Genomic DNA, 115,343 nt, shown 5'->3' on the forward strand with positions numbered 1-115,343 from the left:
GGGCGAGGCCGCCTGCAACACTTCACCCTGATTCATCACCACAATATCGTCCGCCATGGCCATCGCCTCACTCTGATCGTGTGTGACGTACACCGTGGTGGCGGCGAGCGCGTTGTGCAGTTTGCGCAACTCCAGGCACATCAGTTCACGAAAGTCCGCATCAAGCGTGCCGAGCGGTTCGTCCATCAAGAATGCTTTCGGTTGCCGCACGATCGCGCGGCCGAGCGCCACACGTTGCCGGTCGCCACCGGACAGGCCGCCAGTCTTACGATCGAGAATGTTCTCGATGCGCAGCATATGCGCCGCTGCATTGACGCGGGCGGCAATCTCGCTGCGCGACACGTGTTCGTTCTTCAGCGGAAACGCGATGTTATTGCGCACCGTCATATGCGGATACAGCGCAAACATCTGGAACACGAAGGCAATATCGCGTTGCCGCGCACGCAGCGCAGTGACGTCCTCACCATCGATCAGGATCTGCCCGGAAGTCGGCAGTTCCAGCCCCGCAATCATCCGCAGCGTTGTGGTCTTGCCGCACCCTGACGGTCCGAGCAGTACGACGAAGCGTCCCGCTCCAATGATCAGGCTGGTATCGCGCACCGCGACAAAATCGTCGAAGCGCTTGTGAAGATGAGCGAGAACGATCGTGGACATGATTCAGTCAGGAAAATGACTGGTGACGACGAACGCGAGCGCACCCACCAGAATGACCGGAAAGGACCAGGTGAAGAGCGCCAACGAAAACGGCTGCACAAGCATCGCCATACCTAAGCCGATCAGTACCGTCGACGCGCCCTCGCGGTAGCTGCGACGTAACAGCCAGCGGTGCGGCGGAATGACTTCGCGTTTCATTTGCGCACGGCTCCGAAGGTGATGCCGCGCAACAGATGCTTGCGCAGCAGAACGGTGAAAAAGAGAATCGGCAGCACGAATAATGTTGTTGCAGCTGCAACGGCCGGCCAGTCCTGACCGCCTTCTCCAATGATGAATGGAATGAATGGCGGCATGGTCTGCGCATCGCCGCTTGTCAGCAGCAAAGCAAATGCGTATTCGTTCCATGCAAAGATCAGGCAGAAGATCGCTGTAGCGGCAATGCCCGTCATCGCTTGCGGCAATACCACCTTCACAAAGGCCTGCAAACGCGTGTAGCCATCCACTAGCGCGGCCTCTTCATACTCGCGCGGGATCTCATCCATAAAACCTTTGAGCAGCCACACCGCTAATGAGACATTCACCGCCGTGTACAGCACAATCATGCCGACATAGCTGTCGCTCAAGCCCAGCGCGCGATACATCAGGTAGATCGGAATGGCGACTGCAATGGGCGGCATCATCCGTGTGGAGAGAATGAAGAACAGCAGATCGTCGGCCAGCGGCACCTTGAAGCGCGAAAACGCGTAGGCCGTCAGCGTGCCGAGAAATACCGCAAGAAACGTCGAACCGAATCCAATGACAAGCGAATTCATGAAGCGCGGCAACACCTTTGAAGGTCCGGCGATCACCATGTTGCGCTTGCGTACCTCACGCTCATACCAGGTCTGCGCAGGCGGCAGGCTCGCAATGAACTCCGGTGTCTGCCGCGAGCGGATCGTGAACAGGTTTACATAGCCTTCCATGGAAGGCTGAAACAGCACGACGGGCGGATACGCAATCGCATCTTCCTGCGTCTTGAAGCTCGTCAGGAAGATCCAGACCATCGGTAACGTAGCGATCAGCGCATACGTGATAACGACCGCAGCCGCGAAGCGCCTGGCGCGCGGAGATGACGCCACCACGGAATGTTGTGTCGTAGTCGGTCTCATCGCTGTTTGATCCGGTTAAGTGCCTTCACGTAAATATTCGCCGCACCGAATACCGTCACGAACAGAATGATTGCGAGCGCGGACGAATAACCTGTCTGCCACTTTTCGAACGCGGCACGCTTGAGCGTGATCGATACCGTTTCGGTAACCGAGCCCGGGCCGCCCGATGTCAGCAGGTTCACCATATCGAACATCTTGAAGTTTTCGATGCCGCGAAACAATACCGCCAGCATCAGGAACGGCATGGTCATGGGCAACGTGATCGACCAGAACTGACGCCACGGCGTCGCGCGGTCCACTTCCGCTGCTTCGTAGATATAGTCGGGAATTGAACGCAGGCCCGCCAGGCAGATGAGCATGACGTACGGTGTCCACATCCACGTATCGACCATCACAATGGTCCACGGCGCGAGCGCAACGTCGCCGATCATCTGGAACGACCCCGGCGCGATGCCGGTGAAGAAGCTGACGATATCGTTGAAAAGCCCCGTCTGCGGTTGCAGCAGGAACGTCCAGAAGTTGCCCACTACAGCAGGCGACAGCATCATCGGCAGCAGGATTAGCGTGGTCCAGAAGCTATGTCCGCGGAACTGCCGGTTGATCAGCAATGCAAGACCGAAACCCAGCAACACCTCCAACCCGACCGACCAGAACACGAAACGCGCGGTCACCTGCATCGCGTACCAGATATCTTCGTCGGTCAGGATGTCGACATAATTGTCGATACCGACAAAGCGCGCCGGCACGCTCGGCATGTTCGACTTGAAGTTGGTGAACGACAGTCGAAGCGCCCAGATCAACGGGAAGATGTTGATCGCGAGAAGCAGCAGAATGGTCGGAAGAATGAAGAGCCACGCAATGGCCCGATCCGACAGTCCGCTTAGCCGCTTCGCGATGCGCGTTGACGCTCCCGCTTCGAGACTCGTGGGAGAAAAAGGCTTATCTGCCAACATGCCTGGCTCCTTCAAGCGGACCGGAGACAGGCCGTTCAGCCGTCGCCGGTCAAGTCCAGCTAAAAGCTAATACTTCCCTTCTTGCTTAAAGACCTTGGTCCAGTCTTTCACCAGCAGATCCAACGCGTCTTTGGCCGTGCCCTTATCGGCCACGACGTAATCGTGCACACGCTTCTGCATGTCGAGTAACAGTTCGGCATAAGCGGGCTCTGCCCAGAAGTCTTTGACGATTGCCATCGACTTCAGGAACGCGGGTGCGAAGGGCGCGCTCTTCGGAAAGTCAGGTGCATCGACCACTGATTTGGCCGCCGAATAGCCCCCCAGTTGCCACCATTTCTTCTGCACGTCAGGTTGCGCAAACCACTTGATATATTCGAGCGCGTCTTCTTTATGGTCCGAGTACGAGACGACCGAGATGCCCTGCCCGCCCAACTGCGTGTATTGCTTCAGCTCACGCGGATTGACGAAGAAGCCGATCTTGTCGCCACCGACATTCGGATCTTTATAAAGCCCTGGAAAGAACGCAAACCAGTTCATCTGCATCGCCACCTGACCCGACTTGAACGCGTCGAGCCCTTCCTGCATGTAGGCGTTGGTCATGCCTGGCGCCGTGCAGCACTTATAAAGCGCCTTGTAGTATTCGAGCCCCTTCACCGCGCCTGGCGAGTTCACGAAGCCATCCAGGTGATAGGGCTTCTTGGGATCCTGATATTCAAAGCCAAAGTTGTACATGGCGTTGGTCACGCCCATCGTGATCCCCTCGGATCCACGCTCCGTGAAGATATACACGCCATAGACCGTCTTGCCATCAATCTTGCGACCCTGGAAGAATTCCGCAGTCTGCTTGAGTTCATCGAGCGTGGTAGGCGGCGCGAGCTCACGGTTGTATTTCTGCTTGAATTCTGCACGCAACTCTGGGCGCGCAAACCAGTCCTTACGGTAAGTCCATCCGACCGCGTCAGCCATCGCAGGTAAGGCCCAATAGTTCGGCGTATTCTTTGGCCACTCCGAATAGCCCACCACCGTTGCCGGCACGAAGTCGTCCATGGAGATCTTGTTCTTGGTGAAGAAGTCGTTGAGCTTTACGTAATGCCCATTGACCGCCGCGCCGCCGATCCACTGACTGTCGCCAATGATCAGATCACACAGTTTGCCGTGCGAATTGAGTTCATTGATGAAGCGGTCGGCATAACTGGTCCACGGTACGAACTCGAACTTCATCTTGATGCCGGTCTTGGCCGTGAAATCCTTCGACAGTTCGACCAGTGCATTGGCGGGATCCCATGCCGCCCAGCAGAGTGTCAACTGCTTGTCCTGTGCGTGCGCGCCCGTTGCAGTGCCGAGCCCCAGCGATATGAGGGTTGCCGCCACTACCCTCGCTGACGTTAGACGTAACATGTCTCTTCTCCTTGTCTTTCTCGGGTCTCCAACCTGATGACATTCAGCGCCCATGCGCCGGGCACCGCATTTCGGCTCTGGCAGATCAGAAGTCGGTCCGCGTGTCGCGAGCGTCAGGCATGCGCATTCTCACGAAGATAAATCCGGGTTTCCGGCGTGGGGATGGCAAGCGCCCCCCGGACGTCGTTAAGAAAATTAATCGCGGCGAGCCCAGCCCAATGAACAATGCCGCGCACGTCCTGATCGAGTATCACGTCGATCGCACGTTCCGACAGTTGGGTGCGGGTCTCCGCAGTGCATTCGTGGCCAATCAGGACGAGGTGAACCTTGTCGCCGGACTCCTGCAATGCCGCTGCAATGCCGGAGATGCCGCCGCCCGTCACATACACGCCGACCAGGTCCGCATGGCGCGCACTTAAGCCCTGTACGGCAAGGCCGGCGCCATCGTCGTCTTCGGCGAAGTCCGGTTCGGCGATCCAGCGCAGGTTGCGGAAGTCCTCCTCCAGCACTTGCGAAAAGCCGGTGCGCCGTTCCACCTGATCATGCAGACGCGACGATCCCGATAGCACGGCAACAGTGCCGAGCTTCGCGCAAAGGAAGCGCCCCATCAGTAGTCCTGCCGTGCGTCCGGCAATCCTGTTGTCGACACCCACGTACGCGGCGCGCCGGCTCGCGGGTAAATCGGAGAACACTGTGACGACTGGCACGTGAGCGTCGCTCATCTCTTCGATGAAACGCTCAACCCACGGATAGTCGAGAGGTGCGAGAACCAGCGCGTCGTAGTCGATCACTTCAGCGGCGAACGCCGCAGTCTCGCGTTGGCTGGAAAAATCGCAGCGGTAAAACGAAGGGGTTATGCGGTGCTCGCGAAAGAAGCTGGCCGACAGCGCTATATCGCGCTCGACGTGATCGAGGAAGCGGGAATTCACTTGCGGCAGCACGAACGCGACCCGGAACGAAGTGACCTTTGCGGGCCGGCCGCGGCTCGCCCGCTCATCACGCAGATTCGCGAGTGCAAGATGCACGCGTTCAGCAGTTTCCGGGCGCACAGCCTGATCGTCGCGCAGGACACGATCTACCGTGGCGACGCTGACGCCAGCCCGACGCGCAATCATCGTACGAGTAGCCGGCATGGGTCTCCTCCGGTGCCGAGCAAAGAATTGTTTTGTTTTACTGAAGGTAGTTTTTTATAAAAAAAATGCAAGCTTTTTCCCCAAGAAAAAAGCGTCATTGTTTTGATGAACAGAGCGGCCTCTAATAGGGCCCGCAAGCGCAACGGACGGTGCAGCGGGACCGAAGATCGCGAATCGCAGGGAGAGTCGATGGCGTGCGGCGGCGACTAGCGTCCGAAGAGAGAACCCCGGCCAACTGCCTACGGCGACCTCAAGCTGTCGCTTGAACGTTACAAGTCGGTCATTCAAACCGCGCCTCACAAGGTGCGTGGAAGGACCCCTGCCCGTATGCGCCGTCGTGCAATCAAGGGAAAGCATAAAGGGCAGGCGCTGGACCGACCTTCGCGAATCCGGCGGTTCGATGTCGAACCGGAACTTGCTTGGAACTTCAACCGTTACCCCTTCCGCTCGCCAACTTCGCGCACTCTTTCTGGATAGATCGACGTCGATGAGCATCGAAAATTTCTTTCAAATAAAAAACTAACATTACTCTTTGCTTTCATCTATAAAGGCAAAGCATGTTGCGGACAGCCTTGTCCCGCTCCATGTCCTCGGCCCGCCGGCGTTGTCGGCGGGCTCTTTTTTTGCAAAGAAAATAATGTTGGCTTTTACATACGATTAGCTTTCATTCCAAGAATTACGTGGTGATAACCCTGGTGATTCTTTCACTTGACTTACTTGATATACCACATACTGTATGAGGTAGATCACCGGGTATCGCGCCGGTGGCGGGCGGAGAAGCCACTTTGGCCCCGCAAACATCAGGCAGTCAGGCCTAGGAGACAGTTATGAGCGCGGATCTACAGGGAGAGGCGTCGTCGTGGAGGGCGTCGCCGTGGGTGCAACTCGTATTTGGTGTGATTTGCATGGCAATGATCGCGAACATGCAGTACGGCTGGACGTTGTTCGTGAATCCAATCAACGAGAAATACCAATGGGGTCGCACTGCGATCCAGGTTGCGTTCACGATCTTTGTGGTGACGGAAACGTGGCTCGTGCCGATCGAAGGCTATCTCGTCGACAAGTACGGTCCGCGTCCCGTCGTGGTGGTCGGCGGCCTGCTCTGTGCAGTGGCATGGGCGCTCAACTCGGTGGCGTCGTCGTTGCCGCTGCTGTATATCGCGGCCGCCATTGGCGGCGTCGGCGCGGGCGCAGTGTACGGCACCTGCGTGGGCAACGCGTTGAAGTGGTTTCCCAATCGCCGCGGGCTTGCCGCGGGGATAACCGCAGCCGGTTTTGGCGCAGGGTCGGCGGCCACCGTCGTGCCGATTGCCAGCATGATCAAGAGCAGCGGCTACGAAGCCACCTTCCTCTGGTTCGGTCTTGGCCAGGGTGTCATCGTTTTCATACTCGGTCTCGCGCTGCTCGCGCCGCCGGCCACTCTGCTCGCGTCGGCGAAGAGCGCGGTGCAGCGCGTGGTCTACAACGCGACGCCACGCGAAGTGATTGGCTCGCCGGTGTTCTGGGTCATGTACCTGATGTTCGTGATGATGGCTGCGGGCGGCCTGATGGCGACCGCGCAGCTCGGACCGATCGCAAAAGACTTCGGTCTGCACGATTCGCCGGTTTCGCTGCTCGGATTGACCTTGCCCGCACTGACTTTCGCGCTGACCATCGACCGCGTGCTGAACGGTTTGACCCGGCCGTTCTTCGGCTGGATCTCGGATCGCATCGGCCGGGAAAATACGATGTTCATCGCGTTCGCCATCGAGGCGGTCGGTATTCTGGCGCTGTCGAAGTACGGTCAAAGCCCGGTTGCGTTTGTCCTGCTCACCGGCATCGTGTTCTTTGCATGGGGCGAAATCTACAGCCTGTTTCCCGCCACTTGCGGCGACACGTACGGACCGAAATTCGCCGCCACCAACGCTGGGTTGTTATACACGGCGAAGGGAACGGCCGCGCTGCTGGTGCCGCTTACCAGCGTCGTCACGGCGATGACGGGCAGCTGGCACGCGGTGTTCATGCTCGCGTCCGGAATGGCCGCAGTGGCGGCACTGCTCGCGCTGTTCGTGCTGAAGCCGATGCGTCGCGCCTACGCGGAACAGCACGCTGCGCCGGCTGTGGAGATGCCGTATGGTGCATCGTTCGTCAGTGACTCGGCTCGAGTTTCGGCCGACGGCGGCTAATCGGCGAGGCAGTTGAGCGGTTCCCGATCGACTGTGAGCGCGAGGACCCGGGCAGTCCCTTCCTGCCCGGTCAATGCCCGACGCGATCGGCATCAACCGGCCCACAAGAGCGCGTTGCGTTTGAACAGTTTCAAGAACCGGAATCGAGCGAGGCCAACCAGAAGAGACAGATCTTCCAGAACGATTTTGTCGGCAATATGCGCCTCGGCGAATTCCCGCACAAGGTCGCAGTTGCTGAGACGATAAGGCTCCCGCGATAGTCTGCGGGGCTGGTTGCTTCAAACGGGCAAACAGTGACTCCAGCAATTCCAGAACGTAGGTTTCGTTCATGATCGGATCGTTCATGCCCTGCTGAAGGGTTCAGTGCATGTTGAGCAACTGATCTGCGAGACGGCTATCTTGCAGCACCATGGCGGTTTGCGAGGAGAAATAGTGCTTGCCCGTGATGTCCTCCCCGAAGCCATTCAGCAGCGCGGGCGATAGTCGAAACGTTTGAAGCGTGTACGACTCGTCAGCATCGGCAACCCCGTCGTGAACCTTGCCCGCAGGCATAAGCTGAATTGCGCCACGCGTGAGCAACAGGGATTCCCCACGGAACGATTGACGTTGCACCCCGTTGTGCAACGAGTGCGATATGGCAGTCGAGATGATAGTGCGGCTCAAAGCGAAACTCCGCAAACCGAGCCGTGCTAAGGATCAAACCGGGGAGATCGGTTGAGTGACTGTACTGGACTTCTTCGGGCATAACTCACCTCCGGTTCGCCGCCGACACCTTGGAGACTAGCCCCGAAAGTTGCGCTGTGAGGCGTTCATTATCCCGGCTTCCTTTTGGTCCGCACTGACTTCCCCATGTCACCCATTGGGACCGGAATGCTTTCAGGAGATCCAGCGCCGCCTTCACGCGCACCCATCAGTCCATACGCTCAGCCGACATCCAGCCGTTCGCGACGCTTGCCGCTGCAATCTGCTTCGCGATCGAATCGCCCAGCTTTTTCGCGTCACCGGCCACGCTATCCCGTTTCACCTCGGACACGCCATGCAGCGACGCGCCCGTTGCCGCAGCCGTTGCAATATGACCGGCAGCCGCGCCGACACCCGCTGTTTCCGCGACGCCCGGCATGTGGCCACTATCGGCGTTAGCAGAGAAGCTTTGCAGCGGCACCGGTGCGCCGTTAGCGGGCTTGTACAGGATCTGGACCGATGCACCCACTTCGCTCTTGCCAGCGCCAAGACCGATCAACATGCGACGGCGACGCTTGCCTTCGTCGATCGTCTGGAAGTTGCCCTCGACGATCAGCGCGTTCTGATTCACCGGTGCAGGGCCATCCACGCGCACCGCGCGCAGTCCCATCGATTGCAGTTCGCGCACGATTTCGTCGGCGACCTGTTCACGTGTATCAATCGCCGTCTGATACTGCTTCTGCGCAGACGATTCGCCGCTCATCGCCGTCTTCAGTTCCTGTGCCATGCCGCTGTCCATTTTCACCTGGTCGGGCGTTGCATCGAACGAATACACGTAGATGACGTCGGCGCGAATGTGCAGCGCAGCGTCGGCCTGGGTTGTGACGGTGGCGCCGAAGGCACAGCCACTCAGAAGCAGCGATCCGGCCAGGACTGCCGTGCCGGCCAGGCGTTTTGCTTTGCGAACGAGGGACTTGAATGAGGTTTGCATGTCGATCCTGTCATCGGCACAGGCGTGCCGCAAATTGTCGAGGGAGCGTCACCGACAATCGTTCGATCCACAGGATCACAAACTATCGGAGATCACGTCTGCGTGAGTGCGCGCTGTCTGTGAGAGAGCTCTGCCGCAACCCGCAGACGCAAGTATGGGAGGACGCAGCGCTGCGCGCTATCCGCGAATTATGTCGCGCCATGTCGCCGGTCTGGCAGCGCACCTGAATGCCCGGCCGCGGCCGGAATTCCGCGACATCTGGCGACATAGTTTCCGCATGGCTTTTAACCGGGCAGCCCACTACATTAGCTTCACTCGACGCGAGAGCGGCCTTGTCCCGCAGATGACGCGTCCCATCTCAACCCGTTACCTGCCCATCATGTTTACTACTGAAAAAATCGCGCTGTATGTTACGTTGTTCGTCGTTGGCGTCTCGCTGATCGAGGCGTGCGTGCTCACCCGCAAACAGCGCGACAGCGCCACGCCCTTCGACTGGTATGAAGTATGGATTTCACTGGCCGATGTGGCCGGCCGCAAGCTGCTTGCACTGCTGCCGCTTTCGCTCGCGACGCCGATTTTCGCGCTCGCCTGGGACCACCGGATCTTTACCGTCACGCTCAACAGCGCGCTGATGGTGTTCCTGCTCTTTATCGGACAAGAGTTCTGCTACTACTGGTACCACCGCGCGTCGCACCGCATCCGCTTTTTCTGGGCGACGCATGCGGTTCACCACTCGCCGAACCAGCTGACGCTTTCGTCTGCTTACCGGCTTGGCCTGACGGGCAAGCTGACCGGGTCAGCCATGTTTTTCGCGCCCCTCGTGTGGCTTGGCGTGCGTCCGGAAATCGTGCTGGCAACGCTGAGTTTCAACCTGCTTTATCAGTTCTGGCTGCACAACACGTGGACGCCGAAACTCGGCTGGCTCGAATACGTGTTCAATACGCCCTCCGCGCATCGCGTACACCACGCATCGAACGTCGATTATCTCGATGCGAACTATGGTGGCGTGCTCGTCATATTCGACCGCCTGTTCGGCACGTATGTCGAAGAACGCGCTGATGAACCGTGCCGCTACGGTCTCACGACGCCGACGCTCTCTCGCAATCCGCTCGTCGTCGAATTCGAGCACTGGGTCAGCCTCGCGCGCGATATTGCATCGGCGGGCAGCGTGTGGACTGCGATCAGCTACGTGATCCTGCCTCCGGGCTGGCGTGCGGACGGTGCCGGCGAAACAACCGAGGCGCTGCGTCAACAGAATCTGGCCGCACGTCGCGCGGCTCCAGTCAGTACGCAGCCGCATCTGAAGCAGTGAGCAGGCCTATCGACGCCGAGGGGCGAACCTCGGCGTCGCCCGACGACGCGGCGGAAAAAAGCAAACCGCCATGTTGTTTGGCGGGCAACGCACAGGCACTAATGGGCTAACAGAGTCATTCGATGAAAAGCTCGAAGAACTGCACTGAATTTCTTTCGATATTTATTTTTGTATCGATGTACCCATTGCGCATCATCGAAAGCAGAACGAAAAGAAAAAATAACATGGTGGTCATATCGCGTCTCTAAGGTCAGCGGCACGGTGAAAGGTGACGATCTCGTCGCCGCCGTCAATGGAGATTAAACAGATGACGCGTGCCCTTTACCCCACCTCGGCAATTCTGAAGGCGCTCGCCGCCGCGGCGGTCATCGGCCTCGCTTCGGCGAGCGTGCAAGCCGACGTGCCCGATCCCACTACCCAGATCACGCAAAGCGGCTACTCGCCCGTGTATGTCGGTGTCGATGCCGAAACGGCGACCGTACCGTCGAACCCCGTGACCACCGGTGGCAAACCGACCGTGAGCCGTGCTTATGTGATGCGCATCGATCTGCGCGCGCCGGGCGTGAGTGTCGAGACAACCGGCCAAAGCGGTCCGCTGATGACAACCTCGGAGACGATTTCGCAATTCGCCGCGCGCACCAACACGCGGCTCGCGATCAACGCCAATTTCTTCGCGCCGTGCTGCGCGACGACGCCCGAGCCGAAGACGCTGATCGGCTTACTGGTGTCGCACGGCCAGGTTGTCAGCCCGCTGACCACTGACCCGACGCAAAGCGAAGCCGTGCTAGCGATCACACGGCAGGGCCGCGCCTATATCGCCGAAGCGCCGCAAATTTCGGCGCAGGATCTGAAGCTGATCGATACCGCGGTCTCGGGTTCGGCCATTCTGCTAAAAAACGGCCAAGACCTCAGCGCGCAAAGCCCGAACGAAGGCGACCCGCTCGATCCGAATCCGCGCACGCTGGTCGGCTTGTCGCAACAGGGGCGCTTTCTCTATTTCGTCGTAATCGATGGGCGCGTCGCGGGATATTCGACGGGCACGACCAATGCACAATCGGCGCAACTGATGAAGGCAATCGGCGCGGATGATGCGATCAATCTCGATGGCGGCGGCTCCACCGAACTCGTGCGCGCCGATCAACTCGGGATGCCTTTCATCGTCAATACGCCGAGCGGCGGTGCGGAGAGACTCGACGCGTCGGCGATCGGCGTGCACGCCTTGAAGCTGCCGGAATTGCCGGGGTTGCCGTTTTAATGCGTTGAACGCCGGAAGATGCGGCAATTTCTTTAAAAGGACCGGGCGGAATTGCGCCGCCCGGGCCGGCACCTCCCTCAGCGATTCCCCGGCACTTCTTCGAGCACGTTGCGTAGCACCTCGAGGAAAACTTTTGCCGGATGCGATAACGGCTCCGATACGGAATACACGGCCTGCACCTTGAGTGCTATTTCGGGGCGCAGGGGCCGCACGTCGATACGCTCGCGCAGCGTGGCGTCGAGGCACAGCGGATCGACCAGCGCAACGCCGACACCTTCTTCCACCAGCGAACACGCGCTCATGGCCGAGCGCACTTCGACAGTGGGCCGCGGCCGGATCTCACTGCCGAATGCGGTACCCACTACGCGCCCAAGCGGGGTCTCGTGGCCATAGTCGATCCACGGCCGACCTTTGAGATCGCGCAGACGCACCGTCTTGCTGCCGGGCAGCCAGCCACGGGGACTCACACACATGAGTGGCACCGTCACCAACGGTTCCGTGGCGAGATTCGGATGCACGACCTCGAACATCGACACGCCCACATAATTTTTTCCGAACATCACCCGCGGCACGAGGTTGTTATGGGTGAGCGGTTCGAAATGCACCGGCAACTCGGGATATTGCCGGTTGAATAGCGCGATTGCACGCGGCACCAGATGCACGCCGAGACTCGGACTGCAGACGACGTTCAGCTTGCCGCTGCGGCCCTCCACCAGCGCTCGCACGAGGTCGTCAACGCGCTGTACCCCAGCATAAGCCGCCTCCACCTCCTCGAAGATCTGCTTCGCCTCCGGTGTCGGATAAAGACGCCCACGTGCGCGCTCAAATAGCAGCAAGCCGAGCCGCTCCTCGGTCACCGACAAGACCCGGCTCACTGACGGCTGCGCGACGAACAGCATGCGCGCGGCCTCGCTGACCGAGCCGGTAATCATGATGGCGCGAAACACCTCAATCTGGCGCAGGCTCATGCTCAGCCTGCTCTGCGGGGACTCTTCAACGGGCATGTCTTCCTTCGGGGACAGTTGTCGCCACAGTGATGGCAAGGCATCTGAAAGCGTTGGGTATGCATTGCGTCTATACCCTGCCAATTTTGAACTATTTCACGTGCGGGCGGGCGGTTGATACGGTTCGGGTACCGACATGGATATCACTCAGGAAGGTTTCCCTTGCCACAGCCGATCTGCGTCATCAATCCGAATTCGCTTCAGAACGTAACGGCGAGCATTGCACGGGCCGTGGAGCCACTCGTCCACGGCGGCGCTGGCTCGCTGCAGTGTGTCACGCTGGATGCGGCGCCACCGGGCATCGTGTCGCAGCGCGATGCCGATCGCGCCGCGCCGCTCGTCGCGGCTTTCGTCGAACAGCATGAAGCCCGCTTCAGCGCGTTCGTGCTCGCCTGCTATAGCGATCCGGGCCTCTTCGCGGCGCGGGAAGTCACCCACAAGCCGGTCATCGGCATCGGCCAGGCTGGCATCGCCACGGCGTCGCTGCTCGGCGAGAGGATCGGCGTGATCGCGATCAGCGCGGCCGGCATCGCCCGCCATTGGCGCTACTACCGCGCGCTGGGCGTGGAACGGAAGATTGCCGGCGAACGCTCGATCGACCTGTCCGTCGCTGAATCGGGCGACGAAACGCTCGCCCTCGAACGCATGAACGAGACGGCCCGGACGCTGCGCGATGTGGACGGCGCGGATGTCATCGTGCTCGGCTGCGCGGGCATGGCCGCGTTGCGCGCCAGGATCGAAGCCGCCTCGCGCCTGCCCGTGGTCGACCCGTGTACGGCGGCGGTGAGCTTCGCGATCGCCCGTACGGGACACCGCACATGTTGGCGCGCGAATGCGTCGCCTGGTGGCAACGAGCGCTAGTCCACTCACCTTCAATCACTCCCGCACATGAATGATTTTGATTTGACGATACGCGGCGGCACGGTCGCCAGCGATGTGGACACTTTCCGGGCCGATATAGGCATCGTCGGCGATCGCATCGTCGCCGTGGAAAACGACCTGCCCGCCGGCCGGCGCGATATCGACGCGACCGGCTGCTATGTCCTGCCAGGCGGTATCGACTCGCACTGCCATGTCGAGCAACGTTCCGGCATGGGCCGCATGGGCGCGGACGACTGGTACACGGCCAGCGTTTGCGCCGCCTTCGGCGGCACCACCACGATCGTGCCGTTCGCCGCCCAGCATCGCGGCATGGCGCTCGCTCAGGTGGCGGCGGACTATGCCCAGCTCGCCCGCGAGAAATCGGTGATCGACTATAGCTATCACATGATTCTGTCCGAGACGGATTCGCAAACCCTGAACACGGATCTGCCGGAACTGATCCGCTCGGGCATCACGTCGTTCAAGGTCTACATGACTTACGAGCAGTTGAAGATCGACGACTACCAGATGCTCGACGTGCTCGCGGTGGCCGCTCGCGAACGCGCGCTCGTGATGGTGCATGCGGAGAACAACGACGTCATCAAATGGGTGTCGCAGCGCTTGCTGGAGCGCGGCTACACCGCCCCGAAGTTTCACGGCACGAGCCATGTACAGCTCGCGGAATCCGAAGCCACGCATCGTGTGATCCAGTTGTCGCGCCTGTTCGACGTGCCGATTCTGATCGTGCATGTGTCCGCGCGCGAGGCGCTCGCCACCATCCAGGCCGCGCAGAAGATGGGCGCGCAAGTGTATGGTGAGACCTGTCCGCACTATCTGCTGCTCACCGAAAACGATATGGACCTGCCCGGCACCGAGGGCGCCAAATATTGCTGCAGCCCGCCGCTGCGAGATGCCGATGCGCAGCAGGCGCTCTGGGAAGCGTTAAAACAAGGCACCCTGCAGACGCTCTCGTCGGATCACGCGCCGTATCGCTACGACGCCAGCGGCAAATTGCCGAAAGGCGATGCCACCACCTTCAAGGAGGTCGCCAACGGCATGCCCGGCCTCGAAACGCGCTTGCCGCTGATGTTTTCCGAAGGCGTCGGCAAGAAGCGGCTAACGCTGCCCGAATTCGTCGCGCTAAGCGCCACCAATCATGCGCGCATGTATGGGCTATTCCCGCGCAAGGGGCTGCTGCAACCGGGCGCCGACGCCGACGTCGCGATCTGGAACCCGCTGCGTGAAGTCACGCTGAGCGCCGCCACGCTGCACGACAACGTTGGCTATACGCCATACGAAGGCATGCGCGTGACCGGCTGGCCGGAGACGGTGGTCAGTGCCGGACGCGTGATCGTCGAACGCGGCGAGCTGCACGCCGAGCGCGGCAGCGGACGCTTCATCCCGCGCACGACGCCAATGCCCTGCGCGACCGAACGCGAACTCACACCCTCGACCCGCTTTTTCCGCTCGCTCAGCTACGGCGCACACGAGCAGAAGTAAAACACCGCCCATCCCATTCATTTTCAGCAAGAGGTACTCATGAGCCATGCTCGCAAACTCGGTCTCGCCGTCGCACAAATGGGACCGGTCCATCTGGCCGACAGTCGCGCCGCTGTCGTCGCGCGCCTCGTCGACATGTTGCGCGAAGCGAAAAGCCGCAACGCCGACCTGGTGGTGTTCCCCGAAATGGCGCTCACCACGTTCTTCCCGCGTTACTGGATGAGCGAGGAAGAAGCCGTCGAACGTTTCTTCGAGCGCTCCATGCCGAATGTTCACGTGCAGCCGCTCTTCGACGCGGCACGCGAACTCGGGATCGGCTTTTATCTCGGTTATGCGGAAATCACGCCGGAGGGACGGCGCTTCAATACCGCGGTGCTGGTCGACAAGGCTGCGAAGGTGGTCGGCAAATACCGGAAGATCCATTTACCCGGCCACTCGGACCACAAGCCCGACGCGCCGTTCCAGCATCTCGAGAAGAAGTTTTTCGAAGTGGGTGACCGGGGTATTCCCGTCTTCGAAGCATTCGGCACGAAGGTCGGCATGTGCCTGTGCAACGATCGCCGTTGGCCGGAAACCTGGCGCGTGATGTCGTTGCAGAGCGCCGAACTCGGCGTGCTCGGCTACAACACGCCGTCCTGGAACATTCATTGGAACGAGCCGCCACACCTGCGCATGCACACGCATCTGATTTCCCTGCAGGCCAGCGCCTATCAGAACGCGATGTGGATCGGCGCCGCGGCGAAGTGCGGTGCGGAAGACGGCTTCCACATGATCGGCGGATCGGTGATCGTGGCGCCCTCGGGCGAGATCGTGGCGCAGAGCGCGAGCGAAAGCGATGAAGTGATCTTCGCGAACGTCGACCTCGCATTGGGCGACACCTTCCGCGAACACGTCTTCAACTTTGCCAAACACCGCCGGCCGGAACACTACGGCCTGATCGTCGAACGGACCGGCGCCGGCGCGCCGCTGCCATACAAGAAGGACTGACGCGCCGCACATCCTGCACGCGCCGGGCATTCGCCACCTCAGGGGACCGCGCATCCCGTACGCAACCGTTATCGAATCTCTGAGGGGCTATACGTCCGTATATCCAGGTAACGCTAAACGCGGTGCTGGTACATCCCGCCGTAGCGGCCTTCCTGACTTCCGTGTAATAGCCCAATTCCGGTCGCGGTTGTAATGTACGTCCATACCCGATGCGGTCACGTTATACGCCTACAACGGTCCGGTCTGACCCGCGCAGGTCGCTTTGAGCCAAATCGAGGGTCGTCAAAACATCGCGTCGTTTGTGTTCGCGGCAGCCCTGTCGCGCCAGCGCCGACGCTCGATACTAAAAGCGCAGGTTGATCGATGTTCAACGATTGGCCGCTGCGCAGGGCGCAAGGAGATGAGCATGAAAAGCCTGGGCTTCCTGACACATCAGGAGATCTTTAACCACACCGTGCAGCATCTGTTCAGCCAGGCGCAAGCCTCCTTGCTGCCTCGTGGCGGCGGCGCATATCGGGGTTATTGTGGTGGCTGTCCAATCGGCAGTTTCATCAAGCCGCGCGACTACATGACGGCGATGGAAGGCGTGCCCATCCGCTACATCGCGAAACCACCGGAGAGCATGCCGGCTTACATGGATATCGGTGTCGCGGCGCTCAAGCGCGCGCTGCTGCGCTCGCGCATCAATGTGTCCGATCCGGAGACCGTCGAATTGCTCAGTTGTCTGCAGAACGTTCACGATGTATTTGGCACATGGGAATGGGGCGAGCGGCTGGCATCAATCGCTCGTCAATTCGCCCTGTCGGCCGAGCTTCTGAAAGCCGCTGCGTGAAGGGTGAAGGTATTGTGATGTGGAGCGCAAGAGAGATTTACGAGCGCGTGAGCGCTCATCTGTTGAACCAGGGGGCCGTGTCGGAGGACGAGAACGGCTCGTGCCGGCTGCGCGGCGCCAACGGCCGCAAGTGCGCGATCGGATCGCTCGTCAGCGACAAGTTCTATTGCCCGGACATCGAAGGGATCGGCATTTCGTACTATCGGCACGCCCGGGACGGCAAGCTGCTGCGGGCGCTCTATGCATCGAACGTGAATGCATACGATCCGGGTATCGTCGATCTGCTGTGCGAACTTGAGCAGGTTCACGACGACGTCAGCGTCGATCAATGGCCCCATCTTCTCGCCGCTCTCGGCAAGCGCTACGCGTTCATCTGACACGCAAAAGAAGCCATTGATCGCGTATGCCATTGGCAAGGCGACCGTTCGCGACCGACATGAAACGATCATCAGCGACAGTCGAAAGGTCGCAGAGCAAAGAGTTACGGCCGTTCAGACCAGTCGCTTTTCAAACCAGTGATGGGCATACGGTTCCGCGCTGAACGCATTGACTTCGACGTATCCAGATTGCCGGTATAGCGAAATCGCCTCGCGCAGCGTTCGATTTGTCTCCAGGCGAATAATGCGCACGCTAGCCTGCCGAGCATGTTTCTCCGCCTCGATAATCAACCGGCGGCCTACACCCATACCGCGAGCGGAAGGGCTCACCCACATTCTTTTAAGCTCGGCCGGGGACTTCTTGTGAAACTTCAGCGCGACGCAGCCGATCGGGCTTCCATGGAGTCTCGCGACGATCAATGCGCCTTCCGGCGCCGTCAGTTCATGGGCATCCGCCGACAGGCTCATGGAGGGGTCGAATCCTGCGTCAAAGCGCTCATCGAGTTCGCCGAAATACTGTTCAAAGCACCACCGCGCGTCATCGCTATCCGGCTCTTCAAGCGCAAAATGCACCAGCGATGCCTGTAGCAAATGCTCAACCTCAGACATGGCTGCGACCAGCCTCCGACGCTGCTCATCGCCGAGCGGTTCGAGCGCGCGTAAAGCAACCGCGTCCGACAGCCGTTCGAGTTCAGCCCTTTCCATGAGGCCCTCCTGAGTCAGGCAAACCCGGCGTACCCGGCGGTCGCCCGAATGAGTGAGGACAGCGACAAGTTTTTGCCGTTCAAGAGACGCCAAAGTACGGCTGACATAGCCTGAATCAAGATTTAGCCGCGCGCGAAGAGTACGAATATCCGCGCCTTCGACACCGATCTCCCATAGCAGGCGTGATTCACCCATCGGGCGGCCCCGCCCGAGGAAATGGTCATCGATAGCGCCAATGCTTTCGGCGACGATGCGGTTAAAGCTACGGATCTGGAGAATGTCGGATTCCATATCTCTGACTTTAGTCAGAGATATGGAATCCGTCAATATAAAATCGAGGAAGGACCGGCTACCGGTGGCGGCATCGTGTCGGAGTCCGGCACCTAAGAAATCGTCTTGCGCTCGTGCTTCACGGTCTGGATGAAAGCACGGAAGAAGTTCTACGGGAATTGCTGGCGCTCGTTCGCCCCGCGCATGCTGTGTGAATACCGCAGCGCCGCACTCCAGCTCGAACCCCGGGTGAAACTGCCCGGCACTGCGCCGAGCGACCAGGAGCTGAACCCGGCATTCACGAACTGCTGTGTTAACGATTTCTTCAGGTTATGTCGATGGTGCAGAAGGCGGCCCGATCGCAGTATTGAAGCAGCGATAGCAACGCGACGCCGCATTCTCGCGGGAACCGTCTGGGATCGCCTTACGGCCAGTCATGCGCTGACCGTTTCCGCACCAGTGGATAGGAGAAACTTGACATGAAGACGATTCGAATTGTGGCAATCTGCGCGATCGGCATGTTGCTCGGATACGCACAGGCGCAAGACAAGCCCGTGCCGTCGGGCACTCCAACGTCCGCTCAGGATGTCGGCGGCGTCACCGATGCCTCAAGAAGTGAAATGGGAATGGCCATGAGTCCAGCACGGCAACAGGCTTACCCGGACCTCGGCAAATCCCAGCTATCCGCAGAGCAGAGCCGCAGCCTGAGCACGACGTTCGCCCACCATTGACTGCCGCGCGCCGGCTTTGCGCGACCGCCGTCCCGCACGATGAATGCACGCGAAAACACTCATCGTGCGTAACGGTGGCTGGCCTACGGGACTCATGCGCCGGGTCACGCGGCTGCGTTCCCAGCCTCAGTAGCCAATACGCTTTTCGATGTTCCGGAACCGCCCCGTCGACCGATAGCGATGAAACCATGCGTTGGTGCGAAGTTCACACAGGCGCGGCGAATGTTCGGCAAGCGCAACGTCGAGCCAATGAAACATCTCGTCCGGCTGGTCGAGCCGCGCGTAAATTTCCGCAAACAGAAACGGCGACGTATAGCGCCTTTGATGCCTCGCCATCAAGTCCTGTAAATACCATTCCAGGACCTTTTTGTAGCCGCCGGCGTCCCAGATCGTGCGAATAGTCTCTGCGCGAGCGAATTCGTTGCACCGCGTTAGCGCATCGATAGTCGCTTCGACAGCCTCCTCATATTGGCCCTGCTGTTCATAGGCGGTTGCCAGTAACTGATAGATCAGCGGGGAGCGGTTGCCATGCCCACTGCTCAGGCACTCCCGAATCACCTCGCCGTATTTGCCCGCCTGTACGAGCCCAAATATGCGTGACCCTTCGAAGCCGAGCGGGTCGACCTTCTCGGCATGGTCGAACTGCGCTCTGCCTTCCGCTTCTCGCCCGAGCACCAGCAGGAGTCTTGCATACAGGCGGCTCGTTTCGGCGTGGCTCGGGTTGAGCCGTAACGCCTCGAGAAACTCCTCCTCTGCCCGGTGCCAGTCCCAGTCATAGAAGTAGTGCACGCCGGCTAGCGCCTGGTGAGCCTCAGGAAGATCCGCGTCCAGCTCCAGTGCTCGCAGCACCGCCTGCCGCGCTCTCGGATGGCCCTCCGCCGGTGGACAGACCCCGTGTGTCGATGCGGCGCCGAGGACGTTCGACATCCCCACATACCCGAGCGCGTAAGTCGGATCATGTTCAAGCGCACGCTCGAAGTAGCCCCGCGCGCGAACGAAGTCCTCGTCGCTCAGCGCGTGATGCGCGGCAAACCCTGCGTCGAAGTGCACGCGACGGGTCCAGTAGTAACGGCCGCGCAGATAGGCATCATGCGCCGCCGGATCGACCGGAAGACGTCTCACCAGCATGTGCCGCTGCTGCTCCGCGAGCGCTGGCGACACCTCCCGGGCGAGCGCCGTTCCAACCTCTTTCTGGATTTCCAGCGCTCCGCTCACCATCGGCTCATGCGCGCGACTCCAGATCTGCACCTGATCGGCGCAACGTATCAGTTGCGCCAGAATGCGAATTTTCTCGCCGTCCCGCTGGAGCGAACCTTCCAGCACGTAGTCGAGCGACAGCTCGCGCGCGATCTCCGCGACACTCTTGCTGACCCGCCGGTAGCGGGCGGCGGTCGTCCTCGAAATGACAAGAATGCGCTCTGGATCCAGCACGCCGATGTTGGCGGAGGTTTCGTCGGCCAGCGCGTCACAGAAACTGTCCTGGCCGGAATCGCCAGTCTGGTTCTGGAACGGAAGGACCAGTATCCGCACGGCTTCCTGCGGGGCGGGTACCGATTCCTCCGACACGGGCTGCACGTTATTCAGGCGATAGCCTTTGCCCTTCACCGTGATGACGTGCTGCGGGTTGACTGGATCATCCTGAAGCGCGACGCGAATTTTACGGATCGCCGTATTGATGCTGTTGTCCGTTTCCCGATACGCATTTGTGCCCCACAGCGCGCGCACGATATCCGCACGCGTGACGAGTTGCCCGTTACGTGATGCCATCAGGATCAGCAACTCCATCGGCAGACGCTCAAGCCTGATCTCCTCGCCTGCACGGCGCAATTCGTAGCGCTGAATGTTGAGTTCGACATCCGCGATCCTGACGGATTCTGGCGTGTTCATCTGCGCTCCTGCCATCGCGAGTTCCTGTCCGCATCGAGGACGTCAGCGCTCTGTTGCCCGCGCTTCATCCCGAATGAAGCCGCGAATGCAAGCGCCGAGCACAACTCAATGACGAGAGCGGGCCCGAGCGTCCAGTGCAGACTGGAAACGAGGATATTCGCCGCGAGCGGCGTCAGTCCCAGCGACGTGGCCAGACCGAGATTCATGGCCGTGGCAACGCCGCTGAATCGGACGTCGACTGGAAACATGTCGGCAATCGCGCACGCGAAGGTTCCATTGGCGAGAGAAGTGACGACGCCGGCCGTCACGAACAGCACGGACAGGCTGGCGTAGTGACGGGCGGCCGCAATGAAGAAGAAGGGTGCGAACAGCGCGGACAACACGGTGCCCGACCTGAAAATATAACGGCGCGGCAGCAGGTCGCCAACGTACGACGTCACGAGAATGCAGACTGCCACGACGATCAGGTAGCGCGTCTGGGCACTCGCGATCTGCTGCGCGTCGTATTGAAGCCCTTGCAGATAACCTGGCGCGAATCCGATAAAGATGCCACCCGACGCACCCACCAGCAGACACGCGGCAGCGCCTGTCGTCAAGCGAGCGAAGTGGTTGCGAAACAGGACGGCAAGAGGCTCGCGATGCCGGGCGCCAATGGCCCGCGCGTATTCGTCGGTTTCAGCAAGGGTCCGGCGCAGGGCAAAGCTCAACAGCCCGACCATCCCACCAAACAGAAAGCCAATCCGCCATCCGAACGCGTTGACCTGCTCGGGTGTGAACGCCCATTGCACTGCAAGATTAATGCTCGTCGCCAGAAGCAACGCAAGGTTGACCGCGACGAACACGATGCCGCACAGGAAACCAGGCCTTCCACGCACGGTTTCGACGGCATAGACCACTGCGCCTGGCAGCTCACCGCCGAGGCACAGACCCTGGATGAGCCGCAGCACGAGAAGAAGCGCCGGGGCGGCCGCGCCCCATACAGCGTATGAAGGAAGTATTCCAATGAGGAGTGTCGAAATGGAGGCGATCATCGCGGACGACACGAAAACCAGGCGCCGGCCATGCGTGTCGCCTAACCGGCCAAGGAAGATGCCTCCCAACGGCCTGGAAAGGTAGCCAATGGCCAGCACCGTAAACGACAAGGTCTCCGCCGATATGCCGGTTTGTGATGGAAAGAACTCACTGCCGATGGTTCGTGCGAAAAATCCGAAGATGACGAAATCGAATACCTCCAGCGCTCCCCCGGTACTGGCGACCAGAATGGTCCAGCGTTGGCGCGCTGTCATGAACGCCTTTCGGATGGGGAGCGAATCGTCGAGCATGGCATCCCTGATATCGCAAGGTACAACGACCGCTTTAAGCGGACGTCGCGCCGGAGAGACGGGTTCAGCCACGACCTGTCAATCTGGCTTCCGGATGGCGTGATCGTTCCGGCTCAAATATGATGGACGACAATCCATTTGTACGAAAGGTCTTTAGTTTCGTCTTGTGGTACAGAGAGATGCAGAGCCCAGATCTAACTCAATCCATTACGCCAGTTCAACCACCACTATGCTTCGCGCTGGCGTGCATCCGTCCATCCCTGCATCGCCTGCGGAGTTAGGCCCGTGTGAAAGCGTGGGCCAACCTCCGAAGATGGCCGAAGGCGCTATCCGAAAACCCGCGCCCAAGCCGCCCGAAGGCGCCGCGCACGGTCTTCGAAGAGATATGAGCCGGCCAGCGTCAAGAGCGCTGAAATAGCACCCGTCACAATGTGCTCGACGTAGGGGATGCCGTAGTGACTCGCGTGCGCATAGGCATCGCCTATTGCTGTCAGGCAGCCAACGATCAGCGCATTGCCGTATCGATGTGTGTAGAGTTTCGCCGCAGGCGTGAAGATCAAAAAGACCGCGAGGAGCCCGGTGAGCAGACCTGTGTGGAATGCAATCGTCCAGTGGGCAAGGCTCATCACATTGCCCCAACTTCCCGGCATGCAGGTCATGCACGCGCTGGTCGGCTGCCAGAAACGCTGGATAAACAGTTTGAAGCTGCGTTTCCACTCGATGGACATGATGTATTCGCCGTCAATGCCGTTTTTGCGGGCGGCGCCACCGTAGGCACCGTTAGAGTGCTTCCCACGCCCTTTTGACCAACTTGCCACCGTGGTTCCCTTCGCGAACGACGGGCTGCCGGTGGCGCGCGCGGATTACGTGCATCGGCCCGCAGCCGCTCCGCAGCCGTGCATGTTGCCCAAGACGCAAACGACGTTTCGATTCTAGCAGCGCACGCTGAGCTTTTTTCAGCCGGTCTACACTGTGGCATCTGAAACGCCTATGCAACGGAAGCTCAGCCACTTCGTCCTGTCCACGATGCATTCATTACGCCTGCCTCTGCTTTATGCCGTCTTCGCGCTCTACGCAGCAACGGCACCCTGCGCTGCTAGCGCACAAGAACCCGATCCGTCGCCCGAGCGCCTTTCCGCCAGCGGCATCCATCACGCGCCGCACACGGACAACGGTTTCGAAAACGACGATGGCCCGCTCGCGCGGGGTTCGGTCTGGAAGTGGCGCTGGAACCGTCTCATTCATCATCTGCCGCCGCCACCCGAAAACGGCTACGCGTTTCCCGTGGATCATCCGGACGTCGAATGGATCAAGGCGAACCGCAGCGAAAATACGATGACGTGGATCGGCCACTCGAGCGCGCTGCTGCAAATCGACGGCGTCAACATCCTGACCGATCCGGTGTTTTCCGAACGCGCGTCGCCGTTCTCCTTCATCGGACCGAAGCGGCGCGTGCCCCCCGGTCTGACGCTCGCCGAATTGCCGCATATCGACCTCGTGCTGATCTCACACAGCCACTACGATCACCTTGACGCGGCAAGCGTTCAGGCATTGAATGGCCAGCCCGGCGGCCCGCCGCTCTTTCTCGTGCCGCTCGGTATCAAGGCATGGCTCGCGCAGAAAGGCATCACCAATACACAGGAACTGGACTGGGGTGACCGGACGCAAGCATCTGAGCTCGACTTCTGGTTCGTGCCCGCAACGCACTGGTCCGCGCGCAGTCTCACCGACCGCAACGAGACGCTATGGGGCGGCTGGGTCGTGAAGACGCCGCCGCGCGCAGCGCATCCGTTCTCGCTGTATTTCGCGGGCGACACCGGCTACTCGGGCGACGCGAAGCGGATCGGCGCGGCGTTCGGCTGCTTCGACCTCGCGCTGATTCCGATCGGCGCGTATGCGCCGCGCTGGTTCATGAGCCCACAACACGTCGACCCACAGCAGGCCGTACAGATTTTCCAGGACGTGCATGCGAAAAAAGCAATCGGCATTCACTGGGGAACGTTCGAACTCGCCGACGAGCCGCTCGACGAACCGCCGAAAAAACTCGCCGCGGCCGCACGTGAAGCCGGCCTGCCCGACGACGCGTTCACGGTGCTGCATCACGGTCAGATGATCCGGCTCGACAATCCACGCGAGCCCGTGAATTCACCCGGCACGCGCGATTCATGCGCGCGATAACCGGGCGTTAATCCTGCGCGGCCAGCGCGCCTTTCATCGCCGAGCGCACGAACGACACAAAGCGCGTCGTAACCGGATTCACGCACGTGGATGGCGATGCGAGTCCCACGCGCCACTTCGCCTCTTTGCCATGCAGCTTGAGCACCGTTGCATCACGCAGCAAATGCTGCGCACGCGAAGGGATGAACGCGACGCCGACTCCCGCAACGACTGACGCGAGGACGGACTGCACGTCTTCAGCGTATTGCGTCACGTTCGGTACAAAGCGGCGTTCGAGACACCACCGGTCGATCTGCGCGGCGAGCCCAGGGCCGCGCATGCGCTGCAACGCGACGAAGCCGACTTCATTGAGAACGCCGAGATCAGCCGGGAGCCGCTTGTATCCAAGGTGTGGTGGCAATGCCAGCGCAAGTGCTTCGTCGAGCATACTGAACGACGACAGGCCGTCGATGGCCGGCAAGCGCAGGAAGCCGGCATCCAGCTTGCCCGCCAGCAGGCGGCGCGTTTGCTCGGCGGAAGAAAGGTCGCATAGCGTGACGGCGACGTCGGGATGTTGCAGGCGGAAATCGGCGACAATCCGCGGCACGACCGTCAGCACGGACAGACAGATACCGATGCGCAAATGACCGCGCCGGCCACTGCTTGCCTCTCGCGCACGCAACAGGATCTCATCCGCGTCGCGTACGAGCGCCTGCGCATCGGGCAGGAAGCGCTCGCCGAATGGTGTGAGCTCCGCACCGTGCCGCCCTCTTTCGAACAATTTGCCACCCAGGCTTGCCTCCAATGCGCCGACCTGCTTGCTGAGCGCCGGTTGGCTCATATGCAGTGCATCTGCCGCGCGACTGAAATGGCGCAGTTCGACAACCGTCAGAAACGTCTTCAGCAGCTTCAGTTCCATTCCACGAAGTTATCGTATCGGTCAAAACATTCATTTTACTAATTGATAGGCGAAGCGTTCAATAAGGGCATTCCTTCCCGGAGTTGTCCATCATGTCCTTTCGAAGCCCGATGAGCCCGCACACGCGGGCGCCGCTTGACCCCGGCACACTGTGCCAAGACGCCGACGGCGAACTCGACACGGGCTCAGCACACACCGGACGCACTCGCCGCCCCCGCTACGGCGACACGATGGCCGACACACCTATTCGCGCAACGACGGGCGCGATCGCCGTGAGCTTCGCGATCGTCTCGCGCAAGCACTGGCCGCGTTGAGCAGTGCTGCCGCGCGCCATCCATTCCCTCTCAGCCGTTCGAGCCGACAGTGGGACGTGAGGTCGGCAGATCGCAATCGCCTGATTCTGGAGGGCTCACGGTCTCCCGTTGCCAAACTGCGTGCCACGTTGAGTCCACGCAAGTAGCGATGCGAACAGAAAAATAAACACAAACACCGTCGACACCTTGAAAAACAATTTTGCTATGCCACGATGCATCGCGAGCAGGATGCCCCCTGGCAGCGACCCCACGACGGAGCCAAGTTTGCCGACGCCAATCGCAAAACCCACGCCTGCCGAACGCAATGCGGTTGGATACACCATCCCGGACACGCCATACAGCGCAAACTGCGCGCCGATCACACACACGCCGCTTGCAAACACCGCGGGCATAGAGCAGCGCAGTAGGCATCGGCATGCCGAGCGATGCCGTGATCGGACATCCCAGCACCGCGAGCATGGCAATGACGGCGATGCCATATCGGTCGACGAAGCGGCTCAAGGCCAACGCGCCGACCGTGCCGCCGACAGGAAACATCATCGCCAGCTGCGCCGCGCGTTCAGGTGCCGCCACACTCATGCTGAACAGAATCGGCAGCCAGTTCTACAAAAAATGCGGTGCGAGCGAATTGAGTATGAACAGGATCCAAAGCAACGGTGTCACAACTCTTACGCCTTCGTTCTCGTACCCACGTGGTGCAGCCTCGGGCGGCGGTTACACGCTTCCACCTATTCCTCCTGACTGCCGCTATACGCCGCAAGAAATTCATCCGAAGCCACCAGGTCGGCGAGCGCGCGCAGCGTGGCCGCTGAATCGGCGCCCAGTACCGATTCGACCCGCTGATTCGCCATCGCCCAATGTTCGATGGCCTCGCTAAGCCGCGCCTCGCCAACGGTTGTCAGTGCCCCGCGCTTAGTACGCCGGTCTTCTTCGTCAGGCTGCAACTCGACGAGACCGTCGCGCACAAGAGGTCTGAGCGCATGAGTCAGCGCGGAAATCTGAATGGCAAGCTTTCCCGCCAGATCCTGCAGCGTGGGCGCTTGTCCATCGTTGGCCGCGGCCCACCGCTGGATTTCCGATAGCAGGCCTACCTGCGTTGCCTTCAGGCCCGAGGGCGCCAGTGCATCGTCGTACAGGTTGCCCAATCGGCGTGCGGCGCGCCGCAGCGCGGTGTTGGTACACGCGAGGACCTCGTAGGTGCTGGCTTCTTCATCGCGAGCGGAAGCCGATACGTTTCGTTTCTTCATTTCATCACCGTCATTTCCCATGACGTAAGCATGGTTGAGCACAGCACTATTGACAAGTACCCACTATATACTCATATACTTGAGCCCTCAATTAAAACGATTGAGCACTCAACTTAATGATCTGGAGAAACCCAATGACTGCTAGTAAAAAAACCGCTCTGGTAACCGGCGCATCCTCGGGTATCGGCGCCGTCTATGCCGATCGCCTGGCTGCACGCGGCTACGATCTCATCCTGGTGGCACGGCGCGCGGACCGCCTGTCAGCACTGTCGCAAAAGCTGTCGGAAGCCTACGGGGTCAAGGTTCGGCAGCTGGTGGCGGACCTCGCGAAGGAGGTCGATCTTGCCAAGGTCGAAGATGTACTGGCCAACGATTCCAGCGTGACGCTTCTGGTGAACAACGCCGGCCTCGCCCGCCTGAGCCCCTTGGCGAAAACGCCCGTGAGCGACTCGATGGCACAGCTGAACCTCAATATCACAGCGCTGACACGGTTGACCCACGCTGTACTGCCCCGTTTCCTCGCCGGGAACGAAGGCGACATCATCAATGTCGCTTCGGTACTATCGGTCCACGCGTGGGAAGGCAGCGCTGTCTATAGCGGCACCAAGGCCTACGTGCTGACATTCAGCCGGGGCCTCCAGGATGAACTGAAGAACACCGGTGTCAGGCTGCAGGTGGTCTTGCCCGCAACGACGGCAACAGAGATCTGGGACGAGTCGGGCATACCGCTGTCCACCCTGCGGCAGGAGTCCGTGATGAGCACCGAGAACATGGTCGACGCCGCACTGGTCGGTTTCGACCGGGGTGAGAAGCTCACCTGGCCGTCCGTGGCGGACGAAAGCCTGTGGGAGCAGTACGACGCCGCTCGCGCTGCTTTATTCGCCGCTACGCAAACCGGCACGCCTGCTCCGCGCTACGGGATAGCCTAACGTGCCTGTTCCTTCGGGTCGCCGATGTCTTTAGGAAACCTGAGATTCGCCGTTGTCTCGCTGACTTTCCAGACAGCGGCGATACTGGCCTTGCATGCCTGTGGGCAGTCCCAAGTCGGCTTGCATGGCACGATGTGGCTTACCCTCGTCTCCTTCCACGAAATCGCCACGCCGTGGAAGCACTACATGCTATCGCGCCGCGGCGCTCGTTCGCCGTTGCGCGCCATTCGCGAGCGAATCGACATACCTATACGGGTTTCTCCTGAAGTGGCCGCATGATTAACTCGGCAGAATGGTCCACCAGGCTGCATTGATCCGCTGGAGCGCATATGTACTAGCCAGTGGCGCAGAAATGCTAAGCCGCTTCCCTTCAGGTGCCGCCGATGCGTCTCCGATCCCTCAAATATCTCCTGATCCTTGCCTGTGGCTACATGGCAGCCGCCGACGCACGTGCCGACGACGCCGCCGGTGTAGTCAAGACCGTCAAGGGTGCGGTACAGATCGAGCGTGCTGGAGCAAGTTCGGGCGCGGCCATCGGCAGCGAGGTTTATGGCAGCGATCGCATCGTGACCGGTCCGGAATCCTCCGTCGGCATCACGCTGCGTGACACCACCCAACTCTCGGCCGGCGCCAATACCATTCTCGATCTCAACAAATTCGCGTTCAACACCACGACCCACGACGGGGTACTCGACGCTACCGTCAAACGCGGATCTCTCGCCGTGATTTCCGGAAAGCTGGCAAAGGCGAATCCGGATGCGGTCCGCTTCAGCACGCCGACCACCACCTTGGGCGTGCGCGGCACCGAATTTATCATCGAAGTCGGCGATCACGGGGAGAGTGGACGGTGAAGGCCGTCATCCGAAGTTTCGGGCTGGCCACTGCGGCGGCGTGCGTCATGCTGGTTTTCCTGGCTGGGTGCAGCACGCCGGACAAGATTATTTTATTGCCTGATCCACAGGGCAAAGTGGGCGCGGTCATTGTCCACAGCGCCACCGGAGAGCAAACCATCGACAAGGCCTACGCCGGGGTCGACGTCACCAAGGGCGGCACCATCGAAAAAACGATGGATAGCCAATCCAACGTGCAGACCCGATATGGCGAACTGCTCGCGGCGCGGCCTCCTCGCCCCATGACATTCACGATCTTTTTTCTCTTCGACTCCGCCACCGAATTGGCCCCGGAGTCCACCGCCACGGTCCAGAAGTTAAAAGCCGTGCTGGCGACGTGGCCTGCGCCTCAGCTCGTGGTGGTCGGTCACACCGATCTGGCGGGCTCGCAGGAATTCAATGACAGACTGTCCATGCAGCGGGCGCAGACTGTGGCGGCGTTCCTGATCAAGGCAGGCATTCCTGCCCGGCAAATAGAGACCGCCGCGCGGGGCAAGCGCGAGCCGCTGGTCCCCACGGCAGATGGCGTTCCTCATCGCATGAATCGGCGCGCAGTCATCACCATCCAATGACCGCGCCAGCCATCGGCGCTAAATGGTCTTTCCTTCGATGAAACGCTATGACGACCCATGGCCTGCCCGGATCAGGCGTCTGCTGAAGGTGATCCAGGGGCGTCCGATGGCACTGATGGTGTTGTTTGGCCTGAGCCTGCTCAATCTGTGCAGCGAATGGCCGAGCGACATAGCACGTCCGGCTTATGTGAACGCGTTGAACGAGGCGCTGCCGGACTACTTTCAAACGGCCCGGCAACTTCTGTTCGACCAGTATCAACGGCGCTTCCCGCGCATTCCGACCGCTCAGCCCGTGACCATTGTCGAGATCGATGAGGAGACCCTGGCCACCGTCGGCCAATGGCCGTGGCCGCGAAATCGGCTCGCGGACCTGGTCGATGCCATTGCGGCACAGAAGCCGTTGGCGATCGGTCTCGACATTTACATGCCGGAGCCGGACCAGACCTCGCCCGACAAGGTGGCCGCCAATCTGCCGAAATCGGCCGCGGCGCTCGCCGCCGGGTTGCGGGCCCTGCCCAGTCACGAAGCCATTCTCGCCAGATCGTTGCGCGCGGCGCCGACCATCCTGGGTGCCGCCGCTCTCGATCATGCCGCCTTTGGCAGCAGCACCGATCTGCGAAGCGCGCCGATCCTCGTGCATGGCATCGACCCGATCGCGAGCGTGAGACGCTTTGATTATGTGCTGGCCAGTCTGCCGGAACTGCAAGCGGCAGCGCACGGGCAGGCGTTGCTGAGCGTGGCGCTCGAACAGGGCGTGGTCCGGCACATTTCCCTCGTCATGGGTTTGGGCGAGAAACTGGTTCCCAATCTGCCGATGGAAATGCTCCGTCTCGCCACGGGCTCATCGGCGCTCGATGTGTTTGCCGATGCATCCGGCGTGCAGGCGGTAGGTGTCGCGGATGTCCAGGTGCCCACGCAGCCCGGCGGTGATATCTGGTTGCATTTCGCGTCCATCCGCGCGACGCTGAGCCGCTACGTGTCCGCGCGCGACGTTCTGCAGGGCAAAGTCGATCCGGAACGGATCCGCGACAAACTGGTGCTGGTCGGACTGACCGGCGCCGGTGTGACCGACATGCGCACGACGGCGTTGGGGGAACTGGTGCCGGGCATCGAAATTCAGGCGCAGGTCATCGAGACGATTGTCGAGGGACGTTTCCTGCAGCGCCCCACCTGGCTGAAATGGGCAGAGAGCGCCTTCATCATGACGTTCGGGCTGCTGATCATCTGGTATGTGCCCCGCCCTCATTCGCGGTTTGCGGTGTTCATAAGAGCGGTCCCAAGAGGGGTCGCCGCGTTGGGCATATTCCTGCATCTGCTGAATCTTCTGTGCTGCTTCTACATTTTCGTGCGCTTCGGATTGTTGGTCGATGCGGCCTCGACTTTCATTATCCTGTCCGCGGTCATGGGCTGCTTCTTTTCACCCGCGTTGCTTCGCGCCGACGAACAAGCCACGGCGGAAACCGCCCGCTCGCTGGCGCATGAACGTGACAGCGAGCGCACCGGCAACGCGCCGTGACCTTGAGGCAGCGCTTGCTTGAATGGAGCCTGCTGTTGCATCGAACCTGCTTTTCCACGGTTGCTTCCCTATACTTTGAACAACGAAGGGAACAAGCCAATCACCTGATCATTACTCGGCTGACAGATTGATCGAGCGCGAACAAGCGCCAATGCGGAGCGAGACATGAGCCTGACTGCACCTGCCGCGTCCGAGGGCGGCCGTCCCGGGGAATCAGCGCATCGCCGGCCGGCGTTGCGCGTGCTTGCGCTTGCTGCGTTGGGTGTCGTGTATGGCGACATCGGCACCAGTCCCCTGTATACGCTGCAGACGGTGTTCGACCCGCTCAATGGGCTCGCATTGAATGCGCTGAATGTGGTCGGCATCGTGTCGTTGATCGTCTGGTCGCTGACCATCGTCGTCTCGCTGAAATATGTCGCGCTGATTCTGCGCGCCAACAATCACGGCGAGGGCGGCATCATGGCACTACTGGCGCTCGCCGCTTCGTCGGTGACGAGCCGGCCGCGGCTGCGCCGTACGCTATTGACCGTCGGCATCATGGGAGCGGCGCTCTTTTACGGCGACAGCGTGATCACGCCGGCAATCTCCGTGTTGAGCGCGGTCGAAGGTCTGGAGGTCGCCGCGCCGTTTCTAAAGACCTGCGTGATACCCGTGACGCTGGTTGCACTCGTCACGCTATTCCTGATGCAAAAGCGCGGGACCGCCGGTATCGGCAAGGTTTTCGGCCCTGTGATGGTGCTCTGGTTCATCGTGCTTGCTGTCGCGGGGGTCATCAACATGGCGCGGGCGCCCGCCATCCTGATGGCGCTCAATCCATTTGCCGGACTGGCGTTCTGCCTGCATCACCGGTGGCTAGCCTTCGTTGCATTAGGCGCAGTGGTGCTTTCGCTGACAGGCGCCGAAGCGCTCTATGCCGACATGGGTCATTTCGGCGCGAAACCGATCCGGCTCACATGGTTCGGCCTGGTCTTCCCTGCGCTTGCGTTGAACTACCTGGGCCAGGGCGCGCTGCTGCTTGCCGAGCCAGGCGCGCTGCAAAATCCGTTCTACCATATGTTCCCGCAATGGGCCCTGTATCCGATGATCGTGCTGTCGACGATCGCGACTGTCATTGCCTCGCAGGCCGTCATCTCCGGCACATATTCGATGACCAAGCAGGCAATGCAACTAGGCTTTCTGCCGCGGATGAGTGTCATTTATACGTCGGAAAATGAAATGGGGCAGATCTACGTGCCAGGCATCAACTGGGCGTTGCTGCTTGCTGTCGTCGCCGCCGTCCTCGGCTTCGGCTCTTCGACAGCGCTCGGTTCCGCATACGGGATCGCCGTGACCGGCACGATGCTGATCACGACGATTCTGACGTTCTTCGTCGTGCGTTATGCGTGGCATTACAACTGGTGGCTATGCATCTTTGCGACGGTGTTCTTCTTCGTCATCGACGCGACGTTCTTCTCCGCGAACCTGCTGAAACTGACGCAAGGGGGCTGGTTCCCGCTGCTGGTCGGCCTGATCATCTACACGATCATGGCAACCTGGGGACGCGGCTGGGAGCTGATGCGCGCCGAAGCGCGCGTAAGAGCAGGAACGATGCCGCTCAAGCCCTACCTCACGACGTTGCTGGCTCGCTCGCCGACGCGAGTCGGCGGTACGGCGATCTTCCTGACGCCGGACCCCGATGGCGTGCCGCACTCGCTGATCAATAATCTGAGGCACAACCGCGTGCTGCACGATCGTGTCGTATTCCTGACAGTCAATAGCGAAGAGGTCCCGTGGGTTCCGTTGAGCAGACGCGTGACCGTATATCCGCTCGATTCCGAGTGCTACCAGATCACGATCACGTATGGCTTCATGGATGAAGTCGATCTGCCGCGTGCACTGGAGACATGCAAGGTGTCGGGCCTCATCTTCGAGCCCACGGAAACGTCTTATTTCCTCAGCCGCGCCACCGTGGTGCCAACGCGTGACATGGGCATGGCCATGTGGCGCGAGCGGCTATTCGCGGTCATGCTGCACAACGTGGGCAACGTCGCGGCTTATTTGAAATTGCCGGCCAATCGGGTAATCGAGGTGGGGACGCGTGTGGAAATCTGATTCACCAGATTGACCATGTCGGTCACCATTGTCTTGAGTATGACCCAGCTGATCCAACCCAAGCGTCCACGCGCCACGACCACAACGACTTCCCGACGCCTAAGCGCGTCGCCACCTGAACCTTCAACAGGACGGCAACATGACGAAGACAACGCCCGAACAGAACAAGGCGCTTGTGCTGGAAGCCTTCGACACGCTGTTCAACAAGCGCGACTACGCCGCGGCCGAGCGCTTCTGGTCCGATCGCTATATTCAGCACAGCGCCCATATCGCGCCGGGACGCGACGGCCTGTTCAACCTGATCCGCACCCTTCCCGGCACCTTGCGCTATGAGAACCAACTGATCGTGGCCGAGGGCGACTATGTCATTGCCCATGGCCGCTTCTCCGGCAACGGCAGAGGCGTCGCGTGGATTGCCGCCGACGTCGTCCGCTTCGAAGACGGCAAGCTGGCCGAACACTGGGACGTTCTCCAGGACGAAGCAACCCGGGCGCAATCAGTAAGCGGCCTACCCATGTTCGGCGATCGGTTCCCTGACTGACCGCGCAAGCATCAAATGCTGAAGCGTTAACCATTCAGGCAACTACTTTAGCGCGAGCCGCCGTCAGATGACGCGTCGCCGGAGTCCCTCGCACGTCGCCGAGGGTGTCGGCAACTTCGTAACAAGCCGTAATGGATACGCCAATCCGGCTGGAATAAAACCACGATCGATGCCGTTCATAGGGAGCTGTCACGGCTCCCTTTCGCATTTTTACATTGCATGCCGGCAGGAACTGACAGCAGGTTCGTTGGAACGAAGCTGGGATTTCAGCAGCAGATTCGCCGACGGGGGGCCCCGCGACGCTGAATAACAGGGAGCAATACCGGAATTTTTATGAATATAAATCGTAACGATTTGCATTTACCAGTTCGATCTCTTCCCAGCAGTCTTGCCGACTTCAGGCTGCGGCGCCGGCCGTCGCACGCGGAATCGCAACTGGCGCCACAAAAAATGAAACAGGAGAATGGAACGTGAGGAAGATCGACGTCCGAAGGTTTGGAAAGAAAGCCAGCGCGGGCTTGAGCGGCTCGCTCATCGCCCTGACGCTGGCGCATTCGGCAGCGGCCCAGGAGTCACCGTCATCTGGCGGCAAACAAGGCAATGGAGTCGACGCGCCGACCCTCCCGCCGGTACAGGTCCGTGCGACGTCTGGGCAGGCTCAGGACGATAACGTGAACGACCCCGACCAGGTGGTGGGCGTCAGCAAGACGGGAACCGCGCTGAAGGATTTGCCCGCAAGCGTGCAGGTGATTCCGCGCGCGCTGATGACCGAGCAAGGCGCGACGATGCTTCGGCAAGGCGTCAGCAATGCCAGTGGCGTGAATGTCGGCGGTCAGGATACCAAGGGATATTACGATCATTTCCTGATCCGCGGCCTGAATGCGCAGATCTATAACGACGGCTTCTCCGACGGTGACCTGTTGGGCGGCATCTCGCATTCGTTGAATGGCGTCGAGCGTATCGAGGTTCTGGAAGGTCCCGGATCGGCGCTGTTCGGCAGCGGGCCGCCGGGCGGCACGATCAATATCGTCCACTACACGCCGTCTGCCGACTTCCATTTCGGCGGCAATATTCAGTCGGGTTCGTTCGGCACAATCTCCGGCAGTGGCTACGTTACCGGGCCGACCGGGATTTCGGGGCTGAACTATCGGGTCGACGCAACGGTATCGCGTTCCGATGGATTCCGTGATCTGGCGAGCCGTGACGAGGAAATCAGACCGGCGTTCGAATGGAAGCTCGACAATCACAAGATCAATTTCTCAATCGATGCGCGCGACATTCATGAAACGCCCGACTCGTATGGCCTGATCTATTTCCATGGCTCGCCCATCACGAATGTATCGATCGACTCGAAGTATTCGACACCCTTTGCATTCGCGCGCGGCAACTATGTTCGCCCGACGCTCACCGACGAATGGAAGGTCAATGACTTTCTGACCATCAATAACCGCTTCTCGTACCTGCACCGCAGCCTCGATGTGCTTGGCAACGGCGACAGCACGAGTACGAAGGTAAGCGGCAATGAAGTGGTCGGCAGGCAACTGCGCCAGCAGGACGATTCGGACAACAGCTTCGACTATCAGCTGGAACCGGTGTGGCGCTTTGCGACCGGCAGCGTCAAACACACGCTGTTGACGGGCTTCGAGTATCAGCATCAGATCATCGACACGGAGCGCACCACGGCCGATCTGCCGAACATCCCGAACGCATTCGCGCCGGTGCCGCCGGAGACGTCGCTAGCGGGGCTGACCTTTCTGTGCGACGCAAAGCATTCGTGCGATAACGATCATCTGCTCGCAAATTACTACAGCGTTTATGCAACCGATCAGATCGACGTGACGGACAAGCTGAAAGTCCGCGCGGGCGTGCGCAAGGACTGGTGGGACACTTCGTTGACGCCGAATATCACGGTGCCCGGCCGGTTCGATACGCAGGGACAGCCGCTCGTTGCCGGCGTGACCGACTCACGCAACGACGCGCCGGTGAGCTGGAACATCGGCGTGCTGTACAAGGCACTGCCGTGGATGTCGCCGTATTTTGGCGTCTCGAAGAGTCATCTCGCGAACTTCAACTCCGAAAATACGCAGAACGGCATTGGCGCACCGGAATCCGCGCTGCAATATGAAGTAGGCGTCAAGTTCTCGTTCCTCGACGACCGGTACGTTTTGAATACGGCGCTATTCGACGTCGAGCGCGATAACGTGGCTTCGCTGACCACAATCAACAACGTCGAAAGCGTCGTCTTCGACAGTCAAAGGACGAAAGGCGCGGAGGCGTCGCTTGACGCGAGCATCACGTCGCAATGGCACGTTGTCGCCAATTTCACGGCGCAACAGGCGAAGATTACCGACAATCCGCAAGGCGTGACCTCAGTCGGCAATCATCCGCAAGGCGCACCGGCATACATGGCGAACCTATGGACCCTGTGCGACTTTTCTATTGCGGGCGTGCCGGGGTTCCATGTCGGCGCGGGTGTCAACTATGTCAGCCGGACCTATAGCGACATCACGAACGTCAACTCCATTCCGTCGTACGTGATTGCGAATGCGGCATTTGGCTATGAAGCGTCCAGGTGGGGCATCGACCTCAACATTCACAATCTGACGGACCGGCGCTACTTCATTGCCGCGAATGCCGCAGGCGCGTATGTGGGTGAATCCTTGAGCGCATTCGTCAACGTGCATGCCAATTTTTGAGCCCGCAGAAAGCTAAGGGTTACGTAGCATTCACCAACGACACTCAATCGGCCGTGCGCGGCAGATTGAGTCTCACTCGCTTTGTGATGATTCCGCTACGCACTGGCGCAATGCGACCCTGCTCAAAAACGCTTCAAAGCCCTCGACAGGAAGCGGGCGGCAGAAATAGTAGCCCTGATACGCATGACATCCCGCGGCAGCGAGGAAGTCCCGCTGAGCCGCCGTCTCCACACCCTCCGCGATGACGCCCAAGCCGAGGCTCTGCGCAAGGGTCACGATGGCCCTTGCAATCACAGCGTCGTTGGGATCGACCAGGACATCACGCACGAATGACCGGTCGATTTTCAACTGATCCAACGGCAGGCGCTTCAAATAGGAAAGCGACGAATACCCGATACCGAAATCGTCCAGTGAAAAGACCACGCCTTTCGCCTTGAGCGCACCCATCTTCTGGATGATGTCCTGCACATTGTCCACCAGCACGCTTTCGGTCAGTTCGAGCTTTAACCGGTCTGCCCGCGCGCCGGTTTGACGAACGGTGCTCAACACCTTATCCACGAAATCGGGTTCGCGGAACTGCTGGACGCTGACGTTGACCGCAATCGTGAGATCGGCCGTATCCGGCCGCTTTGCCCATCGCGCCAGTTGTTTGCACGCAGCTTCGAGGACCCAGCCGCCAAGGGAAATAATCAATCCGGTTTCTTCGGCCAGCGGAATGAAATCGGCAGGAGGCACCATGCCGCGCTGGGGATGTTGCCAACGCACCAGCGCTTCGACGCCCGTAATGCGAGTGCCGTCGACCTGAGCCTGGTAATGCAGCAGGAACTGCTTCTGCTCGATCGCGTTGCGCAGCCCCGCCTCGAGCGCGGCCCGCTCCACGACGACAGTCTGCATGTCCGGATCGAAGAAGCACACCGCATTGCGCCCTCGCTCTTTAGACTTGTACATCGCGAGGTCGGCCTGCTTCAGGAGTTCGTCGATCGAAACCTGCTGCCCCGTAAATACCGTAGCGCCAATGCTTGCGGTGCTGCGGTATTCAATCTCGCCAAGCTGATACGGCATGCCAAGCACAGAGAGAATTTTTTCGCCCTGGGCCTCAGTCTGGCTGGCGGCCTCCTCGCGGTTCGCATGCAAGCTCCCCAGCACCACCACGAACTCATCGCCCCCTACCCGCGCCACGGTGTCGCTTTCGAGCACGCTGGCAGCCAGACGTTGCGCCACTTGTTGCAGCAGCAAATCGCCTTTGTCGTGGCCCAGGGTATCGTTCAACGTCTTGAAGTGGTCGAGGTCGATGAACAGCAAGGCGCCGCACGCTTCGCTACGGGCACTGGCCGTGATTGCCTGCTTCAGGCGGTCCAGCAGCAGCGTGCGGTTGGGCAAACGGGTCAGCGCATCGAAGAAGGCCAGCTCCTTGATTCTTTCTTCCGCGATCTTGCGTTCGGTAATGTCATGATGCGTGCCGACATAGTGACTCACGACGCCGTCCTCTCTCATCACCGCGGAAATCGTGAGCCATTTCGGATACACCTCGCCGTTCTTGCGGCGGTCCCAGATTTCCCCCTGCCAGCCGCCGGTACGGTGGATCGCATTCCACATCTCGCGGAAGAAAGCGGCTTCGTGACGGCCCGATCGAAGTATTCGCGGTGTCTGGCCCACAATTTCCGCGGCCGTATAGCCGGTGCATTCGGTAAAAGCCGAGTTCACGCGCAGGATCCTGGCGTTGGCGTCGGTGATCATCATCGGCTCCTGCGAGTCGAAGGCGACTGCGGCGATTCGAAGTTCGGTCTCGACCTGTTTGCGCTCGGTAATGTCGCGCCCGCTCGTGCGAAAGCCAATGAAATCGCCTTTGGCATCGCTGATCGGCACCCATGAAACGGACAGCCACACCACCGAGCCATCCTTGCGAATACAACGAAATTCGAGGTCGTCGCCACGATGGCCCTGAAGCCCCTTCAGAAACTCAGGGGCAACCTTGGGGAGATCTGCCGGATAGATCAGCGTGCCTGCGAAGTCAGGCATGGCCATGCACTCGTCGACCGTATAGCCCGTGTATTCCTGCACCGATGGATTGATCCAGCGGGGCTTGCCGTCCGGTCCCCACCAGATCTCCCAGTTGACCGTGCAGTCGGCGATCGCGCGGAATTTTTCCTCGTTCTCGCGCAATTCCTGCGTCATCTCGGAGGCGAGCCGCATCGCGCGGCCGCGGCCGGTCATCATCAGCCAGGTGAGCAGCGTCAGCAGCAGGCTCAGGCCTATGCCGCCGCCGGCGATCAGCAGTTCCGCGTTACGGCCGAAACGATCCTTGAAGTCGTTCTGGGCACTCATCGAAAGTGTCCAGTCGTGTCCGCCGACGACCAGATATTCATTGGCCGAAATAACGGGAGGCGAATGCTGCCCGCCGGCCGCAGACGTCCTGTGCAGAAGCGCCGCGGCAGACGGTTCAACGCCGTCATAGATGGCGATGGTGAGTCCGGGCGGCTGTTCGCCATACAGACTCGCGATGACGTCGTGCATGCGGAACGAGGCGAAGACCCAGCCGACCAGGTGTGCCCGTCGCTGGGCGACGCTATCCTGCGATTGCCCTTGTGCGTAGATCGGCAAGTACATGATGAAACCGGGGCGGGCATTAGCCTCGGTATCCACCGAAAGGCGGACCTTGCCGGAGATGCTCGCCATGCCGGAATCGCGCGCCTTTTCCATGGCGCGCCGCCGCACAGGGTCGGCCCATGCGTCGAAGCCGGGTGGCGTGCGATTGATACCGATATACGGCTCACGCTGGATGATGGGTGCGTAGTCCGCGCGCGGACCCTTGGGTTCAATCGTGTAGCCGGTCAGCCCCTGCCGGCGCATGGCGGCCACATGAACGTCCTTTTGCGCCGCCGGCACCCATTGAGCGATACCTATGGCCTGGATGCCGGAGAAGTTGGCGTCGAGATTGAGCGTGCCGATGTAGTTGCGAAATTGGTCATGGTCCACCTCGCCGGTGGCGACGAACAGGCTCTGCACGCCGCGCAGCAGCAGTTCATAAGTCGCCATACGCTGTTCGACCCGGCTGACCGCGTCGCCCAGCGAAAAGTCGAACTGGGTGAGCAATTCATGACGGGCGGCTTGCCGTTCGTGGTCCCAAAGTATCCATGTAACACTCAGCGCGGCGGACAAGACCAGTAACGGCACCAGGACAAGGCGAGGCCAGTTCACGGCGGGGTCTGGAAGTCGACCATCGAAGCAGCGAGGTCGGGTTTGAAATACTTCTCGAAGATCCGCCGGACGGTGCCGTCCGCACGCATCTCATTCACCAGGGCGCGCCACTTTGCGCGCTCGGCCGCGGACAGCGCCCGCTTCGACATGATGAGGCCGTGCGGTACGGCGGGGTCATTGAACTCGACGATGGTGGTGACGTCGCGGATTTTCTTTTCGTCGAGAGCAGGATAGTCGAAGGGTTCGATGATCATGCCCTGGATGCGCCGGAGGATCAGTGCCTCATACAGCGGACCCAGGCCGCCCGCCTGGGTGACGCGATTTTCTTCCGACAGCGTGTCGACCAGCCGGTTGGCCGAGTCGCTATAACGGAAGCTGCGGATGACGCCCAGTTGAAACTGGTCGCTGTGCTCGAAATCGCTCAGCTGATGAATACCGGCATCTTTGCGCACCAGTAAGTAGTATTTGTCGCTGAAATACCAGGCGAAATCCGCGTACTGCTTGCGTTCGTCGTTGGCAATGCCGGACAGGCTGAAATCGAGCGCGCCGGATTCGATCAGTTTCCAGATCCGCGCGCGCGACATGAGGCTGACCCGGATCTGGCAGCCGCTGCGGCGGATCAGTTCGTCGGCGAAATCTTTATCGATTCCGCTGTCGGTGTCGACTGAATAGAGCAGCCCGTGATCGTGCAATGCGAGCGTAAATGAACGCGAACAATCGGGACCAGCCGCCATCGCCTTGCCAACAAAGCAAAGCGCAAGCAGCAAACCGCCAAGGCCATGTCGAATCACAATCTCTCCATCGCGAGAAGGTGGCTTGAAGATAACCTTCCATTAAGCCGACAACCGTCTGGACGCCTGATTTAGCCGTTGCGCCCTGTTCCGTTCCGTGTCCTGACAGCCGGCCACGCAAGGCGGATTTTTCGGAAGCTGCCTAGCTTACACCTGAGCACATGAAATATTGAAAACATTCAATTCACAAAAGCTCGTCACGTGTTATCGGCGGCACACCGTAGTTCTTGAGGGCTTTGGCGACATTTCATGCAAGACGTTCGCTCATCTGACGCGCCATCTCCGTTTGCGAACGCATCCCCTCGTGCTCCAGCCATGAGCGGAACAGCACGACCAGATCATCCGCGGACTTCTCATCCGGCACATAAGTGCAGTAGCTTCGCGACGGCAGACGAGGACCGGCGAACGGCGCAACCAGCCGGCCAGCGGCAAGATCGTCCGATACCAGCGCGGTCGGTCCCATCGCAATGCCGATTCCGTCGATGGCAGCTTGCAACGTCAGATAGAAGTGGTCGAAGGTCAGCGCGGCAGCGGGCCGGAGTGCGGCAATCCGGGTCTTCGCCAGCCAGTCCGGCCAAAGCCGCGGAAGGCTCGACGTGTGCAGCAACGTATGCTGCCGCAGGTCGTCTGGAATCCGAAGCGGCACGCGCTGCAAAAGTGCGGGGCTGCAAACCGGAAGCCTTTCCTCGGACAGGAAAGGCCGCATCGCGTAACCATAGAACGTGTCCGGACCGCCCCGGATGACAATGTCGTAGCCAACTTTCAGACTCTCCACCGACTCGTTCGACGTCTCCACATTGACGTCCACGTCGGCGTGCCCGGCGTGGAATTTCGCCAGTCTCGGCACCAGCCAGCGCAACGTGAAGGTTGCGGGCGCATTCACGGACAGTGTCCGGGAGACCGTTTCGGGAAAGCCATATCGCGCGGTTGCCTGCGAAAGCTGCCCGAACAGGGGGCCGATCTCCTTCAGGTAAACCCGCGCCGCCGCAGTGAGCACCACGCGCCGGTTGTGCCGTTCAAACAGCGGTGCGCCGAGCCACTCCTCGAGCTGGCGCACGTGCTGGCTCACCGCACCGTGAGTCACGTGCAACTCGGCGGCTGCTTCCTTGAAGCTGCCCAGCCGGCCTGCGGCCTCGAAGGCACGCAGTGCATTGAGCGGAGGCAATAGCCGTTTCATCCACGAGAGTTTATCTAACACGAAGACGCAATTTATCTGGTTTGTTGGGCGGTCACAAGATAGATATCCTTCTTATCTCGCTCCGTACCCTTTTCGCGCTCTTCCAACCAGGAACCCGCATGCTCAGTTACACCGGCGGCCTCGTCCTCTTTGCCGCCCTGCTCCATGCAACCTGGAACGCCATGTTGCACGGCAACAACGACCGGTTCCTGTCCATGACGTTGATGAGCATCGCCATCGCGGCGGTCTCCACACTCGTCATCCTGTTCACACCATGGCCGACCCACGCGGCCTGGCCGTACATCATCGCTTCGGGGCTGGTGCATATCGTCTACAACATGAGCCTCGTGCGAGCGTATCGCCGCAGCGATCTGGCGCAGGCGTATCCGATTGCGCGCGGCTCGTCGCCGCTGCTCGTCACGCTCGGCGCGGCGTTCTTCGCGCATGAAGCGATCAGCCCCGTGCATGCGCTCGGGATCGCGATGATATCGGGCGGCATCATCGCAATCGCGCTGCAAGGCAGCCGCGTGTCGCGCGCCAGCGTGCTGGCCGCGCTGACGACCGGCGCGACGATCGCGCTCTATACCGTGATCGACGGCATCGGCGTGCGCTTGTCCCACGGTGAGGCGCTCACCTACACCGCGTGGATGTTCCTGTTTTACTGGCTGATGCCGGTACTGTTCGTCGCGAAACGCGGGTTTACCGCGCTGTGGACACCGGTACGGACGGCGCCCATGGCGGTCGGCTCGTCGCTGGCGGGCGGCCTCGTGTCGATCGCGGCGTATGGCATCGTGATCTGGGCGATGCAGTCGGGCGCAATGGGCACGGTCTCGGCGTTGCGCGAGACCAGTGTGGTGTTCGCGGTGCTGATCGGGCGGGTGGTTTTGCGGGAAGCGGTCAGCGGCAAGCGCTGGGTCGCGTGCGTGATCGTCGCGGCCGGGGCGGTGTGTCTGGGGCTTTGACAGTCAATCGACAAACCTCCAGAAACCGGCCGGTACGCGCCCCCTCGCTCGTGGCTTACCAGCACGCAGGCAGCCCGCAGTCGATCTACGATGCGCCAACCGGTGGCCATACCACGCAAAGTGCCCAGACATCCGCGGAAAACTAGGCGCCCACTTTCAGCAACACCGGATCGTTGCGATACAGATCGGGGAACAGGCGCTTTAACCCACTCACCTTCGGCAGATCGTTAATCGCGATGTACGGGTAGTCAGGATGGAGCGCGAGGAAATTCTGGTGGTAGTTTTCCGCCGGATAGAAACCCTTGAAGTCTTCTATCCGGGTCACGATCGGCCCTGAAAATACGTGCGCTTTGTCGAGCTGCGCGATATACGCTTGCGCGACGCTACGCTGCTGGGCATTGGCGGGAAAAATCGCCGAGCGGTATTGCGTGCCGTGATCGGGGCCCTGGTAGTTCAACTCGGTAGGATCATGCGCGACCGAGAAGAAAATCTGCAATAAGCGTCCGTAGGTGATCTGGGTTGGATCGTAAGTGATCTGCACCGACTCCGCGTGCCCCGTGTCGCCTTCGCTGACGGTTTCGTATTGCGCGGTGCCGGCCGCGCCGCCCGTGTAGCCCGAGGCGACCTGCTTCACGCCCCGCACGTGTTCGAATACCCCCTGAACACCCCAGAAACAGCCGCCCGCGAATACGGCGGTTTCGCTATGCGCTGTACCGACCTGTTCGTCCTGGGCAGGTGGCGGAACCTTGACTGCCGCTTCCGCTGAATTCGCAACGCGCTGCGCGGCGAAGACGCTCGCCGCAATGGCGACGCATCCGGCGAGCCTGGCCAAGGCCGAACGCTTGTTCCGCGAACCCTGGCGGGTAGAAGTCGTGTGCATGATGTCAGTCCTTCAGAAAGTGGTTGATTAGCGCCGCCCGGCCTGAATTAACCGAACGTAAATGCATAGGCTTGCACGCCGGGATCGAGGAATTCGATCGAGAACGTATGATCCGCGACATCGCCGGTTTGCCGAACGAGTTGGTAAAGACGCTGTTCGGTCACGGTGCCGCTGCCGTCGGTGGCGACGTCGGTACCGTGTGCCGCGCCCGGTGCTGCGCCATCCACGCTGACACGGAAGCGAACCGGTTTGCCGTCCTTGCCCGGACCCAGCACGAGATGCAGATCGCGCGCATGAAAACGATAGACGATGCGTCCGGACGGTGCCGCGAGCGTCGCGTGTTCAGCGCCCACGTTCCATGCGCCGGCGAGGCCCCAATCGTTGACGGCAGGCTGCGACGGCGCCGCGTAGGTGTGCACCTTGTCCTGCGCTTCACCGCCGGGCGACGCGAAATTCTCCGCACGCTCGTAGCCGATATATGTTTCCGGCGACTGCATGTCGGCGTTGTCGGCCGCGGCCTGCACACCTTGCGCGCTCGTGCCGGCAATGCCGAGCGCGACCTTCGAGGCGCCCGCATGGCCCGCTTCAGCCAACAGTTGCTGAATTACCTTTTCCGATTCCGCATAGTCGCCTTCGCCGAAATGGTGATAGCGAATCTGCCCTTTGCCATCGACGAAATAATGCGCCGGCCAGTACTGATTGTTCAGCGCGCGCCAGATCGCGTAGTTGTTGTCGATGGCGACGGGATAGTCGACACCAAGGTCGTGCGTGGCCTTCTTGACGTTGTCGATATTCCGCTCGAACGCGAATTCCGGCGCATGCACGCCGATCACGACCAGCCCCTGATCCTTGTACTTCTGCGCCCACGCTTTGACATACGGCAGCGAACGCAGGCAGTTGATGCACGAATAGGTCCAGAAATCGATTAGCACGACCTTGCCGCGCAGACCCTGAACCGTCAGCGGCGGTGAATTCAGCCATTGGACTGCACCGTCCAGCGTCGGCAGCACGCCTTCGACGGGCAACGGCGCCGGTTCGCCGGCTGGTGCGCCTTGCGCGGTGCGCATCATTGCGCCGGAGTCGGCGGAGGCACTTGCGCCGACAGTGGGGTTGGCGGTCATCACTGCATCGTTGCCGGATGCGCTGGCTGATGCATTAGCCGACGCGTTGCCGTTGCTCCCCGCCGCCACCGGATTGACAGGTGTCGCGCCGGGCGAAAGCTTATCGACCAGTTTCTGTTCGATGCCCCCCGTGGCGACGGTCGAGATGCGCGTCAGCAAGCCGGTATCGAGGCCCAACGCAATCGCCACCACACCGCACAACATCGCCGCGCCAATCCCGCGGCGGATCCATTCGCCCGCGCCCAGCGAGCGCTTCATCGCCGTGAACACCCGGCCGCCGATCAGCAAGGCCACCGCGAGCGAAGTCGCGGCCCCGGCCGCATACGCCACCAGCAACAGCGTGGTGCCGACGCTCGCCCCCCGCAATGCCGCGCCAGTCAGCACCAGGCCGAGAATCGGACCGGCGCACGGCGCCCACAGCAAGCCGGTAGCGATACCCAGCAGAAACGACGAACCTGGGCGGCCCTGCTGGCCGTCTGTCTGGGCAAAGTTCGACAGACGGTTACCCGCGCTCACCAGCGGGCGCATCAGATGATCCGCAAAGCGCGGAAACAGCAGCGACAGTCCGAACACGGCGAGCAACGCGATCGCTAGCCAGCGGCCATACTGGTTGGCCTGAGTGGCCCAGCCGCCGCCCACCGCGGCAAGCGTCGCGACGACGGCGAAGGTCAGCGCCATGCCCGCAAGCAACGGCAGCCCGCTGCGCACGAACGGCTGATCCGCGCGCGCGAAAACAAACGGCAGCACCGGCAGGATGCACGGACTGAGAATCGTCAGGGCGCCGCCGAGATAGGCAAGAACGATAAGTAACATGTCGGTTCCAGACGCAGGAATCTGCGGAAAGTGGCCACATCCTAAGGCGCGGGGGATGTCGAAGTCCTCACGAAAAGTTAAATTAAATGTGATAACTCGCCGCCCGAAAATTTTGCACAATGGCGCAACGGCCCGCTTTTGCGGGCGCCCTTGTTTTGCAGTGCCAAACCACGCCCTCACCGGCGTCTGAAGCCCTCCATGGACCACCCGAAGCGCATCCTGATCGTCGAAGACGACGTCGACATTGCCAACCTGCTGAGCCTTCATCTGCGCGACGAGCGTTACGAAGTCGTGCACAGCGCAGATGGCAACGAAGGGCTGCGCCTGCTGGAGCAAGGCAATTGGGACGCGCTGATCCTCGATCTGATGCTGCCCGGCGTCGACGGCCTGGAAATCTGCCGGCGCGCCCGCGCGATGACGCGCTATACCCCGATCATCATCACCAGCGCGCGTTCGAGCGAAGTGCACCGCATTCTCGGCCTCGAACTCGGCGCCGACGACTACCTCGCCAAGCCGTTCTCGGTCCTCGAACTGGTGGCGCGCGTCAAGGCGTTGCTGCGGCGCGTCGAAGCCATGGCGAAAGACTCGCGAATCGACGCGGGCAGTCTGCGGATTGCCGGCCTGACGATCGATCCGCTGACGCGCGAGGCGAGCGTCGACGGCAAAGCCATCGAACTGACGCCGCGCGAATTCGACCTGCTCTACTACTTCGCGCAGCATCCCGGCAAGGTGTTCTCGCGCATGGACCTGCTCAATGCCGTGTGGGGCTATCAGCACGAGGGCTACGAACATACCGTCAACACCCATATCAACCGGCTGCGCGCCAAGATCGAGGCCGATCCGGCCCAGCCCGAGCGCATCCTGACGGTTTGGGGGCGCGGCTACAAACTGGCCGTGCCGGGCATTCCAGGCGACGGGCCGGCGTCCGGCAGCGCACCTCGGGACACGCCGTGACTCTGACACTCACCCAGCGGCTCTCACTCGTTTTCTCCGCACTGCTGCTGGCGTGCTGCGGCGCGTCGGCGTGGCTGCAGATCCGCTCGAGCGACCTGCACGAAAAGGAAGTCGTGCAAAGCCTGTCGCGCAGCCTCGCCGACCATATCGCGCACCGCACGACCCTGATGGATGCGAACGGCCTGCGGCCGGATGCCGTGCGCCAGCTCTTCGGCCAGTTGATGATGGTGAATCCGAGCGTCGAGGTGTACCTGCTCGACAATCAGGGGCGCATCCAGGGCGACGACGCTCCTGCGGGTCACGTCAAGCGCCAGCAGGTGGATCTCGCGCCGATCCGGCAATTCATCGCCGGCGATGCGTTGCCGATTCTCGGCGACGACCCGCGCAGCCTGGACGGCAAAAAGGTGTTCAGCGCCGCACCGCTGCAACTGAGCGGCCGGCAACCCTCCGGCTATATCTATGTCGTCCTGCTCGGCGAAGCGCACGACGCGCTCGCCGCACGCGTGGCCGCCAGCTCGGTGCTGCGCACCACGCTGTGGTCGATGGCGCTGGTCGCACTGCTCGGCTTGCTCGCGGGCTTGACGGCCTTCGGCCTCATCACGCGGCCGCTGCGCCGCCTGACCGACGCCATGCGCCGCTTCGACGCCGACGGCGAACCGGACACCCAGCCGGCCGTGCCGCGCTCGGCACCGGCCGGACAGCGCGACGAAATCGCCGTGCTCGAAACCACGTTCGCACAAATGGCGAACCGCATCGGCGAGCAGTGGCGTGCGCTGACCAGACAGGATCAGCAACGGCGCGAGCTGATCGCCAATATTTCGCACGACCTGCGCACACCGCTCACGTCGCTGCATGGCTATCTGGAGACGCTGTCGCTCAAGGCCGACACACTCGGCGAAACGGAGCGCAAACGCTATCTGGCGATTGCGCTGGCACAGAGCGTCAAGGTCGGGCGGCTCGCGCAGTCGCTGTTCGAACTGGCCCGGCTCGAACACGGCAACGTGCAACCCGCGCTCGAGCAGTTCTCGCTGGTCGATCTGGTGCAGGACATTTTTCAGAAATTCGAGTTACCCGCCGAGGCGCGGCACATCCAGCTGCGGGCGGAGATTCCCCCGCGCCTGCCGGCCGTCAGCGCCGATCTGGGGATGATCGAGCGCGTGCTGACCAATCTGCTCGACAACGCGATTCGCCACACCCCCGCCGGCGGCGTGATCGATGTCGAACTCGCGCACAAGGACGGCAGGGTCTCGGTCACGGTGAGCGACACCGGATCCGGCATTTCAGCCGAACAGCGCGAGGGGCTGTTCGAACGCCCCTTCAGCTCAGCCGGCGCGCATCGCGGCGGCGGACTCGGCTTGCTGATCGTGCAGCGCATGCTGCAATTGCATCAGAGCCAGATCCGCCTGATCGACCGTGCAGGCCCCGGCACGACGTTCTGTTTCGATCTGCCGACAACCGAGAAATCGACTGCCGCCGGCATCCCGTTGTAACTTGATCGCACGGCCGCGCGCTGCAGCCGCAAATTCGTCGCCGTAGCAGCCTACGCTTTCCATCCATTGTCTTCGGTTCCAGCACGAGCTTCTTCGGCCCGTCCGGTCCGGGCGCGGACAACCAGTTGGCATTCCGGGTCGGCGTGCGCCACCGGTTCTGACACCCAGGTCTCTCGCGACAGCGAGGCTCAGTACCCAGGTAATGGGCTGAGCCAGGACTAAAAAATGCCGCCCGTTTTCACGCGGGCGGCATTTTTTTCGCCGGGATTAAAGACCGAGCCTGTTCTCAAGCATCTTTCAACCAGGGCATTTCCACCGGCGACACCACCAGATGCCGGGACTCCCGTTTCAGCTCGAAGATGAAGCCGACGAGGATCATCGAGTCGGCATATGGGATTGGGAATACGTGAGGATTTTCCGCGGCGCGCAGCGGGTGACCCGGCGTATCCGCCGTCGTCGCGGCGTTCGCGCGGACACTTTCCAGTTCGTCGGCCATGGCCTGCCCACTTACCTTCAGGACGCGGCTACGCAAATCGCTAAACGGTTCGATGCGCGCCCCGTCTTCGTTGTATTCGGGCACTTCGTAGATGAACCAGGACATTTGCGTCTCCCAAGAAAAGGGAAGCTATTTTAGCAGTGGGGCCAACGGGCTATCTCGTACATACACCCTGCCGCGGCTTCTCCGTTCATTCGCCGTCCGATGAAGGCAATGCATTCGCATATACGGTGATGCGCGTGTCGCTGCTGTGCTGTTCCAAACGAGGCCCACCACATCGATCCACAGCCTCACACCGGCCCTGCGTGCCGAAGCGATTCCCCCGGAATCGTTACAATGCCCCAGATGATTCGCCCCTCAACAGCATCAACAGCAAACCGCATCGCGTGCAAGACATCCTGACCTGCTATTTCCAGAGTAGCGACGCCATCCGCAGTCGGCGCGTGAGCGACATCGTGCTATCAGGCACGCTCGACGTGCCTGCGCCCTCCGCACGTCTGCTTGCGGATTGGGAAAGGGAGACGTCGTTGCACATGGTCCTCGAGCCCGGTGACGTCGAAGTCATGCCTTTGGCGCGAGCACGGGTGCGCTGGCCGGACTACACGCGCTGCGTGCAGGCCATGTCCGATTGGACGTGTGCGCTCGGACTACCCGACGTGCTTGCCGCCAGTGACGTAGCCCTCATGGCCTGCCGCGGCGCAAGGTACCACCATGACGGTGGGCAATATGGCGATTCGGCCTTTTGCAATCTTTTCATGAGCGAGGACAAGGGTCTCGACTTGCATTTTCCCTCTACGGGCCAGCGCATTCCTCTGACCCGGGGAACGGCGGTGATATTCGATACCGGCCAGCCTCATGGCGTAATTCAGCGCGGTAGCAGCGGTTTTAACGCGGCCGACTTCGCGCCGGACCAGGATTGCGTCCAGATATTCCTGACCTGGGAGCTTCCGATCGAAGATCCCCATGTTGGGCAGGCACTCAAAGTTGCCTTCGACATCGCCCCTCCCGCCTCGTCGCAACCGGATGAAGAGCAAGTCTTGCTGAACGGCGAACGGGTCATTGTGTGCCCGGATTCTGGCCGTTGGCGCCCGGTCGGCTAAACGTCCGCGCCGCACCGTGACGTTGCCCTGACAGGCTGGACAAGCTCACGTTCAACGCGATACACGCATGCGGCAAGCGCTATTGCACCGAGATCCGCCGCGCTGCCGGACGTCATTCCAGACCGGATGCCCAAGCCCACCGCTTCGCGCCGCCAGCCCGCCTGTATGATGGCGGGCTGGCGCCGGACCGAAAGCCCGCGCAGGCGGCCCGCGCAGATCGCGCATCGCCTGCCGCCCGCTACCGCCACGCGGCGCCAATGCATCCATTCACGATGTTCATGATGACCCAAAGGAAGACCGCCATGACGGCCGCAACGCAATTCGATCAGGTTTCCGTTATCAAACGCGCCAACGTTTACTTCGAAGGCAAGTGTGTCTCACACACCGTTCTCTTCGCTGACGGCACACGCAAAACGCTCGGCGTGATCCTGCCCGGCACACTCAGCTTCGGCACCGACGCGCCGGAACTCATGGAGGTGCAGGCGGGCCAATGCCGTATCCGCCTCGAAGGCAGTGACGAGTGGAAGACATATGGCGCGGGCGAGTCGTTCTCGGTGCCCGGCAAGAGCCGCTTCGATATCGACGTGACCGAAACGCTCGACTACGTCTGCAGCTATCTGTAAAGACAGACGGGCGCATGGCGCCCGTCGTGCGCCTGACCGGACGCGCCTGCTAGTTGCGCGTCCTGATCGCCCCCTGCGCATGGGCACCTGAAACAGCGCCCCCGCACGTGCGATCTCAGCGCCGCCAGGCCGGCCCCTCAGGAAAGTCATACTGATCGAGCGACGCCGCGTGCATTTCGATGCTGTAGCCGGGACGTTGCGGCGGCATGTAATGGCCGTTGCGGATCACCACAGGATCGACGAAATGCTCATGCAGATGATCCACGTATTCGAGCACCCGGTTTTCCAGCGACGCCGACACGCAGATATAGTCGAACAGTGAAATGTGCTGGACATACTCGCACAAACCGACGCCGCCCGCGTGCGGACACACGGGCACGCCGAACTTGGCCGCCATCAGCAGGACCACGATCACCTCGTTCAGACCGCCCAGCCGGCAGCTATCGATCTGACAGAAGTCGATGGCATGCGCCTGCAGCAGCTGCTTGAACATCACGCGGTTCTGACAGTGCTCGCCCGTCGCCACGCCGATTGGCCTGATTCGCTGGCGGATGGCCGCGTGGCCGAGAATGTCGTCGGGACTCGTGGGTTCCTCGATCCACCACGGATCGAATTCCGCCAGACGCCGCATGTTAGCGACCGCTTCATCGACGTCCCATACCTGGTTCGCATCCATCATCAGCTTCAGGTTTTCGCCGATTTCCTCGCGCAGGATGCGGGCCCGGCGCATGTCTTCCTCGAGATTGCCGCCCACTTTCTGCTTGAAGTGGGTCCAGCCCTGCGCGACGCCTTCGCGTGCGAGCCGGCGAATCTTGTCGTCGTCGTAGCCGAGCCAGCCGGCCGACGTCGTGTAGGCCGGATAGCCGTGCGCGAGCATTTCTGTTTCGCGCTCGCCGCGGGTCCCGGCATGCCGATGCAGCATGGCGATGGCTTCCTGCGGCGTGATCGCATCGGTCACATAGCGGAAGTCGAGACAACGCACGAGTGCTTCGGGGCTCATATCGACGAGCAGCTTCCACACCGGCTTGCCTTCCGCTTTTGCCCACAGATCCCAGGCTGCATTCACCACAGCCGCCGTCGCCAGATGAATGGCGCCCTTGTCAGGACCGATCCAGCGCAACTGGCTGTCCGAGGTCAGCGCGCGCCAGAAAGCGCCCATGTTCGCGGCGATATCCTCAAGCGTTTTGCCGACGACGAGTGGCGTTAGCGCCTGCACCGCGGTCACGCAGATCTCGTTGCCGCGCCCGATGGTGAACGTCAGGCCATGACCGGTGAGCGCGTCCGGCGAATCGGTTTCGAGCGTCACGTAGGTGGCGGAATAATCCGGCGCGGCGTTCATCGCGTCGGAGCCGTCGAGTGAACGCGAAGTCGGAAACCGGATGTCCCGGACGGACAGCTTGGTGATCGTGACCATCTGGACACCCTCCCCTACGACGTTTATCGACTTGCGCCTATGGGCCACGCGAGCGGTGGCATCGAAAGACGCTTCCGCACCGGCTGCCGCCGCGGAAGCGCCGCACCCAACCTCTCCCGTCGCCCCCTTGCTTTAACGGTCAGTCATAGAGCACGGCGGCGATCTTGGGATCGGTGATATTGCTCTTGTCGTACCAGTAGAAGCCCGTGTCGACTTTCTTGGGCAGCTTCTCGCCCTTGAGCGCCTTCACCGCGGAGTCGACGACGCACTTGCCGATGCCGATCGGGTTCTGCGTGATGGCGCCGTACATCAAGCCCGAATTGATGTCGTCCTTTTGCTCTTTGCCCGAGTCGTAACCAATCAGGACGAGCTTCTTGCCCGATTCCTTGACGCCGATCGCAGCCCCCTCCGCAGAGCCTTCATTCGAGCCGAAAATGCCCTTGAGGTTGGGGTTGGCCTGAATCATCGTCTTGGCGATTTCCGCCGACTTCAAATGGTCGCCGCCGCCATACTGGACCGAGACGATTTTGATGTTCGGGTGCTTCGACTTCATCTCGTTCAGGAAGCCGTCGCGGCGATCGACGCCGGTGCGGCTGGTCTGGTCGTGCACGATCAGGCCGACTTCACCGGCATTACCGATGGCTGTGGCCATCTTGTCGGCGGCGAGCGCGGCCGCGGCAAGGTTGTCGGTTGCACAGGTGGTGAGCGGAATGTCGCTGTCCACGCCGGAGTCGAAGGCGATGACGGGTATCTTGGCGGCCTGCGCCCGCCGCAACAGCGGAATGGCCGCCTTGCTATCGAGCGCGGCGATGCCGAGCGCCTGAGGCTTCTTGGCAAGCGCGGCCGAGAGCATGTCGATCTGCTTGTCGACCATGGCCTCGGTTTCCGGACCCTCGAAGGTGATTCTGACGCTGTGCTCCTTGGCCGACTGTTCCGCGCCGGTTTTAACGGCCTGCCAGAACTGGTGCTGGAAGCCTTTCGAAATAAGCGGGATGTAAGTTTCGTCCGCGCGCACAAGACTCGTGCCGCCAATGAGCGCGCCAACGCCGACCACAACACCGATTAGTCTTCTTTTCAACATGGTGTTTCTCCTCCTAAGATGGGCCATCGAGCTTCAGCCCGTTGTGGGAGCCTTGGCGCCCCCTTTCTTTGATCCGGTTGCGCGCCACGTCAGCTGTGTCAGCTTTTCTTGCGCCGCAAAATATCGGCATAGACCGCGAGAATGATGATGAGGCCGGTCACCACGATCTGCCATTCCTGAGCGACGGACATGATGCGCAGGCCGTTGGTCAGCACGCTCATGATGAACGCGCCGATGATCGTGCCGAGAATCGTGCCCGAACCGCCGCTAAGCGAGGTCCCGCCGATCACCACGGCGGCGATCGCTTCGAGTTCATAGCCCTGGCCTAGCGCCGGCTGCGCCGAATTCAGGCGCGAGGCAATCAGTAAACCGGCGACGCCGCAAATCGCGCCGCCCAACGCGTAAATCGCGATCTTCCACGCGTCGACATTCACGCCGGACAGGCGCACGGCTTCTTCATTGCTGCCAAGCGCAAAGGTATAACGGCCAAGCGCCGTGCGATTCAGCGTGATCGAACTCACGACCGCAAGGAAAAACAGAATCAGGACCGCATTCGGAATCGGCAGGCTCGGCAGGAAATAGCCGATCAGCGAATCCTGGGAAATCATGTAGAAGTTTTCGGTGTCGGTGAAGTAGATCGGCTTGTCGGCCGAGACGACCAGCGAAAGACCCTTCAGCAACATCATCATGCCCAGGGTGGCAATGAACGGCGGTATTTTCATTTTCGCCGTGAGGGTCCCCGAAACGGTCCCGCAGATCGCGCCCGTGCCAATCGCAGCCACCACGCCGGTCCACATCGGCAAATGCCAGTAGGTCAGAAACACGCCGCAAATGACCGCCGTGAAGGTCATCAAGGTACCGACGGACAAATCGATGCCGCCCGTGACGATCACGAACGTACAGGCAATCGCCAGAACGCCGTTGACCGCCGTCGCCTGCAGAATCCCGAGCATGTTGTCCATCTGCATGAACGAGGGAGACGCGAAGCTGAAAAAAACCAGCAGCAGGATCAGGCTCCCGAAGGCGAGCAGCTTTTGCAGCGCGGTCGGCGAGAAGACGCGGGCTCGCAGGCCGAACAACCGTCCCTGCTTGGCTAGCGCCGAAGTGTCCGATGGCTGTGTCATAAATTGGGCCTCTCCTCTCGAAGCTCATGCTGCTTTTAAGGTTTCGCGTTGCGTCGCCAACTGCATGATGCGCTCTTGCGTCGCCTCCCTCGCGGAGAGTTCGCCCGTAATGCGGCCCTCGCACATCACGACGATCCGATCGCTCATGCGCAAGATTTCCGGCAATTCCGACGAGATCATCACGATCGCCTTGCCCTGCTCGGCAAGCGCGCGCAGCAACTTGTAGATCTCGCTCTTGGCGCCGACGTCGATACCGCGCGTCGGCTCGTCGAAGAAGAGCACGTCGCAGTCGCGTTCGAGCCATTTCGCAATCACGATTTTCTGCTGATTACCGCCCGAAAGAAGCCGCACCTCCTGCGTCGCGGAGGGCGTGCGAATGGCGAGCAGATTGATGAAATGAGAGGCTGCCCGCCGGATCTGCGCGCGGCGCAAGAAAAAGTTGAACGACAGGAATTTGCCCAAGTTGGACATGACGATATTCGATTCGACGTCCATACCCGTCGCAAGGCCGAAGCGCTTGCGATCCTCCGAGAGATAGCCGATACCGCGTGCCACCGCATCGCTCGGCGTCCTGATCATCGCCTTCACGCCTTTCACAACGATTTCGCCCGATTCGACCGGATCGGCACCGAACACCGCTCGGGCGACTTCGGTGCGCCCGGCGCCCATCAAACCGGCAAAGCCCAATATCTCCCCTTTGCGCAGCGCGAAGCTCACGTCTTTGACCAGCGGGCCGGCGTTGAGATGGTTGACTTCGAGCGCGACCTCGCCCTGGCCCGCGACGCGCTGGGAAGGCGCGACGTCGGTCAAGGTTCGCCCCACCATCATGCCGATGATCACCTCGACGCTGGTGTCCCCAGCGGTGACGGTGGCCACATATTCGCCGTCACGCAACACGGTGACGCGGTCGGCGATCTGCTTGAGCTCATCCATCTTGTGCGAGATATAGATGATCCCTACGCCCCGGCTTTTCAGCTCCCGGATGATGCGGAAGAGCTCGGCGATTTCGGCGTCGTTGAGCGCCGAGGTGGGCTCGTCCATGATCAGCACGCGCGAATCGAAGGATAAGGCCTTGGCGATCTCGACCATTTGCTGGCTGGCGACGGTGAGGGTGCTGACAATCGCGCGCGGGTCGAGATTCACATGCATGCGGGCGAGGACGTCGCGGGCTTGCGCGTTGAGCTTGTCTTCGTCGAGGAACAGGCCGAGGCGCCCGCGCGGCTCGCGGCCGATGAACATGTTCTGGGCGACGCTCAGATGGTTCATCAGTTGGAGTTCCTGATGAATGATGCAGACGCCGACGGCTTGCGCCTCGCGTGGGCTTGAGAATTCGACCGGCTGGCCGTCGTAGAGGAATTCGCCTGAGTCCCGGGTGTATACGCCGGCGAGGATTTTCATTAGCGTCGACTTGCCGGCGCCGTTTTCGCCCATCAGGGCGTGGACTTCGCCGGTCGCCAGGTCGAATTGGACTTCGTGGAGCGCCCGTACGCCGGGGAAGCTCTTGTTGAGCCTTTTGACGGAAATGAGCGGGGTCATGAGGTGGATTGCGCGGCAATTCCGTGGGCGCCGCTTGCCTCAGGGCGAGGAGCGGGTCTGGAAGCCGGTGGACGCCGAGGCGGCGGGCTTTGCCGGAGGCAGCGGGTTGAATCGTGATGAGAAGCCAGACGCATTGCCTGGGGTCCCCCAAATCGATGTGCCACGATTTTACGCCGTGCGGCGGTGGGGGTTCTATTAGGCTATTACCTGATGGGGGTGGGGGATGGGTGCCTGCGGCGTTGGGGGGGGTTGTTTTGGTTGTTTGCTCACGCTTGGGCGTCTGGTTGCCTGCGGTGTTGGCCTTTCCTTGAGTTGGTATTGGTCTATTAGCGTCGCCCCTGTGCGGGGCGGCACTTACTTTCTTTGCCGCCGCAAAGAAAGATAAGCAAAGAAAGCGGCTCACACCGCCAGCTCATAAGCGGGTCCCCCGCACAGTCGCGGTAGTGGTGCATCTGGAATCCGTGCCCTCGCACATTCGACGCGAGTGACAAGGCAGTCTTACTTCCCGCCTCGCACTGCGCGCTCGCCGGAACGGAACACCGGAAAACTAGCGGCTTCGCTCCGGACTCGTGCAAACCATCGGCTTCTGCTCGACTACACCGTCATGTTTCCAGCAGCGCCGCGCGCGCCGAAGCGTAGTGCTATGAGCCATCCGCTCTGCTTGCTCGTGCCGCGCCGTCTCGAATAGTGGGAACGACAAGCTTGCCTGAATTCAAATAGACCACAGACTCCCTGGTCACAGCCACTGCGTGCGCTCGCAACGATTGCCGTAGTTGCCGTAGTTGCCGTAGTTGCCGTAGTTGCCGTAGTTGCCGTAGTTGCCGTTGTTGCCGTTGTTGCCGTATTTGCCGTATTTGCCGTAGTGGCCGTAGTGGCCGTAGTGGCCGTATTTGCCGTAGTGGCCGTAGTGGCCGTAGTGGCCGTAGTGGCCGTAGTGGCCGTTCTACGCTTCGGCCAGAATCTTCTGGATGACTTGCTCGAAGGTTTCCACAGGCTGTCCGCCGCTCACCAGATAGCGGCCGTTAAAGATGATCGCCGGCACCGATTGGATGCCCTTCGCCTGGTATTCACGCTCTTCCGCACGAACCTCGTTGGCATACTCCCCGCTTCGCAATACCTCATCTGCCCGCGCAGCATCAAGCCCCGCGGACTGGGCCGCTTCAACCAGGACTTCGTGATCGCTTGGGTCTTTGCCCTCGCCATGATAGGCCCGCAGTAGCGCCATTTTTAGTGCTAACTGCTTGCCTTCGAGACCAGCCCAATGCAGCAGGCGGTGCGCATCGAATGTATTGTAGACGTGCGTACGCGGGCCGAAAGTAAAGCCAACGCTCGCGCCCCGCTCGCGGATCATGGCCTGCGTTTCGGCAATCTGCTTCGCCGTGCGTCCGTATTTTTTGCCAAGGTAGTCGACAATCGCCTCGCCTCCCGGGCCCATCTCCGGATTGAGCTCGAAAGGATGCACCACTATCTGGGCGTCCACCGCATCGCCCAGATGCGATAGCGCAAGCTGCAGCGACGACAGGCCAATTGCACACCACGGGCATGCAATATCAGAGACGAAATCGATTTTTAACTGTTGAGTCATGTGCTTTCCTACGGGAATAATCTGTGGCGCGGCCGGCTCAGTAGCGCAAAGGCAGCCAAACCCGGCCCACAAGGTAGCCTAGCCTGAATCACCAATATTTGCACAGGACCGCATCCCGGGCACAAGGCAAAGCGATCAGCCGCACAGCCTTATTCCGGCTTCCCGCTATGGTCGCCGAGTGGTCGAGGAACGCGTCCGTGACATAGCCAAAGCGGTCAGCCGAGCATCCTCAGTCCGGCTTCCCGTTATGGTCGCCGAGCGGTCTGGTCGGCCAGTCGATCCAGCGGTCCGCGCGGGTACGTTCGTGCGCTTCGTTCAACGGATAACGAATGCGGTTGTCGTCGCGAGGTCGCTCGCCGATCACCATTAGCCTGACTTCTTCTTTCGTATTGTTGATGAAGGTGTGGCAAATTCCAGTGCCCGCCGGAAATGCGACGGAATCGCCCTCAGAAATGGGATGAAGCACGCCGTCGATCCATACGTCAGGCTTGCCTTCGAGCACGTACACAAACTCCTGCTCGGTACTTTCGGCGTGCGGATATGACGTGCGCCGGCCGGGCAGAAGTCTCACGTGATGTATGCCAATGCGCGTAATGCCGAGTGCGGCGGATAGCGGTGCGTCAAGCGCCATTTTCTCCGTATCGCCGCGATAGCAATGCGCGTCCGGTTCTTCCAGTTCAGTCCAGTGTTTGATGAAATCTGGGCGGCTCATCGACGGTTCTCCTCAGGATGACAGTCGATAATAGCGGTTTCCGCAAAGGACAAACCAGACTAAACGCCCCCGGTCTCACAGCAAAAAGCCGTATCCGCCTCACGTCATTCCGGCACTCGAACGTTGAACGGCTTTCCCGGCACCCACGCCCAGGTCGCAATGACCTTCGCGCCTTCAGGACCGGCTGTGGTGACGTGGACCACATCGGCGGGCATCCGGTAGCTCTCACCCGCATGCACGACTCGTGTGGGTTGACCATCGACCCGCACCGTTACCTCACCCTCGAGCACATACGCGAGCTCGGGACCGGTCGCCTTATGCCGCGGCTTCGATGCGTTCGGCGGGAATTCGGCCATGCCCATGCCCATTTCACGATCGGTTCCTGGAACAGGCGCCCGTTGCAACACGACGGTGTCTTTCGCCGCCGGCGCGCTACCGGCAGCTTCGGCGGGTTGCGTGCACATGAACATGAGCGCCGGAACGAGAAGAGAAAGGGAGCGAGCGCTTTTCATCGAAGGGGCACTTCCTCATTGTTCGCCGTTGGCCAGCGACGTGAGAATCCGGTAGGCAGCGGTGACCCGCTGTTCATTGGGGTAGTTCTTGTTGGCGAGCATGACAATACCTAACCGCTTCTGTGGAATGAATGCCACGTACGCGCCGAAGCCGTTGGTCGAACCCGTCTTATTGATCCAGACATCTTCACGAGGAGGCTGCGGCGGCGTGATTGCCGTGACCGGCGTGGCATTCAAAGCCATCGCCGACGAATTTCCGTCCAGCAGCGTCTGCAATGTGACAGGATATGGATATTGTTCCCATATCAGGTCCTGGGTCATCGGCCCTGCTTTGAAGTATCCAGTATGCGTATCGATGATCGCGCGCTGGAGCTTGGGGTCCAGCTGGATCAGATTCATGTTGGCTTGCACGAAACGAATCATGTCGGCAGCCGTAGCCTTGATGCCGTACGCTTCAGCGGACAACACCCCAGGCGCCATCCTGATCGGCGCGCCCTGTTTCGTGTAGCCCTGAGCGTAGTCGCTCAACTTCCCAGCGGGAACCTTGATGTAGCTGCTCTTCATATCGAGCGCGGCAAACAGACGGTTTTCCACCAGCCCGCTAAAGTCCTGCCCCATGCTCTTCGCCGTTATCAGCCCGAGCGCGCCGATGCCGGGATTGGCATAAGTTCGATAGGTACCCGGCGCATAAGCAGGCTGCCACTGCTTGAAATATTGCATCAACTGTTCGTTGTTGCGGATGTTGTGGGGCACCTGCAATGGCAGCCCGCCGGGCGTGTGCGTGCCCAGATTGAGGAGGCTGACATTGCCGAATCTGGTATTTCGCAGAGACGGAAGGTACTTGCCCGTTTGATCCGACAAAGATAGATAGCCGCTCGCCTGCGCATAGGACGTCAGCGTCGCCGTGAAAGTCTTGCTGATAGAACCCAGTTCGAACAAGGTGTCGCGCGTGACCGGTTTGCTGTTTTCCGTCGACGCCAGGCCATAGTTGAATACGTAGTGCCTGTCACCGTCGATGATGCCAACCGCCATGCCAGGAATGCCATAGTGCGCCATGACCGGTTGAACAGCGCGGTCCACTGCACTTTTGATTCGGCTTTGCTGATCGTCGGCCGCGTGGCTCACGACTGCGGTTACACAGGCAAACAAGGCGGTTGCCATGAGGCTGATGGTTCTGAGATTCATGTCCCTGATCTGTCAATTTTGTGCAGGTGGGTTACATCCAGGCGGGTTCGCCGAGGAAGGAGTATGCGTGCACACAGTCGCATCGACTATCGACGATATCTTGTCCGCGGCGAAAGAAAATCTTTCGAGTGGCACGCGATATCCATCAAGCCTCGTCCTACGGCGAACATCAATGCGGAAGCGCCGCGGGTCTGCGATAGGATCGCGGTACTGGCAGATCAGCTTCAGCCAGGACGAACATGAGCACGAACCCAGAGGATTGAAAGTCATGACCGACAAGCAAGATGTAGCGCCAGACAGCACCGCGGCACGTGTCGCCTTATGGCGCGCCCTGCATGTCGAGGCCGACGCCCCGCCCCACGTGCTGGAAGACCAAATCGGCCTCAAGCTGCTGGCCCCGGACGCGGGTTGGCGCAGTCGCGGCGACATGGACCCGCAGTTCACACGGCCCTTTCGCGCATCAATCGTGGCGCGTGCTCGCTTCATTGAAGATCTGGTCGTGGAACAGGCCGGCCGCGGGCTGAACCAGTATGTCATCCTCGGCGCCGGCCTTGACAGCTTCGCACAGCGCAGCCCGGAGATCGCGTCCCGCCTTGATGTGTTCGAGGTCGACCAGCCAGGTCCTCAGCAATGGAAGCGGCGGCGCCTGATCGAACTCGGCTTCGGCGTTCCGGACTGGCTGCGCTTCGTGCCGGTCGATTTCGAGGCGGGAGGGAGCTGGCGGGACGGGCTCGTGACTGCCGGCTTCGACGAGCGCAAGCCGGCCATCGTTGTCTCCACCGGCGTCAGCATGTATCTCACCAAGGAGGCGAACGCGGCCACGCTGCGTGAAGTCGCAGCCCTCGCCCCAGGATCGACGCTCGCCATGACGTTCCTGCTCCCGCTGGAACTGGCGGACCCGGAGGTACGTCCTGGGCTTGAAATGGCGGAGAAAGGCGCCCGAGCCAGCGCGACACCGTTCCTCAGCTTCTTCACCCCGCCGGAGATCCAGGCGCTGGCCCAGGGAGCGGGCTTTAGAGAAGCACGGCACGTCTCGGCCGCGGATCTTACCCAGCGCTATTTCATGGGCAGGACGGATGGTCTGCGCCCGCCAAACCATGCGGAGGAACTGCTGGTGGCAAGCACATAGTTATGGCGGCCGGCTCGCAAAACACGATCGGAGATTCCATGCTGGTCCCAACGACTCTCACGACGGCCCGGTCCAATGCGGCGGCGCATCGCACTGGACGGTCGCCGCATTGGCCTTTTCAACCGTGAGATTGACCGAGCGCGCGCCGAGCGGCCGCGTTCGATGACGCGTACCCGCAGGCACCGTCAGCAATTGACCGGCATGCAGTTCGACTGACCCATCGTCGAAGTCGAGGGCAAGCGCGCCTTCAACAACGAAAAACGTTTCGTCCGAGTTCGGATGCAGGTGCCAGAAATACGGTGCATCCATCACGCTTATATGGACGTCGTGATCATTCACGCTCGTCAGCACCTGGTTTGAATATCCTTGAAGCGTGCCGCCCGCGACCGCAGCAATTTCGATCGGCTGGATCATGTCGTCTCCGCTTACGTGGTAGACAAGGTTGAGTTAATAGTTCGCAGCGCGCGCCCCGGCGCACCGCGTACTCGAAACTCCCAACGTAACTCATATCGACGTTGTCGCTAAGTCAAAAATTTTTGTCAGTATGTGAGCGGGATTCACCAGTGGTTTCACACTGCATGCCCAAGCGTTCGATACGCTGACGTTATCGGACAGCAGCCCTATTCTCCGGCGTTTCGGCTGTCTGATAGCGCCCAGGCGTCGTCCCCAATGCCCGGCGAAACATGTCGATAAACGCGCTGACGTTGTCGTAACCGAGCTCGAGCGCAATCGTCGTCACGGGTACTGCGGCCGCCACCAGTTCCAAAGCGCGCAGCAGGCGCGCCTGCTGACGCCATTGCGCGAAAGTCAAACCTGTCTCCGCCACGAACCGGCGGCTCAGCGTGCGTGGCGCGACACCGGCCCATGCGGCCCATTGTTCGAGGCGGCGATTGTCCGACAGATCGCCCGCCAACGCGTCCGTGATCCGGACGAGCCTGGGATCTTCAGGACGCGGGAGTGCCAGCGATTCCTCTTTCGATGCGGCAAGCTCGTCGATGATCACCTCTGCAATGCGAGTCTGCGCCTGATCGAGCTCGACACCCGGCCAGGTCGCCGCGCGTCGAACGGCCTCGCGCAACAAGGAGGACGTTTTGATTGCGCGAGGCTCCGGCGGCAACGACGCGCAGCGGTTTTCGGCAATGAACACGCTCCACCCCGAGAACGGGCCATACGAGCGCACAGAGTGAACGCAATGCGGTGGAATCCAGATTGCGTGAATGGCCGGGACGACCCACGTCTGCTTGTCGAGTCCGACCGATACGAGGCCGCTCAACGCCCCCATGAGCTGCCCGCGCGCATGGCTATGTGACGACGTGGCGCGCGCCTCGCTTTGCGTCAGTTCGCCCGCAGCAAGAAACGGCGCTCCCGACGAGGTCACGAGATCCAAACGAATGATGGGAGTAGACATGGCCAAATCACGGTATCGAAAGGCATTTATACCGGAGACTGGTCGAATCTGCACGCCTAGACTGGTGTGCGCGCGTGGCTCGACACGCATTGATCGAAATCGCTCATCCCGACGTTATCTTCAAGGAATTGTCATGAAAGCTGCAGTCGTGAAAGGCGCGGGCCAGGCACCCGCTTACGAAGACTTCGATTGTCCCGATGCCTTGGCCGGCCATCATCTGATCGATGTCACCGCTTCGTCCTTGAGCCAGGTTACCCGCGCCAAGGCAGCGGGTTCGCACTATTCGTCGTCGGGTCATTTTCCATTCGTTGCGGGTGTCGACGGCACCGGACGTTTGGCAGACGGTCAACGCGTCTATTTCTTCGGGCCGCAAGCGCCGTTCGGCGCGCTGGCGGAACGCAGCCTCGTGCCCGCTACACACTGTATTGCGCTACCCGATGCGCTCGACAGCGTCACGGCCGCAGCCATCGCAATTCCGGGCATGTCGTCCTGGGCAGCGCTCATCGAGCGGGCGAGGTTCGTGCCGGGCGAGACGGTGCTGGTCAATGGCGCAACGGGCACCTCAGGACGACTTGCTGTCCAGATCGCAAAGTATCTCGGCGCCGGAAGAATTATCGCCACGGGTCGCAATGCGGCCGCCCTTGAATCGCTCAAGCTTGCCGGCGCCGACTTCACCATTTCGCTGGAACAGGACGAAGGCGCGCTAAGCCACGCCTTCGAAGCGCATTTCCGCGAAGGCGTGGACGTGGTACTGGATTACTTGTGGGGACCCAGCGCCAGGTCGTTGTTGATCGCCGCGGCAAAAGCATCGGCTGAGGCTTATCCGATCCGGTTTGTCCAGATCGGCTCGATCAGCGCCGCCGATATTCTGTTGCCAGGCGCCGTGCTTCGCTCGTCCGCGATCACGCTGCGGGGCAGCGGCATTGGGAGCGTTACTTTGCCTCGCATCTTGCATGCGGTGAAACAAGTATTCAGTGCGTCTGTACCCGCCGGACTTCAGATTGCAACGGAAGCCGTCCCGCTCGCGGATCTGAATCTGCATTGGAGCAACGCCGATAGCAGTGTTCGCACGGTCTTCACGCTCCGTTCCGGCGAATGACCGGCTGGCCACCACACTCGATGCGGCTAGCCACCGTGCGGCTCTGAGCGTCCAGAAGGGGCGGTTATCGCCCCCGGCGGCTGGCGCCCCGTCGCGCCTCAAACCGCCGCTCACCGACCCATTGCCGATCCTTCCGCGCTACGTTGCCGAGCGGCCGCCCAGGTGTTGCGCGAGGAAGGCTTCCATGGCTTCGTAGAACTCGAACTGATTCTCTTCGTTGTGAAAGCCGTGCCCTTCGTTGTCCTTCAGCATGTACTTGACGTCGACCCCGCGCTCGCGCAGCACGTTCACGATCTGATCGCTTTCTGCCTGCTTGACCCGCGGATCGTTGGCGCCTTGTGCGACAAATAACGGCGTCACGATCCGATCCGCAAAGAACAGCGGCGATGCATCGTGCAGTGCCTGTTTGCCTGCCTCGGTTTGCGGGTTGCCGATCATCTCGTACATCATGTCGATCATTGGCTTCCAATAAGGCGGCAACGATTCGAGCAACGTGAACAGATTCGACACGCCGACATAGTCGACCGCGGCCGCATAACGTTCGGGTGTGAACGCCACGCCGGCGAGCACCGCGTAGCCCCCGTAGCTCGCCCCGTAGATGCCCACGCGCGCGGGGTCGATCAGACCTTGCGTGACGAGCCAGTCGACGCCGTCGTCGACGTCGTTTTGCATCGACTTGCCCCATTGACCGAAGCTGGCTTCCCAGAACGCGCGTCCATAGCCCGTCGATCCGCGGAAGTTCAGCTGCAACACGGCATAGCCGCGATTGGCGAGCAATTGCGCTTCGGCGTTGAAGCCCCACGAATCGCGCGCCCAGGGGCCGCCATGCGGATTGACGATCAATGGCAGCGGCTGGTCCAGCTTTTGCCCACGTTCGATGCCCGCAGGCAATGTCAAATAGCCGTTGATCGGCAGACCGTCGCGCGCGGCGAAGCGGATCGGTTCCATTCGCGCCATCTCCGCGGAGTCGAGCCAGGGCATCAGCTCAGCGAGCCTGGACAGATGACGGCTTGCAATATCGTAGGTCCAGGTCGAGCCCGGCGAAAGGTCGCTCGACGCATGCACGATCGCACGCGACTCGTCGCGCGTGATGCTCGTGACCGTGATTTCCTGGCCGGGCAATTGACGGCTCAAGTCCTCATGGATCGAGCGGGCCCACTCGTCGAAGAAGTGCCGATGCGTGCGGTCGTCGACGTACCATGCGGCAGTCAAGACGCGCCGATGTTCCGAAAACACCAGGCCGCTCACGTCCACGTGTTCGGCTTCGAACAGCAGCTCGCCCTCCCGCGCGCTGTGCGGGTCGAACTCGAAGATGGCCGTCTTGTCCCGGCCTCGATTGGAGAGCACGTACAAACGCTGATCGTCGAATGTGAAGAACAGCGGCGCCACCGTTTCGCGAAAGTTCGTCGTCAGGATCGGGCGGAACGGGTCGGTCTCGGCATCGCGATAGAGCAGCGTCGTGTTGACACCGTCGGTGGCCGACGCGACGCGCAGGCGCCCAGCGTGATCGGTCATCCAACCCATGATGTTGCCCGGGTTTTCAGCGATCGGTGTGAACTCGCCCGTCACGACGTCGACCCGAAATACGTCGAACACCTGCGGATCGCGCCGGTTCATCTGAATCAGGATATGGCGGTCATCGTCCCTGAGTTCGTCGACGATGCTCGCTCTGACACCGTCGAACGGGGTCAGGTCGAACGGTTCGCCGCCGTGGATCGGCACAGACAACACGTGAAAGTTTTCGTCGCCGCCGAAGTCCTTGACGAACAGGATCCGATCGTTTCCCTTCCAGGCGTGCCCGGGTACGTCGCGTTCGGATTCGCTGGTCAGCGCTCGCGCGTCCCCAAGCGGCGAACCGTCGGCGCCGAGTTCCTGAACGAAAATGTTCTGGCGGCCCGCGTGCCGGGTCAGAAACGACAGATGCAGGCCATCCGGTGAAATCGTGAACTGATGCTTCTCAGGCCTGCGGAAGAAGTCGCGCACCGGATAGAGCCTGGCGGTTCGGTCAGCGGCTTCGTTTTTATCTTTTGCGGCACTCATGCAGTCCTCCTCGAAAGCCGTATTTGACCACGACCGAGGACTTTCTCGCAGACCCCTACAGGACGAATCCTCAGCCCGGCATGCGCACGGCGGACATAGCCCGGCTCACGATCCGACGGCACGCGGGGACGTAAAGCAGCATCGTCACCAGCGTGACGAGCGCAAAACCCATGCAGATCGGCCGTGTAAAGAAGGGCAGGATGCTCCCTCCAGTCAGGACCAGGCCACGGCGCAGGCTCTTGTCGAGCACGGACCCCAGTACCAGTCCGAGCACGAACGGCGCCATGTGGTAGCCACGCTTGCGCAGGAAAAAGGCGCCGATACCGATGGCAACCATGCAATAGACGTCAAAGAGGCGCGAGGCACCCGCAAATGCGCCAACCGTACAGAGGAGGAAGACGATCGGCATCAGGATGGCGCGCTTGATGCGCAACACCAGCAACAGCGGGCGCACCATGAACAGGCCGAAGATCAGGATACTGACCATGGCGAGCGAGGTCATGGCGACGACATCGTAGACAAACTGCGGATGCTGGATCATCAGCATCGGCCCAGGCTGGATCCCGTGGATGATCATCGCGGCCAGCAACACCGCCGACGGAGCCGATCCGGGGATGCCGAGTGCGAGGCACGGAATGAGGTGGCCCGGAATCGACGCCATGTCCCCGGTCTCGGCAGCCATCAGGCCATCGATCGAACCGTGACCGAACTTCTCCTTCTCCCGGCTGAAGGCCCTGGCCGCCGCATACGACATCCAGGCTCCCGTGTCCTCGCCGACGCCAGGCAGCAGACCCGTCGCTACACCGATCACACCTGAGCGCAATACGGTCGGCCAGTACCGAAGCACTTCTCGAAAGCGCGGCAGGGAGGAGTCACGCATGCTGACAATCTTGCGTTCGACGGGGTCCGCGAGCGTGGTCAGAATCTCCGAGAACCCAAACGCCCCCACTAGCGCGGGAATGAGCGCGATTCCGCCCGACAGTTCGTTCCAGCCGAAGGTGAAACGGTCGTATGCGTAGAGCCCCTCCTGGCCGATCTGGGCGACGAAGAGCCCGAGAATGCCCATGAGCCAGCCCTTTAGAGGGTCGTCTCCGACAATCGAGCCCGACAGCGTCACGCCCAGCAACGCGAGCCAGAAGAATTCCTGCGCGCCGAAGGACAAGGCAACCCTGGCCAGCAGCGGAGTGAATGCAGCAAGACACAACACCCCGAATAACACGCTCGTAAAGGCGCCGGAGGTCGCGATGCCGATCGCCCGACCTGCCTCTCCGCGCAGCGCCAAAGCGTGTCCGTCGGCGCATGACGCGGCATTGGCCGCCGTCCCTGGAATATTCAGCAAAATCGCCGTGCGCGAGCCGCCATACAGCGTGCCCACGTAGGAACAGATGAGGATGAGAATGGCGTCGTTGGCGGGAAGCTTGATTGTTAGTGTCGTCAGCAATGCGATGCATAACGTGGCAGACAGGCCAGGCAAGCAGCCGACCATGATGCCAATGAACGTCCCGCCAAGACCGTAGGCTATCGATATCGGATTCAGGAAACCAAGATATGCCTGGCCAAACTCTGCAAGTCCGGAAAACATCATTTCCTCCTCATCTGAACGACTGTGGACAGTCGCTCGTCTCCCCGGTTACACCCCGGCATGCGTTGACGCATGCCGGCGAATTCGAATTGCCCTGCCCTTCCTGAGTGATGGCCCGCTCCAGCCAATGCGCCGGACCTTCCAGCTACGCTTGCGCCGCGCGCTATGGCAGTCGGACGAGAAAAAAAGTCTGGAAAATCAAGGTAATCGCGCCCCCCGCGCCCAAACCGATCGACACGGCGGTCGCAATCTCTCGCAGTCCCAGCCTCGCTTGCGCGGCCTTTCTTTGTGCCTGCTGCAACGTGAGGATCGAAGTCGACACGAAAATCGCCCCCACGAGCCAGAAGGGCAATCCGTGTCCAAGCAGCGCGACGGTAAAGATAAGGCAGAGGACGAGCACGCGAATGAGCTGCGCGTGCCCAGCACCGGCCGGCCCGCCGGACACCGGCGCGCGGCGCGCCAGCGCGCCCTCGCCGATGCTGCGAAACGCCAGTAGCACGCCGAGGCACATCATCGCGACACCGAGCAGCCCGGGCAGGAGGCCCGGCGCCGTGTAGGGATTGATCCCCTGGCTTTCCAGCCGATCCATCGACAAGGACGCGACGAGGATGATCCCGCCCAATACCACCCAGACAACCGCATCCTGGAGATTGCGTCGCGCGCTGAGCGCACTGTCGCGCGCCCCGTCTTCCGTTGACTCATTCATGGACAATGATCCACTGTGCGTGCTGCGTGGAAATGGCGGCTCACAGCGTGGCTGAGACCGTGAGACCGCGATGAATGGCGAGCGCGCTCAAGGGGCCGGGATACCGACCGTGTCAGGCGACACCTTCGCTTTTCCGGTTCTGAATAACATCCACGCATTGGCCTGAACCGCCGGAAACGCTGCCTTTTGCGCCGCGTCGCCGTCGATAGGCGTGAACAGCGCGCCACGGCTCTCGGCGAACGTGCGCAGGGCGGCGCTGTTCGCAATCGTGGTGCTCCAGATTTTCTCGACGGTGGCGACCACATCGTCGGGCACGCCGTTGGGAATGAAAATTCCCGTGTAGTTGGCCGGCGCGCTAAATCCAGGGAGCGTCTGCGACAACGCAGGAATGGTTCCGTAGCCTGCCAGCACGAGCGGTTGATTGCCGATCGTGGCGAGCGGCCGCAGAAGCTTGCCGCGGATCATGTCAGCTTCTTCCGCCGCAAGCTGGCTCGTGGCATCGGTCTCTCCCGCCACCGTCGCGACCACGGCAGGGCTGCCGCCGTCATAGGAGACGTGCCGATAGGTCACTTTTGCCGCGCTGGCGAACTGATCGATGGCCATGTGTCCCGAAGATGTGATGCCGGCCGTCGCCACCGAGATTTTGCCCGGCTGGGCGGCCATCGCCTTGATAAGATCCTGCGCGGTTTTATAGGGTGTTTGAGGGTTGACGCTCAGTACGGGGATATTCGCCACGCTCAGAAACAGGTGCCAATCCTTGAGCCGGGTCTTCAGCATTCCCTGGGTTTCGTAACTGCCCAGATCCTGGAGAGCGCCGGCGGTCCACGTGTAGCCGTCGCGCGGCGCGTCCAGCGCGCTCTTCGTGCCGATCGATCCGGACGCCCCCGGTTGATTGACGATCACGATGGTCTGGCCTAGCGCCTTTTCCATCTCCGCGGCCGCGATCCGGGTGACCTGATCGGTCGCGCCGCCTGCCGCCCATGGAACGATGAGGTTGATCGGATGGGTCGGCTTCCAGTCCGCCGCGAATGCGGGTGTGCCGGAAACTGCCAGCGCGCCGAGCCCTAGCAGCAGCATCAGTTTTCCGAACGGCTGGGGGCTGTGTGAAACGGCACGGTCGAGTAAGTGTTTTTTCATGTCCGAGTCTCCTTCGTTATGGGCTACGTCACAGGTCGATGCGACGCCCTTCATCTGCGGACCAGTAGGCCGCGTAGTGCACTTTCATGGCCTCGTAGGCGAGATCCAGACCGGCCAACGGCGGCCGCCCGGATGCTACGCACTCCATGAAATCCTGAATCTCCTGCAGATAACCGCGCGTCCACTCCTCCTCGAGGCAGACGAATTGCCATCCGGTCTTTCGGTCGACTTTCTCCGTGATGTACACGTCCTTGAGCTTTTCCTCATCGGTCATGTAGGTCGTCAGATGGTTGTTCGGCGTGATGTTGGCGAATAGCGCACCACCGCTCGTGTAGGCCTCCACCACGTTGCGCACGCCGCCAAGGATCATGTCGCCGGAGAACACGGTGGCCTTCGTGCCGTCGCTGAACGTCAGGCTCAACATGCCCCAGTCTTCGACATCGAACGGATTTGCCTTGATAAACGGCCGCTCCTCGGGCGCGAGTCGCGCGGTCACGTTGCCGACGTCGGCCACCACGCTCGCGACCGAGATCTGTTCGCCACGTGCATTCGCTTCGACCTGCTTCAGATGAAGCACGGCCGACAGCGGATGGCATCCCTGACGGATCAGCGCCCCTCCCCCCGTTTGCGCCCACTGCGCGGCATGCGCGGCGTGCGAGCCGCTGTGACTCTCCTCGGCCTTCATGAACAGGATTTTGTCGCGCGTGGCACGCAGCATCTCAGCGGCTTTGGTCACCGCCGGGGCGTAGACCCAGTCTTCGGCATACATGAAGAGGCGGCCGCTTTGCCGCACCGCTGCCGCGGTGGCTTCCATCTCTTCCATCACGCGTTCATACATCAGCGCCTTGGGGACGGCTTTGCCAATCGGAGTCGCGTCGCCGGGACGGCCAAAATAGCCGGTGAAAGGCTTCTCGCAGATGACATGCTTGCCGGCTTGCATAGCCTCGATGACCATCCCGGCATGCAAGGCCGGCGGCGTGCAGATATCGATCACATCGATGCGCGGATCGGCCAGCAATGTCCTGTAGTCGCGAGTGGTTTCCGGGATCGCGTACTTGCGCGCGAAGTCGACGACCTGGTCACCGCGCGCAGCCACGCTGACCACTTCGACATTCACGCCGTAGACGCGCCGGTAGGCGTGCATGTGCAACTCCGAAATAAAGCCGCAGCCGATCAGACCTACTCTCACTTTCGACATGCTTCAGGATTCCTGTTGTTGTGGGCCACCGTTTCGGGCCGCATAGTGGGAAGAGATGTTTTTGACAGATTGCCCGCCGCGAAGCGAAACGGGCAGCACGAGCCGCGGCTCGGAATACGCTGGATCAGCCACTTTCGACAGCAGGAGTGTCGCCGCATGCCGGCCCATTTCCGCCTCCGGGCGCTCGATGCAACACAGCGCCGGTGAGACGAGGTCGCACCACTCAGGCGTGCCGACGAGGATCAGCGAGAGGTCGTCCGGCCAGCGGATGTGGCGTGCCTGAAGTTCCATCAGCACGCCCCTGCCAAGATCGAGGTGATTGGCCAGCACGAGGGCCGTGACGTCGCCGAGAGGTAGTTGGGCGGCGAGGCGCCGGCCTTCGCTGTGGGTCAGATCGCCCAGCAGCATCCAGTCTGGTTTCGGCTCGATGCCGGCTTCACGCAACGCGTCGACATAGCCGTCAGCGCGGTGCCGGATGTTCGGTATGGGTGAATCCCAGCCGATGAAAGCGATGCGCCGATGGCCGGCTTCGATCAGGGTACGTGCGGCGAGATAGCCGGTCATGCGGTTGTCATGCCCGACGAAGTCGCGCTCAGGCAACTCGGTTCCCACAGGGCGCTCCAGCACGACTGTCGGCATTGCGTGCCGGCGCAACAATTCGCCGCTTTCCGTTCCCGACAGCACCGGGCAGAGGATGCAGCCGTCGATGCGCTGGGCGACGAGCCGCTCGAGGATCATCCGCTCCTGCTCGAGACTCTCGTCGCTGTTGCAGATGAGAACGACGTAGCCGGCCCGACGGGCGACGGATTCGACGTCGACGCAAATGCGCGTAAAGAACTCGTTTCCAAACTGCGGGACCAGCACCGCGATGATGCCGCGCTCCTTGCCCTTCAGCCCGCTCGCCACGGCGTTCCTGACGTAGCCGAGTTCTCTTACGGCCTCGACGATCCGCTGACGCAGCGCCGGGCTGATCGCCTGATCCTTGTTGTTCAGGACGTAGGACACCGACGCGATCGATGTTTGTGCCAGACGGGCGACGTCCTGGATAGTCGGTACGCTGCTGCGCTTTGACACCCCGCCCCTCCTGTAGGGAAACAATACCGCCTCGGTCAATCTGAAAAATGACAGCACTTAATCGTTTAGATTCGGACTTAAACGTTTAAGTTAAGTCATTTGACAAGAGGGACCGGCTGGTTGTCAATGGGGGCGCACCATGAGATTGGTGGTTGTCGGGCGACGTCGACAGCCAGCGCGTGACGCTGCGCATCGAGCAGGGCTAGCACCGCCAGGATCGCCAAGGTGATGCGCCGGTGCTGGTCAAGCAGGAAGCTTCGCCTGCTAGCAACCTATACTTTGTAGTGACTAATTCGAGCTGGCGCAGTCCAAATTGCAAGCCGGCGCGCTTTCGATTGCAGCCCTTACATGAGTGGAGAATTCTGATGCAACAGAAATTACGTGCTGCGGTTGCGCAATCGGGATCCGTCGTCTTCGATGCTGACAGAACGATCGATAAGGTCGCGACGTTCACCGCCGACGCCGCGCGGCAAGGCACTCAACTTATCGTCTTTCCTGAAGCATTCGTCTCAGCCTATCCAAAGGGGCTCGATTTCGGCACGACAATCGGTGGAAGAACGGCTGCCGGGCGCGACGACTATCGCCGCTACTATGACAGCGCGGTAGAAGTGCCAGGTCCCGGTACCCGCCGGTTGGGCGAGATTGCCGCCGAGTACAGGCAATACATCGTGATCGGCGTAATCGAGCGGGACCACGGCACGCTGTATTGCACTGCGCTGTTTTACGGTCCGGACGGCATGATGCTCGGCAAGCATCGCAAGCTGATGCCAACTGCTGGCGAGAGGCTGATCTGGGGCTATGGCGATGGGTCGACCCTGCCGGTTTTCGACACGCCGTTCGGCAGGCTCGGGGCGGTCATTTGCTGGGAAAACTACATGCCGTTGATGCGTATGGCAATGTACGCAAAGGGGGTTCAGATTTACTGCGCCCCCACCGCCGACAGCCGGCCGACATGGGCTTCCTCCATGCAGCACGTTGCCCTGGAGGGTCGCTGCTTTGTGTTGTCGGCGTGTCAGCACCTGCGCCGATCGGATTGCCCTGCCGACTATGCCGCAATCCAGGGTAACGATCCGTCCACTGTACTGATGAGCGGTGGAAGTTGCATCGTCAGTCCGCTTGGCGAACTCATAGCCGGGCCGGTCTTTGAGCAGGATGCATTGCTCGTGGCCGATCTCGACCTCAACGACCTTGCCCGGGCCAAATATGACTTCGATGTCGTGGGTCACTACTCGCGTCCGGACGTCTTCCGTCTGTATGTCAACGAAGCAGCGACGCCTCCCGTCGTATTTGAGAAAAATGGATTCGGCAGCGGCTCCTGAAGGGTCAATGCGGGCAAGCGAAAGAGCGGCAGCCGCAGGCCGAACCTTCCAGGTTGCCCGCTTTTCTTGACCAGACGGTCCTTATCCGCGAAAGCCGCGCTCAATTGCGGGAAGCCTCGATCCGTCTTAACCTGTCACGACACTCCCGCCTGGAACCGCTCGATGCAAGCACTCCCTTTGCGCCTCTTTCCCGGCGACGATCTGCGTGTCGCCCTCGAAGACGTCTTGCGTCAGGCCAAGGTGCAGGCGGCCTTCGTGATCCAGGGCATCGGGAGTCTCAGCGTTGCCCAATTGCGCTTTGCCGGAGCAGAGGATCCGACCGAGCTGCGCGACGATCTGGAAGTCCTGACGCTCGCTGGGTCCATATCACCTGATGGAGCGCATCTGCACATGTCGGTTTCCGACTCGCGCGGTCGAGTGTCTGGTGGTCACGTGGGACACGGTTGCTCGGTCCGTACGACAGCGGAGGTATTGCTGGCGCTTCTTCCCGAACATCGCTTCTCACGGGAGCGCGACTTGAGTTCAGGGTTCATGGAACTGGTGATACGAAATAACGACTCATGAAGCAGGCTCGACGTGTGCGTCCGCATAGGCGCCGCTCGTGCGCGACCCTCGTCTGCAAACGTCCGCAACATCGGCGACGACGTTGAAATGCAAGTTGGTTGCTACGTTTCAGTCGAGACTTCCGCCGGCTTGCGCGCCAGATCGACGAACGCCTTGAGGTAATCAATTTCAGTGTCCGTCTCGCGGGCGCCCAGGAAAATCTGCTTGGCGATGCCCTTTCGCCCGAGCCGCACCGGAACAATGTTCATCTTGCCGGCATACTCTTCCACCAGCCAGCGAGGCAGCGCCGCGACGCCCCTGCCGCTTGCCACCATCTGCAACATGATGTCGGTGGTCTCGATCACCTTGTGGCGCCGGGGCGTAACGCCAGCGGGCATCAGAAACTGATTGTAGATGTCGAGTCTGTCGGTCTCGACCGGATACGTGACCAACACCTCCCGCGTCAACTGCGCCGGCTTCACATACTCGGCGGTGGCAAGCGGATGCTCGCGATTCACCACCAGCACCTGCTCGTAGTCGAACACGGGTTCGAAGCGCAAGCCCGGCTTGTACAGCGGATCAGGCGTCACCAGCAGGTCGATCTCGTAACCGAACAAGGCACCAATCCCGCCGAACTGGAATTTCTGCTTGACGTCCACATCGACGTCCGGCCAGCGCGCGAGATACGGCGACACCACCTTGAGCAACCATTGGTAGCAAGGATGGCATTCCATCCCGATGCGCAACGCGCCCCGCTCGCCCTGCGCGTACTGGCCAAGGCGCTCTTCAGCGACAACCAGTTGTGGCAGCACTCGGTTTGCAACGGCTAACAGATATTCACCGGCCTGCGTCAAGCGCAAGCTGCGTCCCTCGCGCAACCAGATATCCGTGCCCAGTTGCTGCTCCAGTTTTTTTATGGAGTGGCTGAGTGCGGATTGCGTCACGCAGAGGATTTCCGCCGCCGCGGTCAGCGAGCCGTGCTTGTCTACCGCCTGGACGATGGCGAGATGAATTCTCTCAAGCATGATGGCACGTGGGTAAGTGATACATGAGCAAAACTAATGGTTCGTTGAATTAACACCATTTTACTTCATAAATCGCCTTCGCTACGATCCACGGATCCGCAACCCGACCGAATCAAGGCGACATGATGGCAACAACACATAATCTGGGCTTCCCGCGTATCGGCGCGAAGCGCGAACTGAAATTCGCACTCGAGTCTTACTGGAAAGGCGAGTCCTCGCTCGGTGAACTGAAAGCGTTAGGCGCCCAATTGCGTCAGCGTCACTGGGCACACCAGGCCGACCTCGGCTTCGCGGCCGTCGGCGATTTCGCCTTCTACGACCAGGTGCTGGACATGAGCTTCACCCTGGGCAACCTGCCGGAACGGGTACACGGCTTCCATGGCGATACCCTCGATAACTACTTCCGCGTCGCGCGCGGCCGTTCGGCCAGGGGCGCCGAGGAGCACAGCGCATGCTGCGGCGGCGTCGCCGCCGGCGAGATGACCAAGTGGTTCGACACCAACTATCACTACATCGTCCCTGAATTCAGCGCTGGTACCGAATTCAAGCTCGATTCGTCGGGCCTGCTCGAACAGCTGGCCGAGGCCAAGGCACAAGGCGTCAAGGCCAAGCCGGTGATCATCGGCCCGGTGACCTATCTGGCACTAGGCAAGGCCAAGGACGACTCCGACAAGCTGGCCCTGTTGCCGCGCCTGCTCCCGGTCTACGCGGAACTGCTGAACACGCTCGCGCTGCAAGGCGTCGAATGGGTTCAGATCGACGAGCCGATCCTCGTCACCGAATTGTCGACGCAATGGCAGCAGGCTTATAAGACGGCGTACCAGGCGCTCGCCAATGGCAAAGTCAAGCTCCTGCTGGCCACTTACTTCGGTCAGTTGCTCGATAACCTGTCGCTTGCCTGCAATCTGCCGGTGCAGGGCCTGCATCTGGATGCGATCAATGCCCGTGCCGAAGTCGATGCAGTGATCGCCCAACTGCCCAAGGATCGCGTGCTGTCGCTCGGCGTGATCAACGGCCGCAACATCTGGAAGACCGATCTGGCAAGCGTCCTCGACTGGCTTGAACCGGTCGCGAGGCAATTGGGCGAGCGCCTCTGGATCGCACCGTCCTGCTCGCTGCTGCACGTGCCGGTGGATCTCGAAAGCGAGCAGAAGCTGGATGCCGAAGTCCGCTCGTGGCTGTCCTTCGCATTGCAGAAACTGGGGGAACTGAAGGTGCTGGCCACCGCGGTGAACCAGGGCCGCGATGCCGTCAAGGCAGAACTCGCCGCCAACAGCGCCGCCATTGCCGCACGCCGCGCTTCGCCGCGCGTGAACAATCCGGCGGTTAAAACCGCGTTGGCGAAGATCAATCCGGCATTGGGTCAGCGCAAGAATGTCTATCCGACGCGCGCCGCCAAGCAGGCTGCCTTGCTGAACCTGCCCGCCTATCCCACCACGACCATCGGCTCGTTCCCGCAAACCGGCGACATCCGCCATGCACGCAGCCAATTCAAGAGCGGCGCGCTGGATGAAGCCGGCTACAAGACCGCGATGCGCGCCGAGATCGAACGCAGCGTGCGCGAGCAGGAAGCCCTCGGTCTGGACGTGCTGGTGCATGGCGAAGCCGAGCGCAACGACATGGTGGAATACTTCGGCGAACAGCTCGATGGCTACGCGTTCAGCCAGTTCGGCTGGGTACAGTCGTATGGTTCGCGGTGCGTCAAGCCGCCGATTCTGTTCGGCGACATCAGTCGCCCGAAGGCGATGACGGTCGAATGGATCATATACGCCCAGTCCCTCACCAGCAAGCCGATGAAGGGCATGCTGACCGGCCCCGTCACGATTCTGAACTGGTCCTTCGTGCGCGACGATCAGCCGCGGTCGGTCTCGTGCTACCAGTTGGCACTGGCAATCCGCGAAGAAGTGCTGGACCTCGAGAAGGCCGGCCTGCGCGTGATCCAGATCGACGAGGCCGCCTTGCGCGAAGGCTTGCCGCTGCGTCAGTCGCAGTGGCAGGAATACCTCGACTGGGCGGTGCAATCTTTCCGCATCACGGCCAATGGCGTGGAAGACGAGACGCAGATCCACACGCATATGTGCTATTCGGAGTTCAACGACATCATCGCGTCAATCGCCGACATGGACGCCGACGTGATCACCATCGAGACCTCGCGCTCGGATATGGAGTTGCTGGACGCGTTCGACAACTTCAACTATCCGAACGAAATCGGCCCGGGCGTGTACGACATTCACTCGCCGAACATCCCGACGCAGGCGCACATCGTGCAACTGATGAAGAAGGCCGCCGAACGCATTCCGGCGCAGCGCCTGTGGGTGAATCCGGACTGCGGTCTGAAGACGCGACAGTGGGAAGAAGTCATTCCGGCACTGACGAACATGGTGGCGGCTGCCAGGACGCTGCGCGCTTCCGTCTGAGGCGCACGCGCCGTCGCAAAACCCGTCGTCTCGCACCTTTTGCGACGAAGCCGGCCACCTTCGGGTGGCCGTTTTCCTTTCCCGCCGCGCTCCTCGCTGTGAATCGTCGCCGTGGAGTAGCATGGTCAAGCGCTAGCCTAAAGAGCGATCCTCTTGAGCGTATTGCGCGCCGCGACTGCAACCACCGTTCGATCTTCCCCACGACATGGCACGGAGCAAAGCATGGCCTATCGCAACTATCACAAGCGCAAGATTGCGGACCGCGATCTGCATCCCGAAACCCAGATGATGTCGTACGGCTACGATCCCTTCCTGTCGGAAGGATCGGTGAAGCCGCCCGTCTTTCTGACGTCGACATTCGCGTTTCGCACCGCCGAGGACGGCGCCGACTTCTTCGATATGGTTTCGGGCCGCAAGCCTTCACCGGAAGGCGAAAGCGCGGGCCTCGTGTATAGCCGCTTCAATCACCCGAACCTCGAGATTGTCGAGGATCGTCTGGCGTTGCTCGACGGCTCCGAATCCGCTGTCGTGACATCGAGCGGCATGGCCGCTATCGCGGCAATCCTGCTGGCATTCCTGCGGCCGGGTGACTGTGTGGTGCAGTCGGTCCCGCTTTATGGCGGCACCGAAACGCTGATTGCCAGGTTTCTGCCGGAATGGGGCATCCAATCCCAGGTGATCGACGATGGTCTTTCGGTGGAAGCGATCCGCAACGCGCTCGAAGCGGCAGCGCAAAAGGGCAACGTGCGGATGTGCTACATCGAGACGCCGGCCAATCCGACGGATGCCTTGTTCGATATGGAAGGCCTGCGTCGCGAGATCGATGCGTTCGAGACGCGCCACGGTTATCGTCCTCTTTCCGTGTGTGACAACACGCTGCTGGGTCCGTTGTATCAGAAGCCGGCGAAGCAAGGCATCGATCTGAGCGTGTATTCGCTGACGAAGTACATCGGCGGTCATAGCGATCTGGTGGCGGGCGGGGTCACCGGCAGCCGAAGCCTCGTCACGAAAGTGCGCGCGATCCGCAGCATGCTCGGCTCGCAACTCGATCCGCATTCGTCATGGATGATTACGCGTTCCATGGAGACCCTCGTGCTGCGCATGGAGCAGGCTGCGCGCAGCGGCAGCGCCGTCGCCCGATGGCTTGCGACCAATCCGTATCGCCCCCTCAAGGTTCTTCATCCGGAACTGATTGACGACCCGGCCTACCAGGCGGTGTATCGGCGTCAATGCACCGGGCCCGGATCGACGTTTGCTTTTGTGCTCGATGGTGGCCGTGAGCAGGCGTTCAGACTCATCAACGGCCTGACGTTGTTCAAGTCGGCCGTGAGCTTAGGTGGTACGGAGTCGCTGATCTGTCACCCCGCCTCGACGACGCATTCGGGCGTGCCAGCAGAGGCGCGCGCCAAGGCAGGCGTGTCGGAGGGGTTGATTCGGGTATCGGTGGGATTGGAGCATCCCGATGATCTGATCGCGGACCTGTCGTACGCGCTGGAACACTGTTGACGCGAACGCCGTACGTACGGGAAAAGGCTTCGCTCGCTCCCCTGCAAAACTTAGACGATGCCGTGCGGCTTGCAATAGCGCACGGCATCGTGTCATTCGCTGTCGAGCGTCGTCACGCTTACGGAGTCGCTGGGCCGAGACAGAAGCAGCGTTGTCCAACATGGTTCAGGCCGCGAAGACATTGCGTCAACAACTCGCCTACAACCGCGCCGCCCAGAACACCCCCGCCACCATCTGTAACGTTTTGTGCAAGCGCCTTTGTTACTCGACAAGGGTTTGCGAGATTCAAGCAGATTTTCTATAGATTTTTTGCCGGTTCCGTCCGATATTCGGTGCGCAAATTATTACGCACTGCACACAGACGGAGGCGAGCGGATGGCGGAGGCAATCAGCAAAGGTCAAATCAGGAGCGCGGCGGCACAATGGGTTACTGGACGCCAGTCATATCGCCTGGACGTCACACAGGCACCGCCGAGCGATGGCCTGTCGATCATTTCAGTCGAAGCGATCGAACGGCTGGGCGAACCCTACAGGATCACGCTGGAACTGACGGCCAATGTCGACCTGAATCGTGCCGACTACCTGGGCCGCGATGCGACCTTCACCATCGACCCTCCGCCCGACGGCGGCGAGGCCCGAACTTTCAACGGCTGCATCACGCAGGTGACCCGAACGCGCAGAACGCGTGACTTCTGCGCTTATAGGATCGTGGTCGAAGCGCATATCGCCCGGTTGCGCCTCACGCGCGCCACGCGCATCTACCAGAATAAATCGGTGCCCGACATCATCGCGGATATCCTGCGCCGTCACGGTTTCAGCACGCACCAGTTCAGTTTCAAGCTGCGGCGCGCGTTTCCCAGGCTCGCATTTCGTATGCAATACCAGATGTCGGACTGGGACTATATTGACCTGCTGATGCGTCAGACAGGCCTTTACTGCTTTATCCGCCCAGGCAAGATCGGCGACGAGGTGCATTTCGCCGACGACGTGGACGGCTATACGTACCGGCCTGACGTGATCATCCCCTATCGCGAGACCTCGGGCCTCGAGTCGGGTCACGAAGCCGTCATTGCGTTGCAGACGCATTACGAGACCATTGCCGAATCGGTGCGCGTGGCGGACTACAACCCGGACGATGCATGGGAGCGTTTCGACGCCGAGGCCAATGTCGCACGAGACGACAAAACCACGTGGGGGCAGACGTACGTATTCGGTACACACCACCTGAATGCCCAGGAGGCCGCATGGGAAGCGCGCCTGAGACATGAGGCCGCGGTGGCGTGGCAGATCGTCTACGACGGCAGCAGCACCGTGCATGACCTGTGCCCCGGCCTCGTGCTGAAGCTCGATGAAACGCTACCGGACGCGCCGCACGGCCAGGTCATCATTGAAGTGGTGCATCGAGCCGCGCGCAACGCATCCTATATCAACACGTTCCGTTCGATCCCTTCGGGGCGTCCGTTCCGCCTGAAGCTCGAAGAACACAACTGGCCGAAAATCGCGGGCACGCTTTCGGCACGCGTCACGTCGCCGAACAACGACGCAGAGGCGCACCTGACGTTGGCGGGTCACTACCCGGTGCGATTCGATTTCGACTACGACGAATGGCCGGAAGGCGGCGAGTCGGTGCCGCTACGGCTCGCGAAGCCATTTGCCGGCGCGAACCAGACGGGTTTTCACTTTCCGCTGCTCAAGGGCACTGAAGTCGGCGTGGCATTCATGAACGGCAACCCAAATTGTCCGTTCATAGCGTTCGCGCACCATCATAGCCAGGCCGTCGATCTCGTGACCGGCCAGACCGGCTGGAACACCCGCAACGTGATTCGTACACAGCGCAACAAGCTGCGCATGGAGGACAGGCAGGGCAAGGAAGGCATCAAGCTGTCGACCGACTACGGCGGCAAGACACAGCTCAACTTGGGTTACCTGGTCGATTCGCAGCGGCAGCCGCGCGGCGAGGGGTTCGAACTGTACACGCCTCTATGGGGCGTGCTGCGCGCGGGCAACGGTCTGTTCTTCAGCGCCGACGCGCAGCCGGCGGCCAACGGCCACGCATTCGACATGAGCGTCGCGCTGGACCAGCTGCAGGCGGCGCAGGCGCGCATGCAGAGCTTGTCCGAAGCAGTCAGCAAGGCCCAAGCGGTGGTCGCTGCGTGCGACGCGCAAAAGGCGCTGCTCGAAACCCAACTCAAGGACTTGCAGCAAGCCGTGCTGCTCGCCTCCGCGCCACATGGCGTGGCGCTCACCAGCGGCGAACACCTGCAACTCTCGGCAGGTGGGCACTTCTTCACGACAACGGGTGGCAATGCCGATGCGGCTATCGGCGGCAACTATACGATGGCGGCGGGTCAAGCGGTGTCGCTGTTCGCTAACACGCAGGGCATGAAGATTTACGCCGCTGCGGGCAAGGTGGATGTGCAGGCGCAGGGCGATGCGCTGTCATTGTCGGCACTGAAAGGCGTCACGATCGCGAGCACCAGCGATTCAATCACGCTGAACGCGGACAAGTCTCTCACGCTGATGTGTGGTGGCGCCTATATCAAGCTGTCAGACGGACAGGTGGAGATTGGCAGCGCGGGTGATATCAAACTGAAAGGCCCGCTACGGGTCGGGCCGTCCGGCACGCTACGCGAAGCCCTGCCGCTGATGCCCGCACAGGAGGCGACCGGCATGCAGTTGTGGCATGCGTACCCGAACGGCAAGCCGGTGCCGAACGCGAAATACAAGGTGACGTTTCCCGACGGCAGCTGGCGCGACGGCACGCTCGACGCGAACGGTCGCGGCACGCTGTCCAATGCGCCGCGCGGCGGCGGCACGGTCGAATACTTCGAAGAAGCGCACGACCTGGAGGACAAGGCGCGCAGGTGGGTGGACCCCAAGGGTACGCCGCGGGTCGCGGGTTCCGGCAGTGCTGCCGGTAACGCCGCTGGCGGCGTCCTGCCGAGTCTGGCGGGTCCTGCGATGGCGGCTGTTGCGTCTGTGAACCCGATTGCCTCCACGGTTACCAGTGTGGCAAGCGAGGTCGCTACAGGAGGCGTTGCGCCGCTTGAAAAGACTGCGTTGGGCGCGCTCACCCATCAAGCAATGTCTGCGGCCAGCCGTGCCGCTCCGCCCTCCTCCGACGTTTCCGCGCTCCCGCAGAGCCTGCTGAAGCCGCCCCATCGGCTGACGGCTGACTAAGCGTTGCCCTCCTATTCACCGGATCACCCACCAGAGCATGCCCAGCGCGAACACCCCGAACTCACCGAACACTGTTGTCCGACAGATTCCGCAGGAAATCAGGAACAACGCCGAGGCCCGGCGCGTCATCGCCAGCCCGGTTCCGGCACCTGTCACGCGACCCAATCTCGTGCAGGTCGGCGTCGACTCAGTGTCGAACCACAGCCACGAAATCTTCATCCAGTGCCTGTATATGCTGCCCGTGGTCGGCAATGCCATGTCGCTGTATGACGTGGGCACCGACATTTACCGCCTATGCAGCGTGACGGGCGCGGCAAAGAACCTGTTCAACTGGGGCATCCTCGCGGTCGATGCAATCGGCGTCGTGCCTGCTGCGGGCAATGCGAGCCGTCCGGCGCGCGCGGTGGTCAAGGAGGTGCTGCTCGCGTTTGCCAAGGGCGCGGCTGTCGGGGTGCTGGTTGACCTGTTCTGGGCGAGCGCTGGCGGCGACGTCATCGCCTTCATGTCAAAGCTCGATGAAAAGCTGAAGGGGTTTAAACAGGACATCGTGAAAGGCGTACGCGATGCATCGCGCACCGTACGCCGCTTTGTGGAGAATCCGGTTTCCGCAGCCGAACAGATAGGCGCGGTGAAGAAGAACACCGGATTTCTGTCCTGGGTGCCGACCGCTGAGGAAATCGCCCTGCACGGGATCGACGAACTGCTGAAGGTATCGGGCAAGCGCGACGCGATCCTGGCCTGGCTTGACGAGTTCGACCGCAATACCGGGCCGATGCTCGACAAGGCGTTCGGCGATGCCGCCACAGCGGGCACGCTGATATTCATGGCCGCGCAGATCGTCGAAGAAATCAAGGCGCGGCGCGCGCACAGGCCATCGCACGTCGCGCAGGCGGCGCCAGGCACGATGAAAGAGCCTCACACGAAACCCGGCGAACATCGCGACACCACGCAACTAGGCGCGAAGCCCAGCAACCTGCCGGCAAAAAAGGGCTGCGGCTGCCCGAGTACGGCCAGCGCCAAGCCCGTGAACTATGCGATGGGCGATGAAAACCTGGAACAGACGGATTTCACGCTCGATGGCGTGGTGCCGATCGTCTGGACACGCCGCTATCGCTCGAGCCTCGCGGCATACGACGACAGCCCGCTGGGCGCGCGCTGGAGCAGCCCGTATCACCTGTCGCTGGAAGTGAAGGACGGCGCGCTCGTATTCTTCGATCCCGATAACCGTGCCGTTCCGCTGCCGCTTGTCGAAGTGGGCGCATCCGTTGAAGTGCCAACCGAGCAACTGCACGTCAGCCGCCCCGACGCGCGGCACCTGCAACTCACCTATCTGGACGGCTCGCGTGAAGACTATGAACGGCATGGCACGGCAACGCGGGAGCGTTACCGCCTGACCGCGCGCACCTCACGCGACGGTCTCGGGCTTACGTTCGACTACAACGATGCAGGCGACCTGGTCACGATCAGCGACCGCGCGGAAAACACGATCCGCATGGAGTACGCGGGCGGGCGGATCGCGTCGATCCATCGCGTGAGCGCCGGGAGCCGTCGCACGGAAACGCTGGCGTCGTACAGGTACAGCCCTGAAGGCGATCTGATCGAACATCAGGACATACTGGGCCACCAGCGCCAGTTTGCGTACCAGCATCATTTGCTGGTGCGCTACACGGATTTCAACGGGCGCGCCGCCAATCTCGAATGGGACTGGCCGGGCAAGCGCTCGGGCCTGCCGGCCCCGGCTGACACGAATTGCGTACGCACCTGGCTTGCTCACAACGAGCGCGAAGTGTACGAGGACACGCGCTTCGAGTATCACCGCGAACACTGGTACACGAAGGTCACGGACGCCGCGGGCAATGCCACCTTCCACCGCTACGATGCGTATAACCGCATCGTGCTGGTCGAACATGGCGACGGCACCAGTGAGCGTTTCGACTGGGACGAGAACCACAATCTCATTGGCATCCGCGATGCGCTGGGGCAGATGCAGCGCTTCGAATACGACGCCAGTGGGCGCGTGATCGCGGTCACTGACGCGCTCGGCAATACGACCCGCACCGAATACAGTGCGCAAGGGTTGCCGGTCACGGTCACGGCCGCTAACGGCGATGTCACGCGGACCGCGTATGACATGCTCGGACGGCCCGTGGCGGTGACAGATGCGGCAGGACGCACGACGCAATACGTCTGGAACAGTGCGGGTCGCGTGCTGTCGCTCACCGACCCGAAAGGCGGCGTGAAGCAGTTCCGGTACGACCGCGCGGGGCGGCTCACGGAAGCCGTCGATTGTTCTGGCTATGCCACGGCTTATAGCTACGACGAGCGCGGCTATCTGGCAAGGCGCACCGACGCCGAAGGCAATATCACCGCATACAGGCACGACGCACGCGGCCAACTCGTGCAGCTCACGCACGCGAACGGCGTTGCGGAACAGTTCGGCTGGGACGGCGAAGGCAACCTGAAGTCGTACCGCGATGGCGCGGGGCAATTGACCGAATACAGCTTCAACATGCGCCGCCAGCCGACATTGCGCAAGGATGCCGCCGGTCACCAGATTGTCTATTTCCATGATTCGCATGGGCGGCTCGAGCGGTTGCGTAACGAAAACGACGAAGTCACGGAATTCCGTTACGACGCGCTCGGCCAACTGGTCGAACTGAAGGATTTCGACGGCCGCACGACCCGCTATGCCTACGATGAGGCTGGACGGCTTACCGGCTCGCACGAAGGGGACGTGGAAACCGAGTTCGTGCGTGACCCGCTCGGGCGGCTCACGAAGCGCGACATACGCGCACCTGGGATGGGAACCTATAGCGAACGTTTTTACTACGACGCACGCGGGCGACTCGTGACCGCGCAGAGCGAATCCAGCCTCGTACAACTGCACTACGATGACGCGGGCAACCTGATCGCTGAAGAACAGCATCAGCTTCCCACTATGGAAGCGGAATACGTGACTGTCACGCGTCACGAATACGATGCGTTAGGCAACCGCACCAAAACCATCCTGCCGAACACACGCACCATCGACTGGCTGCGTTACGGCTCGGGACATGTGCATGGCATGCTGATCGACGGTCAGCCGCTGGTCGATTTCGCGCGTGACAAACTGCACCGCGAAACCGGGCGCACGCATACCGCATTCAGCCAGCAGCGCGAATACGATCCTGCCGGGCGGCTGGCGCGGTTCGTCGTCAGGCCTGCGAGCGCGGCCAGCCCGCACGAACGAATCGCGGAACGCCGTTTGCAGTACAGCGCAGCGGGACACCTGACGCGCATCGAGGACCGCACGCGCGGCGTGACCGACTACACCTATGATCCGGTGGGGCGGCTGCTGAAGGCCGTCACCCCGGACCTGACGGAAATCTTCGCGTTCGATCCGGCGGGCAATCCGGTGGACCCGGAGAAAGTGACGCCGCCGCCGGTCGTGGAAACGCCGCAGGAAAAAGCGCAACGGTTTGCGCGCGAGTCCGCGGAAGATGCCGCATGGCTGCGTGCGCATCCGGGCGAGAAATATCCGCCACTACGGCACAACAAGCGCGGGTCCGAGGACTGGGCGAAGCTGTATGAGTGGAAGCGGTCGTTGCCGAAGTGCATCGGCAATGTGCTGGCCGAACTGGACCGTGTCCGTTACGACTACGACGAGCGGGGCAATCTGACACGGCGGGTTGAACGCGACGGGCGGACGTGGCTGTATCGGTACGACGTCGCCAACCGTTTATCGGAAGCGAGCCGGTATGCGAGAACACCGGGCGCCGACGAACTGGACCGCATTGAACCTCTTGCGAATGGCGGCGTTAGTTACCTTAACGGCACCGCACGCGCGGAACAGGTGGTGCGTTTCCGCTATGACGTGTTCGGGCGGCGCACGTTGAAGGAAGTTGAACGGGCCGGTGGCGGAATCGATCGCACGGTGTTTACGTGGGACGGCGACGTGCTGCTGATGGAGGAACGTTTCCACGAGCCGTTGCGACAAACGCGCGACGTTCGTCCGTATCGCTATCGCTCGGCGCGGCTGGTGCGTGAGGATCCGAAAGACCCGTATTCGTTGCCTGTCGCGCAGCGCATGCATACGCTGGCTGAAGAGCATCAATGGCAGGCCGCATCGATTTATCTGTATGAAGCGGGTTCGTTCGTGCCGCTTGCTCGGCTTGATGAGACGATAGTTGAACATGCGCATCTGGCGACTGGGACCGATGGGCGCTTTGTGCAGATGCCGGCGGTGACGCGACATGCCACGTTGTTCTATCAGAATGACCATTTGGGCACGCCGCAGGAGCTTACGGATGAGTCGGGGAAGGTGGTGTGGCTTGCGCGGTATAAGGCGTGGGGGGGATGGAAGGATACTTGGAGGGAGAAGCCGGATCCGGTGGGGGGTGGTAATGCGCTGTGTTTTCAGGGGCAGTATCATGATGAGGAAACGGGGCTGCACTATAACCGGCATCGGTACTATGATCCGCAGACCGGTCGGTTCATATCGAAAGACCCGATCGGGCTCGCGGGTGGCTTGAATCCATATCGGTATGCGCCTAACCCGATTGGCTGGATTGATCCGTGGGGGCTGTCGTGCTCTATATCCGGAAAAATTCATGACGGAGCCCAAGGAAAGCACATTCCCGGTCACAACAACTATATTCAAGGAAAGAGCATCTTGAGCGGTGATGCTCAATCTCTGTTGAATCGTTATCACGCTGGAGATGTGGTGAGTTCAAGAGCGGTAACGGATACAAAAGTGAAGGTCGATTTTGGCGATAATTGGAATTCATTTGTCCCCAGATGGAGTTGCTACTAAGACGTCATCTGGCATAATTCACAGTGGTGGGAAAGGTGCCCACATTGTTCCGGCGCTACCTGATATTGGTGGATAAATTGAAAGACGTCGATTTCAAGCTGATTATATTCACATCCTTTCTTGGGGCAGTAAGAGAGGGTGTGAGGGCAATTGCATACGAGTGTTCAAGCGACTTAATAACAATATATGGATATCTGGACAGAAACCCAGAGGATGAAGACTATGAGGTGATGGACGGTGCAGTTACTGAAATAATGGCGTCATACCCAAAGCTTACGCAGCAAAATATCGTTCTAGAAAAGACTGATGACCCAATCGGAAAATTACACCCATACAGTGGCTGGGTATTCGTGCGTCATGAGGATTGAGAGAGCGTGCGTTAATAAGTAAAGTAATGAAGGGCCGCGTGCGGCCCTTCATTACTGGTCACGACCGGATCAGCAATTCGAGTGGTGCGAAGCGGAGCGGTTTCTGCGTTGCGGGCGCTTGGCTTCCTGTGCGCGCCATGCGCTGCCCAACTGGTCACTCTGGGCCTTGAGTTCAATGGTCCGTTCCGCGCGTTCGCGCGCTTTGGCGGCGTCATCGTATTCGGGTGTCACCGTGAGGCTTTGCCGGATGTAATCAATCGAGACATTGACACGCTGGCCAGCTTTAAAGAATCCTGCTGTTGCGAGCCACAGGTCGATATGTCCCCAGGGCATGAAGGGCTGCTGCGGTTGCATCAATTGTGCAGTCGATGGCGCGTCGGGTGTATCGCGTAGCGTCGCCATTATGTGCCCCGTGCGTTTCGTTCTGGGTGGACGTGCTTTAAGATTGGCATCAGCCATGATCAACTCCTGTAGTGAGTTGGTGGTGGTCAGCGGGCGGTGAGTGTTGGTAGCACTCATCGCCCGCGCTTCGTTTACTGCGTTACCTCTTCTTTTTTTATTGCTGCGCCTGCGCGAGCACGGCTTCGAGCATCTGCGCGACGAACTGCTGCTTGGCCCTGGGTAGCTGCGCGATGGCTTCGATGTGCTTCTGCCATCGGGGCATGGGGCCGCGCTTGCGTGGTGAGCTATCGGGCTCGCCGAACAGTTCCTCCAGCGAGACCGACAGGGTTCGCGCCACGACCGGCAGCGCCGAGACCGGAATGCGCCTGCGTCCTACCTCATACGACTGATAGGTTTGCTGGGACACGCCGAGTGTCTCGGCGAGCTTTACCTGCGTGATGTTGCGCGTCTTGCGGAACTGGGCAATGCGTTCGCCCAGGGCGATAAAAAACGCACGCTCATCGTCGGTGATAGACATGGCTGATGTCGGAACTTCATGTGTGAAGACAGCCACAAGATACCCCCGGTTCTACAAAACAATGTCCAGTATACTTCAAAACGAAGTATACTGACTGTGAGTTATTTTTATGCAAACCCCCTTGACAGGGTTTTAGCCAAAGGACGGTTTATGGCCCGCATCCCCGAATCCGAGCTTGAGCGCATGAAAGCCGAGGTATCGGTGGAGCAGCTCGTGCGCGCGCACGGCATCGAGCTTGGGAAGTCGGGCAAGGACTGGCGTGGCCGATGCCCGTTCCATGACGACAGCACGCCGTCGCTGGTGGTGACGCCTTCGAAGAACCTGTGGCACTGCTTTGGCTGCGGGCTCGGCGGTGGTCCGGTGGACTGGGCGATGAAGGCCAACGGCATCTCGTTCCGTCACGCGGTGGAGCTGCTGCGCGAGGGCATTCCTTCCTTAGCGGCTAAAGCCGGGACGGCGCATTCCACGGTGCGCGCACTGCCCTCGCCGGTGTCGGCGGGCGCGGACGATGCGGCGCTGCTGGAGCAGGTGGTGGATTACTACCATCAGACGCTGAAGAACTCGCCCGAGGCGATGGCGTACCTGGAGAAACGCGGCATTGCGGGGGCGGTGGAGCACTTCCGGCTGGGCTATGCGAACCGGACGCTGGGGCTGCGGCTGCCCGAGAAAAACCGTCATGCGGGTGCGGCGATGCGCGCGCGATTGCAGTCGGTGGGGGTGCTGCGCGAGAGCGGGCATGAGCACCTGAACGGATGCGTGGTGTTTCCGTGGTTCGATGAGTCGGGGCACGTGGTGGGCCTGTACGGCCGCAAGATACTGGACAACCTGAGACCTGGCACGGCGTACCACCTGTACCTGCCGGGACCGCATCGGGGTGTGTTCAATGCGCAGGGACTGTGCGGGCAGAAGGAAGTGATCCTGTGCGAGTCGATCATCGATGCGCTGACGTTCTGGTGTGCGGGCTATACGAACGTGACGGCGTCGTTCGGCGCCGAAGGGTTGACGGCGGATCATCTGGCGCTGTTCGAGGCAGAGCGTATTGAGCGCATCGTGTTTGCGTACGACAACGATCAGGCGGGGCGCGAGGCGATGGACCGGCAGGCCGGGCGGTTGATGGTGAAGGGGTTCGGGTGCTATCGCATCCGGTTTCCGCACGAGCTGGATGCGAATGCGTATGCGCTGAAGGTGACGCCGGTGGCGAAAAGTCTGGGCGTGCTGGTGCGGCGGGCGGAGTGGCTGGGCAATGGCGTTGCGCCGCCGCGTGAGGTGGCGTTGCCGTTGCGATTGGGAGAGGTGCCGGAAAGACGCGATGACGCGGCGCCAGGCGCTGCACCTGAAGCGGCTCCCTCTTTAGCCGCTAAAACCGTGCGTTCCGTGGTGGAGACGGTCACGCCGCTACCAGCGGCCGCTGAAGCGGTCGCGCCGTCGTCCGATATCGCCTGCGAAGTGAGCGACACGGAAATCGTGTTCCCGTTCGGCGTGGTGCGCTACCGCGTGCGTGGGTTCGACGCGAAGGCCACAGCAACGGCGGGCGCGCTGAAGGTCAATGTACTGGCCAGCGCGGGAGAGCAGTTCCATGTCGATACGTTTGATCTTTACCACGCGAAGGCGCGGGCCAGTTACATCGCGCGGGCCGCGGCGGAATTGCGGGTGAAGGAAGAGACGGTGAAGGCCGATCTGGGGCGCCTGCTGCTGAAGCTGGAGATGTTGCAGGCGGCGGTGGATGTGCCTGTGTCATCGGCAGAAACCATGACGGTCGACGAGAAACGCGCGGCGCTCGATCTGCTGCGCACGCCCGATCTGCTGGTGCGGATCGTGTCGGACTTCGCGGCGTGTGGCGTGGTGGGTGAAGAGACGAACAAGCTGGTGGGCTATCTGTCGGCGGTATCGCGCAAGCTCGACACGCCGCTGGCGGTGGTGATCCAGAGCTCGAGTGCGGCGGGTAAATCGTCATTGATGGATGCGGTGCTGGCCTTCGTGCCCGAAGAAGAACGGATCAAGTACAGCGCCATGACGGGGCAAAGCCTGTTCTACATGGGCGAGATGAACCTGAAACACAAGGTGCTGGCGATCTGCGAGGAGGAAGGCGCGAGTCGGGCGGCGTATGCGCTGAAGCTGTTGCAAAGCGATGGTGAACTGACGATTGCGTCCACGGGCAAGGATGCGAATACAGGCAACCTGGTGACGCAGGAATATCGGGTGGAAGGTCCGGTGTCGATCATGCTGACGACGACGGCCATCGAGATCGATGAAGAGTTATTGAACCGCTGCCTGATCCTGACGGTGGACGAGGGCCGCGAGCAGACCGAGGCGATTCATCGTTTGCAGCGGCACAAGCGCACGCTCGACGGGCTGAAGCTGAAGGCGCAGAAGGAACAGATCCTCGCGGTGCATCGCAACGCACAGCGGTTACTGAAACCGCTGGCGGTGGTGAATCCGTTTGCGGACCAGCTCACGTTCCTGTCGGATCGCACGCATACGCGGCGCGACCATGAGAAGTACCTGACGCTGATCGACACGATTGCGCTGCTGCATCAGTATCAGAGGGAGGTAAAGACGGTGCGGCACGCGGGTGCGGAGCTGGCATATATCGAAGTGACGCTGGCCGACATTGAACAGGCGAACCGGATCGTGCATGAGGTGCTGGGACGCTCGCTCGACGAGTTGCCGCCGGTGACGCGGCGGGTGCTGGCGCAGATTGCGGCGGCGGTGAAAGCGAAGCCGTTGCCGCGTGAATCGGTGAGGTTTAGCCGGCGCGAGGTGCGGGAATGGACGGGCGCGAGCGATACGCAGACGAAGCTGCACCTGTCGCGGCTGGCCGAACTCGAATACCTGCTGATCCACCGCGCGCCGCGCGGTCAGGGCTTCGAATACGAACTGATCTACGACGGCGACAGCAGCGATGCGACGCACCTGGCGGGGCTGATCGACGTGGAGAAATTGAAGTACGACGCGCAGCGGTCGGGGGTAAATGGCGAGTGGTCGGCCCTTGGTCGGGGTGCGGTCGGCCCCCGGTCGGCGGGTGGCCGGGATGAGAAAAATCCTGCTGGAGCCGATGAGCAAAGGCCGTGCGGGAATGCATCGATGAACGGCCTGAAAACGCACCTCTCCGGGAATCGAAATCCTGTCGTCGTAGGCGCATCGTTGCAGGAGGGTGCGTCATGAGCTACCAGCCAGTGCGGCCGAACAAACGGGTGCAGGGCCGCCGGATGGCGGCATACAGTCGTCGCGTCTCGCCCGCGAGGTCGGCGGGGGAGCTGCTGCCGACGTGGGCGGCGTACCTGCACGCGCACGCCGAATGGCTGCGGATGATGGCGTATGCGGAGACGACGGTGAAGACGGGCCATAACGCGCTGGTGGACTTCGTGCGGTGGTGCCAGACGCGCGCCATCGAAGGGCCGCAGCAGTTGACGCTGAAAGTGCTGGAGCAGTACCAGCGTGCATTGTTCCTGTATCGCAAGGCGAGCGGCGAGCCGCTGAGCACAGGCGGCCAGGTGATCCGTTTGCAGACGCTGAAGCGCTTCGGGCGATGGCTCGCACGGGAAGGCTACCTGCCGTTCAATCCGGCCTCGGAACTGTCGATGCCGCGGCTGGCGCAGCGCCTGCCGCGCTCGATCCTGTCGGTGGCGGAGATCGGGAGTCTGCTCGCGCAGGCGGACGTGAGCACGTCAGTGGGCCTGCGCAACCGGGCCATCGTGGAAGTGTTTTACTCAACGGGTTTGCGACGCTCGGAGATGGCGAAGCTGGCGACGTATGACGTCGATCACGCACGGCGGCTGGTGATGGTGCGCGAGGGCAAAGGGAGGCGTGACCGGGTGGTGCCGATCGGCAAACGTGCGTTGCAGTGGCTGGACCGGTACGTACTCGAAGCGCGCGAGGAACTGACGACGGGCGGTCATCATGCGATGTGGGTGACGGACTTCGGTGAACCGATGGACGCGTCGTACCTGGCGCATATCGTGAAACGGATGATGGAGAGCGCCGGTATCCGGAAGACCGGTTCGTGTCATCTGCTGCGGCATGCGATGGCCACGCACATGCTGGACAACGGAGCCGATACGCGGTTCATCCAGGCGATGCTGGGTCACACGTCGCTGGCCAGCACGCAGATCTACACGATGGTGTCGGTGGAGAAGCTCAGGCGGATCCACGCGGTGACGCATCCGGCGCGTGCCGATGGTGTGATGCATGAGCCGGAGGCGGAGGACGACGCTGAAGTGGCCGATGCGGTTTCCCTGTTAGCGGCTATCGACGCCGAAGCGGCGCAGGACGCGTCAGAAGAAAGTGATGAAGGATAAAAAGCAGAAGCGGCCTTCAGCCGTGAACCTGGAGGGCCGGGGGTAAATGGGCCTGCGGCCCATTTAACATAACCGCTGGGAAATTATCGAATTCCGGCGGGCTGGCGCAGGTTTTACGGTCAGGTGCCAGCCCGCCGGAATACGATAATTTGCGTTATGTCGGGCGCCCCCGGCCCGCCGGGTGCGCGAGGCGCACACAAGGAAGTCAGGGCCATAAAGCGGCCATGATCCTGGAGCACGAACACATCAAGGTCAGGCGCTGCGCGCAGGCCAGCATCAGGGGCCGCGGCGCGGCCAGTCAATGGTGTGAACCCCGCCCACCCGGCAGTCTGCTGCGCTCGGGCTGCGGCCGCAAGCGGCCTTCGCTCCGTGCTCGCAGCCTGCCTCCCCGTCCGCCCCCAGGGGGCTCCCCCAGTGCGCCGTTACTGCGTAACGGAAAACAAGCCCCCACACCTGAAAAACCAAAGCGTGCTTCGCATGCGGTGCAAGCCGCCCTGTCGTCTTGCACCGCATGGCCGAGCGTAGAACCCTGGTGGCCGTCAAGGCCGAGCCCTGCGGGCGCGCGTTGCGCGGCCTTGACGGAATCGGCGTTGCGTTGGCGTGCGAAGGCTTGCGCGCTCATGGAGCAGTGGTCCACACACGCCCTGTTCCGCCGGGTTTGCCGTCGCCCTGCGGGCGCCGGCAAACCCGGCGGGATGTGGTTGCGATGTCGGATGTTATGGCACTGCGCGCCTATCCTGCGCGGCGGTGACCCGAGGGAGAATGCGGGTTGTTTCGAGATACGTTGGGCCTGAAAATCGCGTCTGGGAAAAAATTCGTTTCAGCGGACGTGGTGATGGTTGAAAGCCTTGCTGGCTAAGGGAAAGCGGCCCGCGCGAGGGGGAAGCACGGCAGGGTAAAAAGTTTTCCAGTACGCACCTAACCCAGTAGGCTGGATCGATCCACTCGGGTTGATAAAGCTAGGGTATGACAAGAATACGAGTACGTGGAGCACGCCGAATGGCTTGAACTATGGGCAGGGCTCTGCTCAGGGAAATCGGATCAAGCACGTGTTAGACCACGAGTCTCCGAATTCAAAGAAGACAACACATTCCGTGTTTTGTACATGCAAGAGGGGTGGGTCATTGGATTTGGTAGATGAAGCGTGGGCGCAACGTGGCCAGCCGTTACCAAATGATCCTGGCGCCTATGTCGTGCCAATGGGGAAAGTGGTTGGTACTGCTGGAGAAACAAGTGTAAAAATAATTACCCGACCCGGTACAAACGAAATTATTACGGCATACCCTATACATTAGCGGAGTGGAAAAGTGATTTGCCCAAGGTGCGAACAAGATGAAATCGTTGAAGCAAAGATTAAAGCAAATAGTCGCTTGATCTATGTATGCCCAGAATGCGATGCAACTTGGTTGTCTGCCGATCAGATAGGTTCCCATGGTTTCTTAGACTATGGCACATACATGAAAGGGATTGGTTTGTCCCAGCTATGGGATGAACTGGAAGTTATAAAAAGAGTTTGATCGAAACGAAGGCCGCAATTGCGGCCTTCATTCATTCTGTCATCCGAGGTCGGGCCTGATGGTGAGCTGGGCGTAACGGTAATCGATGCTGAAGCTGACGCGCTCACCGGGTTTGAAGCCAGCAGAGGCGAGCCAGTGGTCGGCGATTTCCATCCACGGAAAATAGGGCTGGCCGTCCGGTTGCGTCGGACCTGGATCGGGGTTGTTTCGCAGGATGCCGCTGCGATGCTCGTACTCAGGTGGACGAGGTTTGCGGGGTTGTGCTTTATGATTGGCGTTAGCCATGGTCAGTTCCTCCGTTGAACTGGTGGTGGTCAGCGGGCCGCGAGTGCTGGTAACACTCACGGCCCGCGCTTCGTTTACTGCGTCACATTCCCTTCTTCCCTTCTACTGCTGCGCCTGGGCCAGTACGGCTTCGAGCATCTGCGCGACGAACTGCTGCTTCGCCCGGGGTAGCTGCGAGATGGCTTCGATGTGCTTCTGCCACCTGGGCATCGGGCCGCGCTTGCGCGGTGAGCTCGCGGATTCGCCGAACAGTTCTTCCAGCGAAACCGAGAGTGCATGCGCCACGCTCGGCAGCGTCGAAACCGGAATCCGCCTGCGTCCTACTTCATACGACTGGTAGGTCTGCTGGGTCAGTCCCAGCGTTTCAGCGATCTGCGCCTGCGTGATGCCGCGTGCCTTGCGGAACTGGGCCATACGCTCGCCCAGCGCAACAAAGAAAGTACGTTCGTCGTCGGTGATCGGCATGGCTGTTGCGCCCATTGAGTGCATTAAAACAGCCATAAAGATACCCCCGGATTTGCAAAACGCAGTCCAGTATACGTCAATTTGACGTATACTGGTATCGAGTTATTTTTATGAAAACCCCCTTGACAGGGTTTTAGCCAAAGGACGGTTTATGGCCCGCATCCCCGAATCCGAGCTTGAGCGCATGAAGGCCGACGTGTCGGTGGAGCAGCTCGTGCGTGCACACGGCATCGAGCTGGCGAAGTCGGGCAAGGACTGGCGTGGGCGGTGTCCGTTCCATGACGACTCGACGCCGTCGCTGGTGGTGACGCCGGAGAAGAATCTGTGGCACTGCTTCGGCTGCGGGCTCGGTGGTGGTCCGGTGGACTGGGCGATGAAGGCGAACGGCATCTCGTTCCGGCACGCGGTGGAACTGCTGCGCGAAGGCATTCCTGCTTTAGCGGCTAAGGTTGGAACGGCACATTCCACGGTGCGCGCACTGCCCTCGCCGGTGTCGGCGAGCGCGGACGATGCGGCGCTGCTTGAGCAGGTAGTGGATTACTACCATCAGACGCTGAAAAGCTCGCCCGAGGCGCAGGCGTATCTGGAGAAACGCGGCATCGCGGGCGCGGTGGATCACTTCCGGCTGGGCTATGCGAACCGCACGCTGGGGCTGCGGATGCCGGACAGCAAGCGTCAGGCGGGGGCGGCGATGCGGGCGCGGTTGCAGTCGGTGGGCATGATGCGCGAGAGCGGGCATGAGCACCTGAACGGCAGCATCGTGTTCAACTGGCGTGATGAGTCGGGTCATGTCGCGGGCTTGTACGGGCGCAAGATTGCGGACAACCTGCGCCCGGGCACGGCGTACCACCTGTATCTGCCGGGACCGCATCGCGGGGTGTTCAACGCCAAGGGTTTGCGCGGGCAGCAGGAAGTGATTCTGTGCGAGTCGATCATCGACGCGCTGACGTTCTGGTGTGCGGGCTATACGAACGTGACGGCGTCGTTTGGTGCCGAAGGGTTCACGGAGGATCATCTGGCACTGTTCGAGGCGCAGCAGATCCGGCGTGTGATCTTTGCATACGACAACGATCAGGCGGGGCATGGGGCGGCGATCAAGCTGGCCGACCGGCTGATGCTCAAGGGGTTCGGGTGCTATCGGATCCGGTTTCCGCACGGGCTGGACGCAAATGCGTATGCGTTGAAGGTGACGCCGGCGACGAAGAGCCTGGGCGTGCTGGTGCGGCGCGCCGAATGGATGGGCAATGGGATTGCGCAGCGTCGTGAGGTGGCGATGCCGTTGCCACCTCACGACGCTGCGGTGTTACGCCCGAAGGAAATCCCGGCGTTACGCGGTAACGCGGCGTCAACCGCTGCGCCTGAACCAGCCCCCTCTTTAGCTGCTAAAACGAGGGCTGAACCCGCGTTGGCACCAGAAATACATCCTCGTGGCGTGCAGAAATCACACCCTGTGATAAATGAAGCGCCGCTGCCTGCAAGCGTTGAACCTGCCGCGCCGTCGCTCAACATCGAATGCGAGGTGAGTGACGCTGAAATCGTGTTCACGTTCGGCGCGGTGCGCTACCGGGTGCGCGGCTTCGACGCGAAAGCGACGGGCGTGCTGAAGGTCAATGTGCTGGCGAGCTCAGGCGAATGGTCCCACGTCGACACGTTCGACCTGTATCACGCGAAGGCGCGGGCGAACTACATTGCGCGGGCCGCGGCCGAGCTGCGGCTCAAAGAAGAGACGGTGAAGGCCGACCTCGGGCGCATGCTGCTGAAGCTGGAGATGTTGCAGGCGACGGCCGATGCGCCGGTGGCCGGTGCGCAGATGAGCGCCGACGACGAGCGCGCGGCGCTTGATCTGCTGCATTCGCCGGACCTGCTCGGTCGGATCGTGTTGGACTTCGCCGCGTGTGGTGTGGTGGGCGAAGAGACGAACAAGCTCGTTGGATATCTCGCGGCAGTGTCGCGCAAGCTCGATGCGCCGCTGGCCGTGGTGATCCAGAGTTCGAGCGCGGCGGGCAAGAGTTCATTGATGGATGCGGTGCTCGCGTTCGTGCCCGAAGAAGAGCGGATCAAGTACAGCGCAATGACGGGCCAGAGCCTCTTTTACATGGGCGAGACGAACCTGAAACACAAGGTGCTGGCGATCTGCGAGGAAGAAGGCGCGAGCCGTGCGGCGTATGCGCTGAAGCTGCTGCAAAGCGATGGCGAACTGACGATTGCGTCGACGGGCAAGGATGCGCAGACGGGTAACCTGGTGACGCAGGAATACCGTGTTGAAGGGCCGGTGTCGATCATGCTGACGACGACGGCCATCGAGATCGATGAAGAGTTATTGAACCGCTGCCTGATCCTGACGGTAGACGAAGGCCGCGAGCAGACGGAAGCGATTCACCGGCTGCAACGGCAGAAACGCACGCTCGACGGGCTGAAGCTGAAGGCACAGAAGGAACGGATTCTGTCGTTACACCGTAACGCGCAGCGGCTATTGAAACCGCTGGCGGTGGTGAACCCGTATGCCGATCAGCTGACGTTCCTGTCGGACCGCACGCGCACGCGGCGCGACCATGAAAAATACCTCACGCTGATCGACACGATTGCGCTGTTGCATCAGTATCAACGCGAAGTGAAGACCGTTCGGCATGCGGGCGCGGAGCTCGCGTATATCGAAGCGACGCTGGCCGACATCGAACACGCGAACCGGATCGTGCATGAAGTGCTGGGACGTTCGCTTGACGAGTTGCCGCCGGTGACGCGGCGGGTGCTGGAGCAGATTGCAGAGGCGGTGAAGGCGAAGCCGTTGCCGCGCGAGTCGGTGAGGTTCAGCCGGCGCGAGGTGCGGGAGTGGACGGGACAAAGCGACACGCAGACGCGCGCGCATCTTGAACGTCTCGTTGAACTGGAGTATCTGCTCACGCATCGCGGCCAACGCGGTCAGAGCTTCGAATACGAACTGATCTATGACGGCGACAGCAGCGACGCGACGCATCTGTCGGGCTTGCTGGATCCCTCTACGATTCGAAGTTCGCGGGGGCAAGGTGGGCAGTTCGCGGGGGCAACGCGGCCCCAGAACGCCCCCATATCGGCCCCATCGCGGGGTGAGCAAAATCCTGCTGAGGCAGACGGCGCAAGGCCGAGCGGGAGTGCGTCGATGAATGGCGCAAAAACGCACGTCCCTGAGCATAAAAGAATGGGCGTTGCCGCTTCGTCGTACAGGCAGGAGGCGGTGTGATGGTGCGACCGAAGAAGCGTCGGCTGAGGCGGCAGGCGGCGCCGCGTGGCCCGGCACAGGTTCAGTGGACCGGTAACGGCCTGATGACGTACGTGCGGCTGTATCTGGACTGGTCGGCGCTGAATGTGACGGCGGCGACGGTGACCAACCGCAGCCGCACGCTGGAGCGGTTCGTGTCGTGGTGCGAGGTTCGTGGGTTGAGCCAGCCGGACGAACTGACGCGCGCGGTGTTCGAAGCGTACCAGCGGTATCTGTACCTGTACCGTAAGGACAATGGCCAGGCGCTGGCGATCCGTTCGCAGCGGGCGTTGCTCACGCCGCTGATGGGCTGGTGCGGGTGGATGTCGCGCGAGCGGTATGTGCCGTATAACGCGGCGGCGGAAATGGTGTTGCCGAAGAAGCCGTTCCAGTTGCCGAAGGTAGTGCTGTCGGTGGCGCAGGTGGAGCGGCTGATGGCGCAGCCGGATGTGCAGGCGATTACGGGTGTGCGTGACCGTGCGATGCTGGAGGTGCTGTACAGCACGGGGTTAAGGCGTATGGAGCTGGCCGCGCTGACGGTATCGGACGTGGACACGCACACGCGTACGGTCCGGGTGAGGTGCGGCAAGGGTCGGCGCGACCGGCTGGTGCCGGTGGGCGAGCGGGCGTGTTACTGGGTGGAGCGGTATGTGCAGGAGGAGCGCGCGGCACTGATGGTGCGCGCCGATGAGTGGATGCTGTTCCTGACCGATTACGGTACGGCCTTCGAGTTGGGGCAGTTAAGCGGGATCGTGAGCCGGTACATGCGGCGCGCGGCGATCGTGGATGGATCGTGTCATGCGCTACGGCACGCGTGCGCGACACACATGCTGGAGAACGGCGCGGATGTGCGGTATATCCAGGCGCTGCTGGGTCATGCGGAACTAACGAGCACGCAGATTTATACGCAGGTGGCGATTGGCAAGCTCAGGCAGATCCACGCAGCGACGCATCCGGCGAAGCTGACGCGCGACGATGAGCTCGCCTCTCTCCTGGCGGCCATCGACGCCGAGGCGGCCGAGGACGCGCTGGAAGAAAGTTAGTAAGGTAAAGGCACATGCGGCCTGCGGCCGGAAACAACGGGGGCCGGGGGTAAATCGTCTGCCCCTGCGGGCCAGCCGATTAAACATAACGCCTGGAAATTAGCACCGTTTGGCGGGCCGCCCGGCAGGAAAGAGTCAGGTGGCAGGCCCGCCAAACGGTGCTAATTTGCGCTATGTCTTGCGCCCCCGGCGGGCTACATGGAGATCAACGAATCGATGGCCAGAAGAAGGCGCGGCGGCAGCATAGGCGTGTGGTGCCAAAGTGTCTTACACGGTCCAGTGCCGGCGACCTTCCTATGCTGCATCCTTCGATGCGGGATGCTCGCAAGTCGTGCAGACCGCCCTTGTTTCGAGATGCGAACGATCTGAGAATCGCGTCTGCGAAAAAATTCCAGGCGCCGGAGGTAGTGAACGCTGGAAGCCTTGCCTGATAAGCGGAAGCGGCCCGTGTGAGCGGAGTTTGCGTCAAGCGCAACAGTTCAGGGGCAGTATGCGGATCACGAAACGGGGCTGCACTATAACCGGCATCGGTACTATGATCCGCAGACGGGGCGGTTCATCAGTAAGGATCCGATAGGCCTCGCAGGCGGCATCAACTTCTATCAGTACGCGCCGAATCCGATCGAATGGATTGATCCACTGGGGCTGGATAAAAATTGCCCGACGATGGTTAACCTAAGACGATTGATGTCTCGTCAAGGTCCAAGTGAAATGACGGGAAATAAAATCAAGCGATATACATCTGCAATGCGTGCACAAGCTGGTTATGGAACATTTCCGCCTGTTGAAGCGGCCGATGTTGGAGGCGGGCAACTCGTCATTGTCGATGGTCATCATCGCGCCGAAGCAGCAACAAAAGCCGGCCTCTTGGCGATTCCTGTAAACATCTCCACTGCGTCGCCAGAGGAAGCTGCTCAACTTAAAGATGAGGCTGCGATGGCAAAAGCAGAGAGGACGGAACGATGCCGATATTGACTCGCGATAATTTTGTAACGGCGCTAATGGAGTTCGTTGCACTGCAATCTGCTTTGCAAGACAAACTCTTCAAAAGCAATGCCACAGCTCAAGATTGGAAATATCTGACTGATCTGCCTCGCTATGGATGTGTACATGCCCAATGTGCTAAGTGGAATTACTCTCGACATGGCTTGGGCGTAAGGTTTGAGAATGAAGATGGCATTGTTGTTGATGTGCACAATCACATTTTGGAAAAAGGTGTCGTTGACGCCCATAGAATGAACGAATTTATCCTTTCGAAGCATGCGAACTTGGTGTGCAATCCAGATTTTTATAGCGAGTGCGAAGAGAGGCTCAAGGATGCCGAGATGATCGGGGTGGTTGGGAAAATAGATGGAGAAGAAAAATGTTGGATATTGCTACGCTGGCCCCGATAGACGAAGGCCACCTAATTCCGCTTCTCTTTCATTGCTTCGGTTGACTATGTGACCATGCACTACAACTTCGACGATCGGCGTAATCTGCGCGCACAAGTGATCAATGAGGATGTAACGGATGCAAAGGGGAGATTGCTTGGAGCGCACGGTATTGGGCGTGGGATGATACAAAGAAAGTCATCAGCGAGGCCGCCCGCAAGGCTGGTATCAGGAACCCGATCCGCTTCCAGGGGCAGTATTATGATCACGAAACGGGGCTGCACTATAGCCGGTATAGGTACTATGATCCCAACACCGGCCGGTTCATCAGCAAGGATCCGATTGGCCTCGCGGGGGGCTGAATGCGTTTGCGTATGCGCCCAATCCGGTGCAGTGGATCGATCCGCTGGGTCTGAGTGGCATAACGCCACCAACGATAACGGCAAGCGACATTACTGATAGGACGCGCACAGAGATTCGTGATTTAGCAAATCAGAAGGGACTTGTTTTGGCTAAATCGGATGCGACAGGCGCACCGATAAAATGGAAATGCCCGTGTACAGGGAAAGAGCGTTTGAGGTTGGATCGAGGTCATAAAGACCCGGCAACAGGGTTGCCATCCAACGATCCTAAAGCGGCCGTTGACCATGTGCATGCATACGATCCGACAGGTAAAGTCAAGGTTGTATCGCCAGATGATGGAAACCCGCACTTCCCGACTACAGGTGAATAGAAATGCAACAAAATACATCGAATCAAGACTATTTCGAATCGAGCGATGGAGCTGTCCGGATATGGATTGAACAAGGATCGTCTATCCATATCAAGGCCGCGACAAAAGAAAACGATCCTGTCGAGCTATCTGAGTCGGAGGCACTTGAGATAGCGGAAATACTTAGGTGCTTTGCCAGCCGAATTTAATTTATTTGGTAATCGAAGGGCGGTGTGCGGCCCTTCGTCACGTGTCATTGCCCGATTATAAATTCGAGGTGTTCGGCCCGGAGCGGTTTCTGTGTCGTTGGCGCTCAGCTTCCTGTGCGAGCCATACGCCGCGCAGTTCGTCATTCTCGGCCTTGCGCTCAATGGCCCGTTGTGCGCGCTCACGCGCCCTGGCGGCCTCATCGTATTCTGGGGGGCGCCGTGAGGCATTGCCGGATGTAGTTAACCGAGACATTGACGCGCTGGCCGGTGCTGAAGAGATTGCCTGCGCCTAGCCACCTGTCGATATGCTCCCATGGCATAAAGGGCTGCTGCGGGCGCGGTGGTGTATCCAGTGAATAGCCATCTGGCGCATCGCGCAGCGTGACGGTAATCCTGCCACTACGCGAACGCGCCGAAAGCCGATGAACTGAACCGCACGCGCACCCATGCGGACGGCGGCGTGGAGTTCATCAACGGCACCGCACGCGCGGAACAGGTGGTGCGTTTCCGCTATGACGTGTTCGGACGGCGCACGATGAAGGAAGTTGAACGGGCCGGTGGCGGGGTCGATCGCACGGTGTTTACGTGGGACGGCGACGTGCTGCTGATGGAGGAACGTTTCCACGAGCCGTTGCGACCAACGCGCGACGTTCGTCCGTATCGCTATCGCTCGGCGCGGCTGGTGCGTGAGGATCCGAACGATCCATATTCGTTGCCTGTCGCGCAGCGCATGCATACGCTGGCTGAAGAGCATCAATGGCAGGCCGCATCGATTTATCTGTATGAAGCGGGTTCGTTTGTGCCGCTTGCGCGGCTTGATGAAACGATAGTTGAACATGCGCATCTGGCGACTGGGACCGACGGGCGCTATGTCCAAATGCCGGCGGTGACGCGACATGTCACGGTGTTTTATCAGAATGACCATTTGGGCACGCCGCAGGAGCTTACGGATGAGTCGGGGAAGGTGGTGTGGCTCGCGCGGTTTAAGGCGTGGGGGGGATGGAAGGATACTTGGAGGGAGAAGCCGGATCCGGTGGGGGGTGGTAATGCGCTGTGTTTTCAGGGGCAGTATCATGATGAAGAGACAGGGTTGCACTACAATTGCAACCGCTACTATGATCCGGCGACCGGCCGGTTCATCAGCAAGGATCCGATCGGGTTACAGGGCGGACTCAACGCGCATCAATATGCGCCCAATCCGCTTACATGGGTTGACCCGCTCGGATTGACAGGGGACGACGTATATCGAGCGATGAAAACCGGAAGCGATGGTTTCCCTATTGCTGAGCCTACGGCGCGTGGACTTGGTGCGCGTCCTGGTGTCGATATTCCTGTCGGCTCGGATGGGATGGTTCACCCAGCCACGGGAGGAATTTCGGTTGCGCCGGGATCAGCGGCTAACCTTCCGCCTCATAGGCGTCCGGCAAGTATGGGCGGCACTGGAAAGGACTGCGCATGCATGCTGAACACGGCGAATCTTCCAAATACCCTCAAGTACGTTCAGGATAGTGCCAACCATGGGACGATCCAGCCGAGTACAAGCATGTCCTTGTCTGACTATCAGGCGGCCCTTGCCTCAACTCGTGACAAATGGGTGAAGTAATGAATGCCGAACTGGATAGCGTGCTAGATAGAGAGCTGCGTGATGCATTGGAGAGGAATTGCGACGTCAATTTACTACGAGCGATTCTTGTGAAATACCGGGAGAAGAATTTTAGTTCGGGATCCGTGTATAGGCTTCTCGACTCCTTGAGGATTGGCGCAACGGAAGACATTGAAGACAGAGTTCTGGAGTTGATGGATATTGTGTCTGGATTCTGTTCTCCCGATATGCGAGTGTGGTAACAACGAAGGGCCGCGATTGCGGCCCTTTGCATGTCTATCCGGTGGTAATGGTCAGTAGCGGGTTATCTGCGCCTGCGCGCGCCATACCTTGCGCAGTTCATCATTGGTGGCCTTGCGCTCAATGGTCCGTTGTGCGCGCCCACGCGCCCTGGCGGCCTCATCGTATTCCGGGGTCACCGTGAGGCTTTGCCGGATGTAGTCAACCGAGACATAGACGCGCTGGCCAGCCTTGAAGAACTTCTCCGCGCCTAGCCACCGGTCGATGTGTTCCCAGGGCATGAAGGGCTGCTGCGGTTGCGTGACTGTTGCAGTCGATGGCGCGTCGGGCGCATCGCGTAGCGTCGTGCTTATGCATAAACGGCGCTGCACTACGACCGGTATCGGTACTATGATCCGACGACGGAGCGGTTCATCAGCAAGGACTCGATAGGGCTCGCGGGCGGCATCAAGCTCTATCAATATGCAAACAACCCCGCACTGCGGCCCTCTCGTTTCCATCCGGCAATGCACAGAGTCCATGCCACGAAAACGCCGCATCAAAACCTCACCCAAAAAACCATTCGCCAACCTATATCAACGCATCGCCTGATCCGAACAAGAAAACCACAATCACAGTGACGAACAGCGTACCGCAAACGCCGTAGTAATTGACGTCACCACCACGCATCGCTACCCTTCCGCCTTGATGGTTCCCATCAACCGGGATCAAAAGGGAACGCAGTACGAGCAGCGATGCTCCGAGTCTGCGGCTGTCCCCGCAACTGTAAGCGGCGAGTCCGTGCCATTCATGACCACTGGAGCACCGGGAAGGTCGGCACGTGACGTTGACCCGTGAGCCAGGAGACCTGCCATCAAACCGAGGTCTGCGCAGCCGCATCGGGCGGGGTGTCCCGATGTGCAAGCACCGCCTATGCGGCGCCCGTTGCAACGACAGCCCAAGCCTCAGGATCAGTCATGTCCACCGCCGTTCAAACCGGTTCCCCGCAGGGAACCTTGCGCCGACACGTCGTCGGCATGTATAGCGTTCTCGCCGTGTTGTCAGTCTCCGCATGGCAGGTTGCACAGGCCGCGGACGACACATCGTTGCCACTGCCCGCGCAAGCGTCGGCCGAAACCACGCTGCCGAATATCCTTGTCACCGGCGACACCCAACACCTGCCGCAATCGTTCGACCAACGCTACGCCACGACCCAGGTCCTCACGCGCGCCGATCTCGAGCGTCTGTCCCCGGCCAACCCGAGTATCACGCAAGCGCTCGCCACGCTGCCCGGCGTCACCGTTTCGCAAAACGGCGGCCCCGGCTCCTTCGCTTCAGTCAGCATCCGGGGTTCATCCGGCAGCCAGGTCGCGGTGTTTATCGACGGCATCCGGGTAGGCTCCGCAACCACCGGCCAGGCCGCGTGGGCGGATCTCTCAACCTCCTCGTTCGACCGTGTCGAAGTCATCTCAGGGCCGGCGGCCGCGTCGTTCGGTGCGGCTGCGATGGGCGGCGTCGTGCAACTGTTCACCAATCACGCATCCAATCAGCCGAACCAGACCACGATCTCCGTAGGCGGCGGTTCGAACAAAACCTTCGACACGCAAGTCCGGACCTCCGGCAGTATCCCCTCCACTGGTCCGCTCTCGGCACTGTCCGGCCTGACCTACTCGCTCGGCCTGCACGACTACAACACCGCTGGGATCGATGCGACCCAGCCGTATGCATTCGGTCACGAGGATGGCCGAAACCCGTACCATGCTCAGGACGTGGATGCGCGCCTCGGCTATGCGCGCGACAACTGGTCGCTCTCCACGTTCGCCCTGTACCACACGTCCGATCTTTCGTATGACAGTGGCGGTGGCGACGATCGCCAGCTCGATCATCAGTTGACGACGGGCCTCGCGTTTCACCTGGACATTACGCCGACCACCCAGTTCGACCAGTCGGTGGGCTACGCCACGGACCGCCAGTTCCTCTATGCGAACAATCCCACCATTCCGACCGATGAGATCGACTCGACGCGTTTCAGCACGTCAACCTCGTTGACCCATCAGGAAAAGGCGCTGACGTTGTTCGATCTACCGCTGTCCGGAGAGACGAAGCTCGCCTACGACTTCAGCCGCGAGCAAGCTTTCCTGCCGGTCGATATCCCTCAGGGCGTGCCGACGCGCAACGATTCAGCGGTCTCACTCCATCAGTCAGTCACGCTCGGTGCCCTGACGGTGTTCCTTGCGGGCCGTCACGAGATTATTCAGGGCCGTTCGGTCAATACCGGCAATGTCGCCGTGGCCTATGCGATCACCCCGGTGTATACGGCGCGGCTTTCGTATGGCAATGCATTCCGCCTGCCGACCTTCAACGACCTGTACTACCCAGGCTTTGCGAACCCGAACCTGTTGCCCGAGCGCAGCGACACGATCGAGGCGGCGCTGGACGCAACCACCTCGTTCGGCACCTTCACGGCCGCCGTTTATGACACCCGCGTCCATGACCTCATCTCGTACAACTCCGCGACGTTTCTGCCCGTGAATATTGGACGGGCGCACATCCAGGGCATCGATCTGTCGTACAAGGGCACGCTCGGCAAATCGACGCCTGTCAGCCTCGCGATCGGCCTGCTGAATCCGCAGGACGTGACCGACCAGACGTGGCTTAACCGCCGCCCGCGCCAGACGGCCAGTCTGAGCGTCGATCACACGTGGGACGAGTTCCATCTTCACGCGCTCAGCACCGGCGTCTCGCTGCTTTATGGGGGATCGACCTTCGACGACCAGCTCAACTCGATCTATCTGCCGTCGTACACAACGGTCGCTTTGCGTGCTGCTTATAAGGTCAATTCGCATCTGACCGTGTCGGCGAATCTGTCGAATCTGTTTAATCGACAGTACGTCACTGCATATGGGTACAACACTTTGGGACGTACGGCGTTTGGCAAGCTGGCTTATACGTTCTAAGCGGCAAATGGCCCTCCCGGTGGCATGAACGGCTGGGAGGGCGCCGGTTCCGGTCCACACTCTGAACCGATCGATGGACCATCGCCTGCCCAGGGTTTTTCCTGGTCTCAACCTATGTCGATATCCGGATCATCGAATCGTCGTAGGAGTATGTCCAACTTCTCCAAGTGAAAGGCGAACACACCATGACTACCGGAACCGTCAATCTCCATCGCGTCTTGCGCGCTACGCCCGAACGCATCTATCGGGCCTTCCTCGAACCCGACGCGATAGCGAAGTGGCTGCCGCCCTATGGCTTCACCTGTCAGGTCCATCACCTGGAGGCCCGCGTGGGCGGCACTCACAAGATGTCCTTCCGCAATTTCACCACCGGCAACGGCCACTCGTTCGGCGGCGAGTATGTCGAACTGGTGCCGTTCGAGAAAATCCGCTACACGGACCGATTCGACGATACGAACCTGCCTGGCGAGATGCACGTCACCGTTTCATTGCGGCAGGTGGTCTGCGGGACCGAGGTCACCATCACGCAGGCGGGCGTGCCCGAGGTCATTCCTGTGGAGATGTGCTACCTCGGCTGGCAGGAGTCGCTTGCTCAGCTGGCTAAACTGGTTGAGCCCGAGATTCCGGATTGACTGACGGCGCGGGCATGGGGATGCGGTCTGTTGTTCGGGGTGACGCCCGTGTGTTGATGTAGCCCACGCGTCGCAACATTCGATCGCTGGCGAATTGCAACGGGCTAAAATAGGGCGTTGCCCTTTTCGCACAGACGTGCCCGTCCATGACGATCAAGAGACGCTCGACAATAAGCGAGCTTGCGGAATTAGCCGGTGTTCATGCGTCCACCGTGTCCCGCGTGATGAACCCGGCCACGCGCCACCTGATCGGCGCCGAAGTCACAGACCGTGTGCTCAAGGCCGCCCAGAAGCTCAACTACTCGCCTAACCGGATTGCGGCCACCTTGCGAACCAGCCGCTCGGGCACCATCGGGGTCATCCTGCCGGACATCACCAACCCGATCTTTCCGCCCATCTGCCGCGGTATCGAGGACGAGCTCGCCAAGCGAGGCATGCTGCCGTTGATCGCGAATGCGGCGGGCACGATGGAGCGCAAGCGCTTCGTCGTCGATCAGATGGTGGGCCGGCGCGTCGACGGACTGATTCTCGCCACCGCCGAGCGAAACGACCCAGTGCTCATGCATTGCCTGGAGGAAGGACTTCCGGTCGTCGTCGTCAACCGCAGCGACGATAGCGGCCGCGTGTCCTGCGTGGTCGGCGACAGCCACCTGGCAATGCGGCTGGCCGTCGCTCATCTGACCCAGCTTGGGCACAGCCACATCGCCCACGTTGGCGGCCCCATCGAGCTGTCTACCGGTTTCCAGCGCAAGCAGGGGTTTCTCGACGCGCTCAAGGAAAACAGCCTGAAACTGAGTGCGTGCCCTGTCGTGCAAAGCGACGCTTATTCACGTCCGGCAGGCAAGGCCGCTTGCAGCGCGCTGCTGGAAAAGCGCAAGAAAATCACGGCGATCGTCGCGGGCAACGATCTGATCGCGCTCGGCTGCTACGACGCGCTGCACGCGGCGGGGTTGCGCTGTCCGGACGATGTTTCGGTGATTGGTCACAACGACATGCCCCTGATGGATTCGGTCGCGCCCGCCATGACCACCATTCATCTGCCCTTGTACGAGATGGGCGCGAGGGCTGCCGCATTGATCATCGACACCTTGCAGGGAAGCGGCAAGGGGAACGTCAACGTCGTTTTGCGGCCCGAACTGATGATCCGCGAGTCGACCGCGGCGCCCTCGCCGACGCGCGTGTAAAGCGCGCCCGTTCGCACGGTCTGGCACCGAGGTCCCGGCTGCATTGGTAGCGGTCAGGTTACGCGTATTCGAAGTGTGTCTCCTTGCCGCGAAAGTCACCCCGCGTCTCGTCCATGGTCACGACATGTGCGTTCTTGATCAGTGTGTAAGCCATTAGTACTCTCTTCCCGTCTGCAGATGACGGTACCGCTTCAACGAACGACCGGCGCGCGGCACCATGAATTTACCCCTTCAAACGCTATTCATTGACGCAATCGATTGCGCAAATGTACGCTTGCCGCCAAATCCCAAAACCAAGTGTTTACCCATATCCGAATTCTTGTCATAAGGCGCAAGACACTTTTTACTCTTCAAGTTTACGGGATAGTTCTGACCAAAAACCACCATCGGAGTCCGCCTGCTTGAGAACTCGCTGACACCGAGGGCGCAGGTCGACGCTTGACAGTCGCAAATATGCGTCATAGCATGCAATCGATTGCATGAACGGACGAGAAGTGAACATGAATGAAATAGCTTCACAGGGCATCATCGAAAACGCTGATTCCGTTACCGACATCGTGACAGCGGCGATGGGCAACACGACCAATCCGCGCCTGAAACAGATCCTGCTTGCGTTGGTCAGGCACAGCCACGCGTTTCTCCGGGAGGTTCGTCTTACCGACCAGGAGTTCGAACAAGGACACGCGTTCCTGAAAGAAGTCGGCCTGGCATGCAATGACTTGCATAACGAGGTGGTACTGCTCGCCGACGTCCTCGGAATCTCGACGCTGGTCACCTTGCTGAATAACTCCGCCCCGCAGGAACGTACCTCCGGAGCACTGCTTGGACCGTTTTTCCGGGGTGGCGCGCCACGCTATGAAAACGGCGCGAACATCGCTGCTGGGGGTTCGCCGGGCAAGCCGCTATTCGTCCGGGCAAAAGTGTTGAACGCACGACGCGAACCGGTCGCAGGCGCACAGGTAGACGTCTGGCAGGCTTCGCCGGTCGGTCTCTACGAAAACCAGGATCCGGAGCAGCCGGAGATGAATCTGCGCGGCCAGTTTCAGACTGATGAGCACGGCGAATTCTATTTCCGTAGCGTGCGCCCGGCTGGCTACCCTGTGCCGACGCATGGCCCGGTCGGCCCCCTGCTCGCCGCGCAGCAACGGCATCCCTACCGCCCGGCACACATTCACTTCGTCGTGATCGCCGAGGGCTACGACACGCTCGTCACGCAGGTCTTCGCCGACGATTCCGATCACCTGAACTCCGACGTCGCGTTTGGCGTGACCCGTGATCTGGTCGGTCGCTATGAACTGCGCGACACCGGCGCACCGGAGCCTGTCGACGGGTCCTTCTACACGCTCGACTATGAGTTCGTGCTAGCCGAAGGCACGCCGACCTATCCGGTCCCACCGATCAAGTAAACACCGCTATAAAGAGGCTCAAGATGTCCGACTCACTTGAAGGAAAAAGCGTAGTTGTTATCGGCGGTACCGGTGGCATTGGTACTGCGACGAGCCGGCGCTTTGCCGCCGCGGGCGCACGCGTCGTCGTCGCCGGCCAGTCAGTCGAGCGCGCGCAGGCGGTCGTCGCGCGATTGCCCGGCACCGGTCACTTCGCAGCCAAGGTGTTTATCGAGAAAAGCGACACGCTGAAGCAGCTCGCTGAAGACGTGGCCGGCCGCTATGGCCATGTCGACGTGCTCGTCAATGCAGCGGGATTCACCAGGCCGGTCCCGCACGCTGACCTCGACGCACTGACCGATGAACTCATCGACGACATCATGCGCGTGAACTGGCGCGCCCAGTTTGCGGCGGTGCGCGTGTTCCGCGCGCTGCTGGACAAATCCGGCGCAGGCCTGATCGTGAATGTGTCGTCAATCTCGGGATCGAACGGCATCGGCAGCAACATCGCCTATTGCGCTGCGAAGGCGGGTCTGGACGTGATGACCATGTCGCTCGCCCGCGTGCTCGCGCCGCGGGTGCGCATCCTGAACGTGTCGCCGGGCGTGGTGGACACGGGATTCGTGCCGGGCCGCAGCGCCGACTTCAACGACAAGGTCGCCAGCACGACACCGTTACGCCGCATCGGCAGCGCGGACGACATCGCACAGGCCATCGAGGCGTGCGCGACACAGCTGACGTTCAGCACCGGCACCACCATCGTCGTCGACGGCGGACGACGCCTCGGCTAATCAGGCAGCAAACCGGTCCGGGTCGCGCGTGCCGGCACCGGCTTTGTCCCGGCGCGTCTGCGTGTCACAACCCGATACAAGAGAGTCCTACTGATGCATTCCCGCAAAACCATCATTACCTGCGCCATCACGGGCAACCTGACGAAGCCGGAGCAACACCCGGGACTTCCGATCACGCCGGCACAGATTGCACATTCAGCGCTTGAAGCTGCCGCCGCCGGTGCTTCGGTTGTCCATATCCACGTACGGGACCCGGCGACCGGCGCCCCTTCGATGGAGCTTGAGCTGTACCGCGAAGTCATTCAGCTGATCCGCGCCGCTGACCAGCAACTCATCATCAACCTGACCACCGGTCCCGGTGGCCGCTTCGTACCGGGCGAGGACGATCCGAAGATTGCCGGCGCCGGTACGACGCTCATGCGTCCGGAAAAGCGCGTCGAACATATCGCGGCGTTAAAGCCCGATATCTGCAGCCTTGACCTGAATACGATGAACTCCGGCGCACAGGTGGTGATCAATACGCCACGCAATGTCACGCGCATGGCTCACATCATTCGTGAGGCGGGTGTCAAACCGGAACTCGAAGTGTTCGACACCGGCGACATTCATCTGGCGCTGGATCTCATCAAGGACGGCGTGCTCGACGGCCCCGGCTTGTGGACCTTCGTGACCGGCGTGAAATACGGCTTTTCGGCAACCCCGGAGACGTTGTTCTATGCGCGCAACCTGTTGCCGGCCGGCGCCGTGTGGTCAGCCTTCGGAGTTGGCCGCTACGAGTTTCCCATCGTCGGTCAATCGTGGCTGGCAGGCGGCCATGTGCGCGTTGGCCTCGAAGACAACATCTACATCTCCCGCGGCGTGCTTGCCGAGAGCAACGCGCAACTCGTGGCCCGGGCACGGGACATCGTGCTGTCGATGGGCGGGGAAATCGCGTCGGCGCGCGAAGCACGTGATCTGCTGGAATTGCCGTGACCGTGCTCAAGTCCTTCGCCCATCTGCGCGTGCGGCCGCGCGTCCACTCGAGCGCGTTCCTGGCAGCGGGCGCCGTCGTCATTGGCGATGTCGAGGTCGGCGCACACTCCTCCATCTGGTTCAACTGCGTGCTGCGCGGCGACGTCCAGCGCATTTCAGTGGGCACCGGCACCAACATCCAGGATGGATCGATCGTGCACTGCTCGACCAACGGCCGTCCGACCGTCATCGGCGATGCCGTGTCCGTGGGACACGGCGCCATTCTGCATTCCTGCACGATTGAAGACACCGGCTTTGTCGGCTTCGGCGCGCGCGTGCTGGATGGCGCAGTGATCCGCCGCGGCGGCATGCTGGCCGCCGGCGCGGTTTTGACACCAGGCAAGGTGATCGGCACGGGCGAACTGTGGGCGGGGAACCCCGCAAAGCTGCTTCGCGTCATGGACAGCAACGGGGTGAGCGCGCTTGGCGCGATCGCCGAGCGCTATACGGCACTTGCTCTCGCCTACCAGAACGGCGGAACCGAAAACATCATCTACAGGGAAAAGTAACATGCCACAAGCAGTAACCGTTAAAGCAAAGAGCGCGAACATCGACGCTCTCGAGTTGAATTTCGTAGAACAATCCCGGCCGGCCATCAAAGCCGGCGAGTGCCTCGTCGAGGTCGGCAGCTCCGGCGTCAATCCGAGCGATGTCAAAGCTGTACTGGGCTTCATGCCTCACGCCGTCTGGCCCCGCACACCGGGCCGCGACTATGCCGGCGTCGTGGTGGACGGTCCGGCTGCGCTGATTGGCAGGACAGTCTGGGGCAGTGGCGGTGAGCTGGGCATTCGCAACAATGGCGCTCACGCAAACTATGTGGTCGTACCGCTTGCGAGCGTGCGTGAGAAGCCTGCCGCCCTGTCGATGGACGAAGCCGGCGCGATCGGCGTGCCCTTCGTGACCGCCGCCGAAGGCCTGCGCCGCGCGGGCGGTGCCGCTAACGGCAAGGTGGTGCTCGTGCTCGGCGCGAACGGCAAGGTCGGCCAGGCTGCGATCCAGTTGGCCACGCTGGCGGGCGCCCAGGTGTTCGGGGTCGAACGCAATGCCCAACCGTACGTTGGTCACGCGAGCGGCAATGTCACAATGATCGAGTCGGCCGAAAATCTGGACAGCGTCGTACGCGAGCTCACCGGCGGCCATGGTGCCGACATCGTCTTCAACACGGTCGGCAGCCCTTACTTCGATAAGGCAAACCGCGCCATGGCGCTACGGGGCACCCAGATCTTTATCTCGACGATCGACCGCGCGGTACCGTTCGACATTCTGGAGTTCTACCGCGGCCAACGAACCTACGTCGGAGTCGATACGCTTGCGCTCGACAGCGTCGAAGGCGCGGCCATTCTCGATAGTCTCGCCGGTTCGTTCGAGCGCGGTGCATTGAAGCCATTTCCGATTGTAGAAGACCATGTCTTCCCGCTTGCAAAGGCGGCAGACGCATACCGTATCGTGTTTAACGGCGCGCGACATCGCGTGCTGCTCAAGCCGTGAACGTCACGCGCTTCGGTAAGGCGCCCGCCTACTTCCCTGATAACCACTTCGGTATGCAGTGCGTGCGTCTGCAAGGACATGAGGCGGGGCCGTCGCAGTCGCTCTGGCTCGGCGTGTCGACGATCGAGCCAGGCGGCCACACGACGTTGTCGGGCTCCGGGGTCGAGAAGCACTACGTCGTCCTGGAAGGCACCGTCAACGTTCAGACCGACACCGGGGAAGTCGCACTGGAGCGGCATGATTCGTGCCGCCTCGAACCGAACGAGCGGCGCGCGCTGCACAACCGCACGCAGCAGCCGGCGCTTATTCTGCTTGCGATGCCCTACGCTTAAGCGCTGATACGATCCTCGCGCGACACCGTTCGTGTGGCTATTTCATGGCCACATGAACGGCGCGCGGGCGCTTCAGGTTTCGGTTAAGCGTGTTTGCGCAGGCTTAAAACCAGCAGCAAACAGCGGCGCGCGGTTGGGTCCGCATGAGCCCGCGTCGTATCTGGAATGATTGATGAGGTTGTTTAGGCAGCCTGAGGACAAGCAATGAGTAACGCTGGTAACAAAACGCTAACGGGCGGTGGGGTCTTGTTCGCGCTCGCCCTTGGCGCCTTTGCCATCGGAACCACCGAGTTCGCGACGATGAGCCTGTTGCCAATGTTCGCGCGAGACCTTGGAATCGACGCGCCGACTGCTGGTCATGTGATCAGCGCATACGCGCTGGGCGTTGTCGTGGGCGCACCGGTCATTGCGGTAGTGGCGGCGCGGGTCGCCCGGCGCACGTTATTGACCGTCCTGATGGGCATGTTTGCGCTTGCAAATGGGATGAGCGGCCTGGCGCTTTGGCTCGTTTCCGCGGCAGTCGAACGTAGCCGAAATCGCGAAGTTGCCACGATCCGCGAAAATATTCCGGGTTGAATGGCCCCGCAATCGGGTTTCCGATTGACTAGCCGGTCAGGCACCGACCAGGACCATTGGCCAGTCACTTATGTCTGTATTACGGCTGCGATGATGACCGAGATGGCGAGGACCCACAACTCGATAGCGGTAAAGCGGGGGTATCTAATGTTCATCATCATCCTCGTGCGCCGCAGCAGGAACTTCATCAGGTACTTGTCCTCTATCGTTACCGTTTGGTCTGTCGCATTGATGTACTCCCCTATTGCAGAGCCTCCATGCGGAACTCAATCTTCCTGATCAGGAGATGAACAGTTCGATCCCATCGCAGTCATCGCTGGCCGCTGGGAGACTGCAAATCCGCTCCAGTCCGCGGTCATTTCGGCGAAGCAATCCGCACAGCAGACAGCGGTAATATTTGGCCAAAGGCTCACGTGCTTCCGAACGTCCTCCTTCAACTCGTCGCATTCATCGCAGCGATCCAACACACGGACCTGCAGCGTTCGGTTGTGCCACTTTTCGCGCGCGTTCATATCAGCAGCCCTCGTGTTGATCTGCGACGTCGACGGCGATGATGTTCGTGCCCATCCTCCGCAGTTCGGCGGGCGTCGTATCGTCTCGGCGCGGCTCGAGCAAATCTGTTGCGTTCGTCCTCATCGTGGTCCTCAATAGATACAGATGCTGCCAGGTTCAACAGTCCGGCGATATACGTTCTTATTCAACCAGAGGACGAACGTGTATTCGTCGTACGCTTTGCTACTGATATCAACCCAGTATGCAGAGCGTTTGACATGGCTGACATTCAAATGAAATCGCTAAGTCCATGGAATCAAGATAGACGGACGACTCTCAGAAAACTATTCTACGAACGGTTGCTTCAGTTCTACATGGACATAGTGCGCTTATACGAATGGATACCTCGAGGCAGCCAGGAACAGCGGCTTCGTTGTGCTCGTGATGTTGGACGAGTGTAAATTCCTCGTATCAAACGTCCACGGTCGCGACCATCGGCACCGCCTTGCCGGGGTGGCTGCGGCTTTTCGCGAATCGTTCTGGGCCCAAAGCTCTTGCCGCGACGCGATGTCACGCGATCGGCTGAACCCATCGGCTGCGCCAGACCGGTGCTTCAAAGGGATCCGAAAAATACTGGGTCTCGTGAACGACCTTGCCGTTGCGGAACTCCATAATGCTTACCGTGTAAGCCGCTCGCCCCGTATAGGCGATGCTATATTCCGTGACCCAGAGATTACCTTCTCCTTGAATTCGCCTGACATCGAAACCTGATGGCTTATCTGGATGATGGCTTCGCAGTGCCTGCAAATTAATTCGCCCGGCGATTCGCTCACCTGATTGCGGATAATCACAGATGACATCGTCATCGTAAATATCGTGTTCCGCGTCGAGATCGCCGGCTGCCGACGCGCGCCAGTGCGCAGTGAGGGCTTCACGTATTTGTTCTTCCCGCATGGCGTGCCTCCGGATACCGTTCACGTCTATCGATCGCGAAACAAGGTCTGCTTCTCGATCAAGTGTAGCAAATGGATGACGGGGCGCGGTTTGTTGAATATCCACAGGCAATAACGCGACAAACTCCTATTCTTGAAGAGTCCATCCGGACACAATCAAGGAGGAAGGCTATGCGCATGCTTCTCAACATACGAATACCTCACGAGCCGTTCAACGCTTTTGTGCGCGATGGCTCCATCGGAGAGTTGATCGAAAGGATTCTCGCAGACACGAAACCGGAGGCCGCCTACTTTACTGAGCAGAACGGAACACGCGGAGCAATCCTCATCGTGAACATTGAAGAGCCGTCGCAGGTTCCAAAATTCGCGGAACCATGGTTTCTTACGTTCAATGCCGCCTGCGAGTTTCGCGTGGTGATGGTGGCAGATGACATCAAGAAAGCTGGACTCGAAGCGCTTGGCTCGAAGTGGAAATAGCGACCGCGGCACCGCGTGTGAGTGACGTCTTGTTCCTCAGGGCCTACTTAATGACGGGATCGATCCCCTGGATTTCGCGGTCGGTGCGTCACGACTTGAACAGCCTACCGCCAACATCTAACGTTCTTCGCACGATCCTGAGGAGGCGGCCATGGCAAGAATCGAAGCAAAGCTGGCGGAAATGGGATTGACGTTACCGCAAACGCTACAGATGCCTGCAAACGTAAGCATGTCATTGCCATTTGCATGGGTGCGCGTGAGCGGCACACGAGCTTTTGTCTCCGGACACGTGCCGCTCAACCTCGACGGGACGATTGCGCAACCGCTCGGCAAGGTCGGCGCGGAAGTTTCGCCGGACGAAGGCTATGCAGCAGCACGCCTTGTGGCGCTTGCACAGTTGGCGAGTCTTGCGAAGGCGCTCGGGGACCTGGATCGCATTACGGCCTGGGTACGCGTCTTTGCAATGGTTAACGTAGCACCCGGTTTCGATCAGATGCCACGGATCGCAAATGGCTTCTCGGATTTGATCCTTGAACTGTTCGGGCCGGAGATTGGAATGCACGCCCGGTCAGCCGTCGGCGTCGCGCTCCCGCTAAACGTGCCCATCGAATGCGAAGCGGAGGTTGAGATCGACGGACGGCGCCTGTAATCCAGGAATGCCGCCGAGACCGAGACGTATTTTCGAGCCGCCGCCGAGCCCATTCGCGGCTCGACGAGCTGTTCGAGACCGAGACCCTCCAGAATGGGGAAGCTGTGCAAACCGTCCCGACCGCCGACGATTCGTTTGACTCAACCACTATGGCCGCCCAGACAACCGATGGTCGGCTTGCATTCCACCTTTCGCTAATGGGTTAAAGAACCGTAGCCGAACCCGGATCAGCATGTCCAATACGGTTAAGATGAAACGTGTAACGCAATTGGAAACCAAGGCGTTCATACAACCGGATCGCGGAAATATTGTCACTGAACACGTGCAGAAACGGCGTTTCTCCCCGTTGCTCAATTTCTCTACGCAAGACTTTCACGAGCCGGCCAGCAAGGCCCTTTCCTCGATGCTCTTCATCCACGCAAACGGCGCTAATCTCAACGTATCCGTCGACGCGCATCCGTTCGCCGGCCATCGCAATGAGACGCCCCCCGTCGCGAATCCCAATGTAATTGCCCATCTCGCAAGTCCGCTTGCCGAAAGGTCCAGGCTTGGTCTTCTGGACCAGATCGAGCATCTCGTTCGCCTCCGCGTTACCCAGCCGGATTACCTCCGGGTCGTCCGTACTTCCTGCTTCGCGGTGCGGGGCGATCATTTGATGAATCACGCCGAGGTACGTCGCTTGTAGCCCATCGACCGGACCAAGCGGTTCCGCGGATTGCAAGACGACCTGCTCGTGAGGCCGCAAAAGCTGACGGAGGGTCCTGTATGCAGCGGGCGTTTCGGAGGCCAGAGCAGCGAAAGGCGCTACATCGGGATGGTATCGACGGGCCAGCGCGTCCCCTTGCCCAAGGTGCGCCTGCTTCGTTGTGAGGGCCGCCCAGATCGGGCGGTCGAGGTCGGCTTGTATCGAATCGCTCATGCTCTCTCCTTTGTCAGACCGCGCATATCTTCGCTGCATTGCTGCGCAGTCTAGACCTCCAACCAGGAGCGGGCTATAGTCGTAAATGACATTAATATTGGCATTTACGACATGAGACTGGTCATCTTCGCGCTTGACGGCCTGTTCGACACCGGCCTCACAGTGCTGCTGGATACCTTTGCGACGGCCAACGAGTTGGCCGCTGCCCAAGGGTTCGCCGCACCGCCCTTCGACGTAAGGCTGGTTGGCGTACGCAGACGCATCCGTACCGCGCATGGATTGTCGACTCCAGTCGAAGCCGCAA

The 115,343-nt window shown here is 60.8% G+C and carries 96 protein-coding genes, 5 pseudogenes and 1 riboswitch (2 of these 102 cut by a window edge); of the genes and pseudogenes, 55 read left to right on the forward strand and 46 right to left on the reverse strand.

Annotation, left to right across the window (positions count from 1 at the left end; genetic code table 11):
- The 6 genes from P0D84_RS33550 to P0D84_RS33575 form a co-directional block, all read right to left on the reverse strand.
- Positions 1-654, reverse strand: the 5' portion of a protein-coding gene (locus tag P0D84_RS33550) for an ABC transporter ATP-binding protein (protein ID WP_408343823.1). 450 nt of this gene lie to the left of the window's left edge; only the first 654 of its 1,104 coding nucleotides appear in the window; its start codon is at positions 652-654; its stop codon lies off the left edge, out of view.
- A 3-nt stretch (positions 655-657) separates the two neighbouring features.
- A complete protein-coding gene (locus P0D84_RS33555) occupies positions 658-852 on the reverse strand; it encodes a hypothetical protein (protein ID WP_408343824.1) in 195 nt (64 codons plus the stop codon).
- Positions 849-1,802 carry a carbohydrate ABC transporter permease gene (locus P0D84_RS33560; protein WP_408343826.1) on the reverse strand — a complete coding sequence of 318 codons (954 nt, stop codon included), beginning with the start codon at positions 1,800-1,802 and terminating at the stop codon, positions 849-851. Before P0D84_RS33560 ends, P0D84_RS33555 begins: the two co-directional genes overlap by 4 nt.
- Positions 1,799-2,755, reverse strand: a complete 957-nt coding sequence (locus P0D84_RS33565) for a carbohydrate ABC transporter permease (RefSeq protein ID WP_132379670.1) — start codon at positions 2,753-2,755, stop codon at positions 1,799-1,801. The genes P0D84_RS33560 and P0D84_RS33565 overlap by 4 nt, the downstream gene beginning before the upstream one ends.
- Positions 2,756-2,821: 66 nt before the next feature.
- On the reverse strand, positions 2,822-4,153 hold the full coding sequence (locus tag P0D84_RS33570; protein ID WP_408343828.1) for an ABC transporter substrate-binding protein: 1,332 nt from the start codon (positions 4,151-4,153) through the stop codon (positions 2,822-2,824).
- A 113-nt stretch (positions 4,154-4,266) separates the two neighbouring features.
- Positions 4,267-5,286, reverse strand: coding sequence for a LacI family DNA-binding transcriptional regulator (locus tag P0D84_RS33575; protein ID WP_408343830.1), 1,020 nt, complete (start codon positions 5,284-5,286; stop codon positions 4,267-4,269).
- 827 nt (positions 5,287-6,113) lie between these two features.
- Here P0D84_RS33575 and oxlT point away from each other — a divergent pair.
- The gene (gene oxlT / locus P0D84_RS33580) at positions 6,114-7,451 is read left to right on the forward strand and encodes an oxalate/formate MFS antiporter (RefSeq protein WP_408343832.1); all 1,338 of its coding nucleotides are present in this window, start codon (positions 6,114-6,116) and stop codon (positions 7,449-7,451) included.
- A gap of 360 nt (positions 7,452-7,811) precedes the next feature.
- On the opposite strand, the gene P0D84_RS33585 is transcribed toward oxlT, so the two are convergent.
- Together P0D84_RS33585 and P0D84_RS33590 are read right to left on the reverse strand one after the other, a co-directional pair.
- Positions 7,812-8,114, reverse strand: coding sequence for an AraC family ligand binding domain-containing protein (locus P0D84_RS33585; protein WP_408343835.1), 303 nt, complete (start codon positions 8,112-8,114; stop codon positions 7,812-7,814).
- 247 nt (positions 8,115-8,361) lie between these two features.
- Positions 8,362-9,123: a DUF4410 domain-containing protein gene (locus P0D84_RS33590; protein WP_408343838.1), complete on the reverse strand. Its 762-nt coding sequence runs from the start codon at positions 9,121-9,123 to the stop codon at positions 8,362-8,364.
- Between the two features lie 379 nt (positions 9,124-9,502).
- Between P0D84_RS33590 and P0D84_RS33595 the strand changes: the two genes are divergently transcribed.
- Entirely contained in the window at positions 9,503-10,435 is a 933-nt protein-coding gene (locus tag P0D84_RS33595; RefSeq protein ID WP_408343841.1) for a sterol desaturase family protein, read from the forward strand.
- A gap of 307 nt (positions 10,436-10,742) precedes the next feature.
- Positions 10,743-11,690, forward strand: a complete 948-nt coding sequence (locus P0D84_RS33600; protein WP_408343844.1) for a phosphodiester glycosidase family protein — start codon at positions 10,743-10,745, stop codon at positions 11,688-11,690.
- Positions 11,691-11,767: 77 nt separating this feature from the next.
- Here the strand turns inward: P0D84_RS33600 and P0D84_RS33605 are convergent, their stop codons facing one another.
- Positions 11,768-12,658 (reverse strand): LysR substrate-binding domain-containing protein, encoded by an 891-nt coding sequence (locus P0D84_RS33605; RefSeq protein ID WP_408343847.1) that lies wholly within the window; start codon positions 12,656-12,658, stop codon positions 11,768-11,770.
- A 198-nt stretch (positions 12,659-12,856) separates the two neighbouring features.
- On the opposite strand from P0D84_RS33605, the gene P0D84_RS33610 reads away from it, so the two are divergent.
- The 5 genes from P0D84_RS33610 to P0D84_RS33630 all read left to right on the forward strand — a co-directional run bounded on the left by P0D84_RS33610 (position 12,857) and on the right by P0D84_RS33630 (position 17,251).
- Positions 12,857-13,555, forward strand: coding sequence for an aspartate/glutamate racemase family protein (locus P0D84_RS33610; RefSeq protein ID WP_408343850.1), 699 nt, complete (start codon positions 12,857-12,859; stop codon positions 13,553-13,555).
- Positions 13,556-13,582: 27 nt separating this feature from the next.
- Positions 13,583-15,055, forward strand: a complete 1,473-nt coding sequence (gene hydA / locus P0D84_RS33615; protein WP_408343853.1) for a dihydropyrimidinase — start codon at positions 13,583-13,585, stop codon at positions 15,053-15,055.
- Positions 15,056-15,094: 39 nt separating this feature from the next.
- Positions 15,095-16,042 (forward strand): N-carbamoyl-D-amino-acid hydrolase, encoded by a 948-nt coding sequence (locus tag P0D84_RS33620; protein ID WP_408343856.1) that lies wholly within the window; start codon positions 15,095-15,097, stop codon positions 16,040-16,042.
- A gap of 406 nt (positions 16,043-16,448) precedes the next feature.
- Complete coding sequence (locus P0D84_RS33625) at positions 16,449-16,874, forward strand: hypothetical protein (RefSeq protein ID WP_408343859.1); 426 nt, start codon at positions 16,449-16,451, stop codon at positions 16,872-16,874.
- Between the two features lie 17 nt (positions 16,875-16,891).
- Complete coding sequence (locus P0D84_RS33630; RefSeq protein ID WP_408343862.1) at positions 16,892-17,251, forward strand: hypothetical protein; 360 nt, start codon at positions 16,892-16,894, stop codon at positions 17,249-17,251.
- A 114-nt stretch (positions 17,252-17,365) separates the two neighbouring features.
- On the opposite strand, the gene P0D84_RS33635 is transcribed toward P0D84_RS33630, so the two are convergent.
- Positions 17,366-18,247: a bifunctional helix-turn-helix transcriptional regulator/GNAT family N-acetyltransferase gene (locus P0D84_RS33635; RefSeq protein ID WP_408343866.1), complete on the reverse strand. Its 882-nt coding sequence runs from the start codon at positions 18,245-18,247 to the stop codon at positions 17,366-17,368.
- Between the two features lie 458 nt (positions 18,248-18,705).
- Here P0D84_RS33635 and P0D84_RS33640 point away from each other — a divergent pair, with 458 nt between their 5' ends.
- Positions 18,706-18,957 (forward strand): hypothetical protein, encoded by a 252-nt coding sequence (locus P0D84_RS33640; protein ID WP_408343869.1) that lies wholly within the window; start codon positions 18,706-18,708, stop codon positions 18,955-18,957.
- A gap of 126 nt (positions 18,958-19,083) precedes the next feature.
- Here the strand turns inward: P0D84_RS33640 and P0D84_RS33645 are convergent, their stop codons facing one another.
- The 3 genes from P0D84_RS33645 to P0D84_RS33655 form a co-directional block, all read right to left on the reverse strand.
- Complete coding sequence (locus P0D84_RS33645) at positions 19,084-20,844, reverse strand: winged helix-turn-helix domain-containing protein (protein WP_408343872.1); 1,761 nt, start codon at positions 20,842-20,844, stop codon at positions 19,084-19,086.
- The gene (locus tag P0D84_RS33650; protein WP_408343875.1) at positions 20,841-22,130 is read right to left on the reverse strand and encodes an MFS transporter; all 1,290 of its coding nucleotides are present in this window, start codon (positions 22,128-22,130) and stop codon (positions 20,841-20,843) included. The genes P0D84_RS33645 and P0D84_RS33650 overlap by 4 nt, the downstream gene beginning before the upstream one ends.
- A 362-nt stretch (positions 22,131-22,492) precedes the next feature.
- The gene (locus P0D84_RS33655; RefSeq protein WP_408343878.1) at positions 22,493-22,894 is read right to left on the reverse strand and encodes a hypothetical protein; all 402 of its coding nucleotides are present in this window, start codon (positions 22,892-22,894) and stop codon (positions 22,493-22,495) included.
- Between the two features lie 298 nt (positions 22,895-23,192).
- Between P0D84_RS33655 and P0D84_RS33660 the strand changes: the two genes are divergently transcribed.
- Positions 23,193-24,344: an MBL fold metallo-hydrolase gene (locus P0D84_RS33660; protein WP_408346235.1), complete on the forward strand. Its 1,152-nt coding sequence runs from the start codon at positions 23,193-23,195 to the stop codon at positions 24,342-24,344.
- Between the two features lie 7 nt (positions 24,345-24,351).
- On the opposite strand, the gene P0D84_RS33665 is transcribed toward P0D84_RS33660, so the two are convergent.
- Positions 24,352-25,242 (reverse strand): LysR family transcriptional regulator, encoded by an 891-nt coding sequence (locus tag P0D84_RS33665; RefSeq protein ID WP_408343881.1) that lies wholly within the window; start codon positions 25,240-25,242, stop codon positions 24,352-24,354.
- Positions 25,243-25,334: 92 nt separating this feature from the next.
- Here P0D84_RS33665 and P0D84_RS33670 point away from each other — a divergent pair, with 92 nt between their 5' ends.
- Positions 25,335-25,556, forward strand: a complete 222-nt coding sequence (locus P0D84_RS33670; protein WP_408343884.1) for a hypothetical protein — start codon at positions 25,335-25,337, stop codon at positions 25,554-25,556.
- Between the two features lie 95 nt (positions 25,557-25,651).
- Here the strand turns inward: P0D84_RS33670 and P0D84_RS33675 are convergent, their stop codons facing one another.
- Together P0D84_RS33675 and P0D84_RS33680 are read right to left on the reverse strand one after the other, a co-directional pair.
- The gene (locus tag P0D84_RS33675; RefSeq protein ID WP_408343887.1) at positions 25,652-25,948 is read right to left on the reverse strand and encodes a hypothetical protein; all 297 of its coding nucleotides are present in this window, start codon (positions 25,946-25,948) and stop codon (positions 25,652-25,654) included.
- Positions 25,949-26,284: 336 nt separating this feature from the next.
- A complete protein-coding gene (locus P0D84_RS33680) occupies positions 26,285-26,803 on the reverse strand; it encodes a MarR family winged helix-turn-helix transcriptional regulator (RefSeq protein WP_408343890.1) in 519 nt (172 codons plus the stop codon).
- A 134-nt stretch (positions 26,804-26,937) separates the two neighbouring features.
- On the opposite strand from P0D84_RS33680, the gene P0D84_RS33685 reads away from it, so the two are divergent.
- The 7 genes from P0D84_RS33685 to P0D84_RS33715 all read left to right on the forward strand — a co-directional run bounded on the left by P0D84_RS33685 (position 26,938) and on the right by P0D84_RS33715 (position 36,038).
- Positions 26,938-27,732: an SDR family NAD(P)-dependent oxidoreductase gene (locus tag P0D84_RS33685; RefSeq protein WP_408343893.1), complete on the forward strand. Its 795-nt coding sequence runs from the start codon at positions 26,938-26,940 to the stop codon at positions 27,730-27,732.
- Between the two features lie 383 nt (positions 27,733-28,115).
- The gene (locus P0D84_RS33690; RefSeq protein WP_408343896.1) at positions 28,116-28,583 is read left to right on the forward strand and encodes a FecR family protein; all 468 of its coding nucleotides are present in this window, start codon (positions 28,116-28,118) and stop codon (positions 28,581-28,583) included.
- A complete protein-coding gene (locus P0D84_RS33695; protein WP_408343899.1) occupies positions 28,580-29,194 on the forward strand; it encodes an OmpA family protein in 615 nt (204 codons plus the stop codon). The genes P0D84_RS33690 and P0D84_RS33695 overlap by 4 nt, the downstream gene beginning before the upstream one ends.
- Positions 29,195-29,231: 37 nt before the next feature.
- The gene (locus P0D84_RS33700) at positions 29,232-30,710 is read left to right on the forward strand and encodes a CHASE2 domain-containing protein (protein ID WP_408343902.1); all 1,479 of its coding nucleotides are present in this window, start codon (positions 29,232-29,234) and stop codon (positions 30,708-30,710) included.
- A gap of 165 nt (positions 30,711-30,875) precedes the next feature.
- Positions 30,876-32,801, forward strand: coding sequence for a potassium transporter Kup (locus P0D84_RS33705; RefSeq protein ID WP_408343905.1), 1,926 nt, complete (start codon positions 30,876-30,878; stop codon positions 32,799-32,801).
- A 139-nt stretch (positions 32,802-32,940) separates the two neighbouring features.
- A complete protein-coding gene (locus tag P0D84_RS33710) occupies positions 32,941-33,342 on the forward strand; it encodes a nuclear transport factor 2 family protein (RefSeq protein WP_408343908.1) in 402 nt (133 codons plus the stop codon).
- Between the two features lie 470 nt (positions 33,343-33,812).
- On the forward strand, positions 33,813-36,038 hold the full coding sequence (locus P0D84_RS33715; RefSeq protein WP_408343910.1) for a TonB-dependent receptor: 2,226 nt from the start codon (positions 33,813-33,815) through the stop codon (positions 36,036-36,038).
- 72 nt (positions 36,039-36,110) lie between these two features.
- Here P0D84_RS33715 and P0D84_RS33720 read toward each other — a convergent pair whose 3' ends face one another.
- The 3 genes from P0D84_RS33720 to gcvA form a co-directional block, all read right to left on the reverse strand.
- A complete protein-coding gene (locus P0D84_RS33720; RefSeq protein ID WP_408343913.1) occupies positions 36,111-39,236 on the reverse strand; it encodes a bifunctional diguanylate cyclase/phosphodiesterase in 3,126 nt (1,041 codons plus the stop codon).
- Positions 39,233-40,027: a substrate-binding periplasmic protein gene (locus P0D84_RS33725; protein ID WP_408343916.1), complete on the reverse strand. Its 795-nt coding sequence runs from the start codon at positions 40,025-40,027 to the stop codon at positions 39,233-39,235. Before P0D84_RS33725 ends, P0D84_RS33720 begins: the two co-directional genes overlap by 4 nt.
- A 247-nt stretch (positions 40,028-40,274) precedes the next feature.
- A complete protein-coding gene (gcvA, locus tag P0D84_RS33730) occupies positions 40,275-41,204 on the reverse strand; it encodes a transcriptional regulator GcvA (protein WP_408346238.1) in 930 nt (309 codons plus the stop codon).
- 119 nt (positions 41,205-41,323) lie between these two features.
- On the opposite strand from gcvA, the gene P0D84_RS33735 reads away from it, so the two are divergent.
- Positions 41,324-42,166, forward strand: coding sequence for an EamA family transporter (locus P0D84_RS33735; RefSeq protein WP_408343919.1), 843 nt, complete (start codon positions 41,324-41,326; stop codon positions 42,164-42,166).
- 142 nt (positions 42,167-42,308) lie between these two features.
- On the opposite strand, the gene msrA is transcribed toward P0D84_RS33735, so the two are convergent.
- Together msrA and P0D84_RS33745 are read right to left on the reverse strand one after the other, a co-directional pair.
- Positions 42,309-43,046, reverse strand: coding sequence for a peptide-methionine (S)-S-oxide reductase MsrA (gene msrA, locus P0D84_RS33740; protein WP_408343922.1), 738 nt, complete (start codon positions 43,044-43,046; stop codon positions 42,309-42,311).
- 47 nt (positions 43,047-43,093) lie between these two features.
- Positions 43,094-44,980, reverse strand: coding sequence for a cytochrome c biogenesis protein DipZ (locus tag P0D84_RS33745; protein ID WP_408343924.1), 1,887 nt, complete (start codon positions 44,978-44,980; stop codon positions 43,094-43,096).
- 198 nt (positions 44,981-45,178) lie between these two features.
- On the opposite strand from P0D84_RS33745, the gene P0D84_RS33750 reads away from it, so the two are divergent.
- Positions 45,179-45,934 carry a response regulator transcription factor gene (locus P0D84_RS33750; RefSeq protein ID WP_408343927.1) on the forward strand — a complete coding sequence of 252 codons (756 nt, stop codon included), beginning with the start codon at positions 45,179-45,181 and terminating at the stop codon, positions 45,932-45,934.
- Entirely contained in the window at positions 45,931-47,424 is a 1,494-nt protein-coding gene (locus P0D84_RS33755) for a sensor histidine kinase (RefSeq protein WP_408343931.1), read from the forward strand. The genes P0D84_RS33750 and P0D84_RS33755 overlap by 4 nt, the downstream gene beginning before the upstream one ends.
- 286 nt (positions 47,425-47,710) lie before the next feature.
- Here P0D84_RS33755 and P0D84_RS33760 read toward each other — a convergent pair whose 3' ends face one another.
- A complete protein-coding gene (locus P0D84_RS33760) occupies positions 47,711-48,025 on the reverse strand; it encodes a helicase (RefSeq protein ID WP_408343934.1) in 315 nt (104 codons plus the stop codon).
- Positions 48,026-48,306: 281 nt separating this feature from the next.
- Here P0D84_RS33760 and P0D84_RS33765 point away from each other — a divergent pair, with 281 nt between their 5' ends.
- Together P0D84_RS33765 and ppnP are read left to right on the forward strand one after the other, a co-directional pair.
- On the forward strand, positions 48,307-49,020 hold the full coding sequence (locus tag P0D84_RS33765; RefSeq protein WP_408343936.1) for a hypothetical protein: 714 nt from the start codon (positions 48,307-48,309) through the stop codon (positions 49,018-49,020).
- Between the two features lie 302 nt (positions 49,021-49,322).
- Entirely contained in the window at positions 49,323-49,643 is a 321-nt protein-coding gene (gene ppnP / locus P0D84_RS33770; protein ID WP_408343939.1) for a pyrimidine/purine nucleoside phosphorylase, read from the forward strand.
- Positions 49,644-49,758: 115 nt separating this feature from the next.
- Here ppnP and P0D84_RS33775 read toward each other — a convergent pair whose 3' ends face one another.
- From P0D84_RS33775 to ampC, 8 genes are all read right to left on the reverse strand, one after another.
- Positions 49,759-51,057 (reverse strand): L-fuconate dehydratase, encoded by a 1,299-nt coding sequence (locus P0D84_RS33775; protein ID WP_408343942.1) that lies wholly within the window; start codon positions 51,055-51,057, stop codon positions 49,759-49,761.
- A gap of 139 nt (positions 51,058-51,196) precedes the next feature.
- A complete protein-coding gene (locus P0D84_RS33780) occupies positions 51,197-52,138 on the reverse strand; it encodes an ABC transporter substrate-binding protein (protein WP_408346241.1) in 942 nt (313 codons plus the stop codon).
- A gap of 98 nt (positions 52,139-52,236) precedes the next feature.
- A complete protein-coding gene (locus tag P0D84_RS33785) occupies positions 52,237-53,262 on the reverse strand; it encodes an ABC transporter permease (RefSeq protein ID WP_408343945.1) in 1,026 nt (341 codons plus the stop codon).
- A 24-nt stretch (positions 53,263-53,286) separates the two neighbouring features.
- Positions 53,287-54,798: a sugar ABC transporter ATP-binding protein gene (locus P0D84_RS33790; protein ID WP_408343948.1), complete on the reverse strand. Its 1,512-nt coding sequence runs from the start codon at positions 54,796-54,798 to the stop codon at positions 53,287-53,289.
- A gap of 943 nt (positions 54,799-55,741) precedes the next feature.
- Complete coding sequence (locus tag P0D84_RS33795; RefSeq protein ID WP_408343951.1) at positions 55,742-56,383, reverse strand: DsbA family oxidoreductase; 642 nt, start codon at positions 56,381-56,383, stop codon at positions 55,742-55,744.
- A 229-nt stretch (positions 56,384-56,612) separates the two neighbouring features.
- A complete protein-coding gene (locus P0D84_RS33800; protein ID WP_408343954.1) occupies positions 56,613-57,095 on the reverse strand; it encodes a cupin domain-containing protein in 483 nt (160 codons plus the stop codon).
- Between the two features lie 104 nt (positions 57,096-57,199).
- Positions 57,200-57,607 (reverse strand): cupin domain-containing protein, encoded by a 408-nt coding sequence (locus P0D84_RS33805; protein ID WP_408343957.1) that lies wholly within the window; start codon positions 57,605-57,607, stop codon positions 57,200-57,202.
- 15 nt (positions 57,608-57,622) lie between these two features.
- Positions 57,623-58,792 carry a class C beta-lactamase gene (ampC, locus tag P0D84_RS33810; protein WP_408343960.1) on the reverse strand — a complete coding sequence of 390 codons (1,170 nt, stop codon included), beginning with the start codon at positions 58,790-58,792 and terminating at the stop codon, positions 57,623-57,625.
- Between the two features lie 268 nt (positions 58,793-59,060).
- On the opposite strand from ampC, the gene P0D84_RS33815 reads away from it, so the two are divergent.
- Positions 59,061-59,921 carry a class I SAM-dependent methyltransferase gene (locus tag P0D84_RS33815; RefSeq protein WP_408343963.1) on the forward strand — a complete coding sequence of 287 codons (861 nt, stop codon included), beginning with the start codon at positions 59,061-59,063 and terminating at the stop codon, positions 59,919-59,921.
- 57 nt (positions 59,922-59,978) lie between these two features.
- Here the strand turns inward: P0D84_RS33815 and P0D84_RS33820 are convergent, their stop codons facing one another.
- A complete protein-coding gene (locus P0D84_RS33820; RefSeq protein ID WP_408343966.1) occupies positions 59,979-60,335 on the reverse strand; it encodes a cupin domain-containing protein in 357 nt (118 codons plus the stop codon).
- Positions 60,336-60,525: 190 nt separating this feature from the next.
- A complete protein-coding gene (locus P0D84_RS33825; RefSeq protein ID WP_408343969.1) occupies positions 60,526-61,329 on the reverse strand; it encodes an AraC family transcriptional regulator in 804 nt (267 codons plus the stop codon).
- A 133-nt stretch (positions 61,330-61,462) separates the two neighbouring features.
- Between P0D84_RS33825 and P0D84_RS33830 the strand changes: the two genes are divergently transcribed.
- Positions 61,463-62,428: a quinone oxidoreductase family protein gene (locus tag P0D84_RS33830; protein ID WP_408343972.1), complete on the forward strand. Its 966-nt coding sequence runs from the start codon at positions 61,463-61,465 to the stop codon at positions 62,426-62,428.
- A 138-nt stretch (positions 62,429-62,566) separates the two neighbouring features.
- Here P0D84_RS33830 and P0D84_RS33835 read toward each other — a convergent pair whose 3' ends face one another.
- From P0D84_RS33835 to P0D84_RS33860, 6 genes are all read right to left on the reverse strand, one after another.
- Positions 62,567-64,468, reverse strand: a complete 1,902-nt coding sequence (locus P0D84_RS33835; protein WP_408343975.1) for a S9 family peptidase — start codon at positions 64,466-64,468, stop codon at positions 62,567-62,569.
- A gap of 70 nt (positions 64,469-64,538) precedes the next feature.
- Positions 64,539-66,053: a tripartite tricarboxylate transporter permease gene (locus tag P0D84_RS33840; protein WP_408343978.1), complete on the reverse strand. Its 1,515-nt coding sequence runs from the start codon at positions 66,051-66,053 to the stop codon at positions 64,539-64,541.
- Positions 66,054-66,213: 160 nt separating this feature from the next.
- Complete coding sequence (locus tag P0D84_RS33845) at positions 66,214-66,756, reverse strand: tripartite tricarboxylate transporter TctB family protein (RefSeq protein WP_408343981.1); 543 nt, start codon at positions 66,754-66,756, stop codon at positions 66,214-66,216.
- Between the two features lie 87 nt (positions 66,757-66,843).
- Positions 66,844-67,947, reverse strand: a complete 1,104-nt coding sequence (locus tag P0D84_RS33850) for a tripartite tricarboxylate transporter substrate binding protein (protein ID WP_408343984.1) — start codon at positions 67,945-67,947, stop codon at positions 66,844-66,846.
- The gene (locus P0D84_RS33855; RefSeq protein WP_408343987.1) at positions 67,922-69,091 is read right to left on the reverse strand and encodes a Gfo/Idh/MocA family protein; all 1,170 of its coding nucleotides are present in this window, start codon (positions 69,089-69,091) and stop codon (positions 67,922-67,924) included. Before P0D84_RS33855 ends, P0D84_RS33850 begins: the two co-directional genes overlap by 26 nt.
- Before the next feature lie 3 nt (positions 69,092-69,094).
- Positions 69,095-70,204, reverse strand: coding sequence for a LacI family DNA-binding transcriptional regulator (locus tag P0D84_RS33860; RefSeq protein WP_408343990.1), 1,110 nt, complete (start codon positions 70,202-70,204; stop codon positions 69,095-69,097).
- Between the two features lie 326 nt (positions 70,205-70,530).
- Between P0D84_RS33860 and P0D84_RS33865 the strand changes: the two genes are divergently transcribed.
- Positions 70,531-71,484, forward strand: coding sequence for a carbon-nitrogen hydrolase family protein (locus P0D84_RS33865; RefSeq protein WP_408346244.1), 954 nt, complete (start codon positions 70,531-70,533; stop codon positions 71,482-71,484).
- 162 nt (positions 71,485-71,646) lie between these two features.
- On the forward strand, positions 71,647-72,048 hold the full coding sequence (locus P0D84_RS33870; protein WP_408343993.1) for a PPC domain-containing DNA-binding protein: 402 nt from the start codon (positions 71,647-71,649) through the stop codon (positions 72,046-72,048).
- Positions 72,049-72,149: 101 nt separating this feature from the next.
- Here P0D84_RS33870 and P0D84_RS33875 read toward each other — a convergent pair whose 3' ends face one another.
- Entirely contained in the window at positions 72,150-73,052 is a 903-nt protein-coding gene (locus tag P0D84_RS33875) for a LysR family transcriptional regulator (RefSeq protein WP_408343996.1), read from the reverse strand.
- Between the two features lie 125 nt (positions 73,053-73,177).
- On the opposite strand from P0D84_RS33875, the gene metE reads away from it, so the two are divergent.
- The 5 genes and pseudogenes from metE to P0D84_RS33900 all read left to right on the forward strand — a co-directional run bounded on the left by metE (position 73,178) and on the right by P0D84_RS33900 (position 85,315).
- Positions 73,178-75,469, forward strand: a complete 2,292-nt coding sequence (metE, locus tag P0D84_RS33880) for a 5-methyltetrahydropteroyltriglutamate--homocysteine S-methyltransferase (RefSeq protein WP_408343999.1) — start codon at positions 73,178-73,180, stop codon at positions 75,467-75,469.
- Positions 75,470-75,691: 222 nt separating this feature from the next.
- Positions 75,692-76,975 carry a cystathionine gamma-synthase family protein gene (locus P0D84_RS33885; protein ID WP_408344002.1) on the forward strand — a complete coding sequence of 428 codons (1,284 nt, stop codon included), beginning with the start codon at positions 75,692-75,694 and terminating at the stop codon, positions 76,973-76,975.
- Between the two features lie 375 nt (positions 76,976-77,350).
- Entirely contained in the window at positions 77,351-80,155 is a 2,805-nt protein-coding gene (locus P0D84_RS33890) for a type VI secretion system Vgr family protein (RefSeq protein WP_408344005.1), read from the forward strand.
- A gap of 904 nt (positions 80,156-81,059) precedes the next feature.
- A pseudogene (locus P0D84_RS33895) lies at positions 81,060-84,944 on the forward strand (RHS repeat-associated core domain-containing protein); the annotation flags it as partial.
- 80 nt (positions 84,945-85,024) lie between these two features.
- Positions 85,025-85,315, forward strand: coding sequence for a MafI2 family immunity protein (locus P0D84_RS33900; protein ID WP_408344007.1), 291 nt, complete (start codon positions 85,025-85,027; stop codon positions 85,313-85,315).
- Positions 85,316-85,384: 69 nt separating this feature from the next.
- Here the strand turns inward: P0D84_RS33900 and P0D84_RS33905 are convergent, their stop codons facing one another.
- Both P0D84_RS33905 and P0D84_RS33910 read right to left on the reverse strand, forming a co-directional pair.
- Positions 85,385-85,774, reverse strand: coding sequence for a hypothetical protein (locus tag P0D84_RS33905; RefSeq protein WP_408344010.1), 390 nt, complete (start codon positions 85,772-85,774; stop codon positions 85,385-85,387).
- Between the two features lie 97 nt (positions 85,775-85,871).
- A complete protein-coding gene (locus P0D84_RS33910) occupies positions 85,872-86,234 on the reverse strand; it encodes a helix-turn-helix domain-containing protein (protein WP_209938301.1) in 363 nt (120 codons plus the stop codon).
- Between the two features lie 150 nt (positions 86,235-86,384).
- Between P0D84_RS33910 and P0D84_RS33915 the strand changes: the two genes are divergently transcribed.
- Complete coding sequence (locus P0D84_RS33915; protein WP_408344015.1) at positions 86,385-89,399, forward strand: CHC2 zinc finger domain-containing protein; 3,015 nt, start codon at positions 86,385-86,387, stop codon at positions 89,397-89,399.
- Entirely contained in the window at positions 89,396-90,532 is a 1,137-nt protein-coding gene (gene xerC, locus P0D84_RS33920; RefSeq protein WP_408344018.1) for a site-specific tyrosine recombinase XerC, read from the forward strand. Before P0D84_RS33915 ends, xerC (P0D84_RS33920) begins: the two co-directional genes overlap by 4 nt.
- A 1,556-nt stretch (positions 90,533-92,088) precedes the next feature.
- On the opposite strand, the gene P0D84_RS33925 is transcribed toward xerC (P0D84_RS33920), so the two are convergent.
- Positions 92,089-92,334 carry a SymE family type I addiction module toxin gene (locus P0D84_RS33925; protein WP_408344020.1) on the reverse strand — a complete coding sequence of 82 codons (246 nt, stop codon included), beginning with the start codon at positions 92,332-92,334 and terminating at the stop codon, positions 92,089-92,091.
- 102 nt (positions 92,335-92,436) lie between these two features.
- Positions 92,437-92,799 (reverse strand): helix-turn-helix domain-containing protein, encoded by a 363-nt coding sequence (locus P0D84_RS33930; RefSeq protein ID WP_408344023.1) that lies wholly within the window; start codon positions 92,797-92,799, stop codon positions 92,437-92,439.
- A gap of 151 nt (positions 92,800-92,950) precedes the next feature.
- Between P0D84_RS33930 and P0D84_RS33935 the strand changes: the two genes are divergently transcribed.
- From P0D84_RS33935 to P0D84_RS33970, 7 genes and pseudogenes are all read left to right on the forward strand, one after another.
- Positions 92,951-96,016 (forward strand): CHC2 zinc finger domain-containing protein, encoded by a 3,066-nt coding sequence (locus P0D84_RS33935; RefSeq protein ID WP_408344026.1) that lies wholly within the window; start codon positions 92,951-92,953, stop codon positions 96,014-96,016.
- Positions 96,016-97,077 carry a site-specific tyrosine recombinase XerC gene (gene xerC, locus P0D84_RS33940; protein WP_408344028.1) on the forward strand — a complete coding sequence of 354 codons (1,062 nt, stop codon included), beginning with the start codon at positions 96,016-96,018 and terminating at the stop codon, positions 97,075-97,077. The genes P0D84_RS33935 and xerC (P0D84_RS33940) overlap by 1 nt, the downstream gene beginning before the upstream one ends.
- A 480-nt stretch (positions 97,078-97,557) precedes the next feature.
- A pseudogene (locus tag P0D84_RS49190) lies at positions 97,558-98,052 on the forward strand (RHS repeat-associated core domain-containing protein); the annotation flags it as partial.
- Positions 98,040-98,471: a DUF6896 domain-containing protein gene (locus P0D84_RS33955; protein WP_408344034.1), complete on the forward strand. Its 432-nt coding sequence runs from the start codon at positions 98,040-98,042 to the stop codon at positions 98,469-98,471. The pseudogene P0D84_RS49190 and the gene P0D84_RS33955, both read left to right, overlap by 13 nt.
- A gap of 125 nt (positions 98,472-98,596) precedes the next feature.
- A pseudogene (locus P0D84_RS33960) lies at positions 98,597-98,868 on the forward strand (RHS repeat-associated core domain-containing protein); the annotation flags it as partial.
- Between the two features lie 594 nt (positions 98,869-99,462).
- The gene (locus P0D84_RS33965) at positions 99,463-99,594 is read left to right on the forward strand and encodes a hypothetical protein (protein ID WP_408344037.1); all 132 of its coding nucleotides are present in this window, start codon (positions 99,463-99,465) and stop codon (positions 99,592-99,594) included.
- 237 nt (positions 99,595-99,831) lie between these two features.
- Positions 99,832-100,974 (forward strand): RHS repeat-associated core domain-containing protein, encoded by a 1,143-nt coding sequence (locus P0D84_RS33970; RefSeq protein WP_408344040.1) that lies wholly within the window; start codon positions 99,832-99,834, stop codon positions 100,972-100,974.
- Positions 100,975-101,267: 293 nt separating this feature from the next.
- Here P0D84_RS33970 and P0D84_RS33975 read toward each other — a convergent pair whose 3' ends face one another.
- On the reverse strand, positions 101,268-101,495 hold the full coding sequence (locus tag P0D84_RS33975; protein WP_408344043.1) for a hypothetical protein: 228 nt from the start codon (positions 101,493-101,495) through the stop codon (positions 101,268-101,270).
- A 78-nt stretch (positions 101,496-101,573) separates the two neighbouring features.
- Here P0D84_RS33975 and P0D84_RS33980 point away from each other — a divergent pair.
- The 11 genes and pseudogenes from P0D84_RS33980 to P0D84_RS34030 form a co-directional block, all read left to right on the forward strand.
- Positions 101,574-101,690, forward strand: a pseudogene (locus P0D84_RS33980) (RHS repeat-associated core domain-containing protein); the annotation flags it as partial.
- 195 nt (positions 101,691-101,885) lie between these two features.
- Positions 101,886-102,083, forward strand: a riboswitch (cobalamin riboswitch).
- A gap of 147 nt (positions 102,084-102,230) precedes the next feature.
- Complete coding sequence (locus P0D84_RS33985) at positions 102,231-104,150, forward strand: TonB-dependent receptor domain-containing protein (protein WP_408346247.1); 1,920 nt, start codon at positions 102,231-102,233, stop codon at positions 104,148-104,150.
- Between the two features lie 185 nt (positions 104,151-104,335).
- Positions 104,336-104,782, forward strand: a complete 447-nt coding sequence (locus P0D84_RS33990) for an SRPBCC family protein (protein WP_408344046.1) — start codon at positions 104,336-104,338, stop codon at positions 104,780-104,782.
- Between the two features lie 146 nt (positions 104,783-104,928).
- The gene (locus P0D84_RS33995; protein ID WP_408344049.1) at positions 104,929-105,966 is read left to right on the forward strand and encodes a LacI family DNA-binding transcriptional regulator; all 1,038 of its coding nucleotides are present in this window, start codon (positions 104,929-104,931) and stop codon (positions 105,964-105,966) included.
- Positions 105,967-106,466: 500 nt separating this feature from the next.
- Positions 106,467-107,372, forward strand: a complete 906-nt coding sequence (locus P0D84_RS34000) for a dioxygenase family protein (protein WP_408344052.1) — start codon at positions 106,467-106,469, stop codon at positions 107,370-107,372.
- A 23-nt stretch (positions 107,373-107,395) separates the two neighbouring features.
- The gene (locus P0D84_RS34005; protein WP_408344055.1) at positions 107,396-108,142 is read left to right on the forward strand and encodes an SDR family NAD(P)-dependent oxidoreductase; all 747 of its coding nucleotides are present in this window, start codon (positions 107,396-107,398) and stop codon (positions 108,140-108,142) included.
- Positions 108,143-108,235: 93 nt separating this feature from the next.
- On the forward strand, positions 108,236-109,114 hold the full coding sequence (locus tag P0D84_RS34010) for a beta-keto acid cleavage family enzyme (protein ID WP_408344058.1): 879 nt from the start codon (positions 108,236-108,238) through the stop codon (positions 109,112-109,114).
- Positions 109,111-109,662, forward strand: coding sequence for a gamma carbonic anhydrase family protein (locus P0D84_RS34015; RefSeq protein WP_408344061.1), 552 nt, complete (start codon positions 109,111-109,113; stop codon positions 109,660-109,662). The genes P0D84_RS34010 and P0D84_RS34015 overlap by 4 nt, the downstream gene beginning before the upstream one ends.
- A gap of 1 nt (position 109,663) precedes the next feature.
- Complete coding sequence (locus P0D84_RS34020) at positions 109,664-110,641, forward strand: quinone oxidoreductase family protein (RefSeq protein ID WP_408344064.1); 978 nt, start codon at positions 109,664-109,666, stop codon at positions 110,639-110,641.
- Positions 110,638-110,973, forward strand: coding sequence for a cupin domain-containing protein (locus tag P0D84_RS34025; protein WP_408344067.1), 336 nt, complete (start codon positions 110,638-110,640; stop codon positions 110,971-110,973). The genes P0D84_RS34020 and P0D84_RS34025 overlap by 4 nt, the downstream gene beginning before the upstream one ends.
- A gap of 204 nt (positions 110,974-111,177) precedes the next feature.
- Positions 111,178-111,471 (forward strand): annotated as a pseudogene (locus P0D84_RS34030) (MFS transporter); the annotation flags it as partial.
- A 1,140-nt stretch (positions 111,472-112,611) separates the two neighbouring features.
- Here the strand turns inward: P0D84_RS34030 and P0D84_RS34035 are convergent.
- A complete protein-coding gene (locus P0D84_RS34035; protein WP_408344070.1) occupies positions 112,612-112,995 on the reverse strand; it encodes a nuclear transport factor 2 family protein in 384 nt (127 codons plus the stop codon).
- A 170-nt stretch (positions 112,996-113,165) separates the two neighbouring features.
- Here P0D84_RS34035 and P0D84_RS34040 point away from each other — a divergent pair, with 170 nt between their 5' ends.
- The gene (locus P0D84_RS34040) at positions 113,166-113,471 is read left to right on the forward strand and encodes a panthothenate synthetase (RefSeq protein ID WP_408344073.1); all 306 of its coding nucleotides are present in this window, start codon (positions 113,166-113,168) and stop codon (positions 113,469-113,471) included.
- Positions 113,472-113,622: 151 nt separating this feature from the next.
- On the forward strand, positions 113,623-114,120 hold the full coding sequence (locus P0D84_RS34045) for a RidA family protein (protein ID WP_408344076.1): 498 nt from the start codon (positions 113,623-113,625) through the stop codon (positions 114,118-114,120).
- A gap of 202 nt (positions 114,121-114,322) precedes the next feature.
- Here P0D84_RS34045 and P0D84_RS34050 read toward each other — a convergent pair whose 3' ends face one another.
- Positions 114,323-115,039, reverse strand: a complete 717-nt coding sequence (locus tag P0D84_RS34050; RefSeq protein WP_408344079.1) for a GNAT family N-acetyltransferase — start codon at positions 115,037-115,039, stop codon at positions 114,323-114,325.
- Positions 115,040-115,150: 111 nt separating this feature from the next.
- Here P0D84_RS34050 and P0D84_RS34055 point away from each other — a divergent pair, with 111 nt between their 5' ends.
- Positions 115,151-115,343 carry the beginning of a GlxA family transcriptional regulator gene (locus tag P0D84_RS34055; RefSeq protein WP_408344082.1) on the forward strand. 770 nt of this gene lie beyond the right edge of the window, so 193 of the gene's 963 nt are visible here — the first part of the coding sequence; the start codon lies at positions 115,151-115,153; its stop codon lies off the right edge, out of view.

Origin of the sequence: Paraburkholderia sp. RL17-337-BIB-A (assembly GCF_046025895.1) — a bacterium.
In the GTDB taxonomy this organism is placed as follows: Bacteria; Pseudomonadota; Gammaproteobacteria; order Burkholderiales; family Burkholderiaceae; genus Paraburkholderia; species Paraburkholderia fungorum_C.

Bases quoted from the DNA above. Each gene is read 5' to 3' on its own strand.
- P0D84_RS33855 (WP_408343987.1), bottom strand. From the start codon at position 69,091: ATGTCGAAAGTGAGAGTAGGTCTGATCGGCTGCGGCTTTATTTCGGAG.
- P0D84_RS33850 (WP_408343984.1), bottom strand. From the start codon at position 67,947: ATGAAGGGCGTCGCATCGACCTGTGACGTAGCCCATAACGAAGGAGAC.
- P0D84_RS33995 (WP_408344049.1), top strand. From the start codon at position 104,929: ATGACGATCAAGAGACGCTCGACAATAAGCGAGCTTGCGGAATTAGCC.
- P0D84_RS33660 (WP_408346235.1), top strand. From the start codon at position 23,193: ATGCATTCATTACGCCTGCCTCTGCTTTATGCCGTCTTCGCGCTCTAC.
- P0D84_RS33885 (WP_408344002.1), top strand. From the start codon at position 75,692: ATGGCCTATCGCAACTATCACAAGCGCAAGATTGCGGACCGCGATCTG.
- P0D84_RS33640 (WP_408343869.1), top strand. From the start codon at position 18,706: ATGAAGACGATTCGAATTGTGGCAATCTGCGCGATCGGCATGTTGCTC.
- P0D84_RS33690 (WP_408343896.1), top strand. From the start codon at position 28,116: ATGCGTCTCCGATCCCTCAAATATCTCCTGATCCTTGCCTGTGGCTAC.
- P0D84_RS33840 (WP_408343978.1), bottom strand. From the start codon at position 66,053: ATGATGTTTTCCGGACTTGCAGAGTTTGGCCAGGCATATCTTGGTTTC.
- P0D84_RS33975 (WP_408344043.1), bottom strand. From the start codon at position 101,495: ATGCCCTGGGAACACATCGACCGGTGGCTAGGCGCGGAGAAGTTCTTC.
- P0D84_RS33735 (WP_408343919.1), top strand. From the start codon at position 41,324: ATGCTCAGTTACACCGGCGGCCTCGTCCTCTTTGCCGCCCTGCTCCAT.
- ppnP (WP_408343939.1), top strand. From the start codon at position 49,323: ATGACGGCCGCAACGCAATTCGATCAGGTTTCCGTTATCAAACGCGCC.
- P0D84_RS33665 (WP_408343881.1), bottom strand. From the start codon at position 25,242: ATGGAACTGAAGCTGCTGAAGACGTTTCTGACGGTTGTCGAACTGCGC.
- P0D84_RS34045 (WP_408344076.1), top strand. From the start codon at position 113,623: ATGGCAAGAATCGAAGCAAAGCTGGCGGAAATGGGATTGACGTTACCG.
- ampC (WP_408343960.1), bottom strand. From the start codon at position 58,792: ATGAATCTCAGAACCATCAGCCTCATGGCAACCGCCTTGTTTGCCTGT.
- P0D84_RS33800 (WP_408343954.1), bottom strand. From the start codon at position 57,095: ATGAGCCGCCCAGATTTCATCAAACACTGGACTGAACTGGAAGAACCG.
- P0D84_RS33935 (WP_408344026.1), top strand. From the start codon at position 92,951: ATGGCCCGCATCCCCGAATCCGAGCTTGAGCGCATGAAGGCCGACGTG.
- P0D84_RS33820 (WP_408343966.1), bottom strand. From the start codon at position 60,335: ATGATCCAGCCGATCGAAATTGCTGCGGTCGCGGGCGGCACGCTTCAA.
- P0D84_RS34020 (WP_408344064.1), top strand. From the start codon at position 109,664: ATGCCACAAGCAGTAACCGTTAAAGCAAAGAGCGCGAACATCGACGCT.
- hydA (WP_408343853.1), top strand. From the start codon at position 13,583: ATGAATGATTTTGATTTGACGATACGCGGCGGCACGGTCGCCAGCGAT.
- P0D84_RS34000 (WP_408344052.1), top strand. From the start codon at position 106,467: ATGAATGAAATAGCTTCACAGGGCATCATCGAAAACGCTGATTCCGTT.
- P0D84_RS33910 (WP_209938301.1), bottom strand. From the start codon at position 86,234: ATGTCTATCACCGACGATGAGCGTGCGTTTTTTATCGCCCTGGGCGAA.
- msrA (WP_408343922.1), bottom strand. From the start codon at position 43,046: ATGCACACGACTTCTACCCGCCAGGGTTCGCGGAACAAGCGTTCGGCC.
- P0D84_RS33635 (WP_408343866.1), bottom strand. From the start codon at position 18,247: ATGGAATCCGACATTCTCCAGATCCGTAGCTTTAACCGCATCGTCGCC.
- P0D84_RS33685 (WP_408343893.1), top strand. From the start codon at position 26,938: ATGACTGCTAGTAAAAAAACCGCTCTGGTAACCGGCGCATCCTCGGGT.
- P0D84_RS33760 (WP_408343934.1), bottom strand. From the start codon at position 48,025: ATGTCCTGGTTCATCTACGAAGTGCCCGAATACAACGAAGACGGGGCG.
- P0D84_RS33670 (WP_408343884.1), top strand. From the start codon at position 25,335: ATGTCCTTTCGAAGCCCGATGAGCCCGCACACGCGGGCGCCGCTTGAC.
- P0D84_RS33990 (WP_408344046.1), top strand. From the start codon at position 104,336: ATGACTACCGGAACCGTCAATCTCCATCGCGTCTTGCGCGCTACGCCC.
- P0D84_RS33680 (WP_408343890.1), bottom strand. From the start codon at position 26,803: ATGAAGAAACGAAACGTATCGGCTTCCGCTCGCGATGAAGAAGCCAGC.
- P0D84_RS33815 (WP_408343963.1), top strand. From the start codon at position 59,061: ATGACCGACAAGCAAGATGTAGCGCCAGACAGCACCGCGGCACGTGTC.
- P0D84_RS33750 (WP_408343927.1), top strand. From the start codon at position 45,179: ATGGACCACCCGAAGCGCATCCTGATCGTCGAAGACGACGTCGACATT.
- P0D84_RS33985 (WP_408346247.1), top strand. From the start codon at position 102,231: ATGTATAGCGTTCTCGCCGTGTTGTCAGTCTCCGCATGGCAGGTTGCA.
- xerC (WP_408344028.1), top strand. From the start codon at position 96,016: ATGGTGCGACCGAAGAAGCGTCGGCTGAGGCGGCAGGCGGCGCCGCGT.
- P0D84_RS33955 (WP_408344034.1), top strand. From the start codon at position 98,040: ATGCCGATATTGACTCGCGATAATTTTGTAACGGCGCTAATGGAGTTC.
- P0D84_RS33805 (WP_408343957.1), bottom strand. From the start codon at position 57,607: ATGAAAAGCGCTCGCTCCCTTTCTCTTCTCGTTCCGGCGCTCATGTTC.
- P0D84_RS33590 (WP_408343838.1), bottom strand. From the start codon at position 9,123: ATGCAAACCTCATTCAAGTCCCTCGTTCGCAAAGCAAAACGCCTGGCC.
- P0D84_RS34040 (WP_408344073.1), top strand. From the start codon at position 113,166: ATGCGCATGCTTCTCAACATACGAATACCTCACGAGCCGTTCAACGCT.
- P0D84_RS33565 (WP_132379670.1), bottom strand. From the start codon at position 2,755: ATGTTGGCAGATAAGCCTTTTTCTCCCACGAGTCTCGAAGCGGGAGCG.
- P0D84_RS33930 (WP_408344023.1), bottom strand. From the start codon at position 92,799: ATGCCGATCACCGACGACGAACGTACTTTCTTTGTTGCGCTGGGCGAG.
- P0D84_RS34010 (WP_408344058.1), top strand. From the start codon at position 108,236: ATGCATTCCCGCAAAACCATCATTACCTGCGCCATCACGGGCAACCTG.
- P0D84_RS33570 (WP_408343828.1), bottom strand. From the start codon at position 4,153: ATGTTACGTCTAACGTCAGCGAGGGTAGTGGCGGCAACCCTCATATCG.
- gcvA (WP_408346238.1), bottom strand. From the start codon at position 41,204: ATGAAACGGCTATTGCCTCCGCTCAATGCACTGCGTGCCTTCGAGGCC.
- P0D84_RS33875 (WP_408343996.1), bottom strand. From the start codon at position 73,052: ATGCTTGAGAGAATTCATCTCGCCATCGTCCAGGCGGTAGACAAGCAC.
- P0D84_RS33905 (WP_408344010.1), bottom strand. From the start codon at position 85,774: ATGGCTGATGCCAATCTTAAAGCACGTCCACCCAGAACGAAACGCACG.
- P0D84_RS33560 (WP_408343826.1), bottom strand. From the start codon at position 1,802: ATGAGACCGACTACGACACAACATTCCGTGGTGGCGTCATCTCCGCGC.
- P0D84_RS33890 (WP_408344005.1), top strand. From the start codon at position 77,351: ATGGCGGAGGCAATCAGCAAAGGTCAAATCAGGAGCGCGGCGGCACAA.
- P0D84_RS34005 (WP_408344055.1), top strand. From the start codon at position 107,396: ATGTCCGACTCACTTGAAGGAAAAAGCGTAGTTGTTATCGGCGGTACC.
- P0D84_RS34035 (WP_408344070.1), bottom strand. From the start codon at position 112,995: ATGCGGGAAGAACAAATACGTGAAGCCCTCACTGCGCACTGGCGCGCG.
- P0D84_RS33605 (WP_408343847.1), bottom strand. From the start codon at position 12,658: ATGAGCCTGCGCCAGATTGAGGTGTTTCGCGCCATCATGATTACCGGC.
- P0D84_RS33775 (WP_408343942.1), bottom strand. From the start codon at position 51,057: ATGGTCACGATCACCAAGCTGTCCGTCCGGGACATCCGGTTTCCGACT.
- P0D84_RS33620 (WP_408343856.1), top strand. From the start codon at position 15,095: ATGAGCCATGCTCGCAAACTCGGTCTCGCCGTCGCACAAATGGGACCG.
- P0D84_RS33705 (WP_408343905.1), top strand. From the start codon at position 30,876: ATGAGCCTGACTGCACCTGCCGCGTCCGAGGGCGGCCGTCCCGGGGAA.
- P0D84_RS33595 (WP_408343841.1), top strand. From the start codon at position 9,503: ATGTTTACTACTGAAAAAATCGCGCTGTATGTTACGTTGTTCGTCGTT.
- P0D84_RS33650 (WP_408343875.1), bottom strand. From the start codon at position 22,130: ATGACAGCGCGCCAACGCTGGACCATTCTGGTCGCCAGTACCGGGGGA.
- P0D84_RS33790 (WP_408343948.1), bottom strand. From the start codon at position 54,798: ATGACCCCGCTCATTTCCGTCAAAAGGCTCAACAAGAGCTTCCCCGGC.
- P0D84_RS33600 (WP_408343844.1), top strand. From the start codon at position 10,743: ATGACGCGTGCCCTTTACCCCACCTCGGCAATTCTGAAGGCGCTCGCC.
- P0D84_RS33835 (WP_408343975.1), bottom strand. From the start codon at position 64,468: ATGAGTGCCGCAAAAGATAAAAACGAAGCCGCTGACCGAACCGCCAGG.
- P0D84_RS33630 (WP_408343862.1), top strand. From the start codon at position 16,892: ATGTGGAGCGCAAGAGAGATTTACGAGCGCGTGAGCGCTCATCTGTTG.
- P0D84_RS34050 (WP_408344079.1), bottom strand. From the start codon at position 115,039: ATGAGCGATTCGATACAAGCCGACCTCGACCGCCCGATCTGGGCGGCC.
- P0D84_RS33925 (WP_408344020.1), bottom strand. From the start codon at position 92,334: ATGGCTAACGCCAATCATAAAGCACAACCCCGCAAACCTCGTCCACCT.
- P0D84_RS33830 (WP_408343972.1), top strand. From the start codon at position 61,463: ATGAAAGCTGCAGTCGTGAAAGGCGCGGGCCAGGCACCCGCTTACGAA.
- P0D84_RS33655 (WP_408343878.1), bottom strand. From the start codon at position 22,894: ATGTCCATCGAGTGGAAACGCAGCTTCAAACTGTTTATCCAGCGTTTC.
- P0D84_RS33825 (WP_408343969.1), bottom strand. From the start codon at position 61,329: ATGTCTACTCCCATCATTCGTTTGGATCTCGTGACCTCGTCGGGAGCG.
- P0D84_RS33795 (WP_408343951.1), bottom strand. From the start codon at position 56,383: ATGACTCAACAGTTAAAAATCGATTTCGTCTCTGATATTGCATGCCCG.
- xerC (WP_408344018.1), top strand. From the start codon at position 89,396: ATGAGCTACCAGCCAGTGCGGCCGAACAAACGGGTGCAGGGCCGCCGG.
- P0D84_RS33710 (WP_408343908.1), top strand. From the start codon at position 32,941: ATGACGAAGACAACGCCCGAACAGAACAAGGCGCTTGTGCTGGAAGCC.
- oxlT (WP_408343832.1), top strand. From the start codon at position 6,114: ATGAGCGCGGATCTACAGGGAGAGGCGTCGTCGTGGAGGGCGTCGCCG.
- P0D84_RS33625 (WP_408343859.1), top strand. From the start codon at position 16,449: ATGAAAAGCCTGGGCTTCCTGACACATCAGGAGATCTTTAACCACACC.
- P0D84_RS33745 (WP_408343924.1), bottom strand. From the start codon at position 44,980: ATGTTACTTATCGTTCTTGCCTATCTCGGCGGCGCCCTGACGATTCTC.
- P0D84_RS33870 (WP_408343993.1), top strand. From the start codon at position 71,647: ATGCAAGCACTCCCTTTGCGCCTCTTTCCCGGCGACGATCTGCGTGTC.
- P0D84_RS33645 (WP_408343872.1), bottom strand. From the start codon at position 20,844: ATGAACACGCCAGAATCCGTCAGGATCGCGGATGTCGAACTCAACATT.
- P0D84_RS33915 (WP_408344015.1), top strand. From the start codon at position 86,385: ATGGCCCGCATCCCCGAATCCGAGCTTGAGCGCATGAAAGCCGAGGTA.
- P0D84_RS33785 (WP_408343945.1), bottom strand. From the start codon at position 53,262: ATGACACAGCCATCGGACACTTCGGCGCTAGCCAAGCAGGGACGGTTG.
- P0D84_RS33865 (WP_408346244.1), top strand. From the start codon at position 70,531: ATGCAACAGAAATTACGTGCTGCGGTTGCGCAATCGGGATCCGTCGTC.
- P0D84_RS33845 (WP_408343981.1), bottom strand. From the start codon at position 66,756: ATGAATGAGTCAACGGAAGACGGGGCGCGCGACAGTGCGCTCAGCGCG.
- P0D84_RS33780 (WP_408346241.1), bottom strand. From the start codon at position 52,138: ATGTTGAAAAGAAGACTAATCGGTGTTGTGGTCGGCGTTGGCGCGCTC.
- metE (WP_408343999.1), top strand. From the start codon at position 73,178: ATGGCAACAACACATAATCTGGGCTTCCCGCGTATCGGCGCGAAGCGC.
- P0D84_RS33700 (WP_408343902.1), top strand. From the start codon at position 29,232: ATGAAACGCTATGACGACCCATGGCCTGCCCGGATCAGGCGTCTGCTG.
- P0D84_RS33675 (WP_408343887.1), bottom strand. From the start codon at position 25,948: ATGCCCGCGGTGTTTGCAAGCGGCGTGTGTGTGATCGGCGCGCAGTTT.
- P0D84_RS33555 (WP_408343824.1), bottom strand. From the start codon at position 852: ATGAAACGCGAAGTCATTCCGCCGCACCGCTGGCTGTTACGTCGCAGC.
- P0D84_RS33575 (WP_408343830.1), bottom strand. From the start codon at position 5,286: ATGCCGGCTACTCGTACGATGATTGCGCGTCGGGCTGGCGTCAGCGTC.